The 115,343-nt window shown below is 43.1% G+C and carries 93 protein-coding genes (2 of these 93 running past the window's edge); 34 read left to right on the plus strand and 59 right to left on the minus strand.

Annotated elements, in window-relative coordinates:
- The 4 genes from FAM09_RS04510 to FAM09_RS04525 form a co-directional block, all read left to right on the plus strand.
- A protein-coding gene (locus FAM09_RS04510; protein ID WP_136575866.1) for an undecaprenyl-diphosphate phosphatase crosses the window boundary here: on the plus strand, positions 1-766 show its 3' portion. The gene continues 32 nt to the left of window position 1, outside the view; only the last 766 of its 798 coding nucleotides appear in the window; its start codon lies beyond the left edge, outside the window; the stop codon is at positions 764-766.
- Positions 767-923: 157 nt separating this feature from the next.
- Positions 924-2,300 (plus strand): MFS transporter, encoded by a 1,377-nt coding sequence (locus FAM09_RS04515; RefSeq protein ID WP_136575867.1) that lies wholly within the window; start codon positions 924-926, stop codon positions 2,298-2,300.
- A 164-nt stretch (positions 2,301-2,464) separates the two neighbouring features.
- Positions 2,465-3,304 carry an MBL fold metallo-hydrolase gene (locus FAM09_RS04520; protein ID WP_136575868.1) on the plus strand — a complete coding sequence of 280 codons (840 nt, stop codon included), beginning with the start codon at positions 2,465-2,467 and terminating at the stop codon, positions 3,302-3,304.
- Positions 3,305-3,779: 475 nt separating this feature from the next.
- A complete protein-coding gene (locus FAM09_RS04525) occupies positions 3,780-4,160 on the plus strand; it encodes a hypothetical protein (RefSeq protein WP_136575869.1) in 381 nt (126 codons plus the stop codon).
- A gap of 259 nt (positions 4,161-4,419) precedes the next feature.
- On the opposite strand, the gene FAM09_RS04530 is transcribed toward FAM09_RS04525, so the two are convergent.
- Complete coding sequence (locus FAM09_RS04530) at positions 4,420-5,214, minus strand: DUF3108 domain-containing protein (protein ID WP_136575870.1); 795 nt, start codon at positions 5,212-5,214, stop codon at positions 4,420-4,422.
- Between the two features lie 53 nt (positions 5,215-5,267).
- Positions 5,268-6,272 (minus strand): lysylphosphatidylglycerol synthase domain-containing protein, encoded by a 1,005-nt coding sequence (locus FAM09_RS04535; RefSeq protein ID WP_166437024.1) that lies wholly within the window; start codon positions 6,270-6,272, stop codon positions 5,268-5,270.
- Between the two features lie 38 nt (positions 6,273-6,310).
- On the opposite strand from FAM09_RS04535, the gene ruvC reads away from it, so the two are divergent.
- On the plus strand, positions 6,311-6,886 hold the full coding sequence (gene ruvC, locus FAM09_RS04540; protein ID WP_136575872.1) for a crossover junction endodeoxyribonuclease RuvC: 576 nt from the start codon (positions 6,311-6,313) through the stop codon (positions 6,884-6,886).
- Between the two features lie 87 nt (positions 6,887-6,973).
- Here the strand turns inward: ruvC and FAM09_RS04545 are convergent, their stop codons facing one another.
- The 6 genes from FAM09_RS04545 to FAM09_RS04570 form a co-directional block, all read right to left on the minus strand.
- The gene (locus FAM09_RS04545) at positions 6,974-7,375 is read right to left on the minus strand and encodes an HIT family protein (RefSeq protein WP_136575873.1); all 402 of its coding nucleotides are present in this window, start codon (positions 7,373-7,375) and stop codon (positions 6,974-6,976) included.
- Between the two features lie 144 nt (positions 7,376-7,519).
- Positions 7,520-7,993, minus strand: coding sequence for a transcription elongation factor GreA (gene greA, locus FAM09_RS04550; protein ID WP_136575874.1), 474 nt, complete (start codon positions 7,991-7,993; stop codon positions 7,520-7,522).
- A gap of 289 nt (positions 7,994-8,282) precedes the next feature.
- Positions 8,283-9,209 carry an NAD(P)-dependent oxidoreductase gene (locus tag FAM09_RS04555; protein WP_166437025.1) on the minus strand — a complete coding sequence of 309 codons (927 nt, stop codon included), beginning with the start codon at positions 9,207-9,209 and terminating at the stop codon, positions 8,283-8,285.
- A gap of 19 nt (positions 9,210-9,228) precedes the next feature.
- Complete coding sequence (gene rsmA, locus FAM09_RS04560; RefSeq protein ID WP_136575875.1) at positions 9,229-9,981, minus strand: 16S rRNA (adenine(1518)-N(6)/adenine(1519)-N(6))-dimethyltransferase RsmA; 753 nt, start codon at positions 9,979-9,981, stop codon at positions 9,229-9,231.
- Between the two features lie 294 nt (positions 9,982-10,275).
- Positions 10,276-10,722 carry a hypothetical protein gene (locus FAM09_RS04565; RefSeq protein WP_136575876.1) on the minus strand — a complete coding sequence of 149 codons (447 nt, stop codon included), beginning with the start codon at positions 10,720-10,722 and terminating at the stop codon, positions 10,276-10,278.
- Between the two features lie 180 nt (positions 10,723-10,902).
- Entirely contained in the window at positions 10,903-12,885 is a 1,983-nt protein-coding gene (locus FAM09_RS04570) for a T9SS type A sorting domain-containing protein (protein ID WP_136575877.1), read from the minus strand.
- 348 nt (positions 12,886-13,233) lie between these two features.
- Here FAM09_RS04570 and pdxA point away from each other — a divergent pair, with 348 nt between their 5' ends.
- Complete coding sequence (gene pdxA / locus FAM09_RS04575; RefSeq protein ID WP_136575878.1) at positions 13,234-14,331, plus strand: 4-hydroxythreonine-4-phosphate dehydrogenase PdxA; 1,098 nt, start codon at positions 13,234-13,236, stop codon at positions 14,329-14,331.
- Between the two features lie 384 nt (positions 14,332-14,715).
- Here the strand turns inward: pdxA and FAM09_RS31380 are convergent, their stop codons facing one another.
- From FAM09_RS31380 to FAM09_RS04585, 3 genes are all read right to left on the minus strand, one after another.
- Positions 14,716-14,850, minus strand: a complete 135-nt coding sequence (locus tag FAM09_RS31380) for a hypothetical protein (protein WP_262711644.1) — start codon at positions 14,848-14,850, stop codon at positions 14,716-14,718.
- Between the two features lie 210 nt (positions 14,851-15,060).
- Entirely contained in the window at positions 15,061-15,765 is a 705-nt protein-coding gene (locus FAM09_RS04580; protein WP_243751594.1) for a hypothetical protein, read from the minus strand.
- Between the two features lie 65 nt (positions 15,766-15,830).
- Positions 15,831-16,778: a hydroxypyruvate isomerase family protein gene (locus FAM09_RS04585; RefSeq protein WP_136575880.1), complete on the minus strand. Its 948-nt coding sequence runs from the start codon at positions 16,776-16,778 to the stop codon at positions 15,831-15,833.
- 540 nt (positions 16,779-17,318) lie between these two features.
- On the opposite strand from FAM09_RS04585, the gene FAM09_RS04590 reads away from it, so the two are divergent.
- The 3 genes from FAM09_RS04590 (at position 17,319) to FAM09_RS04600 (ending at position 21,965) form a co-directional block, all read left to right on the plus strand.
- A complete protein-coding gene (locus FAM09_RS04590; RefSeq protein WP_136575881.1) occupies positions 17,319-18,281 on the plus strand; it encodes a formylglycine-generating enzyme family protein in 963 nt (320 codons plus the stop codon).
- Between the two features lie 66 nt (positions 18,282-18,347).
- On the plus strand, positions 18,348-19,685 hold the full coding sequence (locus FAM09_RS04595; protein ID WP_136575882.1) for a Gfo/Idh/MocA family protein: 1,338 nt from the start codon (positions 18,348-18,350) through the stop codon (positions 19,683-19,685).
- Between the two features lie 291 nt (positions 19,686-19,976).
- The gene (locus FAM09_RS04600) at positions 19,977-21,965 is read left to right on the plus strand and encodes an ATP-binding protein (RefSeq protein ID WP_136575883.1); all 1,989 of its coding nucleotides are present in this window, start codon (positions 19,977-19,979) and stop codon (positions 21,963-21,965) included.
- A gap of 45 nt (positions 21,966-22,010) precedes the next feature.
- Here FAM09_RS04600 and FAM09_RS04605 read toward each other — a convergent pair whose 3' ends face one another.
- On the minus strand, positions 22,011-22,883 hold the full coding sequence (locus FAM09_RS04605; RefSeq protein WP_136575884.1) for an ABC transporter permease: 873 nt from the start codon (positions 22,881-22,883) through the stop codon (positions 22,011-22,013).
- Positions 22,861-23,796 carry an ABC transporter ATP-binding protein gene (locus tag FAM09_RS04610; protein ID WP_136575885.1) on the minus strand — a complete coding sequence of 312 codons (936 nt, stop codon included), beginning with the start codon at positions 23,794-23,796 and terminating at the stop codon, positions 22,861-22,863. The genes FAM09_RS04605 and FAM09_RS04610 overlap by 23 nt, the downstream gene beginning before the upstream one ends.
- 496 nt (positions 23,797-24,292) lie before the next feature.
- On the opposite strand from FAM09_RS04610, the gene FAM09_RS04615 reads away from it, so the two are divergent.
- Positions 24,293-25,699, plus strand: coding sequence for an Ig-like domain-containing protein (locus FAM09_RS04615; RefSeq protein WP_136575886.1), 1,407 nt, complete (start codon positions 24,293-24,295; stop codon positions 25,697-25,699).
- A gap of 46 nt (positions 25,700-25,745) precedes the next feature.
- Here the strand turns inward: FAM09_RS04615 and FAM09_RS04620 are convergent, their stop codons facing one another.
- The 4 genes from FAM09_RS04620 to FAM09_RS04635 all read right to left on the minus strand — a co-directional run bounded on the left by FAM09_RS04620 (position 25,746) and on the right by FAM09_RS04635 (position 29,753).
- Positions 25,746-26,039 (minus strand): winged helix-turn-helix domain-containing protein, encoded by a 294-nt coding sequence (locus FAM09_RS04620; RefSeq protein ID WP_136575887.1) that lies wholly within the window; start codon positions 26,037-26,039, stop codon positions 25,746-25,748.
- A gap of 58 nt (positions 26,040-26,097) precedes the next feature.
- A complete protein-coding gene (locus FAM09_RS04625) occupies positions 26,098-26,694 on the minus strand; it encodes a hypothetical protein (RefSeq protein WP_136575888.1) in 597 nt (198 codons plus the stop codon).
- Between the two features lie 110 nt (positions 26,695-26,804).
- On the minus strand, positions 26,805-27,443 hold the full coding sequence (locus FAM09_RS04630) for a hypothetical protein (RefSeq protein ID WP_136575889.1): 639 nt from the start codon (positions 27,441-27,443) through the stop codon (positions 26,805-26,807).
- Positions 27,444-27,482: 39 nt separating this feature from the next.
- Positions 27,483-29,753: a TonB-dependent receptor gene (locus FAM09_RS04635; protein ID WP_136575890.1), complete on the minus strand. Its 2,271-nt coding sequence runs from the start codon at positions 29,751-29,753 to the stop codon at positions 27,483-27,485.
- Between the two features lie 804 nt (positions 29,754-30,557).
- On the opposite strand from FAM09_RS04635, the gene FAM09_RS04645 reads away from it, so the two are divergent.
- Positions 30,558-32,957, plus strand: a complete 2,400-nt coding sequence (locus tag FAM09_RS04645; RefSeq protein WP_136575892.1) for a T9SS type A sorting domain-containing protein — start codon at positions 30,558-30,560, stop codon at positions 32,955-32,957.
- Positions 32,958-33,078: 121 nt separating this feature from the next.
- Here the strand turns inward: FAM09_RS04645 and FAM09_RS04650 are convergent, their stop codons facing one another.
- The 9 genes from FAM09_RS04650 to FAM09_RS04690 form a co-directional block, all read right to left on the minus strand.
- Positions 33,079-34,392, minus strand: a complete 1,314-nt coding sequence (locus FAM09_RS04650) for a T9SS type A sorting domain-containing protein (protein WP_166437026.1) — start codon at positions 34,390-34,392, stop codon at positions 33,079-33,081.
- A gap of 1,045 nt (positions 34,393-35,437) precedes the next feature.
- Positions 35,438-35,683 carry a hypothetical protein gene (locus FAM09_RS04655; RefSeq protein WP_136575894.1) on the minus strand — a complete coding sequence of 82 codons (246 nt, stop codon included), beginning with the start codon at positions 35,681-35,683 and terminating at the stop codon, positions 35,438-35,440.
- A 463-nt stretch (positions 35,684-36,146) separates the two neighbouring features.
- Positions 36,147-37,727 (minus strand): F0F1 ATP synthase subunit alpha, encoded by a 1,581-nt coding sequence (gene atpA, locus FAM09_RS04660; RefSeq protein ID WP_136575895.1) that lies wholly within the window; start codon positions 37,725-37,727, stop codon positions 36,147-36,149.
- 33 nt (positions 37,728-37,760) lie between these two features.
- Entirely contained in the window at positions 37,761-38,324 is a 564-nt protein-coding gene (gene atpH, locus FAM09_RS04665) for an ATP synthase F1 subunit delta (RefSeq protein WP_136575896.1), read from the minus strand.
- 103 nt (positions 38,325-38,427) lie between these two features.
- Positions 38,428-38,922: a F0F1 ATP synthase subunit B gene (gene atpF, locus FAM09_RS04670; RefSeq protein WP_136575897.1), complete on the minus strand. Its 495-nt coding sequence runs from the start codon at positions 38,920-38,922 to the stop codon at positions 38,428-38,430.
- A 97-nt stretch (positions 38,923-39,019) separates the two neighbouring features.
- Positions 39,020-39,262, minus strand: a complete 243-nt coding sequence (atpE, locus tag FAM09_RS04675) for an ATP synthase F0 subunit C (RefSeq protein ID WP_136575898.1) — start codon at positions 39,260-39,262, stop codon at positions 39,020-39,022.
- A gap of 34 nt (positions 39,263-39,296) precedes the next feature.
- The gene (gene atpB, locus FAM09_RS04680; protein ID WP_136575899.1) at positions 39,297-40,484 is read right to left on the minus strand and encodes a F0F1 ATP synthase subunit A; all 1,188 of its coding nucleotides are present in this window, start codon (positions 40,482-40,484) and stop codon (positions 39,297-39,299) included.
- Between the two features lie 450 nt (positions 40,485-40,934).
- A complete protein-coding gene (locus FAM09_RS04685; protein WP_136575900.1) occupies positions 40,935-42,746 on the minus strand; it encodes an ABC transporter ATP-binding protein in 1,812 nt (603 codons plus the stop codon).
- 219 nt (positions 42,747-42,965) lie between these two features.
- Positions 42,966-45,173: a hypothetical protein gene (locus FAM09_RS04690; protein ID WP_136575901.1), complete on the minus strand. Its 2,208-nt coding sequence runs from the start codon at positions 45,171-45,173 to the stop codon at positions 42,966-42,968.
- 446 nt (positions 45,174-45,619) lie between these two features.
- Here FAM09_RS04690 and FAM09_RS04695 point away from each other — a divergent pair, with 446 nt between their 5' ends.
- The 3 genes from FAM09_RS04695 to FAM09_RS04705 all read left to right on the plus strand — a co-directional run bounded on the left by FAM09_RS04695 (position 45,620) and on the right by FAM09_RS04705 (position 48,855).
- Positions 45,620-46,297: a response regulator gene (locus FAM09_RS04695; protein ID WP_136575902.1), complete on the plus strand. Its 678-nt coding sequence runs from the start codon at positions 45,620-45,622 to the stop codon at positions 46,295-46,297.
- Between the two features lie 129 nt (positions 46,298-46,426).
- Positions 46,427-47,476, plus strand: coding sequence for a sensor histidine kinase (locus FAM09_RS04700; RefSeq protein ID WP_136575903.1), 1,050 nt, complete (start codon positions 46,427-46,429; stop codon positions 47,474-47,476).
- A 206-nt stretch (positions 47,477-47,682) separates the two neighbouring features.
- Entirely contained in the window at positions 47,683-48,855 is a 1,173-nt protein-coding gene (locus FAM09_RS04705; protein ID WP_136575904.1) for a choice-of-anchor E domain-containing protein, read from the plus strand.
- On the opposite strand, the gene FAM09_RS04710 is transcribed toward FAM09_RS04705, so the two are convergent.
- On the minus strand, positions 48,849-50,117 hold the full coding sequence (locus FAM09_RS04710; protein WP_243751595.1) for a DUF5690 family protein: 1,269 nt from the start codon (positions 50,115-50,117) through the stop codon (positions 48,849-48,851). The genes FAM09_RS04705 and FAM09_RS04710 overlap by 7 nt on opposite strands.
- A 617-nt stretch (positions 50,118-50,734) precedes the next feature.
- Between FAM09_RS04710 and FAM09_RS04715 the strand changes: the two genes are divergently transcribed.
- From FAM09_RS04715 to FAM09_RS04725, 3 genes are all read left to right on the plus strand, one after another.
- A complete protein-coding gene (locus tag FAM09_RS04715; protein WP_136575905.1) occupies positions 50,735-51,565 on the plus strand; it encodes a UDP-2,3-diacylglucosamine diphosphatase in 831 nt (276 codons plus the stop codon).
- A 25-nt stretch (positions 51,566-51,590) separates the two neighbouring features.
- Positions 51,591-52,625, plus strand: a complete 1,035-nt coding sequence (locus FAM09_RS04720; protein ID WP_136575906.1) for a glycosyltransferase family protein — start codon at positions 51,591-51,593, stop codon at positions 52,623-52,625.
- 725 nt (positions 52,626-53,350) lie between these two features.
- Positions 53,351-54,550 (plus strand): hypothetical protein, encoded by a 1,200-nt coding sequence (locus tag FAM09_RS04725; RefSeq protein ID WP_136575907.1) that lies wholly within the window; start codon positions 53,351-53,353, stop codon positions 54,548-54,550.
- Positions 54,551-54,554: 4 nt separating this feature from the next.
- Here FAM09_RS04725 and FAM09_RS04730 read toward each other — a convergent pair whose 3' ends face one another.
- From FAM09_RS04730 to FAM09_RS04745, 4 genes are all read right to left on the minus strand, one after another.
- Positions 54,555-55,001 carry a hypothetical protein gene (locus tag FAM09_RS04730; protein ID WP_136575908.1) on the minus strand — a complete coding sequence of 149 codons (447 nt, stop codon included), beginning with the start codon at positions 54,999-55,001 and terminating at the stop codon, positions 54,555-54,557.
- 86 nt (positions 55,002-55,087) lie between these two features.
- A complete protein-coding gene (locus tag FAM09_RS04735; protein ID WP_136575909.1) occupies positions 55,088-56,428 on the minus strand; it encodes a T9SS C-terminal target domain-containing protein in 1,341 nt (446 codons plus the stop codon).
- Between the two features lie 90 nt (positions 56,429-56,518).
- A complete protein-coding gene (locus tag FAM09_RS04740) occupies positions 56,519-59,335 on the minus strand; it encodes a TonB-dependent receptor (protein WP_136575910.1) in 2,817 nt (938 codons plus the stop codon).
- Between the two features lie 240 nt (positions 59,336-59,575).
- Positions 59,576-60,901: a porin family protein gene (locus FAM09_RS04745; RefSeq protein ID WP_208025477.1), complete on the minus strand. Its 1,326-nt coding sequence runs from the start codon at positions 60,899-60,901 to the stop codon at positions 59,576-59,578.
- A 338-nt stretch (positions 60,902-61,239) separates the two neighbouring features.
- Between FAM09_RS04745 and FAM09_RS04750 the strand changes: the two genes are divergently transcribed.
- The 5 genes from FAM09_RS04750 (at position 61,240) to FAM09_RS04770 (ending at position 66,419) form a co-directional block, all read left to right on the plus strand.
- Positions 61,240-61,869, plus strand: a complete 630-nt coding sequence (locus tag FAM09_RS04750; protein ID WP_136575911.1) for a DUF47 domain-containing protein — start codon at positions 61,240-61,242, stop codon at positions 61,867-61,869.
- 35 nt (positions 61,870-61,904) lie between these two features.
- Entirely contained in the window at positions 61,905-62,975 is a 1,071-nt protein-coding gene (locus tag FAM09_RS04755) for an inorganic phosphate transporter (protein ID WP_136575912.1), read from the plus strand.
- 373 nt (positions 62,976-63,348) lie between these two features.
- Positions 63,349-64,215, plus strand: coding sequence for a glucose-1-phosphate thymidylyltransferase RfbA (gene rfbA / locus FAM09_RS04760; RefSeq protein WP_136575913.1), 867 nt, complete (start codon positions 63,349-63,351; stop codon positions 64,213-64,215).
- 20 nt (positions 64,216-64,235) lie between these two features.
- On the plus strand, positions 64,236-65,291 hold the full coding sequence (galE, locus tag FAM09_RS04765) for a UDP-glucose 4-epimerase GalE (protein WP_136575914.1): 1,056 nt from the start codon (positions 64,236-64,238) through the stop codon (positions 65,289-65,291).
- Between the two features lie 168 nt (positions 65,292-65,459).
- Positions 65,460-66,419 carry a transketolase family protein gene (locus tag FAM09_RS04770; protein ID WP_136575915.1) on the plus strand — a complete coding sequence of 320 codons (960 nt, stop codon included), beginning with the start codon at positions 65,460-65,462 and terminating at the stop codon, positions 66,417-66,419.
- A 125-nt stretch (positions 66,420-66,544) separates the two neighbouring features.
- Here the strand turns inward: FAM09_RS04770 and FAM09_RS04775 are convergent, their stop codons facing one another.
- On the minus strand, positions 66,545-67,114 hold the full coding sequence (locus tag FAM09_RS04775) for a hypothetical protein (RefSeq protein WP_136575916.1): 570 nt from the start codon (positions 67,112-67,114) through the stop codon (positions 66,545-66,547).
- Positions 67,115-67,159: 45 nt separating this feature from the next.
- A complete protein-coding gene (locus tag FAM09_RS04780) occupies positions 67,160-67,399 on the minus strand; it encodes a hypothetical protein (RefSeq protein ID WP_136575917.1) in 240 nt (79 codons plus the stop codon).
- Positions 67,400-67,637: 238 nt separating this feature from the next.
- On the opposite strand from FAM09_RS04780, the gene FAM09_RS04785 reads away from it, so the two are divergent.
- From FAM09_RS04785 to FAM09_RS04795, 3 genes are read left to right on the plus strand one after another with little or no spacing between them, the layout of a single operon-like run.
- Positions 67,638-68,189: an RNA polymerase sigma factor gene (locus FAM09_RS04785; protein WP_208025478.1), complete on the plus strand. Its 552-nt coding sequence runs from the start codon at positions 67,638-67,640 to the stop codon at positions 68,187-68,189.
- Positions 68,190-68,244: 55 nt separating this feature from the next.
- The gene (locus FAM09_RS04790) at positions 68,245-69,414 is read left to right on the plus strand and encodes a hypothetical protein (protein WP_136575918.1); all 1,170 of its coding nucleotides are present in this window, start codon (positions 68,245-68,247) and stop codon (positions 69,412-69,414) included.
- 6 nt (positions 69,415-69,420) lie between these two features.
- Entirely contained in the window at positions 69,421-69,846 is a 426-nt protein-coding gene (locus tag FAM09_RS04795) for a hypothetical protein (RefSeq protein WP_136575919.1), read from the plus strand.
- A gap of 138 nt (positions 69,847-69,984) precedes the next feature.
- Here the strand turns inward: FAM09_RS04795 and FAM09_RS04800 are convergent, their stop codons facing one another.
- The 6 genes from FAM09_RS04800 to FAM09_RS04825 all read right to left on the minus strand — a co-directional run bounded on the left by FAM09_RS04800 (position 69,985) and on the right by FAM09_RS04825 (position 77,020).
- A complete protein-coding gene (locus FAM09_RS04800; RefSeq protein ID WP_136575920.1) occupies positions 69,985-70,722 on the minus strand; it encodes an MBL fold metallo-hydrolase in 738 nt (245 codons plus the stop codon).
- A gap of 173 nt (positions 70,723-70,895) precedes the next feature.
- A complete protein-coding gene (gene rodA, locus FAM09_RS04805) occupies positions 70,896-72,230 on the minus strand; it encodes a rod shape-determining protein RodA (RefSeq protein WP_136575921.1) in 1,335 nt (444 codons plus the stop codon).
- Positions 72,227-74,314, minus strand: a complete 2,088-nt coding sequence (gene mrdA / locus FAM09_RS04810) for a penicillin-binding protein 2 (protein WP_136575922.1) — start codon at positions 74,312-74,314, stop codon at positions 72,227-72,229. The genes rodA and mrdA overlap by 4 nt, the downstream gene beginning before the upstream one ends.
- A 221-nt stretch (positions 74,315-74,535) precedes the next feature.
- Positions 74,536-75,069, minus strand: a complete 534-nt coding sequence (locus FAM09_RS04815) for a rod shape-determining protein MreD (protein WP_136575923.1) — start codon at positions 75,067-75,069, stop codon at positions 74,536-74,538.
- Complete coding sequence (gene mreC, locus FAM09_RS04820; protein ID WP_136575924.1) at positions 75,066-75,923, minus strand: rod shape-determining protein MreC; 858 nt, start codon at positions 75,921-75,923, stop codon at positions 75,066-75,068. Before mreC ends, FAM09_RS04815 begins: the two co-directional genes overlap by 4 nt.
- 71 nt (positions 75,924-75,994) lie before the next feature.
- Complete coding sequence (locus tag FAM09_RS04825) at positions 75,995-77,020, minus strand: rod shape-determining protein (protein ID WP_014223005.1); 1,026 nt, start codon at positions 77,018-77,020, stop codon at positions 75,995-75,997.
- A 481-nt stretch (positions 77,021-77,501) separates the two neighbouring features.
- On the opposite strand from FAM09_RS04825, the gene FAM09_RS04830 reads away from it, so the two are divergent.
- Positions 77,502-78,662 (plus strand): MFS transporter, encoded by a 1,161-nt coding sequence (locus FAM09_RS04830; RefSeq protein ID WP_136575925.1) that lies wholly within the window; start codon positions 77,502-77,504, stop codon positions 78,660-78,662.
- Positions 78,663-78,728: 66 nt separating this feature from the next.
- On the opposite strand, the gene FAM09_RS04835 is transcribed toward FAM09_RS04830, so the two are convergent.
- Both FAM09_RS04835 and purD read right to left on the minus strand, forming a co-directional pair.
- The gene (locus FAM09_RS04835) at positions 78,729-79,829 is read right to left on the minus strand and encodes a tryptophan 2,3-dioxygenase family protein (RefSeq protein ID WP_136575926.1); all 1,101 of its coding nucleotides are present in this window, start codon (positions 79,827-79,829) and stop codon (positions 78,729-78,731) included.
- Positions 79,830-79,922: 93 nt separating this feature from the next.
- Entirely contained in the window at positions 79,923-81,203 is a 1,281-nt protein-coding gene (gene purD, locus FAM09_RS04840; RefSeq protein WP_136575927.1) for a phosphoribosylamine--glycine ligase, read from the minus strand.
- 287 nt (positions 81,204-81,490) lie between these two features.
- Here purD and FAM09_RS04845 point away from each other — a divergent pair, with 287 nt between their 5' ends.
- Positions 81,491-83,197, plus strand: coding sequence for a peptide MFS transporter (locus FAM09_RS04845; protein WP_136575928.1), 1,707 nt, complete (start codon positions 81,491-81,493; stop codon positions 83,195-83,197).
- A 181-nt stretch (positions 83,198-83,378) separates the two neighbouring features.
- Here the strand turns inward: FAM09_RS04845 and apaG are convergent, their stop codons facing one another.
- Positions 83,379-83,765 (minus strand): Co2+/Mg2+ efflux protein ApaG, encoded by a 387-nt coding sequence (apaG, locus tag FAM09_RS04850; protein WP_136575929.1) that lies wholly within the window; start codon positions 83,763-83,765, stop codon positions 83,379-83,381.
- 234 nt (positions 83,766-83,999) lie between these two features.
- Here apaG and FAM09_RS04855 point away from each other — a divergent pair, with 234 nt between their 5' ends.
- Positions 84,000-85,451: an NADP-dependent isocitrate dehydrogenase gene (locus FAM09_RS04855; RefSeq protein WP_136575930.1), complete on the plus strand. Its 1,452-nt coding sequence runs from the start codon at positions 84,000-84,002 to the stop codon at positions 85,449-85,451.
- Positions 85,452-85,584: 133 nt separating this feature from the next.
- Here the strand turns inward: FAM09_RS04855 and FAM09_RS04860 are convergent, their stop codons facing one another.
- From FAM09_RS04860 to FAM09_RS04870, 3 genes are all read right to left on the minus strand, one after another.
- On the minus strand, positions 85,585-85,929 hold the full coding sequence (locus FAM09_RS04860; protein ID WP_136575931.1) for a translation initiation factor: 345 nt from the start codon (positions 85,927-85,929) through the stop codon (positions 85,585-85,587).
- A gap of 96 nt (positions 85,930-86,025) precedes the next feature.
- Positions 86,026-86,880 carry a carboxylating nicotinate-nucleotide diphosphorylase gene (gene nadC / locus FAM09_RS04865; RefSeq protein WP_136575932.1) on the minus strand — a complete coding sequence of 285 codons (855 nt, stop codon included), beginning with the start codon at positions 86,878-86,880 and terminating at the stop codon, positions 86,026-86,028.
- A 130-nt stretch (positions 86,881-87,010) separates the two neighbouring features.
- The gene (locus tag FAM09_RS04870; protein WP_136575933.1) at positions 87,011-87,526 is read right to left on the minus strand and encodes a DUF4783 domain-containing protein; all 516 of its coding nucleotides are present in this window, start codon (positions 87,524-87,526) and stop codon (positions 87,011-87,013) included.
- A 14-nt stretch (positions 87,527-87,540) separates the two neighbouring features.
- Here FAM09_RS04870 and gpmI point away from each other — a divergent pair, with 14 nt between their 5' ends.
- The gene (gene gpmI, locus FAM09_RS04875) at positions 87,541-89,064 is read left to right on the plus strand and encodes a 2,3-bisphosphoglycerate-independent phosphoglycerate mutase (RefSeq protein ID WP_136575934.1); all 1,524 of its coding nucleotides are present in this window, start codon (positions 87,541-87,543) and stop codon (positions 89,062-89,064) included.
- A 168-nt stretch (positions 89,065-89,232) separates the two neighbouring features.
- On the opposite strand, the gene FAM09_RS04880 is transcribed toward gpmI, so the two are convergent.
- Positions 89,233-91,026, minus strand: coding sequence for a cytochrome c oxidase subunit I (locus FAM09_RS04880; protein ID WP_136575935.1), 1,794 nt, complete (start codon positions 91,024-91,026; stop codon positions 89,233-89,235).
- Positions 91,027-91,352: 326 nt separating this feature from the next.
- On the opposite strand from FAM09_RS04880, the gene FAM09_RS04885 reads away from it, so the two are divergent.
- The 4 genes from FAM09_RS04885 to uvrC all read left to right on the plus strand — a co-directional run bounded on the left by FAM09_RS04885 (position 91,353) and on the right by uvrC (position 96,041).
- Complete coding sequence (locus FAM09_RS04885) at positions 91,353-91,967, plus strand: RNA polymerase sigma factor (RefSeq protein WP_243751596.1); 615 nt, start codon at positions 91,353-91,355, stop codon at positions 91,965-91,967.
- A gap of 69 nt (positions 91,968-92,036) precedes the next feature.
- Positions 92,037-93,521 carry a hypothetical protein gene (locus tag FAM09_RS04890; RefSeq protein ID WP_136575936.1) on the plus strand — a complete coding sequence of 495 codons (1,485 nt, stop codon included), beginning with the start codon at positions 92,037-92,039 and terminating at the stop codon, positions 93,519-93,521.
- 100 nt (positions 93,522-93,621) lie between these two features.
- Positions 93,622-94,224: a hypothetical protein gene (locus tag FAM09_RS04895; RefSeq protein ID WP_136575937.1), complete on the plus strand. Its 603-nt coding sequence runs from the start codon at positions 93,622-93,624 to the stop codon at positions 94,222-94,224.
- An 8-nt stretch (positions 94,225-94,232) separates the two neighbouring features.
- Complete coding sequence (gene uvrC, locus FAM09_RS04900) at positions 94,233-96,041, plus strand: excinuclease ABC subunit UvrC (RefSeq protein WP_136575938.1); 1,809 nt, start codon at positions 94,233-94,235, stop codon at positions 96,039-96,041.
- A gap of 501 nt (positions 96,042-96,542) precedes the next feature.
- Here the strand turns inward: uvrC and porN are convergent.
- From porN to FAM09_RS04940, 8 genes are all read right to left on the minus strand, one after another.
- On the minus strand, positions 96,543-97,574 hold the full coding sequence (gene porN / locus FAM09_RS04905; RefSeq protein ID WP_136575939.1) for a type IX secretion system ring subunit PorN/GldN: 1,032 nt from the start codon (positions 97,572-97,574) through the stop codon (positions 96,543-96,545).
- 24 nt (positions 97,575-97,598) lie between these two features.
- Entirely contained in the window at positions 97,599-99,179 is a 1,581-nt protein-coding gene (gene porM / locus FAM09_RS04910; RefSeq protein ID WP_136575940.1) for a type IX secretion system motor protein PorM/GldM, read from the minus strand.
- An 84-nt stretch (positions 99,180-99,263) separates the two neighbouring features.
- Entirely contained in the window at positions 99,264-100,031 is a 768-nt protein-coding gene (gene porL, locus FAM09_RS04915; RefSeq protein WP_136575941.1) for a type IX secretion system motor protein PorL/GldL, read from the minus strand.
- A 135-nt stretch (positions 100,032-100,166) separates the two neighbouring features.
- The gene (gene porK / locus FAM09_RS04920; RefSeq protein WP_243751597.1) at positions 100,167-101,441 is read right to left on the minus strand and encodes a T9SS ring complex lipoprotein PorK/GldK; all 1,275 of its coding nucleotides are present in this window, start codon (positions 101,439-101,441) and stop codon (positions 100,167-100,169) included.
- Between the two features lie 154 nt (positions 101,442-101,595).
- Complete coding sequence (locus FAM09_RS04925) at positions 101,596-103,677, minus strand: thioredoxin domain-containing protein (RefSeq protein ID WP_136575943.1); 2,082 nt, start codon at positions 103,675-103,677, stop codon at positions 101,596-101,598.
- 195 nt (positions 103,678-103,872) lie between these two features.
- Positions 103,873-104,673 carry a uroporphyrinogen-III synthase gene (locus FAM09_RS04930; protein ID WP_136575944.1) on the minus strand — a complete coding sequence of 267 codons (801 nt, stop codon included), beginning with the start codon at positions 104,671-104,673 and terminating at the stop codon, positions 103,873-103,875.
- Between the two features lie 25 nt (positions 104,674-104,698).
- A complete protein-coding gene (locus FAM09_RS04935; RefSeq protein ID WP_166437029.1) occupies positions 104,699-105,730 on the minus strand; it encodes a DUF4271 domain-containing protein in 1,032 nt (343 codons plus the stop codon).
- A 62-nt stretch (positions 105,731-105,792) separates the two neighbouring features.
- The gene (locus FAM09_RS04940; RefSeq protein WP_136575946.1) at positions 105,793-107,601 is read right to left on the minus strand and encodes a BamA/TamA family outer membrane protein; all 1,809 of its coding nucleotides are present in this window, start codon (positions 107,599-107,601) and stop codon (positions 105,793-105,795) included.
- 53 nt (positions 107,602-107,654) lie between these two features.
- Between FAM09_RS04940 and hemW the strand changes: the two genes are divergently transcribed.
- Positions 107,655-108,776 carry a radical SAM family heme chaperone HemW gene (gene hemW, locus FAM09_RS04945; RefSeq protein WP_136575947.1) on the plus strand — a complete coding sequence of 374 codons (1,122 nt, stop codon included), beginning with the start codon at positions 107,655-107,657 and terminating at the stop codon, positions 108,774-108,776.
- Positions 108,777-109,316: 540 nt separating this feature from the next.
- On the opposite strand, the gene FAM09_RS04950 is transcribed toward hemW, so the two are convergent.
- The 5 genes from FAM09_RS04950 to FAM09_RS04970 all read right to left on the minus strand — a co-directional run.
- A complete protein-coding gene (locus tag FAM09_RS04950) occupies positions 109,317-110,354 on the minus strand; it encodes an NAD(P)H-dependent glycerol-3-phosphate dehydrogenase (protein ID WP_136575948.1) in 1,038 nt (345 codons plus the stop codon).
- A gap of 119 nt (positions 110,355-110,473) precedes the next feature.
- Positions 110,474-111,853 carry an efflux RND transporter periplasmic adaptor subunit gene (locus tag FAM09_RS04955; protein ID WP_136575949.1) on the minus strand — a complete coding sequence of 460 codons (1,380 nt, stop codon included), beginning with the start codon at positions 111,851-111,853 and terminating at the stop codon, positions 110,474-110,476.
- Positions 111,854-111,891: 38 nt separating this feature from the next.
- Positions 111,892-113,352, minus strand: a complete 1,461-nt coding sequence (locus tag FAM09_RS04960) for a TolC family protein (RefSeq protein ID WP_136575950.1) — start codon at positions 113,350-113,352, stop codon at positions 111,892-111,894.
- A 343-nt stretch (positions 113,353-113,695) separates the two neighbouring features.
- Positions 113,696-114,862, minus strand: coding sequence for a trans-sulfuration enzyme family protein (locus tag FAM09_RS04965; protein WP_136575951.1), 1,167 nt, complete (start codon positions 114,860-114,862; stop codon positions 113,696-113,698).
- A 6-nt stretch (positions 114,863-114,868) separates the two neighbouring features.
- Positions 114,869-115,343 carry the final stretch of an APC family permease gene (locus FAM09_RS04970; RefSeq protein WP_136575952.1) on the minus strand. It continues 860 nt past the right edge of the window, so only the last 475 of its 1,335 coding nucleotides appear in the window; its start codon lies beyond the right edge, outside the window; its stop codon occupies positions 114,869-114,871.

Genomic DNA, 115,343 nt, shown 5'->3' on the forward strand with positions numbered 1-115,343 from the left:
CATAGAAGGTCTTACTGAATTCTTACCCATTTCTTCAACCGGGCATATGGCCATTGCCTCCGCTATAATGGGCGATCATGGCGACTTTGCCAAGTTGTTTGAAGTTGTTATACAATTTGGGGCTATTTTATCGGTTGTTGTATTGTACTGGCGCAAGTTCTTCGATTTTAAAAAGATCTCGTTCTATATAAAACTCTTTATTGCAATCATTCCGGCCCTGGCTTTTGGCGCGGTCTTTAAAAAGCATATCGATGCCATGCTGGAAAAACCCATGATCATTGCGTTGATCATGTTATTGGGTGGCATCGTGCTGCTGTTTGTTGACAAATGGTTTCAAAAACCGGCGATAGATAAAGAAGAACAAATCACCAATAAAAAGGCTTTTGTCATTGGCCTGTACCAGGTGCTATCTATCATTTTTCCTGGTTTAAGCAGAAGTGCCGCTACCATCATTGGTGGCATGCAACAGCAATTAAGCCGGCGGCTGGCCGCAGAGTTCTCGTTCTTCCTGGCAGTACCTACCATGCTGGCAGCAACGGTAAAAAGCCTGTACGATATGTATAAGGAACAACCCGAAGTACTTAATACCGATAACTTAAGTACCTTACTGTTAGGTTGCGCCATCGCATTTATTGTTGCTATAATAGCTATCCGGTTCTTCATTGGCTTTTTGCAGAAATATGGCTTTCGTTTATTTGGCTGGTACAGGATCATAGTTGGACTGGCGTTGTTGATATTGTTCTATACCGGTGTTATAGGAAAATAAAGCAGTTACCAGTTACCTGACGCCGGGTACCGGGTCTAAAATTCAGAAATTCCGATTATAGGTAACCTGATCGACATGCAAGCCCGGAAACCGGAAACCGGTAACTCTTGAAAATTCCCAATTGCATGTACCCCTTAACCAACTCAAAGCTTCGCTTATGCAGATAGCTTCCCGTAAAGTCATTAACTCCTGGTGTATGTACGACTGGGCCAATTCGGCATACAACCTGGTTATAACATCAACAATATTTCCGGCATACTATGAGGCTATTACAAAAAACCGCATGCCGGATAATGAAGTAGTATTCCTGGGCAGAAAGTTTGTCAACACGGCTTTATATAATTATGCGCTGGGCACTGCATTTATTGTGGTTGCTTTTATATCACCCATCCTTACCTCCATTGCCGATTACCGTGGCAATAAACGGAACTTCATGCGCTTTTTTTGTACCATGGGCGCCATCTTCTGTTCGCTGTTATACTTTTTTGCCCCCACACCTGTAACAGCAGAAACTACGCGGCTCAGCTCAACGAGTTTAGATATCGGTATCATCTGCATGGTGCTATCCTGCATCGGCTTTTGGGCCAGCCTGGTGTTTTATAATTCCTTTCTGCCCGACCTGGTGCCGCATCGCCTGCGCGACCGCATCAGTGCCCGCGGTTATACCTGGGGGTATATTGGCAGTGTTATTTTACAGATACTGTGTTTCATCGTCGTGTTCTTTCCCAAAGCATTTGGGTTTAATAGTCAATATGAAATGGATTATATGCCGGCCAGGGTTTCGTTTGTGCTGGTAGGCGTGTGGTGGTTCGGCTTTGCACAAATTCCTCTCAGGCACCTGCCCATCAGCACGGTAAATGAAAGGCATGAACGCAAAAATGTATTCAGCAATGGTTTCCTTGAATTAAAGAAGGTATGGAGCCAGTTGAAACATATGCCGGTGCTCAAACTGTTCCTGCTGTCTTTCTTCTGGTACAGTGCCGGTATACAAACTGTATTCCTCGCTGCAACACAGTTTGGTGCAAAAGAATTGCACCTGCCCACCGATAAGCTCATCATCACCATCATGATCATTCAATTGGTGGCTATACCCGGCGCCATATTAATTTCACGTGCGTCTGAACGGTTTGGTAATATTAAAACCCTGATGGTTTGCGTACTTGTTTGGATTGGCGCCTGTATCGGCGCTTACTTTACTTATACTGATATTCAATTTTACTTCCTGGGCGCTATCGTGGGCCTGGTAATGGGAGGAATACAATCACTGAGCCGGTCTACTTATTCTAATCTCATGCCTGAGACAAAAGATACGGCCTCCTTTTTCAGCTTCTATGATGTTACTGAAAAAATTGCACTTGTAATGGGTATGTTTACATTTGCTTATATTGAAGAACGCACCATCAGGTATGGCGGTATGCGTAACTCGGTATTAGCATTGATGGTATTTTTTATGTTGGGTTTTGTATGGCTGGGTTTAACGATGAGCGCATTGAGGAAAGCCAATAAGCAATGGGCAATAGGCAATAAGCAATAGGCAATTATGCAGTATGAAATGAATTGTGGTCGCATTTTTGCAGACAAGCAATAAATAAGCCGTAAGCTGCAAGCTTAAAGCTGTAAGCAATACAGCGGTAGCAACCTCAAACCAAAAACCACAAACAATAAACTGTTGGTTCATATCCACAAACAATATTAAAAATGAATTTATACTCAATTAATACAGGATATTTTAAACTGGATGGCGGTGCAATGTTTGGTGTGGTACCAAAATCAATCTGGAATAAATTGAATCCGGCCGATGATAATAATCTGTGCAACTGGGCTATGCGCAGCATGCTGATACAGGACGAAAACCGGCTTATCCTGGTTGATAACGGTATGGGCGACAAACAAGATGACAAATTCATGCGCCATTATTATCTGAATGGCGATGATTCATTAAACAAGTCGCTGTCAAAATATGGCTTTCATGCCGATGATATCACTGATGTTTTTCTTACTCACTTACATTTTGATCATTGCGGCGGTAGCATCATTCGTTCGGGCGATAAACTGGTCCCTGCTTTCAAGAATGCCACGTACTGGAGCAACTTACGGCATTGGGAAGCTGCAACGCAACCTAACGACCGTGAGAAAGCATCTTTCTTAGCAGAAAATATTTTACCCATCCAGGAAAGCGGGCAATTAAAATTTGTGGAGCCAACTGATGGGATTGAATTTTCCAGCAACGTGAAAGTTCGTTTTGCATATGGTCATACAGAAGCAATGATGTTACCGCAAATCAGTTACAAAGGACATACGGTTGTGTATGCCGCCGATCTGTTACCTGCTGTTGCCCACTTACCTATCCCCTACGTAATGGCATATGATATGTTTCCCCTCACTACGCTGCAGGAAAAAAAGCAATTCCTCACTGAAGCTGTCGAAAACAATTACATCCTGTTTTTTGAGCATGATCCGGTAAATGAATGTTGTTCGTTGCAACAAACAGAAAGAGGCGTTAGACATAAGAATGTGTTTAAACTGGAGGAGTTGTAGATGCAACTTAAATTCAATTAACTTTTTGAAATGTAAATAGCTATGGCAACTGCCTGAATGTAGATGCCATAGCATAAGTTATCCACATTCAATATTTATCGGTTGTACATAATTGTTAACGTTACTAACGCATTTTTAACCAAATGGAATGAACAAATTTTGCGTCTGTCGCTTTAGTCGTTTTATTCGTTTTTGTCGTTTATGGGAATTTTCTTTGATTCCTTAAAAACAGATGAGATATAATTATAATATCAACTCATGATAATTAAATCATATGCATAATTTACAAAATAGATGTTAGTGAATTTTGACGAGATCCATTTTTTCGATTCCGGAAGGAATTGGAAATCAAAAATTAAAAAGTAGCTATTTCGCAAAAAGAGATCTCCGTGTACCCAAGTCGCTCAACAACCGCTATAATTCAATATGCCGGAGTACAACTTGCGTTTTTAATATTTTTATCGATTTGCCAATTTTGAAAGTTTTGTTCGCCGGAAGGTCCAAGAAAGAATTTTACGGAGCATTTGTAAACTTCAATAAGCAGTTTACTGAATTCTATAAAAAGTTTGTCGAATTCAATAAGCAGTTTACTGAACTCTATAAAACATTTGTCGAATTCAATAATCAGTTTACTGAATTCTATTATACATTTCCCAACTTCGGTAACCAGTTTGTCGATTTTGAAAACCAGTCTCCCGATTTCAGTAACCAGTTTATCGAATTTGACAACCAGCTCACCGGTTTTTATAACCAGTTGATGGGAATAGATAACCGGTTTGTAAGTTTAGTAGGGAAGATTGCAAATGTTTGCTCAGGTTGGCAAGCGGAGTACAAAACCCGTAACGCGGTTTATTAAAGCCGACAGGCTATTCATTAAAACCAGCAAATGGACTACCAAAACTGCTAAGCACACAATTAAATTCACTAAACGAATAAGTGAAACAGGCAGTTTGATGATAGTAACATTCAAACTAATCAATGAATCCTGCACCCCGGCCGTAAAAATTCAAAAACCAGCGATGAAAATCAATAAATTGGGATTGGAATTTGAGCTGTTGATAGTAAAAAAACGGTAACCTGTCTTATATAATAAGTAGCGTCTTTCTGCCGATAGCTTACAAGCTGATCAGTGAAGTGAGCGGATATCGCAAATTACGGTAGCTGATCATATCGATCTTTACACTGCCAACAGAAATAGGACTTTCTATTCGAACGGGAACATGGTTCTTATCGTCGCTTACCCAAACCGTCATCTTCTCTCCCCCTTCAAAAATGGTCCCTTTAATAAGTAGCGGTTTAAACTTTATGGCTTTAAACTTACCATACTTGGTCTTTATGGTTTCTTTACCCAGGTAGCGGAGGTACATTTGAAACACTTCGTTATCGAGGAACATGGAAAAATTGATCTTGTCGCCTACTTTATGCTTATTAAAATCAATATTGCGGGAATAATAAACAGCGCTTAATACATCCTGTACACATTCGGGCACTTTGTAAACCCCCTGGTTGGTGATAGCCGAGTTAGTGGTTTTATTGAACGTTACATTTTCATACTTTTTATACCCGCCTTCATATACATTGCGAATAAAGCGGTATGGTTGCAGGGTGGCTGTATCTATATAAGTTTCATATTTATCACGAACCTTGAAAAAGTTATCGTAAAAGCTATAAGTTTTACCATCACCAGTAATATGGTACACCGGTTTACCAGCCATTTTTTCCAGGTTAGTAGTAAAAGTGGCTTCCCCGGCGCCGAAATAGGCACCTACTACTGTATAAAACACCTTTAAGGTAATTACTTCACCGTTCGCAAAGGCTGAATTGCGTAATTCGCAAAAGCCATCCACGGCTCTCAGCGGAAAACTAATGACGATAAACAGGAGGAAAACGAGTGGTCGGTATACTTTCATGTAACGCTATTCAATTAATCCATTTAATTTGGTTGACGTCCCAGGCCGGTGTATTATTTTCTATTATTAAATATTTTAATGCCTAAAATTAACAAACTCCCTATCAATGCCGGAATTACCAGGTTGATGATCCAAATAGCCAGGGAGGTTGCCAGGATACCGGTAATATTGCTATCAAAAAGTTGTACCACTTCAATGCCGATTTTCCATCGTACCCCTAGTTCGGTGATCACAGCAATAGTTGGTACTATCGATAAAACCAGGAATATAACACTTACAGAACCCGCAACCTGTGTAGCAGTAACATGCACATCAAACACATCGAACAGCAGGTAATATTGTCCTATAAAAACGCTGTACCTAAGTACAGATAAAGACAAGATCCGAAATAAGATAGTTGCGTTAAGACTTTCTAAAACCCGGATATAAGATACAGGCTTTTGCAGTCGTGGAACCTTTTCAAACCATCTTACCAGGCCTGCCAGTCGAAAATAAAATAATGTTAAAATTACCGCAACAGCTACAGTAAAATACAACAACATCGTCAGCCAAAGTAGCGTATGCGGTGCAAACGTATGAAGCAATTCTGTATTCCCATAGGCCTTTAAATATAAAATTCCGCCAATTCCCGCCCACCAGGTAACCAGTAACTGGCCCATACTGCACACAATAGTAAGAGAAATTGCTTTTACTCGCTTGCCTTCATCAAGATATAATATTCGCCCCATGTACTCCCCTATACGGTTGGGCGTAAAAAAAGCCAGGGTAGTTCCGGTAAAAACTGCTTTCCACGACTGTATAAATGACAAGTGCTGCACCCGGTTGATTACGATCTGCCATTTACGGGCTTCCAACCCCCAGTTGGCTAACATGAGCACCAGGGCCAGCACCAGTTTCCAGGCTTCGGCGCCAATGATGGCCCGCCAGGCATGTTGCAGCGATTGCTGCCAGTTATTCTGCCGTAACAATTGCCGGTAAATTGACCAGGCCAGTAGGCAAAACACCACCGGACCAATCACATAGTTGAGCAGAATTTTGATATTTTTGTTCGTCGTCACCAAAATAAGTTCACAAAGTAATCCAATCCCAACGCTCCTTGCAAACACCTTCAAAAATAATTCTTGGCATTGACCCCGGCACCCTGGTGATGGGATATGGTATTATAATGGTATCACCTCAAAAAATTAAACTAGTTGAGATGAGTGTGCTTAAGTTGAATGCACGTAAAGACAATTACGAACGCCTTCAACTCATTCATCAAAAAGTTGGTGAGCTTATTAAACAACATAAGCCTGGCAGCTTTGCTATTGAGGCGCCATTTTTTGGAAAGAACGTACAAAGTATGCTTAAACTGGGACGCGCACAGGGCGTTGCTATTGCCGCTGCCATGAGCGCCGGACTGGAAGTATTTGAATATTCGCCCAAAAAAATAAAGCAGTCCATCACGGGTAATGGTAATGCCGGAAAAGAGCAGGTATGGCAAATGTTGCAACGCATTCTCACCATTCAACATAATACCGATATTAAATACCTGGATGCTTCCGATGCGCTGGCCGTAGCAGTGTGTCATCATTACCAGGACAACGCCCTACTTAAAACAACAGGGAAGAAATTAAAAGGCTGGGAAGATTTTATAGCTAAGAACCCTGATAGAATAACCAACAGGCAATAAGCAACTGACAATTGACAAATTGTTCCTGAACCGGTAGTAGCTTGCATGCAATCGACACCCCGCAATTCGCGAACCCTTGCCAATTGCCTATTGTTGCTTGCCCATTGCTTTTAAAATCTTCTCCTGCGCCGCTTTCAATTGTTCCGGCGTGAGCTTCAGTTTTCCCCGCGTAAAATTCAGGTCATTTACGCCATTGATAGGTACAAGGTGTAAATGGGCATGTGGCACTTCCAGTCCCACTACCGATAACCCGCAACGGTTACAGGGAAATGCTTTTTCAATGGCTTTGGCAATGGGTTTCGCAAACAACAGCATGCGGCCCAGGTAATCATCTGGAACATCAAAAAATTTATCTACCTCAATTTTCGGCACAACCAATACATGCCCTTCAACCAAAGGAAATATATCAAGAAATGCAAAGAATCGATTGTCTTCTGCAATTTTATAGGCCGGTATATCACCGGCAATGATCTTGGAAAAAATAGTCATACGCGCGGTAGTTTTTTATTTAATATGAATGCTTTGCAATAAAATAAAAACAGAGGCACACAAAGCTACTTGTTAAATGATAAACCAGCCTTAAAAGAAATTGCAATAAAAAAATTCGGGAATCGAGGGAACAACAACCAGTTGTTAAACGGTTATATCTTCAATTTTAAACTTGAGTAAGCCGGCAGGAACCTGAACTTCTGCCACGTCGCCAACAACTTTGCCAAGCAAGCCCTGGCCTATGGGAGAGGTTACTGAAATTTTTCCCAGTTTCAGATCGGCTTCTTTTTCAGAAACAATAGTGTAGGTGATCCTTTTCTTGTTAGCAAGATTGAGAATGGTCACTTTGGTAAGAATAGACACCTTACTGGTATCTACATTTTCGGTATCAAGTATACGAACACTCGCAATATCATTTTCAAGCTTTTTTAATTTTGCTTCCAGTATACCCTGAGCTTCTTTGGCAGCATCGTATTCGGCGTTTTCCTTCAGATCGCCTTTTTCACGTGCTTCAGCAATAGCCCTGGCTGCCGCCGGACGATCTACTGTACGCATACGCAGCAACTCCTCTTTCATTTGCTCCAGCGTTTCTTTGGTAACGTATAAAACACTACTCATAATAACCTCCTTATTTTAAACCAGATATAATTGGTGCTCTACTATAAACAGAAAAAAAGAACAACGCCTCTGAGCTGAAGCGTTGCACTACTGTTATAAAACAAAAATAAAGTTTTTTTCAGAATGATTAAGTTCCCCGGATCGATTTTTTAACAGGAAATTTCTTAAAAGACATAAAGGCAACGAGGCAAAGAGGCATTACGGAGTAATAGTTTAGCATATTTAGCTACCCTGGGGCCTCAGCTTCTCATTTGAAACCTCAAATCTCAGCAACTAAACTATAAACCCTTTATAATCCCAGCTTTTCCATTACCACACTGGCCATTTTATAATACGCTTCATGACTGTACCCTGCGGTATGCGGCGTGATCAACACATTTGGCTGATGCAATAACCAGTCCAGTTCCTTTTTTTCCGTTTCTGAATAAGTTTCCAGTTTTTCATTCTCCAACACATCCAGTCCGGCCCCGGCAATTTTGCCGTTTTGCAAGGCCCTGATAATCGCCCCGGTATCATGCACTTTCCCGCGGCATGTATTCAAAAAAAATGGTTTGCGTTCCAATGCATTAAAAAAGTTGTCATTGGCGTAATGGAATGTTTCTTCCGTTAGCGGCAGGTGCATACTTATTACATCTGCATAGCGGGCAACCTGTTCCGGATTGGCTTCATGCACAAAACCTTTGGCAAAACCAAATTTGTATTTATCGCAAGCCAGTACCGTTACATCGAACGAAGACAATACTTTGGCAAAAGCGCTGCCGGTATTTCCATACCCGATAATACCAACTGTTTTACCGGTAAGCTCAATACCGCGGTTGGCATCGCGGACCCACTTGCCTTCCCTGATCTCGAGCATACTGCTGCTCATCTTGTTCATAAGGTTCAGCAACATACCCAGGGCATGTTCTGCAACGGCGTTGCGGTTGCCTTCGGGGCTACTTACACATTTAATACCTTTCCGTTCGGCATACGCTACATCAATCAATTCCATACCGCTGCCCAGGCGACCTATCCATTTTAATTGCGTTGCCCGGTCGAGCATGGGCTTATCGATTTTTATACGCGTTGTTACTATTAACCCATCGGCCTCATGAATAGTTTCCAATAACTCTTCGTAGGTAACAGCGGGAACATGTTGTACAGTAAATCCTTTTTTCTGCAATTCCTCAATAAGCCAGTTATGTACTTTGGCCGTTATAATAACTTTCTTCATCATTATGTTTGTTCTTCATGCTTTATTTCATAGTAAAAGTAAGCCGCGCAAAATCGTTCACCGTTAATTGTTCGGCCCTTTTATCAAAAATAGGATCTGTCAGCGCTTCGGGGGTATATAAACTTTTCACGGCGTTGCGTAACGTTTTACGCCGTTGGTTAAAAGCTGTTTTCACCAGCACAAAAAATGACCGTTCACTTTTCATGTCGGGTACGGTTTGTTTTGGTGTTAACCTGATCACCGCACTCTTTACTTTTGGGGGTGGGTTAAATGCATTTTCATGCACTTCGAACAAATATTCCACATCATAAAAAGCCTGCACCAGCACACTCAATATTCCATACACTTTATTGCCTTCGCGGGCAACTACCCGTTGCGCCACTTCTTTCTGGAACATGCCAATAACAACCTGTACACGCTCCTTCCATTCCAGTACTTTAAATAATATTTGTGAAGATATATTATAAGGGAAATTGCCCACAAGGGTGAAAGGCTCGCTAAACGGTTGATCGATGGTCAGGAAATCCTGGTGAATGATCTTTGATTGTAAGGCTGGATACTGTTGCAGCAACCAATTTACTTTCTCTTCATCGAGTTCTACGCATTTAAAGTCAATGTTTGGCAGGGTAAGTAAATACCTGGTCAAAGCACCGCCACCGGGCCCTACCTCCAACAGCCGCTGAAAGGGATGCTCCTGCAGCGCCTGTACTATTTTATGACATACATTTTCATCGATCAGAAAATGCTGTCCCAGCGATTTTTTTAATGTATACACAGGGCAAAAATACAAGAAAAGCTGCAAGCTTCAAGCTGCACGCTACAAGCTCCGGCAATAAGCAAGTTAATAAGGTGAAAAGGTGATAAGGTTGACAGAGTTGATAAACCCTACCAGCCATTTATTATTAGCATTTCCCGATTCACGAACCAAACCATGAACACTAACCTGGAACCAGACCCTCCCTTTAGGGGACTGGGGGATAATAGCAAAGAGGTAGGGTTTTATCATTCAGGAATGAAAGTAAACCGTACCTCTTTTGATCCGCATGAAACTTAAACCTTAGTCAACCTTTTATTGTAACCATCCTGTTCTATGATATGTAGGCCTGGGCTTTGGCAATTCCTGTGCAGCAGGCATGCAGCTTTGCATATACGCTGCATAGGTAAGCCCGTCATTAGTAACTGCATTAAGTACCGGTAAAGCAACAGGTATTATAGCTGGCGCCGGATTGCCGGCTGTTTGGCCGCTTTCCATATTTTCCAATGAATTCATAATATCATCAGCCAGCTTATCAGAAGTAATGACGCCATCGGCCATTATGTTTGCAATTAAAATATCGGTCGCAAGTTGATCGGTCGATACAACACCATCAATCACCATGTTTGTTGTTACCAATCTTTTGCCAACTGGCTGAGTTGGAGATGTTCTTCGATAATTTATATAGCCCGGGGTGTTTTGCGCCTGTGCCTGATCATGACATAAAGCTATGATTAACACAGCCAATAGGGTGTTTTTCATAAAGACGGATTCTTGGAAATCTATAAACGTACCTTTTGAAATTTTATTGGTAACACTTTACTAAAATAAACACTTAATAAGTAAGGTACGTTTGCTTAATTATTTATGTACTGCATATTACACAATAACTACATGCTGCCGTTATGCTGCATGCAATATTACGCATGTGGCTGCTTTGAATTACTTCACCAAAACCATTCTATCTACATATACATGCTTGCCCGATAGCACTTTTACCGTATACACGCCTTTTGCCCAACCACGAAAATCAGTAAGGGTTATAGCGTCATCTCCTTTCTTCGCCCGGGTGTTCATTGATCTTACCAGCTGTCCGGTAACGTTATAAACTAGCACGTCAACATCTCTATCTGCATCTGAATGAATATTGATACGTAAATGATCTCGCACCGGGTTCGGCTGCAACGTTATATTGTATTCATTGCCGGCAGTTATGGCTACGCGTATAACCTTACTGTATTGCACAGAGCCATTGCGTACTGATATTTTAATGCGATAATATACATACGAACTGCGTAAGCTATTTGCATTATCGGTTGTTGTATAGGTTACATAGCCAGGGGTAATGCCCTGGTTGTTTACAGTATCTGCCAGTGTAAAATGTATGCCATCAATACTTCTTTCAATTGTAAAATATTTTATGTCCTGGTTGTTGGTAACAGACCAGTCTAGTTGAACCAAACTGTTCTTAAACGCTCCTTTAAAAGACACTTCGTTATTAGAAAGCACGGTGCAATTGGGGTCGTACGCAATCACCACCGTATCGGTTGAAAAGGCAGGACAACCATTATCAAGGCTTTGGGTAACAACGTAGGTACCCGCCTGATCTACGGTAACAGAGGTGCCGTTGGTGGCGCCAATAATGTGGCCGTCGGTTGTAGTCCAGCTATAGTAAGAAGTTGCGTACGGATTAGTTACCTCTATTTCGCTGATTCCAGTTGTTCCGCAATACATGGGTATATCCGCAGCAGCTGTTGCCCGGGGCGGCAGGAACAGGTCAAAAGGCCCGATAAAGTCTTTTAATTCTGCATTGAATGAAGTGGATGCGCGCGTTTTAATTAACACCTTACTAAATGGAATGCCGCAAGCGGTTACGCCCATTAACGTTTGTGGGTTAAGCCCCAATACGGTGAGGTTCACCCCAAATTCCATAAACTGGTTCGCCTGGTAACTGGTAAGCACGGCATTATTAGCCCGTACCAGTTTAAATGGACCAGCCCAGGTGGTTGTAGCGTTCGCTGTACCAAAATAAAAGGGATCGCCCGTTTTAGGTTGTATACCGGCGTACCCGTATTGTGCGGCGTTATCAGCGCCTTCGAAGCTACCCGTCCAGTCGAATGCAACGGGTGTTATTGCCATTGAAGCCTCATCTATCCAGATACGCGCTTCAATAGAAGATAATGTAGAGCTGCCATAGTCAGCAGAAAAAATGATGTCGCCTGCCTGCGTTACATTGCCAGATGCATCAAATTTCCACGAGGTGTGACCGGCATCGGGCCCATAGCCGGTAAACGACCGGGTACTGCGGGTATAAAATATGTCGGTTTGGTATAACTCAAAATCAAAATACCGGTTACCATTGGTGGCTTCCAACACCAGCCCCCCAAACATCCAAAGCGTATCGGCAATCGATAAAGTAGGACCTTCTCTTCTTATATGAATAAAGGCATCGAGGATATCATTTTTATTAGGTACACCTTGCGCATCGGGACAGGTCCAATCTGCCGGGCTCATGCCATTTTTATTACTGCCCGAAGCAAATACGGTTGTATCAATATCATGGTAGTCGCGCACAAAAACTGCATCGATCAAAGTTTTTGTGCCATCCAGTTGGGTATACGCCGGATAACGCATTTTTCGATAGAAAGGAGTGGTTAACCCGATACCGGAAGCATATTGCGCTGTGATGGTTCCGGCCCCTGTTGTATCAATTACAAATACACTACTACTGCTGGAGCCATTGCGGTAATACCAGTCATCGTTATTTTCTATTGTATATGCGCCATTATTGAACCAGTTGTTCTGCACATCGGCATCAACGCCAAATTTAGCCTTGATAATGGGTGATGTAACCTGCGCTTGTACCCAGGAAGTGCTGGCCAGCAAGAGCAGGAAAGGTAATCTTTCACTGATACGGATTTTCATAATAATACATTTTAGCGCTTCACAATTTCACTCCCGGTATTAACCGGTTTTCATAAGGTTATTCTTTCGGACCATATCAAATGTATAAAACATTATATTACAGTCATATAGAATATATATAAATTGATATATCTTAATAATTGTTTTCCCACAACTTGTAATAGTTTGTACTTAAAAACTGCCTGAAAATGCCCGCTTGAGGTTGAAGAGAAAGACGAAAAGGCTGTTCAACCGGTCATCCGGCCAGACTTTCGGTTTATTACTTACTGCGTGTGGCGTGAAGCTTCGACCTAATAACTTTCCTTGAACATTATATCGTAAATTAGCCGCTTCAATAGTAAACTCACAATGAACGCACAACAACAAAAACCCATAATAGGCATCTCGATCGGCGATTTGAACGGTATTGGTGCAGAATTGATCATAAAAACACTGAACGATCACCGCCTGCTCGAGCTTTGTACCCCCGTTATTTTCGCCTCTAATAAAGTGATCAATTTTTACCGCAAATCGGTACCTGACATCAACTTCAGTTACCAGAGCATTAAAGAACTGAACCGCGTGAACTTTAAACAGATCAACATTTTTAATTGCTGGGAAGAAGAAGTTGGCATTACGCCTGGCCAATTATCTGATGTGGGTGGTAAATATGCTATTAAATCTTTAACCGTGGCGGTGCAGGCGTTGAAAGAAAACAAGATAAATGGACTGGTTACCGCTCCTATTCATAAAAAGAATACGCATAGTAACGAATTCAATTATACAGGTCACACACCGTACCTGAAACACATTTTTGGCGTACAGGATGTAGCCATGCTGATGGTGGCAGGTAATTTCAGGGTTGGTTTGCTGAGCGAACACATACCGGTAAGCGAAGCCGCCAAATACGTTACCCGCGAAAACATTCTGTCAAAGCTCAGCATCATCAATAATTCACTCATAAAAGATTTTGGTATAGATAAACCCAAAGTGGCTGTACTGGGTTTGAACCCCCATGCTGGCGACGAAGGATTGATTGGCCGGGAAGAAGAAGAAATCATTAAACCCGCTATTAAAGATGCCCGCCACTTTATGCTGGCGATGGGCCCTTACAGCGCCGACGGATTTTTTGCCCGCAGGCATTATGATAAATTCGATGCGGTACTGGCTATGTACCACGACCAGGGTTTGATTCCTTTTAAATCACTGGCTATTGGCGAAGGGGTGAACTATACCGCCGGATTACCTGCAGTGCGCACCTCACCCGATCATGGAACCGCTTTTGATATTGCCGGTAAGAACAAAGCTGATCATTCTTCTTTCTTAACTGCTATATACGAATGCATCGATATTATTAATCGCCGCAGTGGGTATGTTGAAAGCCATAGGAACCCGGTGAAGAAAGTTACGCCCGCTATTCTTGCCAATGTGGAAGATGAAAAAATTGAAGATACCAACAACGAATAACAATTTACAGCAACGCATAAAAACAAAATTCCCCCCGGTATTAACCAGGGGGATTTTATTTTGATAGGACAAGTAGGCTAAGGTTTAAGAAACGAGTTGGCTTGTAGAAGCCTGCCTTCCGGCAGACAACTTGTTCATGACATAAGCTAAGGTTTAAGAAATAAGATGCCAGTCATTGCAACTATTTCATGCATAGGCTAAGGTCTAAGAAATGAGTTTGCTGCGCCTCAGTGAAGCGAGGCCTGCTATAGCAACTATTTCATGCGTAACGCATAAGCTAAGGTTTACGAAATAAGTTTCACACACCAGAGCAACCATTTCATACCAAATACAAGCAACGCCTGCTTTTATGCAGGGTAAATAGAAGGAAAAGCGTACGAGCAATTATCTGAACACACCCTGGAATCTGTTGTCTTTAACAACCAACTGGTTTGTTTTTTCTATAACAATAGCACGGGTTCTTAGTGAATAAAAATAACCGGCAGGTGGTACTTTGAAGAGTCGCAGGAATAAAGACATGTTTTCAGTTTTCAGGTGTACTTTTCACAATTAAGGTGCGCATATATAACGTATGTGTTGAATATATTATTTCCCTTAAAAAGTAATAAAGAGTAATACTTACACTTCAACCAGCTGATTATCATGCACCTGAAACTTATCGCATGCAAAATATTTGACATAGATCAATAAACTGGTAAACTTGTTCATGTTGGTCAAAAGGGTACCCTTTTACTTGAAGATATCGTTGGCAATTCCTTTGTTTATAGTATAATTGGTGTAAGAAATTTGAATTTTCCCCTTCTGGTTTCCGGTTGTGGTGGTATTGTTCTTGGGTTGCTGCTCGCCGGCATCATAATCGAATGCGAGTCCTTTGGGTAATTTATAATCTTTGGTAGCAAATAAAAAGGTGATGATATCGGGCAGGCCGCGATTGGTGTACTTACCGTATTGCATTTCCATTTCGTAGGTGCCATTTTCGCGGGTGGTAATGATGGCTTTTTTCACCAGCGCTTCTTTTTCATCGATATACAGGGTTGAAACCACAACGTCGCTTTTTTCATCGAGCGGCAGTAATTTTATAATGGCAACCGGCGCGCCATTGATAGTGCTTTTTCCGGCCGGCACGGCGGTATAATTATTTCCTTCAAATAAAGAAGCCAGGTTAATATTGCCGCCGCCTTTGGGTACTATGGAAATACCGTCCTGCTTTTTGATCTTGAATTTATCGGGCTTCTTATAATAGATGGTCACTTTAGACTCGGGTACCTTCATGAACGACACATCGGTTTTCATTACGCCTTCAGCCTGATAGTCGTTCACCAGCGCCAGTTTTTCTTTTACCTTTTTTATCAGCTCATTGGCATCCTGTGCCCGGCTTACCAAACCAGGCAGCAAAAACAGCATCAACAGTCCTGCAGGAACAGAAAATTTCATAGCCAGATTATTCATGATACAAATTTAACACACTACTATCTGTCGGGTACATATTTAACGAAGCCTTACATAAAGTTATCCGCTTCGCGGTAGGCTTTTATCAACGCCAACTCTCCCTCGGTACCTTTTTGAAAATTTCCATGCTCCATACCCAGAATTCCTTTGTATCCCTTGCCATGAATATGCTTGAAAATATTCTTATAGTTCATTTCACCGGTGCCGGGTTCTTTTCTGCCGGGGTTATCACCAATTTGCAGGTAGCCGATCTCATCCCACGATTTGTTGAGGTTATTGATGATATCGCCTTCGTTTCGCTGCATGTGATACATATCGAACAACATTTTACACGAGGGGCTGTTCACCGCTTTGCAGATCATATATGCCTGATCTGAATGACGCAGGAACAGATCGGGATTATCGCTTAACATTTCCAACACCATCACCAGGCCATGCGGCTCCAATATGGTGCACGCTTTTCGCAAGGCGGTAATTACATTGGCTGTCTGGTAGTCGAGCGACAATGATCTTTCATAATTGCCCGGCACTACCGTCATCCATTTAGCGCCACAGCGTTTGGCCACTTCCACCGCTGTTTTGCAGTCATTGATCATTTTATCTATCCACTCCTGTTTGCCGGTTGTGAGCGTGGTGCGCCAGTGCCAGTTATCTGATGTAATGACAAACACCCCCATATTCATGCCCAGCTTTTGCAGGGTATCTCCTATTTTCTTTTGTTGGTCTACAGTACGGCCCATCATGCCATTGTCTTCAATAGAACGAAAACCATGATCGTACGCAAATTTTATCTGGTCAATGAAATCAGCGCCACCATGGCTCTTGAACATACCATCGTGAAAAGCATAATTTAAATTGAAAGGTTTATCTGCAACAGGTGCAGACCCGGCGGTGCGGGGTTGCCGGTAGATTGAATTGCCAGCAGCGCTAACTCCGGATGCTGTTAAAAGAGAAGCGCCAGCCAAAGCAGTTTGCTGCAGAAAATTTCGTCTTTTCATATAGTGCCGTTTAGCAATTAAAATTATGGATAATAATATTTAGCAGTTCGCATGTTATCAGGTAAAAAAAAAAATAAACAACCGCATGTGATTTAGGGTATCATAGCCTTTGTACGACTTATAAGGAGATTTGTATTACAATAAATAAGGTTGGATTTATATTTGGGCAATTCGGCAGCCGGCAATCGTGAAATGACAAACGTGAAACGGTAGTCGTGAAACGGTAGTCGTGAATCGGCAATCGTGAAACGGCAAACGGCAAACCCCGACTTAATCGGGAGCAGGCTGTGAGGTCAAGATAAGATAGTGTTTTTTGCTTATGGCTTTTAGCTTTCTGCCTTTAGCTTGCAGCGTGTAGCATGCAGCTTGCAACGTCTAGCTGTATTGCTTATGGCTTATAGCTTGGAGCTTATAGCTTTGTCTTCCGCGTGCAGCCCTCTTCCCCGCAGTGCAAACGTTTTCCAAACTAAACCCGGTCCCGGTTGCAAATGGAATGCTTTAATTTCTTAATTTCCGTGCCTTACATTAAAAGAACTTCTTGTGAAATTTGTACAATTTGTAATTGCTTTTTTGTTTAGCAGCACCTGTGCCCTTGCACAAACCAACAATTCAACCGCATTCGCCCCCTACGATCAAACTATTCCAGGCAGTAGTGTAACCTTTAATATGGTACCCATACAGGCCGGTAGTTTTATGATGGGCAGTCCTGGTACCGAAGCAGGACATAAACCCGCAGAAGGCCCGGCAAAAAAAATTCGGCTCGATGCATTCTGGATGGGCGCTAAAGAAGTTACCTATGATGAATTTTTATTGTTCTTTAACGATGAAAATACTCCGCGCGATTCAGAAGTAGATGCCGTTACCCGCCCTACGCCACAATATATTGACCTGAGTTGGGGCATGGGAAAACAAGGCGGTTTCCCGGTTAACAGCATGTCGCAGTATACCGCAATGATGTACTGTCGCTGGTTGTATAAAAAGACCGGCATTTTTTACCGGTTGCCAACTGAGGCTGAATGGGAATATGCATGCAGAGCAGGCAGCACTGGCGCCTACTACTTTGGCGACAATGCAAAACAACTGAAAGACTACGCCTGGTTTGCCGATAACAGCAATAAAAAGTACCAGAAAACAGGACAGAAAAAACCCAATGCCTGGGGTTTGTATGATATGCTGGGTAATGTAGGAGAATGGACCCTTGACCAATATCGCGAAGATTATTTTACAGCGCTTGGCGATACGGCATTGAACCCCATGGTAGCACCCACGGTTACCTATCCCCGCGCGGTTCGGGGTGGTGGTTATTTAGATAAACCAGATGCATTACGCTGTGCAACCCGAATGCCGTCAAATGCGTCATGGAACAAACGCGATCCCCAGATGCCTAAAAGCAAATGGTGGCTGACCGATGCCATGGCAGTTGGCTTCCGTATCGTTCGCCCGGCACAAGCGCCCACTGCTGAAGAAGCAGAAGCCTTTTATGCAAAATATTGCCACGAGTAACACCCATGCGTTACCTGGTTATACTAATAGAGAATTCCTGATTTCGTTATTTTAAAACTGATGCAAATGAGCACTGAAAATTCTAACAACCTTGCCGCTTCACGCCGCCGGTTCGTAAAACAAAGTACCTGGCTGGCCGGAGGATTACTTGCAGCTCCATTACTTTCAAAAGCCAATTATTTTTCTGGTGCAGACGATACCATAAAAGTTGCGTTGATCGGTTGTGGCGGCCGCGGAACCGGCGCTGCCATGCAGGCCTTATTAACCAAACAAAACGTTAAGCTGGTGGCCATGGCCGATGCTTTTCGTGATAATTTAGACCGCAGCTATAAACGGTTAACATCTTCGCAAAACAACGAGGGTAATATTAAAGATCGCATTGATGTTCCCGAAGAAAGAAAATTTTCCGGGTTCGATGCATATCAGAAAGCCATTCCCCTGGCAGATGTGGTGATCCTGGCCACACCGCCCGGTTTTCGTCCCATTCACTTTGAAGAAGCCATCAAGCAAGGCAAACATGTATTCATGGAAAAGCCGGTTGCCACTGACCCTGCTGGTGTAAAGCGGGTGCTGGATGCGGCCGAAGTAGCCAAGCAAAAAAAATTAAATGTGGTAGTAGGTTTACAACGTCACTACCAGAACTCATATCGTGAATTATTCAAACGCAAAAACCTCATCGGCGATATTACTTCGGCACAAGCCTGGTGGAACAACGATGGCGTATGGGTACGCCAACGCCAGAATGGACAAACCGAAATGGAATACCAGATGCGCAACTGGTACTACTTCGTTTGGTTATGCGGTGACCATATTTGCGAACAACACATCCACAACATCGATGTGGTGAACTGGTTCAAAGAAAGTTACCCGGTGAAAGCCCAGGGTATGGGTGGCCGGCAGGTGCGTAAAGGGAAAGATAATGGTGAGATCTTTGATCATCACTACGTAGAGTTTGTTTATGCTGATGGTTCTGTGCTCAACAGCCAGTGCCGGCATATACCAGGCACTATGAGCAAAGTAGATGAATTGCTGATCGGTACCAAAGGCATCATTCAATGTGGCGAAGCCAACATTCTTGGCCCTAAAGGAAAATTATTATTCCAGTTCGATAAACAGACCGAAAACAACCCTTATCAAACAGAACACGATGAGTTGTTTGCGGCTATTGCCAAAGGTGAATACAAATTTGCCGATACCGAAATGGGCGCTAAAAGCACCATGACCTCCATTCTCGGTCGTATGGCAACGTACACCGGGCAGGTGGTGGAATGGGATAAAGCATTGAATTCGGGATTGAACCTGCAACCGAAATCATACGACTTTAATGCCGCTCCGCCTATATTGCCTAATGATGACGGATTTTATACGATTCCCATTCCAGGCGTAACAAAGTATGGATTTTAACAAGCAAACAAGATAGTTATGCCCGAAAGAAGTTCACGATAGCAATAACCTTCTTTCGGGCTTTTATTTTTAATCAAGTCTGCTATAATCCATTAAAAATTTTACTTACCTTCCCCATATTGGCAGCCAGCTTCGCTGCCGCAGGCCTAGTTTAGTAGCAAAGTATTCCCTGGCTAAAACATAGCCACCAAATCAACCAATCAAAAAGGCAAGGAAAGCTCAATGTGTAATTGTATGGGTGTTAATACCCTGAAGAATTTGCATGTTGTGTAATTAAAACAAAATACAAGAATGAAAGGTGTTTCGCTTTTCAAGTGGTTCAAGAACATATCCATTGCTAAAAAATTGTATTTAACGGTAGGCCTCATGGCCACCCTGATAGCTATTGAATTAGGCGCACTCGTGTTCTCCATAAATACACTTTCGTCTGTACGGGCATATGTAAGCGGTGAAGGCCTTTGGTCAAAAGCGCAGAAAGATGCCATGTACCAGTTATTGAAATACAGCCGCAGTCATGACGAGGCCGATTATCAAAAATTTAAAGAGTTCATGAAAGTGCCCGGCGGCGATCATAAAACCCTGGTTGAGCTAGGCAAGGAAAATCCTGATATGGAAATTGCCCGGCAGGGTTTTATTGAAGGCCGTAATCATAAAGATGATGTGGAAGGCATGATCAACCTGTTTACACGATTTAATTCTATTTCGTATATAAACAAAGCCATAAAGATCTGGTCGCAGGCCGACCCGTTGGTAGCCGAGTTCATTCCTATTGGTGAACAATTACATAAAGAGATCAACTCACCCCACCCCTCCCATGAAAAGATCAATGAAATTGTTCAGGCCATTGACCCATTAAATGCACGCCTAACTATACTGGAAGATGATTTTTCATATACACTGGGCGAAGGATCGCGGTGGCTCGAAAACCTGGTATTAAAATTATTATTTGCAATTGCGCTTACCGTTGAAATAACCGGTTTAACCTTAGCCATTATTGTTAGCCGGAACATTCAAAAAGGATTGAACGAAATTCTGCAATCGGCCAAAGCGGTTGCCAAAAATGATTTCAGCCGCAAAGCAAAAGCATTTTCAAAAGACGAGATCGGAATCCTGGCCAATAACTTTAACAACATGGCCGATGAGTTGGACCGCAGTATCCGTGACATTGAGCAGGCGCAGCAAAAATTCAAGGGTTTGCTGGAATCGGCCCCCGATGCCATTGTGATCGTTGGTGAAAAAGGTATTATTCAACTGGTTAATAAACAATGTGAAAATGTTTTCGGCTATGGCAGGAATGAACTGATCGGCTGTAATGTGGAGTTATTATTACCTGAACGGTTCCGTACCTCCCAAACGGAAAACCAGAAATTATTTTACGATAATCCAGGTATCCGTTCTACAGGAGCGGGTATTGAACTATTAGGCCGTCGTAAGAACGGAGAAGAGTTCCCGGTTGAAATAAGTTTAAGTCCGCTTGAAACGGAAGAAGGCATATTGATAACGGCCGCAATCCGTGATATCTCCGAAAAGAAGCGATTGGAAAAAGAGATCAGGGAAGCAAACGTTACACTTGAGAAAAAAGTAAAGCAACGCACTGCCGAGTTGGAAAGCAAGAACAAAGAGCTGGCACAATTTGCGTATGTGGCTTCGCACGATCTGCAGGAGCCCTTGCGTACCACGTCAAGCTTTGTTGAGCTGCTGCGTAAACAATACCATGGCAAAATTGATGACAATGCGAACAGGTATATCGACTATGTAATACAGGCTTCTGACAGAATGAAAACGTTGATCAAAGACCTGCTCGATTACTCGCGTATAGGTCGTGAGAAAAAAATTGAACCCGTAGATTGTAATGTGGCATTTTCAGAAGTAATAGCCGATCTTGCCAAAGTGATCAAGGAAAACAAGGCTGAGATCACGGCGGGCGATCTTCCGGTAATAAATGCTTTTCCAACCGAATTAAAACTGCTATTTCAAAACCTAATCAGTAATTCCATTAAATTTCAAAAACCAGGCATAGCGCCGCATATTGAAATATCTACTGTAAGAGAAAATGGCTACTGGCATTTTCAGTTTCGCGATAATGGTATTGGTATAGAAAAACAATACCAGGAACGCATATTTATTATTTTTCAACGGTTGCACAACCGCTCGGTGTATGAAGGATCGGGTATTGGCCTGGCGCATTGCAAGAAAATAGTTGAACTGCATGGCGGTACCATTTGGGTACAGTCGGAAGCAGGCAAAGGCAGCACCTTCCATTTTACGCTGGCGGATTGAGGCGAATCGTGAAACGGCAAACGTGAAACGTGAAAAAGCTAGTATTCATGACAACACGTCTTTCTTTTTAAATATCACTACCGCAGCTACTACAAAGCCAACAATATGCACAATTAAAATGAAGGCCGAACGCAAGATCCCCGGCAAATTCTGAATACTACCCGGCACCGCACTGTTCCCGGTTGTTGCCTGAATATCGAAAAAGCCTTTCCATCCCAGCATATGCGAGGTAAACAAATACGGCTTCATAGATAAAAACAAAGGCAGGTCCATTGTAGTGAGAATGGTGCAAACTATAACTATGCTCATTGCGGCCACAATGGGACCAATAGAATTCTCAGCAAACAGGGAAAGAAAGAATGACAATGCGGCCACCGTTATCATGGCAATAGCGGCAAATCCAAAGGCCGCCAGGTAACGCCAGAACACATCCGATTGTGGAATTTGAATGATCACCTGGCTTTGAAATACCATCAGATCGCCGGAACCAAATACCAGCAGGGACACGAACAACGAAAGAATGGCCATCCATATCAATAACAGTAAAGTATAAATAGAGGAAGCCAGGAACTTACTTACCAATAAAGTAGAGCGGCTGATGGGTTTGCTTATTAATAAACGCAAGGTGCCCATATTGGCTTCTCCGGCAATCATATCGCCGCCCACCAACGCAATAAGCAATGGCACATGTATCAGCAGGGTTTGTAAAATGAAATAACAAACAAAGTATCCATTCAGTATTTTACCTTCTACATTAAACCGTTCTATACTTTGCAATAAAAAACCAATGTACGTTTTCCCATCGAGGTACAATGCCAGTTGAATTAATATAACAATAGCAGCAATGGCAATAAAAGCAATATAAGTACGTGGCCGTTTGAATATTTTAAAAAGCTCAATTTGTAAAAGTGTCCACATGCCGGTTTTCGGTTGTTAATGACAGAAAATAAGATTCTAATGAATTCTGCGGTTGCAGGGCCATAATGTTGGCGCCTGCATTTACCAGGTCGGCAGTCAATTCGGGCACTTGCGGCTTATTCATTTGCAGCAGAATAACATTGTTACTATGCTCTTGCAGATTAGCGCTCCATTTACTGCTTTGCAACCAGGTAACTACCTGTTGCGGATTGGTTACTTCAAGATGCACCATGGTGCGGGCAGGATCAACCAATGCGGCAACGGTGCCTTCCATTATTTTTTTGCCTTTATCAATGATGAGCATGCGGTTGGCTATCAGTTCAATTTCATGTAACAGGTGCGACGACACCAAAATGGTTTTTCCCTGGTGCCGGCTCAGGTGTAAGATAAGGTTACGAATATCAGCAATACCCTGGGGATCTAGTCCATTGGTGGGTTCATCGAGGATGATCAGTTGGGGATCGTGAATGAGGGCAATGGCAATTCCCAAACGCTGTTTCATTCCCTGCGAATATGTTCGCACTTTGCTATGCGCCCGCTCGGTAAGCCCTACCTGTTCCAACTGATCATTTAATTTTTTTTCATTGACGGCAACGCCACTCATTTTTGCAAACAGGGAAAGGTTTTCGTACCCCGTCAGGTATTTATACAGATCGGGCTTTTCAATAACAGCCCCTATTTGCCGTAATATCGCTTTTCGATGGGAATTTAAATTCTTACCAAACAATTCAATGGTTCCCGCTGTTGGTTCAATGAGGGTAAGCAACATGCGGATGGTAGTAGATTTACCAGCCCCGTTTTGTCCCAGGAAACCATAAATATCTCCCGTGTTCACAGTGAATGAAATATCATTTACTGCTTTCACTTCCCGGTACTGTTTACTCAAATTACTAACCTGTATGATCGCAGACATATGTTATATAAAATGTACAAATTACAACCGGAAATGGTTCGAGCCTGAAAAATATACTGCCCGGCAGCTATTATTAAGACCGATTTAACCAAAATATATTTTTATGCGAGCCTACTTGCAAAAGACAAATCCGTTATTTACATTTGTAAGAATCGTCTACATCCTCTGATAATCCCGTACCCCCCGCAGGATATTATTTTCTTCCTGTAGTAAATTCCAAAACCTACATAAGCCGCTGACTATTTGAACAATAGCAGAATTCAGATAAAAAAAGTCTCCGGTTTAATTTCTTCCAGGATCTGCTTTTATCGTACAAATACTTCCAATTCCTACGTAATCCCACTATAATTCCGTAATACCCCCCCGTGATCGTTTGTATCCTTTACATGATTGTGTGTATCCTTTAAAAAATGCATTTGCCTTTGAATACCCTTTGGTGGATTGATCATAGTCCATCACCGGAGTATCTATTTATTAATTGCTGAAACATTCAAAAATGAAGCGCATTTTTTGCTTTCTTATTGTAACCGGCCTGGTTACCGGCACCAGGGCCCAGGTTGCTGAAAACTTCAACACAAGGAACGGTGTTGCTATCCCGCAACTGAAAGGATACTTACAAAACCATTGCTGGGCCCTACCCGATTTTGACGTAGCGCACTCCAAGGCTGAGTACGATGGCTGGCTGGTTCCCGCCGCGGCGATAACGGCTGATCAACGCACCGGTATTTATACACCGGTACTGGATGTACCAGATCATATCAATATTTCTTTTAACTGGCAGTTCAACCAAACCTTTGAAAAGGGAACCCGTCGCTGGTTAAAAGTTTATTTAACCGATCCCAATAATATTATTGTATCCCGGTTAGATAGCATTGAATGTGCATCTGCTACTTCCCAAACCACTTACAACAAATCATTTACCGGTCTTATGCCGGGTATATATAAAGTGTACCTGAACTACCAGGGTAAGGGTGGTACTGCACAAATCGCCATTGATCAACTGGTTGTTTCAGCGGCCTTGCATTACCCTGAAGGATGCAACACCTCGCCTATTGCAGAAAATGATAATATCATTGGGCTACCCAATCATACCGCCACTGGTCAGGTTACTGCCAATGACCGGGATGCCGATCACGACCGGTTCAATGCCTACCTGATCAGCAATTCACCCGATGGAAAAGTAGTATTGCGGGGCGATGGCAGCTTTATATTTACCCCGAATGCTGATTTTACCGGTCATTCAACTACGTTCACCTACAAAGTGTGTGACAATGGCTTTGGTCGCATGTGCTCACAGGATGCCACGGTTATATTGAGCTTTCCCGATGAGTCGGTAAGTTTGAACGATTTCGCCGGTCTTTATAACGATGGCGGACAAGTGTTATTGAAATGGGCAACAGGTTATGAATTCAACAGCAGCCGCTTCGACATTGAAAGAAGCATCGATGGCCGCAAATGGACAACTGCAGGTACAGTAAAAGCGCAGGGTACTTCAACGGAGAAAAAAGCATACGCGTTTTATGATGAAGTAGGTAAAAATACCGCCCTGAAAAAAGACCTCTACTATCGATTGAAGCAGGTTAATAACGAAGGGAAAGTGGCTATGAGCAGATTACTGGTAGTGCGCGTATATAATACGCCTACAGTGAAAATGGTGAGCGTTACCCCCAATCCTGCCAAAAATGATATTGCAGTAACCACGCAGCTCAATGAAAGCAGCTATGTTGCTATGAAAATATTAAATGCCGAAGGCGCCATTGTGATGAATAAAACGTCAAAAGCGAATGCAGGCGCCAATAGTTTTATTATGGAAGGAAGCAGCAACCTGCAGCCAGGCGCTTATATGCTCGATGTTACGGTAAACAGCAAAGAGCGCATGATGGTAAAACTGATTAAAGAATAATAGTGAGTTTCACAGGTAAGATACCCCTGCCTCCAAAAGGCGGGGGTTATTTATTTACGCCCAGGTACGATTGCAAATTCTTTACATACTGCTCAAAAGCGGCCACACCTGCCGGCGTTATTTTACAAATGGTTTGCGGGTAATTATCTTTAAATTGTTTAACAACTTCAATATAACCGGCCTCTTTTAGTTTATTGATCTGCACGCTCAAATTGCCGGCCGTTGCATTTGTCTTTTCACGAATAAAAGTAAACTCCGCCTCCTTCACACTAATGAGAAGTGACACTACTGCCAAGCGTAGCTGGGAATGTAATATTGGATCAAGATCTTTAAACTCCATTTCAATCGCTTTCAACCTTATTGATGATACCTTTTACATTAATCAACACTGTACAAGGTTAACGGTTCATATGCTTAAACTTCAACCGCAACAGGTAACCAGGTATGATCCATGCTATGAGCATGGCTGCTGCAACCAGTAATAAATGAAATTCCACCGGTATTACAGTACATAATATCGATAACAACCAACAACCAATGCCGCCCCATACCAATGGTTTGAACCGGAGAATGATGCCTGACAAAAAGGTGGGCATTCCATAAATTACCAGAAACAGGGGATCTATCAATTTGTAATACTCTTTACCCTGAATAGCGCCAATGAGGACAGCCGACAGGAACATGATGATCACAAACGTTATCCATACATACTTAACAATATCATCGGTGTATGTTCGCACCCTTTCTTTACGCCGTTTCCTACGCAGAAAAAAGATCTGGAAAATGACGGCTGCCCAGGTAACCGTCCAAACCAAATAATGTTTTTCGTACTGAATACGTAGTAAAATAAACTCCGCAATACTGCACAGTAATACTACCCATCCCCATAACAGATACAAAAATCCATCTTCATTAAAACGGTTCGTTGCCTTATTGATCATGGATTCAATAAGCGCCAGACTTTCCGTGTGCGAAAAACCGGTATCCTTTTCCATATAACAGGTCACTTTATTAATAGTTCATCAGGCAAATTAATCACTAGCCGATATGTCATAAAAGAAAATTGTCCACGCAGGTTTATAAACCGGTGCGTGGACGACTTTCACTATTTGCATCCTTCCAACACTTTCTCAGCTTGAAGTTTACCCCAACTGGGATCAATGCTGGAGGCAGGTTTGAATGCTTCGAATTTTTTTACTGCCTCTTCGAGCATTGGCTTGGCGCTGTTGCAACCACCGCCAAATTGTTCAGGCGTGTTACGTAAATTCTGTCCCTGCAAATAATAAGGTCTTGGGTTGGTTGGGTCCTGCTTTTTCGCATTCTCCAGCTCTTGTTGTATAACGGCGCCATATTGCTGCCAGCGTTGCTGTGGATTCACCAGCATGCGCAGGGTGGCTATCATTGATTTTATGCAACTGATCTCAGAATTGTTGGGTTTCATACCTTCGGCTTTGGTCAACAATTGCTCGGCTTTTCCGGCCAATGCATCGTTGTTGGGCATATCGTTCTTCATAAATGAATATATCACCTGGGCAAGCGAAGCATAGTAATAGGGAAGCCATTGGTTCTTTTCAGCATCGCCAATACGTTCAAAAGCAGCAGATACTGCCAGCATATCGTCGGCGGTTTTAGCCGAATCAAATTGGGCGATGTTAGTAGTCATTGCTTTGGTAAACTTCTCGCTTTGTGCAAACCCCTGTGTTACTACAGCAAGCGAAAGGAGTGCAAAAAACATTTTCTTCATGATGATTGATTTTATTTTTTATGGTAATGTTAACTGATACTATAAATTACTATTGATCACATCGTCGGTTCTGTCGACCCCAAAACTCAGGAAACAACCGAAGAAGAAAAACCGCCGGGCCGTAGGCAGAATAGGATCTTTCCTTAAGCCATTATAAGAATAGTTATAACCAAACACCTGATCGTTCCCCAATACGTTATTTATTGAAAATACCCACACAACAAATTTTTTCGCTTTTGCATTTCCAATGGCAGGCAGGTAATTAACACTAAAGCTAAGGTTATTATATGCAATGGTTTTACCCTGATCGGCAATTTGAAATTTACCGGCGCTGTTGTTATACCTGATGTTATAATAAGGGCGGCCGGTTGCAAACGTATACGAACCGTTAAACTGGGTCTTTAATTTGGTAACAAATTTTTTAATTACCAGGTTGGCCGTATGGGTTGCGGCAAAATTGGGTTTAATGGCATACGGGTAATTGAGGTAATCTCTCTTGGTATCGAGGTAGGAATAAGAGATCCAGTAATCAACATTTTTTAAAGTTTTTCGATCGCGCCAGAATAGTTCAATTCCCTTGGCATCACCAAAACCGGCATTGCCTATGCTATCAATAACTCCGTTGTTATTGTTTCCGTAGGTTTTTATCAGGTGCTCATATTTTTTATAGAAGCCTTCAATGCGCAACGTGTAATCCCTGCTTACCTTTTGATAGTTGGCAATATAATGGGTTGCTTTGGTGTATAACAGGTCATTGAAAGCGTATCCACGCAGGTAATAATCCTTTTCAGGTTTCTGATAAAAAATTCCATATGCCAGGGAAGCCTGTGCTTTGTTGCCTACTTTATACGCCAATGAAACACGGGGAACCATATTCGTTTTTTCGAGCAACGAACTATGTTCGAACCGCCCGCCTAATTTAGCCGCCAGATCGTTGGTGATATAGATGTCGGCCTCTGCAAAAGCTGCTTTAAAATGATCATCTGTTTTAGAAATGGCATTTGAAACATATAAATTATCAAAAGTATTCTTATCGGTAAAGTACATATACTCGCCCCCAAACCTGATGGCGCTTAACCCATACAAACGTCTTTCCAGTACGGTTTTTATCGTGGCAAGATTGCCGTTGGCCTTAACATCAAAGCTCTTTGTATTGTACGGTTCAACATTCAGCACCACAGGATCGTTAGCCTGGTCCTGCAATTCGTTACCTATCTTATCGGTATTGGTACTGTAAGAAGCCCCCAGGTACAGATGCCATTTTTTGCCCAGCTTTTCTTTCCACGACAAATTCCCGTACACATTGAAGTTCGTTAGCTTAAACGCATTTTTAAGATCTGTCGAATCAATATCAGGCCTGCGCAGGCCCAGGTTGTTGTAATTGAAATAACCATAAAACTTCAGCATGCCGGTTTTGGAAGTTTTGACCCGGAAATTAACCTCGCCATTGTGAAACTCGGGTATTTTGAAATTATCTGGCCGTTGCTTAACGGCGGCAAAGTACGCCGCAAGATTAACATAGCCGTAATTGACTCCCCAACTGGCATTTTTCTTCTTTGATAATTTTTGAAAGCCGGCATTTAGCGCAACTGTAGAAATGCCTACGCTGGCCGAAGATCGATCAGGCAAATCAACCGACTCTAATATAAGTGCAGAAGAAAGCGCTTGGCCATATAAAGCAGAATAGCCACCCGCACTAAATACGGTTCCTTTAAAAATAAAGGGTGAAAAGCGGCCTCGCTGTGCTATATCCGGTACACTGCTGTAAAAGAAATTATTTACCAGGGTACCGTCAATAAATACTTTTGTTTCCTGGGCCGTTCCGCCACGAACAAACAAACCTTCACTCTCCCCTACCTGTTGGGCGCCCGGCAATGTTTTAATGGCTCCGGTAACATCGGCGTTGGCGCTGGCGGTGGAAACAATATCAATACTGTTTAAAACTGTCGTACGCTTTGCATCACTGGCTTCAAAGGAACCGGCCGTTATGGTAACGGCCGTTAATTCATTGGGTTCCTGCTTTAACACCACATCAAGATGCATGGTGGCGCCAGCAAGGGTTATTTTTTGTTCCTGCAGTTTGTAACCAATAGACGTAGCCAATAATGTTTGCTCTCCTTTTTCAGTTGTTCTGAAACGATAAGCGCCCAATGAATCGGATGTGGCGCCATCGTAAGTATCTTTTAAAGTAATACTGGCGCCCTGAATAGGGCGACCTTTACCATCTTTCACTTTTCCCGACACTACAGTTTGTGCTGAACCTGCCAAAAAGGATAAGAGTAATACAAGCAGTGGCAATAGGTGTAGCATTGTTATGTAATTTATACTCAAACGTAAATTAGTTTACAATATAAACCAAATTAAATGTAAAAGTTTTCCCCATTCCTCCCAAATGAAGAAGGAGGGGCCGTAACTCCACATTCATTTGATTATTAAACAATTAACTAATTTTTGAAATAAAGGTAAATTATACACCATTCGTTGCGTATTGATTTTGATTATATTTCATTAGGCAAATAATAATAATATAATCCCCCTGAATCCACTACATATTTACCTGTAAAATATCCGTGTGGGTTTTGCGTTGTACGATTGGCGAAAAAGCGCTAACTATCGCCTTTAATTAATTACATCCGTACCGTAAACTATGAAAAGGATTGAAATTCCTTCATACGCATCTATTCATTTAGATGATCATTGCTGCCTTATTTCCCTGGACAGTAACCAAGCGTTGCTGCCAGGATCACACCACACGTTACCGGAAAAATTGTCTGGTAAAACCAAAACCTCAATACTGTTTAGCTATTTCCTTCCTGTTCAGAAAAGTTTACCCGGATTTAATAACAAGATTGAAAACACTTTTGCCTTTAAGGATCAGTTTTGACTTAAACCCATATGAATAAAACATTCATTAAAACTGATAATAAAACAACTGATACAAATACTATAGATAAATTTTAAAACTGTGGCCAATGCAATTAAACGAGTAACCAGAGAATAAGTACTAAATAAGAATTTTTATAAGGTTATAATTAAAGAAGCAGCGCGCGGCGTGTTTCGTAATTATGATGACTGAATTTTATTAGAAAACTTTTAAGTGTAAATCCGGAACCTATGAACTTAAAATTCTACCCTTTGAGAGCCCTGCTCTTATCCTTATTGCTATTAGGCTTTAAGGCGCGTACGCAGGCCCAAGCGGCATTAGACTTTGTTAAAACTGTAGAGAACTTCACGAACGGTGGAGACGGTACTACAGCCAGTCAGGGTGATGTATTGATATATACGATCACCGTCAGAAATCTTACCACACAAAACTATGTTGCATCCAGACTGTACGATAACGTTCCTGCGGGTGTGTCGTATGTAACTGGTTCTACCACCTTAAACGGCGGAGCAGTGGCCGATGGCAGTGGTGGAAGAATGCCCTATTCAGCGAGTGGCGGTTATATTAATTCGCCTACTTATGGTACGGGTATTCTGGCTCCTAATGCAACGGCAACGATCATCTTCAGAGTGCGCGTAACAGCCAATGGCGGAAGCATTTTCAACAATGCCACCATTGATGCCAGCCAGAACGGTGTTTCCACTATTCAGGCTACCAACACGGTATTTACAAACGTTATTGTAGATGCCGGTTGTAACGTTGTTTATTCGACTACTACTTACTATCCAAACCAAAACACGGGATGTGGCAGCGGTAACTGTGAACTGGATGAATGGAGTTTTTTACGAACTGTAAATACTACCAACGGTACGAGCGGAGCTTTTAATACACCCATGTATAATGGTTATCTCAGCACACAAAGATTCGAGGCGCTTCCAGTGGGTTCTACCACTACCACAGGCCGTTTATTGAATCATTGCGCAGCGCTGGCATATGACAGAGCCCGGCAAAGGATCTATTTCGTTAATAACGTCATAGACCAGGATCTTTGCTATATTGATCTTAGTATTCCTGCACCTTATGCAACCAGACGGTTTACAGGATATAAACTGGAAACCAATACTTCCAATACCGGTTACAGAATTAACCGTATGGGTATGGGTTCTGATGGATATGGGTATGCGCTTACCTCTAATGGTTTGGACCTTATCAGGTTCACCTTTAACGCGTCGGATGTACCGCAAATCAACAGGCTGGGCCCATTGATTAACGCCCCAACCAATGCATCCGGAGGCAGAGATGTTCTCAGTGAAAGCGGGGGTGACCTGTTTGCAGATGGTTCAGGCAAATTATACCTGATCACCAACGCCAGTCACATGTATAAGATCAACCCATCTACCAGGGTAGCTACCTTCATGGGTAGCATCAACTTCTCCGGATCCGGCTCCTTTACCTCGCAGTCATTAGCCATTGATGCGTTGGGTAATGTTTATATCGGTGGGGCTTACCGGGATGTATACAGGCTTGACCTGCAAACAATGAATACTACCCAACTCAATTCCAGCAATACAAACGTATACCATACTGGTGATTTTACCACTTGCGCGTTCCCGGTGCTGGCCAGTTCCATCATCGCCGATAAAACGTTCAGGAATATAAATGGCAGCGGTACGATTGTTGGCGGCGATACGGTTGAATATGTCATTACTGTAACCAACATTGGTAACATTAATGCAGCAGGCGTATATATGTACGATTATATTCCATCATCTACTACTTACCTGGCTGGTACAACCCGATTAAATGGAATACCAGTAGCAGACGTAGGCGGTGTTATGCCATATGCAGTTTCAGGCGGCCGGTTGGTAAACACCCTGGGTGAAGATCCTGGTATCATAAGACCAACCGGGGCAAACGCAGCGGTGGTAACCTTCCAGGTAGTTACCCAACCCAATCAGCAGGTTTGTAACCAGTCAAGGATCTCCCTGCTCGATGCCGATGGTAACGTAATGTTTGTAAACTCAAACGACCCTACGAACGTTGGACAAACACCTACCTGTTTCTATTCTGATGGTGTACTGCCTTTGACCAACCTGAAATTCAGAGGCAGCCTGAAAGATGAGAAGTCGGTTTTACAATGGACTATGAACGGCGATGATAATATTGCCTACTACGATATAGAATTCTCTGAAAACGGTACCTCATTCAGCCATGCCGGCAAGGTAGAAGGCAAGGGACGTACCAATTCAGCCAACAGTTACCAGTTTACCGATCCTGAGCATACATTTGCTTCTGTTCGCTATTATCGTCTGAAGCTTATGCAAAAAGGCGGAAACTTTACATATTCAGGTATCATCAGGCTGAATGCCAATGACCTGGATGTAGAAGCTGTTCCAAATCCATTCGACAAGGATATCAACGTTCAGATAAGATTGAAAACGGCTGAAACCGTTCGCGTACGGTTAGTTGATTTCCTTGGAAGAGAGGTTTACAGCACCACCGAACAATTAAGTATCGGTAGTCATTCGCTCAGCATCCGCATCCCATCAGGCCTTACAAAAGGCATGTATGTGCTGGATGTAAAAGCTGGCAGTGATCAGATCTTCCAGAAAAAACTGTTGAAGAAGTAACATAGTTCCGGAAAGGTAGAATATACAAAGAGTCCGAAAGTGGCTTTCTTATGAAAGCTCTTTCGGACTTCTTCTTTTATATACTTTCAAAACCCAATCAGCTTAATGCATCCACCGCTTTTTATTTCACTTTTATAAACCGCTGCGTAGTTGCTTCTACTCCATTCGATACTTTCACAATATACATTCCGGCGGTAAGGTTACTCACGTTTATCGTTTCGGTTTGACCCGGCCTGGTATTGGTTCTTTGTAGTACGCATTGGCCATTTGCATTGAACACCTGCATATTCACCGGGTTATCCTGCCAGGTGCTCGACAAGGTTATCCGCACATCACTTACAGCGGGGTTTGGATATACGGTGATGCTCCTGGCCGTATTTTCCTCCGAAACACGGATGATGCGCACCGCTGATTGCTTATACCTGCCGTCGATGTCAACTATTTTAAGGCGGTAATAAACAAGGCCGGAAGTAATACTTTTCAAATCATCCTTAAAGTTGTATTCTTTGCGCACATTGCTATTGCCTTCTGTAAACACAATGCCGGCATCTGTAAAGTCTTTGCCATTCAGGCTTTTTTCAACAACAAAGTGGCTTACGTCTTTCTCCATATCTGTATTCCAGTTCAACAATACCTGGTTACTGCTTTTCCTTGCGGTAAAAGAACTCAGCACAACAGGCAATGGACTTTGCACAGGTGCATTGTAGGCAAACGACTTGAACCAGAACGAATACATACGTTCTGCATCAATATCCCGGTCATCACTATGACCGCCGGTGCGAATACGAAACTGGCTTTTATTAGTGTATCTGGCAGTGGTCATTACCCGGGTAGCGCTGGTATCAATATTACCATAATTGGTATCCGGTCCGTCAAACTTTTTACCCGTGAGCGTTAATACGCTTAAAATTGACTCTAACAGATCGCTAACCTGCAGCAATGTACTTTGTTCGGTTGTGTACGACGCCAGGTTATACAACGATACCCATTCGTTAACATCGCGACCATCGCCATCAATATCAATAGCAGTAACATCCATGCTCGAAATAGATACGGGCAAATTATCTGTTTGGGAAACAAAGGAGATCTCAAACTCCATCCACCAGTCTCTTTCCCCCCAGCCTGCGTTTTTGTTCTTATAAGATACCTGGGGTTGAAATGCTTTATCCCACCCGGTACCGGTAAGATCAATGGTTGTTAATTTAACCCCGGCAGATGAGCGTCCACTTATTTTTATATACCCATCTACGTTAGTAGTTACGTTGGGGAATTTGTATACGGCGCCATCCTGGCCGGCTGTGCCCGATACCAATGACGCATCTTTAAATTCCAGGCCTGGCGCCTGTGTAAAGGCTGGCACAGATAGCATACAACTCACTGCTATCATTGCACTAAGCAAAAGTTTCTTTTTTGGTTTGAGATAAAGCTTACTCATCTGATAAAATTTAATTATTTCAGTTAACGTGTCCGGGGAAACACGCATAGAGCCATATGCGACATGTAAACAGCAACAACGTAAACGGATGCTGTTATGTCGTTTAAAACACAGACCAGGTAAACAGTGCAGAAAACAGGCTTTTCGGCTGAGTAGCTACATTCAATATGTACTCAAGAATAATTGATATCGGGCGTAAAGAAAGGAAAATGGAATTTCAGGTATTCACCGACAGGGGATTAAAGAAAGGCATTAAGGCGCAAGGCACAAGGACTTCTACTTTGAACAGTACCCTTTTATTCTTACTTCTTGATTTTTCTTGGCTCTTGGTTCTTGACTCTTTGGGTTTTTAAAAAACCATCCCGTAGAAACGGAACGGCGTTGTTGATCGTACCCTTTAAAATAAACTCTTTATAAGCGATGTTCCGGGAGCAGGATGCTTACGTATATATATCCGTGCTGTTGTTGAGTACTTGTGCCTTAGATAATGATCCTGGCATTACTCCCGGGCCTTTTATATTTTAATAATTGCTTTCAGGGCTTTGATGTTTTAAAAAAATCCATCCCGTAGAAACGGGACGGTGTTGTTGATCGTACCCTTTAAAATAAACTCTTTATATTAACTACGCTGGCCCTTGCCAGTAAGTATCATATTGCTTTTAAATTATATTCTATACAAAAAACTACAGTGGTTAAACTACAGCGCCTGCATAAGGAGCCTCAGATGATTGAATTTCGTTTGAGGTATTCTGATAGGAATAGATGGCTTTTTTTAAAAAACCATCCCGTAGAAACGGGACGGCGTTGTTGATCGTACCCTTTAAAATAAACTCTTTAATCTCTTTTTTGGACGATCCTGATATCTCTCTACACCTTATCTATCAGGGTACTTTAAACATACATATCACTTATTACACTATCTTATTATAATTCGTTGCATCGCAACTATTTATTCTTTCCTTCCCGCTCATTAACATTCTTTCATCAACTATTTCAATATATGCTTGATTTACAAGAGCTTTCAAATAGTCACTCTTTACTATAACTACACCTTCCCCGGTATTATAATACGTAACTGGTTTACCGGATGGTTGGGTATGCTATTACTATGAGTGGTATTAGTATTTACATGGCCGTTATAGGCTGTTATTTCGATCCTTTGTGATACCGGTTGTTGAGAGATGGTACCGGCATTAACGCTAATAGAGGACAAACATGCAGAAATTGTAAGGGCCAGCGCAACAATCAGTTGATTAATAACTGAATTAACTCCAATAAATATATGTTTCAAAAGGTACATGTTTGTACAGATTCGTTTTGTTAGGGACCGGAATAAAGTAATTCAAAGGAAAATTGGGAAAATTAACAAGTAGTTTTCACGGAACATTGGGAGATAAAATAATCGGAAGTAACTGGTGTGGTTCTGACAGGAGATTGGGTAGGATTTTGATCAGCAGTTCTGATCGATGCACAAATATCTAAACTGGTTTTTGATTATGCAATAGTAATATTACTTTTTTACGATTTTTTTTACGGTGGTAATTTTGACACTTCTTTCCTGTTTTGCCCGGTTGCACAGTCGTGAAAAAGCTAGTAGCTAGTGGTAAATGGCTAGTAGGGTTTATTTTCGTGACTCGCTATTTTTCGCAGCAATATGTTTTTTCCCCCTACTCACTACTCGCTACTTACTACTCGCCATTAATAAAAAAGCCATCCGCTATGCGGATGGCCCTTATATCGTATAACAATATATGTTATGCTTTGTACTGAGGTATCAGGGTGCTTACCAGATTAACCATTTTCTTAATACCATCTTCAGGTAAGTTTCCTTTCTTGAATTCACCCAATATATCAGCATGTTTGTTTTCCATTTCCATCAGGAAGTGTTCTTCAAACTCTTTCATTCTTTTAACCGGTACTTCACGCAACAAACCTTGTGTACCCAGGTAAATGATCGCTACCTGCTTTTCAACTGAGAAAGGAGTGTATTGTGTTTGTTTCAGGATCTCCACGTTACGGGCGCCTTTATCCAATACCAGTTTAGTAGCAGCATCCAGATCACCACCGAATTTAGAGAAAGCCTCCATTTCACGGTACAGGGCCTGGTCGAGCTTCAGCGTACCAGCTACCTTTTTCATTGATTTGATCTGGGCGTTACCACCCACGCGGCTTACAGAGATACCTACGTTAATGGCCGGACGGATACCTGCGTTGAACAGGTTCGATTCCAGGAAGATCTGACCATCGGTGATGGAGATCACGTTTGTAGGAATGTAAGCAGATACGTCACCGGCTTGTGTTTCGATGATTGGTAAAGCAGTGAGCGAGCCGCCACCTTTTACCAGGTGTTTTATAGAATCGGGCAAATCGTTCATGTTCTTTGCCACGGTATCATCGCTGATCACCTTTGCAGCACGCTCCAACAAACGGCTGTGCAGGTAGAATACGTCACCAGGATAAGCCTCACGACCAGGAGGACGACGCAGCAACAGTGATACCTCACGGTAAGCTACGGCCTGTTTAGAAAGATCATCATAGATGATCAAAGCAGGACGTCCGGTATCGCGGAAGAACTCCCCGATAGCAGCACCCGCAAATGGCGCATAGAACTGTAACGGAGCCGGATCAGAAGCAGATGCAGCTACGATAGTAGTAAAGGCCATAGCGCCATTGTCTTCCAGGGTCTTCATCACACCGGCGATGGTAGATGCTTTTTGACCAATGGCAACATATATACAATAAACCGGTTTACCGGCCTGATAAAACTCCTTTTGATTGATGATGGTATCGATCGCAATGGCGGTTTTACCGGTTTGACGGTCGCCAATGATCAGCTCACGTTGACCGCGGCCGATGGGGATCATGGCGTCAATCGCCTTCAAACCTGTTTGCAGCGGCTCTTTTACCGGCTCACGGAAAATTACCCCAGGCGCTTTACGCTCCAGTGGCATTTCAAATTTGTCGCCGGCAATAGGACCTTTACCGTCAATTGGTTCACCCAATGTATTTACCACGCGGCCCAGCATGCCTTCGCCTACGTTAATAGACGCGATCTTGCCAGTGCGGCGTACTTTAGCGCCTTCTTTAATATCACCGCTTTCACCCATCAATACCACACCCACGTTATCTTCTTCCAGGTTCAGGGCAATAGCACGTACTCCATTCTCAAACTCAACCAGTTCACCGGAACGTACATTATTTAAACCATATACGCGGGCGATACCGTCACCCACTTGCAATACAGTACCCACTTCCTCCAGGTCGGCAGCTGCGTTAAAGTTGCTCAATTGCTGACGCAATATCGCAGATATCTCATCGGGTTTTATCTCTACCATATATAACCTTTTATAGTTTTTTGTGTGTGTTAACTATCTTATTTTATAAATAAAGTCGTTATTCATGAACTGCGTTTTGATCTTATTCAGATCGTACGCAATACTGGCGTCAACCAGTTGATCGCCTATTTCCAATACAAACCCGCCAATGATCTCTTCATTTACCAACGCTTTCAGGTCGATGTTATCCATGCTCGTTTGCTGTTGCAGTTGGCTAACGATCTGCTTTTTCACTTCTTCAGTTACAGGTACCGCCGTGGTGAGCTTAACAGTATGAATTCCTTTTTGCTGTTTGTATTGATCTATAAAGGATGTAATAATTTCAGGCAGGTTCGATTCACGGCCTTTGGTAATCATTAACCGGTTAAAAGAATCAGTGAGTTCACTTATTTTACCATTGGTTACCGCCAGTACAATCGCTATTTTTTTATCAGCCTTTACAACCGGACTACGCATCAAGGTTAAAAAATCGCGACTTTCTTTGCAAAGCGCCTGTAAAAACAGCATATCCTTATACACTGTTTCTACCTGGTTCCTTTCATTGGCCAGGCCAATCAAACTTTTTGCATAACGCGCCGCTAAACGAGGATTGGGCATTTTATTAATTTGAAAATTGATGAATTTGAAAATTTGAAAATCAGATCACACCTATAATATGCCAACCATTTTCTCCCGATAAAATCGGGATCAAATTTTCAAATTAATTGAGCTTCACTTCTTCCGCCAGTTGCTTGATATATTTCTCCTGTTGCGATTTGTCGCTTAATTCACGACGCAACACTTTTTCTGCTACTTCAATTACCAATGAACCTACCTGATTTTTAACATCAGTGATGGCAGCCATTTTTTGTTGTTGAATAGCCGCGTTGGCATCAGCAATGATCTTACCGGCTTCAATTTTTGCCTGCTCTTTTGCCTCGCTGATGATCTTGTCTTTAGTATCGCGGGCTTCTTTCAGCAATTGCGCTCTTTCTTCACGGGCTTTGGCCAGCAAGGCTTCGTTCTCACTTTTCAGTTGTGCCATTTCAGCTTTTACCCTTTCGGCAGTTGCCAATGAATCGGCAATACCGGTTTCACGCTCTTTCAGCGATTTCAAAATAGGCTTCCAGGCAAATTTTCTCAAAATGATCAGGAGGATCAAAAAAGCGACAAAGTTCCACACCAATAAGCCTAAATCCGGGGTAAGTAATTCCATTTTAAATTAATATTTATGGTATTGTATTGCTTTTCTTAGAAAAATACTGCATTCGCCGCCCTTTGCATTGAATGCAGTACTGTTTTAACGTGCAAACCTACTTGCTGAATACAGCCAGCAGACCAGCAACCGCAGCCAGAAGGGCAACACCTTCTACGAGGGCCGCAGCCAGGATCATGGTAGCACGAATGTCGTTGGTTGCTTCTGGTTGACGGGCAATTGATTCAACTGCACCTTTACCGATTTGACCGATACCGATACCGGCACCAATCGCAGCAAGGCTAGCGCCAATTGCACCATATCCAGGCTGAACTTCCAACAGAATAGTCATCAAATTCATGATACTTGTGTTTATTATTAAAAAAGCCTTTAGTCTAAATTACTGCCGGTTCATCATGTCCATGCGCATCATGATGATCATGCCCACCCTCAAAAGCCTGACCGATAAATACGGCTGTTAAATTGGCGAAAATGTATGCTTGTAAAAAGGCAACCAGGATCTCAATCACATATATAAATACAGACAGCAGAATAAAGAACGGTGAAGTTCCAAATCCCAGTGCCGTATTCATAGCGCCGAAAATAAAGATCAAACAAATGAACGCTAATATAATAACGTGACCAGAGATCATGTTGGCGAAAAGACGAATGATCAAAGCGAAAGGCTTGGTGAAAATGCCCAGCAATTCCACAGGCACCAGAATGGGCTTTACACCCATGGGAACCGGCGGGTTAAAAATATGACCCCAGAAATGTTTGTTGGTGCTGAACAGGATCACCACAAAAGAGATAAGCCCCAGCATGGCGGTAAATGAAATATTACCGGTTACGTTGGCTGTTCCAGGTATAAGACCAATGAGGTTATTAATAAGAATAAAGAAGAATACAGTCAGCAGCAAAGGCATGTACTTTTCGTACTTATGGCCCAGGTTGGCTTTACCTACATCATCTCTTACAAAAGTTATGATGGGTTCAATGGCATTTTGAAAGCCTTTGGGCGCAGTGGTTTGACCAACACCTTTCTTATATTTCTTTGCAATGCTGGTCATTACTATTATCAGTAAGAAAACTGATATCAGCATTTGCGTGGCATTGCGTGTTAATGAGAAGTCGTACACTTTGGCATCCGGCACTGGCATACCACTTTGGTCTACCGCGTAGATCTTGCCAGCTTTATAAACAGGTTTACCTTTCGCATCCTTAACTTCTTCCAGGTTATGCTCCTTCATGAAGTCTTCTGTCATCAGGCGGTATCCTTCATGCGCTTCATGGCCGTGATGAAAGGCAGAAGACATGAATACACTCAGTCCTTTTTCAGGAGAATACAAAATAACCGGTAATGGAATGGAAACAGGATGATTGCCAATGGTAACAAAATGGTAATCATGACCATCAGAAACGTGTTCAATAATGAGCTTGGCAGGATTTATCGCCTCTTTGCCACCATGAGTTTCCCCGGCGTGATGTTCCCCTTCGGGTTGAGCAACCAGTGCAAAAGGAGCAAACAATAAACTCAGGCTGAAAACCGCTACCAATAAGGATTTGACGCTTCTGACCAGCATACCTGTTTTTAAATTTTGCGCAAAGATAAGCAGGCAAAGGTCAAAAACATACTTGAAGTCAAAGTATTTATTAGTTATGCACAAACCAACAGAACAGCCTATGTGACGGAGGGGTTGGAATTTTTACATTAAAAATTCTTACATATATAATACGCTTCTGGCTACCTCCCGCTGATTTTCAAATTCTGCACTCATTAGTCCAGGTCAAAGGACCCTGTAGTCAACTTCAATGCTATCTTGCATCCTAGGGTCATCCTTAGGTTATCCCTGGGTTATCCTTGGGTTTATACCCTAAGATGACCTTAAGATAACCCTATTTTAACCCTAGGATACAAAGTAGCATTAAGGTACCATTGAGGAACCAGCGTGGTAAAACCAGGACCCAAAAAGGCATTAATAAATTATTGAATATGTATAAAGTGGGATAAAAAAGCACATTTTTGTATGGAATTAAGCAGGAATATGCTTTTCGAACTGCATCTGGTGCAATTTATAATAAAACCCCTGGTGAGCTATCAGTTCGTCGTGGGTGCCCATTTCTTTTATCTCCCCCTTATCCAGCACAATGATCTTGCTGGCTTTGCGAATGGTCGATAGCCGGTGGGCAATGACTATGGATGTGCGGCCGGCGATCAATTTATCGATGGCCTTTTGAATCAGCAGCTCACTTTCTGTATCTACAGATGAAGTGGCTTCGTCAAGGATCAATATGGAAGGATTGTATAATAAGGCTCTGATAAAAGATAATAACTGGCGTTGCCCCAGTGACAGGCTGCCGCCTCTTTCCATTACATTGTAATCGTAACCGCCCGGCAGTTGCATGATAAAATCATGCATATCGATCATTTTGGCAGCCGCAACAACCTGTTCTTTCGAAATGGCCGGGTTGCGCAGCGTAATGTTATCCAGCACCGATCCCGAAAACAGGAAAACGTCCTGCAATACCACACCGATGCTCTTACGCAAAGCATCCAGCTTATACTCTTCTATTTTAACATCATCTATTTTAATAGTGCCGTGCTGTATGTGATACAACCGGTTCAGCAGGCTGATGATAGATGTTTTTCCACTACCCGTGTGCCCTACGATAGCAACAGTATCACCTGGCTGTACTTCAAAGGAAAGATTTTTGAGCACATAACGGTCGTCAACATAGGCAAAAGATACATTGTCAAATGCTATCCTGCCTTTTACCATTTGCGGCGCATGGCTTCCTTCGGTTTTTATCACATCTTCGTTATCAAGTACTTTAAACACCCGTTCACTGGCCACCATTCCCATTTGCAGCACATTGAACTTATCGGCTATCACCCGCAACGGGCGGAACAGCAAGTTCAAACACAGGAAAAAGGAGAACATTTTTCCAATCAACACCCTGCCCTCTTCTTCCGGTAACTTCAAAGCGTGTGTGGCAGCCCACCATACCATTAAACCGGTACCAACCGCCAGCACAATTTCCACCACCGGAAAAAATACCGAATAGGCAAAGATGGCGTTGATGTTGGCGTTGCGATGTTCTTTATTGATAGATTTAAACTTGCTGAACTCTTTATTTTCTGCGGCAAATGCCTGCACAATGGCCATTCCGGTAATATGTTCCTGCACAAACGCATTGAGGTGGGCAACGGCATTCCGCACCCGAATAAAAGACTTGTTTACACTTTCCTTAAAGAAATACGTAGCAGCAATTAATATGGGGAACGAGGCCAGACTGATCAGGGTAAGCCGCCAGTCCACAGCAAACATAAACACCAGCACGGCAATGATCGATAACAGGTCGGCAATAATGGGAATTAACCCATCAGAAAAAATATCATTGATGGCTTCAATATCGTTGATGGTGCGCGTAGTTAAAGTTCCAATGGGTGTTGTATCAAATTGCGAAAGGTTCAACCCCAATATTTTCCGGTATACGTTTACCCGCAGGTCTTTCACCACTGTTTGACCCAACCAGGCTGTTAAATAAGAGAAGTAAAATCGAAAAGCAGTTTCCAGCAATAACATCCCTATCTGTATTACCGTGATCAGGATGATCATTTGTTCTACCTTCATTTTTACTGCCTGCGTGCCGGTGACGCCTTCATGTACATGCTCATTAATTGTGATCTGGATAAGCCAGGGACGTATGGGAGAAACAATAGCCAGCAGGATAGCCATTACTACCGAAAGAATGAATTTCGTTTTATAGGGCTTTGCATACTGAAATACCCGCTTCAGTAAACTTAAATCGAATATGATCTTCCCCGTGCTTTTTCCTGCCATAACGAGTTTGCAAAAATACGAATATTAGTTTATGGTTTGTGGTTTGTAGTTTGTTGTTATCCTTAATTCACGCCTTCCATAAGAGATTTAACAGCTCGTTAATGTAAAGGTTTGTTGTTTCCGGTTTGTAGTTTGTTGTTCTTTAATTCGTGAACGCTAAGTAAAGGCAACAGCTTGCCGGGCAACGGCAACCACAAACAACAAACTATAAACTACAAACTATTCTCCCATTGCTTTGCGGTATGCTTTAATGAAAATAGCGCCGAGGTTTTTGTATGGTGGAATATAATCGTCGAATTTTTCTTTGGCATTGCCGGTAGCGAATTTTTTCATCCTCAACTCACGCCACATACTTATCCAGTCAATATTTTTACCCGCCAATAATTTTTCGTTGATGGCCTCCAAAATAGGATCATTAACGTTCATGGTGCCTACCTGTTTTGAAGAAATGATATGCGCATCTGGGCATGCCGTTAATACTTCATTGAGGTTGTTATAGCCACCGCAGGAGCCCAGCACCACAATACGGGCGCTCGACGGTAATTTACGTAATGTAGTTTGCAGGTGATAGCTGTGCCCGCGATGTACCACCATGGTGGGTGTTAAACTACGTGACTGCAGGTATTCGATCAGTTTATTCTGTGCTTTATCATCAGGGTCGTCTTCTCCATATAAAGGCTTGTTGGCAAATATCATTACCGGTTTGCCTTTGGTAGAAGTGATGGTCGTCCACTCAGCTTTTCTTTCATCTACACGCCATCCCGGCCGGCCGCGGAACTTAGCCATAAAATTGATATATGAGTTTTGACCGTCCTTATCATCATCGCCATAAAAGAAAACCTGTTGAACAACCCGGCCGCTGTCATCCGTTAAATTATTATAGTCTCTTCCATAAATAGAAGGAATGCCCAGCAATGCAGACAGATCAACTTTTTTTGTAGTATCGGCCGATTCAAACAAAATGCGCAGCAGATTATAAATAACCATACCTCTTTTATTATTCTCCTGCACATTTTTGGTATAGCTCACATTCACTTCGTTTAAAATAAATGCAGCCAGTTCCTTGTTCTTGTCCATAATGCTGCTGTACGAATCGGCCACGTCTACCGCATCTTCAAGGTCATTGGTCTTACGTGGTTTCTCCAGTCCGATCACAAATGCCTTCATCATGGTTTCAGCATTCTGCTTATCCATTTTGCCCAGAAAATCGTTCAGCTCATTATAGCCGGCGGCCATTTTAATGAACTTTCTGAAATAATCGCCATTTACGCTCATTACCAAACTGTCGCCACGCGGGTTGGCCATGCGTTGCCATATACGTGGGTATACCCCGCTCACATAACTGGACGTATAAATTTCATCTTCACCCAACACGGCCAGGTAATACAATTCCTGTGCGGTTAATCCTTCGAGCCGGCGAAAACGAACGTTGGGATTTGATACCCCGTGAAGCGCATTTATTTCGCGAATGAAAAATTCCCTGGCTTTACGTCCCATCATATCGGTGAGGGCCTGCATCTGGTTGGCAGTATCGTTGTAAGGCGGTAACTGGCGCCGTACATATTCAATCCTGGTTTTAACCATGAGTCGAAAATAACTCAGGTCGTTATCCTTAACGCTGTCGATCCCCTGCAAGGTGATCTTACCGCGCAGCAGGTTATCCAGAAACGGAAAATATAGCTGTCCGCTTTTACTGGTGGCAATACGTGCCAGCAATTGAACGGTTGAATCGCTGTGATGGCGAATGCGGTCGCCCAGTGCACCGCGGGCCTGAGCATAATCGTAAACCCGCTCAACATCGATCTTCACGGCCTCTTTTATGAGGCTGTCGGCAAAATAAGCATTGGGATTTTTAGCCAGTTCAGGCATTATCTGATCGGGGTGCATGGTAAGGTATTTGCGCATCAGGATGGTGCGCGCACTTGCCATGCCCGGGTTATCTTCTGAATATTTGAGGCAATCCATCAAAATTTTGCCTACACCGTAATCATTGGCTTCAATGACGGGCGCAAAACTTTTACCTTGTTTATCCAGCACCATACATTTACCAAATGCTTTAACAAGGGCTGGAGCCAGAGAAGCAGGGTAATCACGGCGGTTGAGATTCGACAGATAGGTTTGTAACAGGAAATCGACACTGCGGAGGTATTTGATCTTTCCCTGGCCGCTTAAGGTAGAATCCAATTCGATCTGGTTCTGCAGTTCATCAACACCGCGAATGAGGGCATCCATTATGTGCAGGCTAATGGTGGTATCGGCAGAAACTTTACCCTGATTATTTATTTGTATGACCCTTTTTTGCTGCTTATCGATATTTCCATGCCATAACTCCCGCTCTCTTGCCACTTTTATGGTGTATGAAGTTTGCGCAAGACCCGATTGCCAAACCAATAAACAGATTACAATAAATTGTATATGTATCCTCATATGCTGCACATCTGTATGGAGTAGAGCAAAAATATGACCAAAGGGTTGTACAGGGCTGTTCGATTTTCCGACAGCAACGATCCGGGGTGTTTATAGGACATTTTGTCCTGGTTTTGGTACTTCTGAAACACCGGTCGATATTTTATCCCTATCCGCTCCCCTCTGGCCCAGTAAGCACTTGCCCTTATTAAATAAACAATAATTTTCAGGCGTAAGGTAGTAAAAGAAAGTCAAAAAGTCGGAGACCGCCCCTCCTCCCTTTGACATTCAATAGACTACATTCCATATTTAGCAACTACCCATCCCAATTATTCATTGCCCGTTGCCCATTTCTCATTTATTTTTTGACCTTCTGGCTACCTTTATATATTAAGAAATTGTGAACTCAATATTATCATTTACAGGGAAGCCGCAATTCAAGTAGGTTTGCCAAAATTTTTACTTTAATGAATGCTAAAGGCAAGATCCTGATTGCAGACGACGAGCCTGATATAGTTGAAATTATCCGGTATAATCTTACCAAAGAGGGATACGAGATAGTAACAGCTAATAATGGGGACGATGCCATTCAAAAAGCCAAATTAAGTCAGCCCGACCTGATAATCCTGGATATAATGATGCCTCGCAAAAACGGGGTGGAAGTTTGTGAAATATTACGTGCCCAGCCGGCCTTTAAAGATACCGTTATCGTGTTTTTAACGGCGCTCAGCGATGAAAGCTCGCACGTAAAAGGGCTGGAAACCGGGGCAGACGATTATATCAGCAAACCTGTTAGTCCTAAAATACTCGTAAGCCGCATTCACGCCATTTTTCGCCGCATCAATAAAGAACCGGAGGAAAAAGTAATAAAGATCGACAACCTTGAAATTGATCCGGTTAAGTTTGAAGCCAAGGTCGACAGCAAAGCGGTGGTATTAGCAAAAAAAGAATTTGAATTACTCTACCTGCTGGCCTCCAAACCGGGCCGTGTTTTCCTGCGCAATGAGATCCTTAACCAAATTTGGGGTAACGATGTAATTGTAGGTGACCGGACCATTGACGTTCATATTCGAAAAATCCGTCAAAAGTTAGGCATCGATTGCATTACCACAGTTAAAGGAGTGGGATACAAATTCACCATGTAATTTGAAAATGTGTTAATTTGAAAATTTGAAATGAAAAATTGCTAAAAGTGATGACCGCTAACAGAATGTAGGGCTGTAATTTCAGGGCCCATTTCAAATTAGCTCATTATCAAATTTTCAAATTGGTCTATGCCTTCAGCCAAAAATCTATCACCCCGACAGTTAGCCGCTTTCACAGCAGGAATCTTAGCTGTTCCTGTTGCTATTGGCATATTTATCCTTACGCTCAACTGGAAAGTAGGCCTGGGCTCACTATTATTGGTTTTTGCCGGGAGTTACTGGCTGGTTCTGGTAACCATGGAAAGATTCATTTACCGAAAGATCAAATTGATCTATAAGCTCATCTATCAAACCAAGGCTACCAAAAAAGAAGAGATGTATTTCAAATACATTCTTCCTCAAAAAAGCATCGACGAAGTACGGGCCGATGTGGAAGAATGGGGCGAACGCCGCATTCGTGAAATTGAGCTGCTACGCCAAAACGAGGCGTACCGGAAAGAATTCTTACAAAACCTGGCCCATGAATTCAAGACACCCATTTTTGCCATTCAGGGTTATGTAGACACATTGCTGGGCGGCGCCATGGAAGAAGAAGCCATTAGAAAAAGATTTTTAGAGAACACCGCCAAGAATGTAGATCGCCTGGTAAACCTGATGACCGACCTGGATGAAATTTCAAAACTGGAACGAGGCGAGCAACTACTGGCCAAACAAAATTTTATTATCCAGGACCTCATTCGCGAAATATATGATTCGCTATCGATAAAAACGCAGGCTAAAAACATTCGTACCATCATTAAAAAAGGATGCGAAGCCCCCATCACCGTTTTTGCCGATAAAGAAAAAGTAAAACAGGTATTGATCAACCTCGTTGAGAATGCCACCAAATACGGTAAACAAAACGGAAACATCGTAGCCAGTATTTACGATACCGACGACCAGCATGTACTGGTTGAGATCAGCGATGATGGTATTGGGATTGAAGAAGAACACCTCCCCCGCATTTTTGAGCGCTTTTACCGCACCGACACCGCCCGCAGCCGCGATAAAGGCGGAACCGGCCTGGGCCTCGCTATTTGCAAACACATTATTGAAGCGCACGGGCAAAGCATTCACGTACGCAGTACGCCCGATGTGGGCACCACGATCGGGTTTACCTTAGAGTCGAAACGGGACTGATGCCTTCACTTCTACATTCAATATTGGATATTCATTATTCGACATTTCTTCCCTTTTTCAATCCTCATTTTTAATTCTTCAGTCTTTATTTCTCTAAATACCTTTCTTCGATTCTTACATAAAACTATTTATTTCCTCTGAATAGTCCTTGTGGCATGTGCGCATAACCCAGCATCCTCCGTTTCTTTGATGCAATATCCAATTCTATGAAGAAGCTGAGACGGACGGTTTTACTACCTGTGATATTATTTCTGACGCATAACAGCCAGGCCCAATGTGCTAACCAACTCACCACGCTTTCCTACGATACTACGGTTAATGCACTGGGTAACTCCTTATATAATTTTACGTTCCCCCAGTTTAATCCAACACTGGGCACCCTAACCGAGGTAAAGATCAATTCCAAAGTAACCCTCGTGTACAATTTCAGTTTGGAGAATGGAGAATTGAACCCGGTAAATAATTACCGCGTGAAGGTATTCCGGGATGATGAGATCAGCAGCACGTCCTTGCTTTCTCCCTTAACCAATTCTTACCAGCGACAATACGGGTTTTATGCCCTCGCAGGTTCTGATGGCATTCCCGATTCAGGCCCTGACTTTACCCAACAGGGCCCCTTATATGTAATGAACCAGCAGAACATAAATTACACGCTTTCCAATACGGCAGATTTCTTTGGCTCAGGCACGGTGATGTTCGACTATACAACATCTACCTATTCCGCCGCCCAGGGCAGTATCAACAATAACCTGTTTGGTTCGGCACAGGATGCGGTGAATTTCATTATCACGTATACGTACTGCCCACAAATTGTTCTGGCGGCCGATATCCGTTCTTTCACCGCCAACAAGTTAAACGACGCTACCATCGATATTAAATGGATCACTCAAAACGAAAAAAACAATCAGTCTTATGAACTACAGAAAAGTACAGATGGAAAATCTTTTGGAAGCATTGCTCAGTTTGCTGCAAAGGCCAGTTCCACGCAAACCGGCTCCTATAGTTATTCGTACACGGTGCAACCAACCGACAACAGCAAGACCCTTCTGTTCAGAATTAAACAAATAGAAGCCGATGGTTCGGCCAGGTATTCGGCTGTTCATGCCGTTCGGGTAACTTCTAAAACGAATGAACAACCTAAAATATATCCGAACCCTGCCAAAACCGCCACCAATCTTATCTTCAGCAATACAAAGCGAAATAACTGGCAAGTGAGTGTATATTCGGTAAACGGTCTGTTGCTGAAGCGCTATTATTTTAATAATGCCCTCACCGGTAAAATAAACACCGCGAACGATCTTGAAAAGGGTGTGTATATGGTGCGATCGGTAAACAAAACCACACAGGAAGAATTTGTTCAGCAGCTTATTGTTCAATAAGCCTTCCGGTTAAAATATATTAAGGAGAAAATGGTCGTCAGAACACCTATGCCAGAAAAGATCACCACACTGGTTGGGTAAAACTGCGTCCAGGTTAATTGCAACCCAGCCATTTCTTTCACTAACATTACCGACATGCTGCCCAGGTATCCCCAGGCATCGGCTATATAAATTAAAAAGCCAACGTTGCCTGCTATTTTGAATGCAGCGATCAGTCTTTCAAAATAAATACAATTGAAAGGAATATAGCCCATATACAATCCCAGCCCAGCCAATTGCATCCATAACACACCGGGTATAAAACCAGTTAAAAACAACGCAGAGGAAATACCGGCTATTAAAAATCCGGCGACAATGACCCAATGAATTAATTGCAATGCCCTGATATTTTTTCTGATAACAACCAGCAAACTCATTATCGCCAGCACAATGACCGAAGTGATCGTTTCGGTTTTGGTAAAGATGGCCGGCTTTTGACCATATCCCAGCTCATTCCACATATTAGCCATAAAATTGTCGCGCAAATCGCGCATAATGGTCAGGAACAGGTAAGTGACCACTACGGCAACCACCCCGCCGCCAAACGATCGCAAAAAGCGTTGCCGGTCTTCGCGGGTCATAGGCAAGCGCACATTTCGTTCCATTATATCATCTGCATCAGGATGCGGTACTCTTTCCAGCAAATACATAAAAATAACTAACGGCAATGCAAACACCAGCCCGGTAGCAAAGCCCAGCCATTGCTCCCCTACCTGCCAGCTATCGCGCAACCAAACTGCTACCGACCGGCTGAAACCCCCGGCAAATACAAAGCTTACCGCCATAGCAGCACCGATAAAATCAGTTGCCCGGCGTCCTTCGGCATAACTGAAAATAATACCCCACATAAAACCGAGCATAAAGCCATTGCCAAACAAACACAGCATTCCCCAGGGAGCAGGCACTATTGCAAAAAGCAGCAAACACAGCCAGGCAGCGCCAATAAGCACGGCACTGGTTTTCCAACGGCCCAGTCTTTTTAACTCCGAAATAAATTTAATGCCATAAAACTTGCTGGCCATGTAACCCAGTCCCTGGCTAAGGATCAACAAGGTTTGATATTTTATTCCCCAAAACGACTGCCCCTCAAAAGTGGCTACAGTAAAGGCTTTGCGATAAGCGAAAATACATGCATATGTAAAAAAGGCTACAGCGGCTGTGTATAAAGCTACTACTACCTGCCTGGTTGAAAAGGCAGCTACCACAGGAGTTTCTGTTGACAAACGAATGCAGTTTATATTGAAAAATGCTGTGCAATAACGATTACGTAAAATAAGGAATTACCGGGAAATGCTGAATGCTTAAGGCCTAACGCTCAACGCAAAAACCTGCAATATGGGCATTTCGCGTTCGGCGTTTTGCATTCCGCGTATTGCGCTTGGCATTCCGCGTTTTGCAATCTGCGTTTGGCGTTCTGCGTTCCACCTTCTGCATAAAAAAAAGGGCGAAACTTGAAAAAGCTCCGCCGGTCAACATTAAGAAACTGCTACGATTGTTATTTATGTATAACACACAGCAATAAAACGGATACTAAGATACAATGGCCATATTACCGTATTCTTACGACAGTGTGAACAAATGATTACGTTTAAAACCCAACGCTGAATACTCAACGCTTAACGCAAATTCCGGCCATACGAACATTTCCTGTTGATAGTTCTGCATTTGGTGTTTGGTGTTTCGCGTTTTGCGTTCTGTATTCTGCATTTGACTTTCCGCGTTTAATGTTCTGCGTTTTGCGTTCTGCATAACAATTCCTTTACACAACCCTAACAGGGACTTAATACTCCTGTAACACTTTGGTCATATATATGTATGAATTTTGAAAAACCCAAACTCAATGGAAAAAAGAGCAGTCGACGTGGTTGTTATATCTGATGTACACCTTGGTACATACGGATGTCGTGCAAAGGAGCTGGTTGCTTACCTCAAAAGTATCCTGCCTAATATTCTTATCCTGAACGGGGACATTATTGACGGGTGGCAGTTTTCAAAACGCTACTTCCCTGCCTCACACATGGCCGTTATTAAAGAAGTGTTGAACCTGATCATGAAAGGGACCCGCGTTTTTTATATTACCGGCAATCATGATGAACTGCTGCGTCGTTACAGCGATTTCCAATTGAGCCATCTTACGCTGACCGACAAACTGGTGCTTGAGATAGATAATAAAATGACCTGGATCTTTCATGGCGATGTGTTTGACAATACCACCAAAGGCGGCGCCAAATTTTTGGCTAAGCTCGGGAGCAGCGGTTATGGCGCCCTGATATTGTTTAACAGGCTGGTGAACTTTGTTTTAAAAGCCTTTGGGCGGGAAAAATTATCTATTTCAAAAAATGTAATGGCAGGGGTGAATAAAATGGCAAAGATCAATGAGTTTGAACAAATAGCTGCCGAACTGGCCATTGAGAAAAAATATGACTATGTGATCTGCGGCCATATTCACCAGCCACAAAAAAGAGAGATCGAGAACGACAGGGGAAAAGTCACCTACCTGAACTCGGGCGACTGGGTGGAACATTTAACCGCCCTGGAATACCGGCAAAATGAATGGAACATCTTTGAATACAATGAAAAAGATTTCCCGCAAACGGCCATCGATATTCCGGCCAAAGTGAATGTGCTCACAGACGAGATCAGTTTTTATATTAACTCATTAGCAATTTAAAGTCCCGAGCGAAGGATAAACATATATGAAAATATTTTACGCAATACAGGCTACCGGCAATGGACATATCAGTCGCGCCATGGAGTTGTTACCGTATTTACAGAAATATGGTACAGTTGATATCTTTTTAAGCGGCGCCAACAGTACGTTGTCATTAAATGCGCCCATAAAATACCGCAGCAAAGGATTGAGCCTTTTTTATACGTGTGAGGGCAGCCTTGATTACTGGAAGATCGTTCGCGGCATATCTCCGTATAGAGTAATGAAAGAAGTGCGTGACCTGCCGGTAGAAAAATACGACCTGGTAATAAACGATTTTGAATGTATTACGGCTTTAGCCTGCGCCCGCAAAAAAGTGCCTTCGGTAAACTTCGGTCACCAGGCCAGCTTTTTATCGAACAAAACACCGCGTCCTGAAAAACCCAGTAAAGCAGGCGAATGGATACTGCAGAATTATGCGCGGGCTACCAATTATATCGGCTTGCATTTCGAAAGCTATGATGATTTTATTTTCTCGCCGGTAATAAAGGAAGAAATATTACAGGCCGAAGCCAGCAATAAAGGTCATATTACCGTTTACCTGCCTTCGTATTGCGATAAGCAGTTAATTAAATTACTGCAACCATTTAAAGACCATCGCTTCGAAGTGTTCTCCCGCCAGGCAAAAACGCCTTATACCATCGATCACATGAATTTCCGCCCGGTTGATACAAAAGACTTCAACCGTAGCCTGATCACCTGCCATGGCATCGTGTGCGGCGCAGGTTTTGAAACGCCGGCAGAAGCCCTGCACCTGAAGAAAAAAATGATCGCCATTCCTATCCAGGGACAATACGAGCAACAATGCAATGCGGCGGCGTTAAAGAAAATAGGCATTACAACCCCTGATAAGATCGATGACGATTTTACCGATACATTCAATAACTGGGTGAATGATCCCAACACACCCACCGTTCAATACCGGTACTCAACCGAAGCCATAATCAATATCCTCATGTATCGCTGCACCGATCTGAAATCTTCATTAGACATACCCTACCCTGACCTTATTTTCAATTAAGATAAAACCGTTCTTCCACTTTTTACCAGATGTGCCACGACTTTCTGCAAGCGTGGCACTTTTTGCGTTTTATACAATGCTGCAACCGGTTTGGGATATTCCATGATAATAAAAAAAGAGCCGTCACGATAGAAATCGAACGGCGTCAGTCACATGAGAGAAATAAACTCTCACTTTATAGAGAATCTTAGTAAGATTGAAATTTGTATTAATAACGCTGGAAGCTCAGGATATTGCTTTCAGGTAGGATAAAGAGGGTTAAAGATACTTCCGCAACCGTAAAGATTCATAATTATTTATAGAATTTTACCTTTTTCTTACAATTTTCAAATAAATACCCACTTGCGTTTAAATTTATCTAGTTTTTACCACAATTCATTTACAAACATCTATTCTGTAATTTATAATATAATGAGTTTCTGAATAAAAGCCGTCCCGGCTCAACCGGGACAGGCTTACTAATAACAGCATCTGTTAAATGACATGAACGGTATAGAAAAATGGAATCAACGCAAGGTAGCAAGGCACTATTAGCGGGTTGTTACAGCAGCGTTAAGAAAAGAAGAATTGCTGATTTGGAGGTTTGGAGATTTCTTGATTTCTTTTGCTTTCAGCAGTTTTTGCCTTTCCAATCTCAAAATCACAAAATCCCTAAATCAGAAATCCCCAAAGATTTAATATTACCTAATTGTTAAGTTTCGTATATTAATGGTGGAATTGATCCCGTGAAAAAGTATACGACCATATTAATCCTTCTGGTAACCTTCGCTTTCCGGCCAAATGATACACTGGCCACTCCCATTCAATTTGATTTTTGCGGAGAACTGATCACATTTGATTTTGACAGAACGCTGGTACCCAGTACCCCCGTTTTATCGAATGAAGCATCTATCACTGAATTCTACCAAAGCCTGACCAGCAAAGATTATGATGGGCTGATAAATGCCCTGCTTGCCTATAAAGAGAAGTTTAAACCCGATGACTGGTTGTATTATCAGCTCATCAGGAAAGCAGCACAGCAAATAAGTCCCAAAACCGATAATTACCACCGGTATACCTTGTATAAATGGTATTTCCTGTGCAGGTCGGGCTATGATGCCCGCCTGGCCACCTCAGGCGATTACATCCTGTTTTATATCCGTTGCGAAGAGAATACGTATAATATTCCCAACCGCACGGTAAATGGCAACCAATATGTTTGTTTGAATTACCATGATTATGGCAATAATATCGACTTTCGGCTCCATAAATTCGATATACTAAAACTCGCTGTTCCCGAGGCCAGCAACAGCTTTTCTTACAAGATCACGCACCTGCCCGAATTCAAGTCAAGTGACTATAAAGAGAAGGACCTGCGTTATACATATAATGACAATGAATATCATTATAAAATAAAACTGAATACCCAAATACAATCACTCTTTATAAATTACCCGGTGGTTGATTATGCGTTGTATCTCAATATTCCGCTCAGTCGTGAAACCTATTACTCGCTGATCCCGCTATTGAAGAAAAATATGAAAGGGATGAATGTCAAAAGCGGAGTTGATTATCTGATGCGGTTTACCAGGTATGCTTTTTTGTTTGAACCCGATGCCCAGGTCTTTGGCGCTGAAAAGCGGTTGTCGCCCGAACAAACGTTGTTGTATGATCAAAGCGATTGTGAGGACCGGGTGGCGCTCTTTTATTGCCTGGTAAAAGAAATATACGATCTGCCGATGATCGTACTATCGTATCCAAAGCATGTAACAATAGCTGTACAGTTCGATAAGCCGTATGGCAAACCCATCATTTATAATGGCAACAAATACTCTATTTGTGAGCCAACCCCGCAAAAAACAGATCTGCGGATAGGCCAATTGCTTCCCGAACTTTCCAGGGAAGCGTATGAGGTCACCTACGTGTATAATCCTTCCAAAAAATAAAGTCTTAGTGCTTTAATTGACGCTTCAGTAAAACCCTTGCAGAATCATCGAGGTTGGTGAAATGGGTTACGCCGTTTATTACATATGCAAAATACCGGCATGAGTCGGCAGTAGCGGCATAAATGGTTTTATACACTTCCCCGTTTCTAAATAAAAACAGTTTAAAGTCATTGGCGCAGGCATTCTTCTGCGCGGGAGTATCCAATATATAGTTACTGATAAGACGAATAACAATACTGTCTTTAATAAACATTCTGTCGTAAACTCTTTGATTAGCCGGATCAGGATAGTATAACAATTCAATGCTGTCTGTTTTTGAAACATCAATACGATCTGGCGATGTAACAGCAACAGGATCGGCCCCTTGCTCCTTTTCGTTTTTAACTTGTGAATTACAGGCCACTATAAAAACCAGGGCAACAGAAAAAAGTACAGCGTATGCGTTGCGCATATAAAGTGTTTAAGGTCTTGAAAGGCGAAAAATACAAAAACCCGCTCTGTAATGAACGGGTTTTTACAATAAATACAATCTCTTTATTAATAAGTGTTCGTCTTCGGTGAGAAGCTTGTCCAACCCTGTAACCAGTTGGTTGTGCCCACTGCACCTCTGAAGGTACCAGTGCTTTCAAAGAAGGCATCCATTCCGGTAAAGCTGGCTCCGATCAATGCAGGAGAACCAGAAGCTGGCGTTACATCGGGAGCGCTGATGTTAAACGGATTGGTCAATTTGATATCAGCCGGGTTAGTAAAGGTATTGCAACCTTCTGATTCGGCTTTGGTTTTGATATCGGCAATTGTTATAACTCCTGTTGAAGTGGTAAAGTAGGGATTTGCAACAGCATGCACCAGGTTGTTCTTGAATACTGCGGTACCAGCTACATAAGCCTGTGCAGTTGCATCAGATTCCATTACGAAACCACCGGCATTGTAGCCCATGATGATAGAGTTACGCAAAGAGAACTGTGTAGCTCTTCTGAAACGGTTACCATATTTATGGCGGGTGTTGGTAGAGGCGCTGTTAGGTCCAACGAAGGTGAAGTTCGACAAATTAGGTTTGGTGTAAGGCGTGGCAGTGGTTCCGCTACCATCATTATCACACTCGATACCGTTATTATCATCACCGTTATCAACAGTGTTGGGGTCTTTAATTACCACACCGAACTGAATTTTACCGGTGTAACCGAAATCAAAGTCAAAATCATCATCAGAGCAGGCATAGGTAATCATACGTTTTCCAGATACAGTTCCACCAAAGAACTCATATCCATCGTCATTACCATATGAAACCTGGATATTTTCCAGTGTAGTGCCGCTACCAACGCCACCCAGGGTTAAGCCGTTGATCTCGCTGCCAGCAAAAGCAGCAATACCGGCAAACTCAATTCTTACATATTTTAATGAACCTGAATTATCAGCATCATCTGTTCCACCATAAGGACGGTCGAGACCACCTTCAATAACCGGTGTAGCAGAACGGTTAGTTTTTGCTTTACCCAACAGAACTACGCCACCCCAGTCGCCAGGAGCGCGTGAACCTGCAGCTTTTCCTGAAGTGAAAACGATTGGCTTAGCTGCAGTACCTTCAGCCATCAGTTTACCGCCTCTTTCAACACACAGGGCAGCTTTAACCGCTGTATCGCCCACGATCACCGTACCAGGTTCAATGGTAAGTGTTACACCGTTGGCAACATATACATATCCTTTTAACGTCCACTTTTTATCAGCAGTAAGTGTTTTGTTTTCGGTTAGGGTTCCCTGAAGTGTAGTGTTTGTAGGCGCAGGTGTTGTATCATCATCTTCATCATCCGATTTCGTACAACCTGTGGCAAGAACCGCAGCCACCGCTAACATTGTCAGGAATTTTGTGTGAATCATCATAAAAATATGCGTGTTTAATTTTATGCAAAAGAAAACCTAGTGCGTTAAGCGAATATTAAGTATCGGTTAAGCCAATATTATGTTTAACGATTAAAAATTGTAATTAAAGCTGAGACCAAGGCTGGTTCCAAATCTGCTGCTGGCCCATACGCGGTCTTCGCTTGATTTATAGGAGCGTTTAGAAATTTTATCGGTGTCGATCCGGTAGTTCTGGTAAAAAACAGATTTTTGATTTAACAGGTCAGAAATGTTCAGCCTGATCTCACCTCTCTTGCGCAATACCTTTTGACTTAACTGGAAGTCAACGATCGTTCTTCCATTCTCATAAATGTCAGGTATCCCCTTTGGATCATTACCTACTGCTTCTATACGTTGACCTATCCTGTTCACCAGTAAGCTGGCAGAAAAATTATTGCTGCCGGCATAGGTTAAACCTGCGTTGATAACATATGGAGATTGGCCTTGCATCGGTCTGTCTTTATCGGCAACAGCAATATCCAACCCATCAACATTCACATTCGATTTAATGATGGCGGCATTGGCAAAGATGAACAGATCTTCTAACCAGGATTGTTTTCCTAAAAAGCTCAAGCGCTTTTTGATCTCGGCTTCAATACCATAATTCAAGGCATACTTGGCATTAAAGTATGACAATACCATATTTAATGAGCTGGATCCGGCATCTACGTATTGTTCAATAGGTTTATTAAAATGCTTAACAAATACCGAAGCAGAGATCACTTCGCCGTTCGATGGGTATGTTTCATAACGCAGATCAATATTGGTGTTCTGGCTTCTTTCGAGTTTTGTATTACCTCTAACCTGTACGTTGCGTACGAAATCATAGAAAGAGAAATTGGCAATTTCCCTGAACTCGGGACGGCTTACCGTACGGCTGGCAGAGAATCTTAAGTTACTGCTGCTGGTGAGCGAATAGGTAAGGTTCAAGGATGGAAGGATGTCGAGATAATTTTTATCTGCTTTTACTTTCAGGCCAGAGAAATCAGCCGTATTTACTTCAAATCCGAAGTTCTCAACCCGCAACCCCCAGACCAATCTGAATTTTTCATTCAGGCGGTTGTCGAACATTACATAACCTGCATTCAACATAGAGTTGGCATCGTATTTATCTGTTGTGTTGGTAACTTCTTCCAGGGCAAAACCATCTTTATTCATGTTGGCGTCCTGGAAAATATATTTAACCGGCATGGTCAAATAACCTTCGTTGAAGTTAGAACCTGGCGCCCTGTTGTAGCGGAAAATGCGGGCAGAAAATTCACGGAATTTATACTGTGATAATACACCAAGTTTAATAGTACTTGCCTTATCGCCAAATAAATTAAATGGTCTGGAATAATTAACATTACCACCAACGGCATGTTCTTCCAGGTTGGCAAAAAAACGGTAGGTATCTCTCAATACTACTTCGTAAGGCACATCGTTCTTGTTGGCATCCGCTTCAGATTTAATAAACGGCGCAAATTTATAATCGGGGTTATCGCGAAGCGTTAAAGCATAATTCACATTCCAGGTGAGCTTTGATTTATTCTTCAAAGAATGGTCGCCTTCCAACTGGGTGCTGTACAAGGTTTTTACAACCGTTTCACCACCCTGCGCGTAAACTGACGCATTGCTGCTATAATATTGTACCCCTCTTCTGATCAGGTTTGAATTCTCAAACAACCTGTTGAACAAATTCTTGAAAGAGATCTTTGTGTTCCCTTTTTTATAAGAAAGGTTCAGCAAAGCGCCTATACTTGTAGTGAATTTATAAGTAGTATCATTATAATTATAAGCAGCGCCATTTACCTGGGTAAACTGGTTATCATATTCCGATCTGAAACCTTCCACTAACGTTTGACTGTTGCGGTAAGTAAGCGCCAATATTGAACCCAATACGGCTGAATTCTTCAATTCAAAACGTTTTCCCCAGCTCAGTTGATAGCTTTGATTGGGTAAAGCATTTCCATTGTAACGGTCGCCATAAGTGTTCTTCAGCAATTTGGAATATTCAGCACGTGGTTCAAAGTCCTGTCCCTGAAATTTTGATCTTGATGGGAAATTTGCAGGCAACTTACGACTGCCATCATCAAAACCCAGGTAATCGGTTTGCGATACATATCCCGGATTAAAATCTTTACCGGTTGAAATGGTATTATAACTTACGCCGGCGCCCAGGCTTAAAAAGTTTTTGCTGGGAACATCTTTAGTGGAAACCTGCACTACACCACCTGCAAAATCGCCAGGCAGATCGGGATTTGCAGTTTTATAGATCATGATATTATCTATAAGGCTGGAAGGAATAATATCGAAAGAAAACGCTCTTCTATCAGGTTCAGTGCTTGGCAGCATGGCGTTATTGATAGTAGCCACGTTATACCGGTCAATCAAACCACGTACAACTACAAACTTGTTGTCCTGGATAGAAGTACCGCTAACTCTTTTTAATACTTCACCAGTATTTTTATCGGGTGATCTTTTTATTGTTTCAGCAGAAATACCATCAGAAATGCTGGCATTGTTCTTTTGCATGTTCAGCAGGGCAAAATCAGTTTCGCGCTTTGCCGATACACTTACCACCACCGCTTTTAATTCTTTGCTTTTAGCCTGCATTACTATATTCAGTTCCTGTAAACCGTCAGCGTCGAGTTGAACATCTGTAATGGTTTTATCATCATAGCCAACTGAAGTTAACGTAAGCGTATACTTTCCTGGTTTCAGCTTTAATAAGAAACGGCCTTCCACATCAGTAGCAATTCCAGCGGCATGGTTATCAATTTTAATAGAAACGCCACTGAGCGGTTCGTTTTTCTCATTAAGAACTTTTCCGGCGATCTTACCGGTTTGGGCATACGTAATTGTAGCGGTCAGCAGGCTAATAATTACAAGAACAAGAATTTTACGCACAAATAGTGGGTTTATTTGCGGCAAAAGTATCCTCGGCCTGTTATCGCTATGTTACCCGCATGTTAAGAAATTATTAACAGACATGGATTAACCCCTAAAAAAGGCCCTAATATTAATGGAATGCTACGCGAATGTTATGACTATGTTACGGGAATATTAAACTATTGAAAATCAGCAATTGCGAAAAAAATTGGCACAATAATAATTACCAATATTGCAGTAGGTGCTGGTTGTCAACCATTAAAACCGGAATTGCAGCCGCGTAGTAAACACATTATCCTTTAAATCGCTGGTATAACCGGCCAATGAGGTCTTTTCATTTTTAACGAACTCGTACCATAACATCAACCGCACATTTTCATTAACAACAAAATTATAGCCAACGTTGAGGGTAGAATATTTGATATTGGTGGCATTTATATTATTACCGTCCTTGCCTATCTCTTCTCCTTTTACCTGCGTATTGGGATCGTACCAATCGTATTTAATACCCAGTTGGTGACGGCTGCTTGCAATATTTTGCAACAGGTAAATAAAAGCGCCATCGAATTTGCGAACATAATATGGCTCCTGTAATAAGGCCGTAGGCGTTTCAGAAGTTCCGGCTGATGATGTTTGCCTACCACGCCAGTATTCTGCACGCAATTCAGTATTACCATAACTATGTTTCCACTTTAATTGCATATCGGCGCCATAATACTTGCGAGGGGCTTTGCGACCAACATTTTCGGCAGTCGAATCAACCATAAACAGTTTGCCGTTTAGGTCCTGGTTAATTGCGTAAGTATATTTTGTGTTCTGGAACAGTCCGCCATTGAAATAAGAAAGACCGCCTGAGATAAATAACTTTTTGTTTAGCGGGTATGGCTTCAGGGAAGTGCGGGCAATAAGATCTTTATATGAATCATATTCTGCATTAGCGGTAAGGCCCTGGCCATTGAATAAGCCTATATCAACTTTAAGATGGCGCAATGGATGATCGCTGAAGCGGGGTTCAAATGAAACCATGGCGCCCAGGTCGCGTTCATTTCTCATCAAAATCTGCGACATCCTGCCCCGCTCGGGCGATTCACGATCGGCAGAGCTCATGTTCACTTCATAGCCAAATGGACGGGCAAACATGCCCGTTGTAAATTGAAAGACCTTCCATTTATTTTCAAATATCCTTCCCCAGAAATCGCGGATAACAACGCCCCGTTCGGTACCATCAAACTGGAATACGAAATAAATGGAGATCTGGTCATTATTATTCATGCGCACATAATCTAGCCGTACGCGCCCCCGCCTGAGCATGAACCTGCTGTTTGCATGGGTGGCAAAATCGCCTCCATTCCAGCTACGGGTGCCTTTTTCCTGTGCAACCTGGAACTGGGGTTGAAGATAGCCGGTAAAATAAATGCGGTCGAACTTTTTGTACATCTGTAATATACCCTTCCCAACACTGGTAGTTGTGTCCATCATATCGGTCAGAAACTGGGCATGGAGCGTGTTGGCAATATTCAGGAAGAACAATACAACAATAACTTTTCGAAATACAGAAAATAACAATAAACGTACAAAAAGCATTACGGCAGTTTTTTCGGGGGCCAATATTAAGCAAATATTATTTTAAGATTAATTCTTCAAAACCAGGGCCACCACTTATAAGGCCAATTGGCCATACTGGTATAATATTTTTATTAAGAAAGTGGGTAACAAACCCACTTTACTTCTGAAACCGTAGTTATTAGGGAATCAATAGTTTAATTAGTATTTGGTAATCAATTTTTTAAGCGGCAAACAGGCAACTTACCGCCAATATTATCTTTGTGTTAAGAAATTATTACCGAGTACCCCTTTTTTTTATCCTATGTTATTAGTTCTATTTTTGCGACAAATTTTAGGTAATGGGTTTAAATTCTATAATGAAGATTTTCATGCCGAAGGATAGGATATTCTACTCCTTGTTTGAACAGGTTGCCCACACTGTGGCTAAAATGGGTAAAGTGATGAAGGAAGTGGTTACAGAACCCGACTTCGACAAAAGGGCCGCTTTAATTTCACAAATTGAAGACCTTGAGCATGTTAATGACGATTACACCCATAAAATATTTACCGAACTCGGTAGAAATTTCATTACCCCCTTCGACCGTGAAGATATTCACTACCTGGCCAGCGCCCTGGATGATATTGCCGACTACATTTTCGCTTCGGCTAAAAAGATCAACTTCTACAAAGTAAACCCCAACGATCAGGGCATTCAAAAAATGGCCGATCTGATTGACCAGGGTTGCGAGCAAATAAAAAATGCCGTATTGCAATTGCGCGATATGCGCGATATGCGCCAGATCACCGATGCCCTGGTGAAAGTGAACAGCATTGAGAACCAGGCCGACGATATTTTTGATATGAGTATCGACCGCCTGTTCGAAACCGAACCCGATGCAAAAGAAGTAATCAAAAAGCGGGAAATTTATCAGGTAATGGAAATTGTAACTGATAAATGTGAAGATGCCGGTAACGTTATTGAATCTATTATTATTAAATACGCGTAACAGACAGGACCTGTTTTTACCTAACCGCTGCCGCAATGCTTACATTATTAGTTATTATCATTATACTCGGACTGGCTTTCGATTTGATCAATGGTTTTCACGACGCCGCCAACTCTATAGCAACTGTTGTTTCTACCAAAGTATTAACTCCCTTTCAGGCTGTTGTTTGGGCTGCTGTTTTCAACTTCGTAGCCTTTTGGATCTTCGATTTGAAAGTAGCCAACACCGTTGCCAAAACCGTACACAGCGATTCTATTAATTTATATGTGATATTCGCCGGCCTTATAGCCGCAATCAGCTGGAATTTGCTTACCTGGTGGTTTGGCATTCCTTCCAGTTCATCGCATACGCTCATTGGCGGATTTGCCGGAGCAGCCGTAGCACACGCTGGCAGTTTTGATGTAATTAACCAGAAGGTGATTTTTGATACCGTTATATTTATTGTACTCGCCCCTTTTATTGGGATGTTCATCGCCTTCATAATTACAGTTCTTATTGTGAACCTTTGCCGAAAGGCCAATCCCTATCATGCCGACAAATGGTTCCGGCGAATGCAGTTAGTATCATCTGCCGCCTTTAGTTTGGGGCACGGCGGTAGCGATTCACAAAAAGTAATTGGTATTATTACCGCCGCCATGGTGGTGTTTGGCGCATGGATGACGCAACATGGCCTACCAATACCGGCATGGGCTCATATACAGCAAGTAGTGGATGCGCATGGTAAAACAACTTTTGGCCATGTACCTCAATGGATACCTATTACATGCTATATATGTATTGCCCTGGGTACCATGATGGGTGGCTGGCGTATTGTAAAAACAATGGGTACCAAAATTACCAAAGTAACGCCGCTAGAAGGCGTAGCCGCTGAAACAGCCGGCGCCGTTACCTTATATGGTGTTTCGCAAGGTTTAGGTATACCAGTAAGTACAACGCATACCATTGCAGGTTCAATTATGGGTGTAGGTATGACCAAACGTTTGTCAGCCGTACGCTGGGGTATTTCCATCAACCTGTTGTGGGCATGGATACTTACCATACCTGTCAGTGGTTTACTCGCCGCTATTGTATATTTTATATTGAAGCTTATCAATCCAGTTAATTAGAATTTTTGAAATAAGAGGTAGGAAGTAATTGCGGATTTTGAGTTTGGTGATTTTGAGATTTACCCTGGTTTAACTTTCCGATAAATCTCAAAATCTCTAAATCCCGAAATTTCTAAATCTTCCTACCTCCTACTTCTTATCCTACAAATCTCAAACTACCCTATCGAACAATCCCACTAGCTCCTAGCCTCTTACCACTCGCTATTCTCTGCTTCATACCTCCTGTTTCTTACCCCCTACTGGCCACAAACTTCCCTATCAAACTTCGCACCCGCTACTCCCCACCCGCTTCTTCTTTTTGTATTTCCAGCCGTTTCTTATTACTTTGGCATAATTTATACGCACCTTATAAACTTTGTAAATAATAGTTTGAATGAAAGGAATCATTTTAGCCGGGGGTTCAGGCACACGATTGCACCCAATAACCTATGCTATCAGCAAACAGATCATGCCCATTTACGACAAGCCGATGATCTATTATCCGCTGTCTACCCTAATGCTGGCAGGTATCCGTGAAATCCTGATCATTTCTACCCCGCACGATCTTCCCCAGTTTAAAAGATTATTGAGCGACGGTTCACAACTGGGCCTGCGTTTTTCCTATGCCGAGCAGGCTGTTCCCAATGGACTGGCCCAGGCATTTGTAATAGGCGCCGATTTTATTGGTAATGACAATGTAGCCCTGGTTTTGGGCGATAATATATTCTATGGTGTTGGATTGGGAGAACAACTTTCCAAAAACAATAATCCAGACGGCGGTATTGTTTATGCTTATCATGTAAGCGATCCCGAACGATATGGCGTAGTGGAGTTTGATAAAAGCAACAAGGTTATTTCCATAGAAGAAAAACCAGCTCAACCTAAAAGCAGCTATGCGGTGCCAGGTTTATACTTTTATGATAATGAAGTGGTAACCATTGCCCGCGACCTGAAACCGAGCGCCCGGGGTGAATATGAAATTACAGATGTAAATAAAGAATATCTTCGCAGGGGGAAATTGAAAGTTTCCATTCTCGACCGAGGTACCGCCTGGTTAGATACCGGCACATTTGATTCTTTAATGCAAGCTTCCCAATTTGTGCAGGTAATTGAACAAAGGCAAGGCATAAAAATCGCTTGTATTGAAGAAATTGCTTACCGAAAAGGATTTATCACAAAAGAGCAGTTGATCACCGTAGCACAGCCCTTGCTGAAAAGCGGGTATGGACAATATCTTATGAATGTCTTGAAGGAAAGCTAATTTAAAAATTAAAAGATACAATGAGCAAAATTCTGGTTACAGGCGGATGTGGTTATATTGGATCTCACACCATAGTTGACCTGATAGAAAACGGCTTTGAAGTAATTTCGGTCGATGACAATTCACGATCAACACCCCGTATATTAGAGGGTATTGAAAAAATTACTGGCAAAAAAATAAAGAATTATAAGGTAGACCTTTGCGATTTTGACGACACCTATGCCATCTTCGCAGAAAACTCCGACATCGCAGGTATTATTCACTTTGCAGCTTATAAAGCGGTGGGTGAGTCGGTAGAACAACCGCTGATGTATTTTGAAAACAATATGTTTTCGCTCATTAACCTGTTAAAATGCGTAGCGGAGTTTAATATACCTCATTTTGTATTTTCTTCATCCTGTACAGTATATGGCAACCCCGATAAAATTCCTGTAACAGAAGCTACGCCGCCCAAACCGGCCGAATCGCCGTATGGGTATACCAAACAAATGGGCGAACAGATCATCAATGAATTTTCAAAAGCCAATCCCACCAAATGCATTCTGTTGCGCTACTTTAACCCGGTAGGCGCCCACCCTTCTATTCTGATCGGTGAACTGCCCATTGGCAAACCGGCCAACCTGGTGCCAGCCATTACCCAAACGGCTATAGGCAAAATACCAGTAATGCAGGTACATGGCGATGATTACCCAACCCGCGACGGATCGTGCATTCGCGATTATATTCACGTAAGCGATATTGCACATGCCCATACGCTTTCAATTAAATATTTACAGGAAGGCCAAAGCACCCAACGCTGCGAAGTATTTAATCTGGGTTCAGGTAATGGCGTTTCAGTACTGGAAGCCATAAATACTTTTGAAAAAGTGAGCAGTGTAAAACTCAATTATGTGATCGGTCCACGCCGGCCCGGTGACGTAATCGCCATTTACGCCAATAACGACCATGCCCGCAAAACCCTGGGCTGGGAAACCAAATATTCGCTGGAAGATATGATGAGCACTGCATGGAAATGGGAACAGCGCCTGAAAGCCGATGCCAATTTCTACCAAAGCAGGCCGGCAGATCTGAATTGATTGTTGGATTGTTCGATTGTTTGATTGTTGTTGAATGCCGAATTTCGGGATTGCTGAAAAATTTCGGGCGTTTTTACATGTCAGCCATTCAACAATCGAACAATCAAGCCATCGAACAATCGAACCATTTGTATTTTTTACGTTACTTTGCACCACCAAATTTTTAACATGCTGAAAGAAATACAGGTAACCGGACAAAAAGATACCCGCAGCGGTTTTGGCGATGGTATTGTGGAAGCAGCCCGTAAAAATCCGAATGTAGTAGCCCTAACAGCCGATCTGGCTGGTTCTATGAAACTGAACCAGTTCATGAAGGAGTTTCCCGAGCGCTACGTTCAGGTTGGTATTGCTGAAGCCAATATGATGGGTATTGCAGCCGGCTTAACGATTGGAGGAAAAATTCCTTACACAACCACCTTTGCCAACTTCTCTACCGGTCGCGTATACGACCAGATCCGTCAGTCAATTGCTTATTCGGGTAAGAATGTAAAGATCTGTGCTTCGCATGCCGGTTTAACCCTGGGCGAAGACGGCGCTACCCACCAGATACTGGAAGATATTGGTTTAATGAAGATGCTGCCTGGTATGACGGTGATCGTGCCTTGCGATTACAACCAAACCAAAGCCGCTACTATTGCCGTAGCTGAATATGTTGGCCCCGTATACCTGCGCTTTGGCCGCCCCTCCTGGCCCATATTTACCGCAGCCGATCAAAAATTTGAAATAGGTAAAGCGCAATTCTTCAGCGAAGGAAAAGACGTTTCAATTTTTGCCTGCGGTCACATGGTATGGAAAGCCATTGAAGCCGGACGCATCCTGGAAGATAAAGGCATTAGTGTTGAAGTGGTGAACATTCACACCATTAAACCGCTCGATACAGAAGCTATATTGAATTCTATTCGTAAAACCCGTTGCGCGGTTACAGTAGAAGAACATAATATCATTGGCGGATTGGGTGATGCTGTTGCACAAACTGCAGCCAAAAGCTTCCCTATTCCTATTGAGTACATCGGTACCAACGATACATTTGGCGAAAGCGGTACGCCTACCCAATTGCTGAAAAAATACGGTTTAGATACCCAGAATATCGTTGAATCGGTACATAAAGTAATTGCGAGAAAAGGATAATCCCTGTGAATGGTCAATGGTGAATGGTGAATCTGGTTCATCATTCACCATTGCTTTTTTGGTATCTCGGAGTCTTCGAATTCTCTTGTGCCTCACTTCGCCCTCACTCGCTACTTACAGCTAGCTTACTTCTCAACAAACAACCTGTTCTTCGATTTCATATAAGTAAATTCGTCATCATCGAAATGTTTTATAAAAAAGCTGGGTTCGGTTTTTCTTGCTTTGTTTTGCCGCTTACCCTGATGGAATTTATAGTACATAGTTAAAATCAATAAGATCGGCCCTGCCAGGGTAAATGACAAAAATGGTATCCATAATGAAATATCGAAGGTCCAAAGAAACCCGGCAACCAACAGATAAATACATATGCCCGGCATCATCGCATATAGAAGGACTTTTGTAAGGGCCTTTGTATTATCTACAGTGAATAAGTATGACACCTGTTTAGACAATTTTGGGACAAAGCTGGTTGTCTTAATATGATTGCAATACACTTGTATAAGTTCGGCAGAAATGCCCGTTTCCCTTAAATAGGTCTCGAAAGAAAATATTTTTCTGCCGCCACTTTCACTTATAAATCCCCTGGACTGTGGTTTAGCGATCTGTTGCACAAATTCTGTATACGCTTCTTCAGCAGCTTTTTTTACAGCAGTATCATTTTGAGTAGCTGATTGAGTTGATTGCGGGTACTCCATTATCAAAGGTTTAGAAAACTTTAAAATACCTGTTAAATAAGATGACTATTGCTTTTTGGCGTTACTTCTCAGATAGTCTTTTATTAATACGTAAGAGCAAAAGAATAATATTAGAACTATAGATCCGCCTAATAAAAATCGCAGCACATTGATCCAGTTCCAGATTGAATAACCAAACAACGACAATAACGAGGCTGTTACCAGATAAGCAAATAAACATAAACCAATAAACAGTAACGTGGTATCCCGGATAAATATAAAGGTCCGCTTTCTTTGTTCATTCATAAGGGTTGGTTTGGGACTACTGCAATGCTAATAATTACAGGTGGTATTTCAAATATTTGCCTGGTCCTTTACACATTTTTACAATTTCTATAATTTTCACTGCCAGCTGAAATATTACAAGTCTTTTAATGTAACTTATAAAAGACTGGTTTATATCTTATCATAATATATTTGTTGAGACGTTTAAACTAAACCTATTTGACAGGTTCCAATATTTATCACAGAAAACAGCTAACCTATGTCGGTGACCATGCAAGACAGCGAATTGCTGATGCAATTTCGCGATCCGGCCACTAAAGAAAAGGCCTATACGGCTATTATCAGAAAATACCAGGAAAGGCTATACTGGCACATTCGCCGTATGGTAATTGAACACGAGGACGCGAATGATGTATTACAGAATGTTTTTATAAGGGTATGGAATGGACTGGAAAACTTCAGGGAAGACTCCCAGTTGTACACCTGGCTTTATCGCATAGCTACCAATGAATGCCTCACCTACCTGGAGCAACAGAAAAAAAGAAGTTCTGTTTCGCTCAGTGATGTGGAAAGCGGACTGGAGAACAAGATCAAAGCCGATAAACATTTCGATCCTAACAAACTGGAATGGAAGCTGCAACTAGCTATTCAGCAATTACCTGAAAAACAGCGGATTGTATTTACATTGCGGTACTACGACGAAATGCCCTATGAGGAAATGAGCCAGGTGCTGGAGACATCTGAAGGGGCCCTGAAAGCTTCTTACCACCATGCGGTGAAAAAAATTGAGGATTATATCCTTAATCATTAAACTTTCATTAACAAATTTAGTCTCAGTTGGTGCAATGGAAAACAGGAACAACATATTGAATGAATTGAGGGCAATCAGCCCGGTTGTTGCCGGTATCGGCCACCAGGCCCCTTACGCTGTACCCGCCGGGTACTTCGAAGGGCTGGCTGACAGGTTGTTGCAACTGGTAAAAGCTGAGGAGGCCAACACCCCTGTTTTACCGCAGGCTGCTACTCCTTACCAGGTGCCGCAAGGTTACTTTGAAGGGTTAGCCGATAACATATTGCAGCGGGTTAAAGCCTCAACTACAAATACTGTTTTACCACAGGCTACAAATCCCTACCAGGCGCCGCTAGGTTACTTTGAAGGGTTAGCCGATAACATATTGCAGCGGGTTAAAGCCGCAGCTACAAATACTGTTTTACCGCAGGCCACTAATCCTTACCAGGCGCCGCAAGGTTACTTTGAAGGGTTAGCCGATAACATATTGCAGCGGGTTAAAGCCGCAGCAACAAATACTGTTTTACCGCAGGCCACTAATCCTTACCAGGCGCCGCAAGGTTACTTTGAAAATTTGCCGGCTACCATCCTTAACCGGGTTAAAGCCACAGATACCGATAATACGGCAGATGAGCTTGAAATCTTATCGCCCTTACTGAGCCAGATTGATAAGAAGATGCCTTTTAGTGCACCAGCCGGTTATTTCGACGAACTGGAAGAGAATGCAGTAGCAGGCGCACAAGCCATTGACTTTGTAAATGATGCACTCGAAAATCTGTCACCATTAATGAATGGTCTCAGAAGGATGCATGTATATGAAGTACCTGCCGGTTATTTTGAACAACTGCCTGGCCAGGTGTTGAAAGCAGTAAAAGCACAACAACCTGCCAAAGTAGTATCAATAAGCTTTACGCGCCGGGTAATTCGGTATGCAGCAGCCGCAGTGGCAGCAGGCCTTATTATTACAGCAGGTTGGTTTTATTTAGGTAACCGCGGTACTAAAATAGATTCCGATAATCTGAGTACAACTGTTGCAGCAGCAGTTGACAGCATCACCGATGAAATGCTGGAAAAATACCTCGAGAACCAAACACCTACTCCTGCAGAAACAGCGGTAGCCGCCACTACTGCCGTTGATGAAATAGATGCAACTGATATGAAAGATATGCTGGCCGATGTAACTGATGAAGATCTGCAGCAATATCTCGAAAAGTACAGCACTGTAAAAGACATTCAAACGAATTAATAAGTCATGAAAAAAATTATACTCATAATAGTGATTGCCTTAAGTGCATCGGTTGTTTCCGTTGCACAGGATGACGACGCAGAAAAAGGCAATGGAGGGCGTTTGGAAGCGTTGAAGATCGCCTACCTCACTAAAAAATTAAACCTGAGCACTGATGAAGCGCAAAAGTTCTGGCCCATATACAACCAGTATATGAGTGAGATCAGGAAAACCCGGATCGATGCGCGTCAGAACAAGGAAGGAGAAATTCATACTGAAGAAAAGCTATTAAATATTCGTAAGAAGTTCAATGGTGAGTTTAACAAAGCCTTGTCTTCTGAGAAAGTAAATACATTTTTTAAAGCCGAAAAGGAATTCGGATCTGTGTTGCAAAAAGAACTGATGGAACGTAGATTGCAGCGCATGGAAAACCGGAAACCTTTCAGGCAGTAAGATATTAAACTAGGTGTTTTTCATAGGTTAGCAATGGCCGGCTCTTTCCAGGGCAGGCCTTTTTTGTAATAATGAATATTGAATTTCCAACGCCGAAGTTGTATTCTATTTCGACATTCATCATTCGTTATTTGATATTCAAAATTCCCACATAGGGTTCTTCACATCGTGATAAAATAAAAACTTCCATTTTTCTTCCTCGCCTTTCTTCCACCACTGCTGACGCAACTCCATACTCTTTTTGCCGTCGTAATCGTATTTGGCTACAAAGCGGCTGCGCATCTGTTGCAGCTGCGGCGCATCATCGCCACCGAAAAACACCGTTTCACCACCATCAACGATCCAAAAGGCCTGATGGTATTTACTGTGCGCGCCGGTTATTTCGTATTTGATGTACCCGTCAATAACACCGTTGCCATGGAGCCATTCTACCTGCGGCGCGTTTTTTAAACAATCCAGTTCTTCGGGTATGTATGAGGGAAACCCTTTTTCATACACATAATCCATTTCCTGTTGCTGAATATAATACCGGGCCTGCGGAAAACTGAGTATCCGTTCCGTGCCAGTACCACTGGCTACTCCTCCGGCATGGTCTTTATGCAGGTGGGTCATCAATACTTTGGTAACCTCACCGGGGTTAATGCCATTATCCATCAGGTTCTGGTGCAATTGCAACCGGCCATTCGAATGAGCAAAACCCAAACCGGTATCCAGCAACAATACATCTTCGGAAGTAATTACTACAAAGGGTTGAATTTCCACTAATAAACTGCCCACCGGCCGTTGCTGCAGATCGTCTTTATCAGTATCAAAAGGAACAAACTGCTTTGTTTTATCTATCGTAAACGTGCCTTCACTCAGCGGAATAACTTTCATCTTTTTTGATTGTTTGATGGTTTAATTGTTCGATTGTTTGTCTTTAAAAGATCAGGCTCCACCGCCAATTGGCCAGGTGCCTAAAATTGCAGCAGGCCCAGCCATAAAACAATCAATCCATCAAACCATTTCAATTTTACATTAGCAAATTAGGACATTAGCCAATTAGCACATTATCTTAACACCATTTGCCTGTCTGCATCCAGGCGAACCAGTATAAACAGCATAGTAGAGAATGAGATCAGCGAGGTGCCCCCATAACTAATAAATGGTAACGGTATACCAATCACCGGCGCCAAACCAATGGTCATACAAATATTGATAGCAATATGAAAGAAGAAAACAGAGGCTACTCCATATGCATAACACCGGCTGAATACACTTCGCTGTCGCTCGGCAATATTTACCATGCGTAATAATAAAAAGACATAAATACCCAGCACGGCCAAACAACCTAAAAAGCCAAAGCCTTCGCCAATTGTACAGAAAATAAAATCGGTACTTTGTTCCGGAACGAAGTCGAACCGGGTTTGTGTGCCTTTCAAAAAGCCACGCCCGGCAAAGCCACCACTACCAATGGCAATTTTACTTTGCCGTACGTTATAGTCGGTATCTTTTTTAGCGACCGGTTCAAATCCTTCTACCGTATTTGAATTGGCATACGGGTTCTCACGACCAATAAGTGAGAAGACACGTTCTACCTGGTGCTTCTGTAACACTTTGGTAAATATAAAGGGAACGGCCAGCCATATTACGGCCACGCAAACGACCCATGTCAGCGCAACAATGATTATCAATTCGCGTCGCCGCCGCGTAAATCGCCAGCCAAAATAAATGGCCAGTAAAGCAATGCAGGTTAATATAATTACCAATACCGTCCTTTCAACAAGCAGCGTAGCTACCACCAACACGGCCAGTGAAAAACCAATGACCAGGTAACCGGCAGGTAACCCTTCGCGAAACATTACCAGGAAGAAAGCCAGGAATACGAGGGCTAACCCGGTTTCCGCTTGTGCAATGGTAATGAGGGCCGGTAAGAAAACAATACCCGCTGCCATCAATTGCGAACTCGTTTTACTGAAATCAGTATCTACGCGCGACAGGTATTTCGCGAGCGCCAGGCACACAAACACTTTACACAGCTCGGCTGGTTGCAAATTAAAACCACCCAACTTGATGATGGATTCGGTTCCTTTTACATTGGTATGAAACGGAAATACCAGCAGCAATAGCAGAATACCGAACGCATACCAGATATTGGCGGTGGCAGTAAAGAATTTACTATCGGTGAGCAGTATGAATAAACCGATCAATAACGACGCGGCAAAAAAGATCAACTGCTTGCTGTAATTTGTTTTAAAGTTCAGGAAACTGCGCAGTACATCATCTCCTTCGTGATAGGTTACTGAAAATATACTCATTAACCCGATCGCAACCAGGAGTAAATAAAGCCAGATCAGGGTTGAATCAACCCCTTTCGAGATGGTAGGATTACGCTGGTTGTTCATGGATGTCTTTTATCGGTCGTTGATCGTTTTGCATATAAATTCTGGTTGATCATCTGATCCTTTGCCGGTTTCACCACTACAGGCGCCGGCACCTGATTTCCTTTTTTAACACTATGATGCCGTGGCAAATACTTTCTAATGTAGTTGCTATCCTTGGTAAGTTCAAACCATTTATAGGCCCGTACGGAATCAGTTTTAAATTGTAATCGTTCAAAATAATCAGGAATGATATTGGCCTCCGAAATCCGCTTTACTTCAGCCACCCTTTCTGACCGAAGAGAATCGGTGAGGTATTTTTCTACCATCAATGACCCGATCGGCGCTGCCCAGGTAGCGCCATAACCGGCGTTCTGCACCACTACGGCTACACAGATCTTTGGATCTTCGCGTGGCGCAAAACAAACGAACATCGAGTTATCCTTCAACTGGATCACTTTGCCATCGAGCACGGTCTTATTCTCAGCAGTACCGGTTTTTGCACAAATATTAATTCCTGGTATCTGGGCAACCCGCGCCGTACCATGGTCTACCACATCCTGCATACCTTGCTGTACAATATCGTATACATCCTTCGGAATGTGGGTCAATACTTCATGCTTCTGCCGGTATTTTCTCAGCACCGTATCCTTTTCTGTTTCGTTCTCGAAATTCTTTACAAAATGGGGAATATAATAATATCCTTTATTGGCAATAATGGCCATGGAGTTGGCCATCTGCAAAGGTGTAATGGTTAATTTATCCTGGCCTATACCAATGGTAACCATGGTACAGGAGTTCCACGACCGGCGGTACTCTTTATCATATTGTGTGGTGTCGGGCACATTGGCGCCGATCTCACTCGGCAGATCTACTCCAATGCGGTGGCCCAAACCGAACCGGTGCATATATTCTGTCCACTTTACCAAACCTGCACGGGAGCTATGGTAAGCCGGGTTATCGATCGTTTTCCTGAAAACATCCGAAAAGAAGGAGTTGCACGACCAGGCAATTGATAAACGCAGGTTGGCCGAGTGTCCCTGCCAATGCTCGGTACAACGTACTACCCGGTTACAACCATAATATGCGCCTGTACAACCTATACCATTGGCAGGCGTAATAACGCCTTCATCCAGCGCAATCAATGCGCCCAGTGGCTTATAGGTAGAACCCGGCGGATAGAACCCTTGTATGGCACGATTCAGAAGAGGCGCTCTTACATCGAGCACCATGCGGCCATAGTTCTTTTGTTTATTGGGACCTGTTAATGAGTTGGGATCGTAATTAGGGCCCGATGCCATAGCCAGAATGCCACCGGTTTTTGGATCAAGCGCTACCACTGCTCCCAGTTTACCCGCTATTAATTTTTCAGCCAGTTGCTGCAATTCAATATCAATATAAGTATGCAGGTTACGGCCACGAATAGCGGACGTATCGTAACGGCCTTTTTCATAATTACCAACCAACCGGTTTTTATTATCTTTCAGCAGGAACTCAACCCCGCGCTGACCCATCAGCACTTTTTCATAATAAGCTTCCAATCCATTGCGGCCCACATAGTCGCCCATATGGTAAAACCCGTTGGAGCGTTTAATGATATTGGAGTCTGCCTCCCCGATATAACCCATAATATGCGCGGCGGCATTGAAGGGATATACGCGTACCGGACGTTCTACCAACGCAAAACCGGGGAACTTGTAAATATTTTCATCCAACCGGGCCTGTAATTGTGGCTCCAGCAAGTCTTCAAATATAGAGGGACGGTAAGGCCCGTTTTTTAAACGCGCCTCGATAATACGTTTTTTATATTCGGCGGTATCGATGCCCAGAATTTCACAAAGGCCAAATGTATCGGTCTTCCTGGCTTCATTGGGCACCACCACCAGGTCGTACATGATGGTGTTATTTAAGATAGGCCGGTTCTTGCGATCGTATATGATACCCCTGTCAGGATATTTAACCTTGGCAAACACCGCATTATTCATGGCCAATTGTTTGTATTTGCCTTGAATAACCTGAAGATTAAATAACTGAACTATTATAATGAGGAAGAGGCCAAGGAATATCAGGCGTATTATATTACTTCTTGACTGGTTAAATACAGACATAGGACTTAAAGTACGTTACTGCACTAATTACCAAAGAAAAATTGATTAATTTATTGTAAGCGAAGTTAAATCTTTTTTGATCTTCGATCATTGACAAACGGCGGCCAGGGCGCTTTTACTGTTTCCCCCGGCTTTCACATTGTTCTCATTCCTATAGTGTTCTTCCTTTCTCCTCTGTTCCCTTCCTCACTTCTCATTCTTCATTTCTCATTTCTAATTTCCTACGCCGTATTGGTCCTGAACTTCTCTTTTCTGAAGAACAATAGCTCGGTAATGAGTATTAACATCAAACTGATACCTGAAGTTGCCACCACTTTTCCAAGGAAGAAAAGAAATGATCCGAATTGCAGCCATTCAAGCAATACTAAATAGGTATGATGCAGTAACGTTAGCACTACCACATACACTGCATAAGGGGCCCATCCCATACTAACCGGAGATGGAGATTTATAGTTTTGTTCAGCGCCTTCCTGGGGGATCAGGATGTTCACCACAAAGCCCCGCAGGTAAGCGATCAGCACACAGGCAGCCGCATGCAAGCCTGGCGTTTGTGTAAAATAATCCAGTGTAAGACCAAACAAAAAGCTAACCAGCATCAGGCTCATTCTACCCATGCTAAAAGGCAACCAAAGCACATACAGGTAATATATATACGGCACTACAAACTGGTGCAGCGGACGTATCTCGAACAATACATAACGCTGTACCAGAATAAACAACACAAACCGAATCGTATTACGAACCAGATCACTCATTGGTTTATTTTATTGGTTTCTTCTTCCAGTTTGGCCTGTTCGTCTTTCTGCAGATTTTCAACAACGGTTACAAATTGCACATTAAAAAAGTTAGTAGCCGGCTTTAACCGTATTACGTAAAAACTGCTTGTTTTGTCGTCAACTATATCCATTACAGTGCCAATCAATATTCCCTGCGGAAAACGGTAAGAGGCATACTGGCTGGTTACTACCGAATCGCCTTTGGCCACCTGGGCGCTCTTAGGTACGTTCTTCATGGTAATGTATAGCGGACTGCTGCCATCCCAAAAAACATAGCCGGTTTCGCCGGTTTTTTTAAGACTCGCATACACTTTCGACTGGCGATGTAACAGGCTCATTACCACTGCATAATTATTGCTTGTGTTAATAACTACCCCTACTACGCCTGTGGGGCTGATGACCCCCATATTTTTATGTACGCCCTGGTTTTCACCCCGGGCGATGGTAAGCGTATTATTAGGTAAACTAACCGTGTTGTTAACCACTTTGGCGGTACGGTACAGGTATTTGCGATAATGCCCCAGCGTGTCATAAGGGAGGGAATCCTGAACCAGTTTTTGGGCTGTATCGGGGCGTTCGAAATTGGTAAGCAACTTGTTACGCAATTCCTCGTTTTCTTTGGCCAGGTCGTCGTTGGTTTTTTTAAGGTGGAAATAGTAGGTTACGTTGTTGTATTTGCCACCTATGTTGCCTGTTAATTCATTGGCTACGCCTGAAAAAACAGCTTCATGGAACTTATTATAGTGAAAAAGGATGTACAGGGCCGCAACCTGCAGCACCACGAAGAATACAAAATTGAAGTACCTCCTGATGAAGAGAAAAATATTACGCACCTGCAGAAAATTTTGAAAAATTACTAATTCCGGCCCTCTTACTACAAAGTCAATACCAATATTGCGCTACATTAACGCATCACAAACGGATAGCGGTCATAATTTTTCAATGCCAGGCCGGTTCCGCGTACAACACTCTTTAACGGATCATCAGCCACATGTACAGGTAATTTAATTTTTTGACTTAAGCGTTTATCCAATCCGCGAAGCAGGGCTCCACCGCCGGTAAGGTATAAACCGCGTCTGTAAATATCGGCAGCCAATTCGGGCGGGGTCATTTCAAGCGCTTTTAAAATGGCTTCTTCTATTTTAAAAATACTTTTATCGAGCGCTTCGGCAATTTCCTGGTAGCTAACCATAATCTGTTTAGGAATACCGGTTACCAGGTCACGACCATTAACAGGGATATCATCGGGTGGGTTATCCAGGTCTTTCATCGCCGCACCAATGTTTATTTTGATCTGCTCGGCTGTGCGTTCACCGATCAGCAAGCTATGATAACGGCGCAGGGCTTCCATAATATCGGCCGTAAATTCATCCCCGGCAATACGGATACTTTGGTCACAAACAATACCTGCAAGGGCAATAACGGTAATACCCGTTGTACCACCGCCAATATCGATGATCATGTTACCAACCGGTTCTTCTACATCAATGCCAATACCCAGGGCAGCAGCCATGGGTTCATGCAACAGGTAAACTTCTTTGGCGCCTGCCTGCTCGGCACTGTCACGTACCGCTCTTTTTTCTACCTCGGTGATGCTCGACGGAATACAGATCATCATCCGCCAGCTTGGGGGAAACAAAGGCTTTTTGGGATAGATCATTTTGATCATTTCCCTGATCATTAATTCAGCCGCGTTAAAGTCGGCAATTACACCGTCTTTCAACGGGCGAACAGTGCGGATGCTTTCATGGGTTTTTTCATGCATCATCAACGCCCGTTTCCCTACTGCAAGAACCGTTTTGGGGTTATTTCGGTCCAGCGCAACAATACTCGGTTCATTCACCACTACTTCGTCATTATGTATGATTAGGGTATTGGCAGTGCCCAGATCGATGGCAATCTCCTGGGTGAAAAAGTTGAATAAGCCCATTTAGAAGGTCAGATTTTGGATTGAATGTAATGCATGCAAAATTGAAGCAAATAATTCGAATTAACAAAGCACAACCTTTACAGGATCAAGTATTTTTTTTCTGGTACAAAATTCGCTTATCGTTGCTGCTGCTTACCGCTACAATTCCCGTGCGGAAGGCCGTGTATTGCTATTCTGGATTATATCTTATCCTACGTGTTAATCGCTTTTCTGAAGCACTTAAACGGTGGAAAAGTTATTTAACTAACGTTATACTGAAACGTTAATTGTAGCTTATTGTTTAAATTGTTTTACACCCTGCTTTTCATACAAGTTGAAGCCTCCATTTCCCGGGAAACTACGTTATGCGTAAATTACCCGAACAATGTGGATTGTTCGATGGCTTTATGGCTTGATGGTTATGCATCCGCAATGCAGTCGTACTGTACATTATGCCGGCCCAGCCATCTAACCATTTAACAATAAAACCATCTAACCGTTCATGCGTATAATTACCCGAACTGTGTGGATTTTGTCATTGGTAAGCCTTTTTGCCGATGTTGCCAGTGAAATGCTATACCCCATAATTCCACTGTATTTGCAGCAAATAGGGTTTAGTGTGGCATGGATCGGCTTACTGGAAGGTGTGGCCGGTTTTACTGCCGGTATCAGTAAAGGTTATTTCGGAAAGCTTAGTGATGAAAAAGGACTGCGTCTGCCGTTTGTAAAAACAGGTTATTTTTTCAGCGCGCTTTCCAAGCCAATGCTGGCGGTTGCTACCTTCAAAATGTGGATATTTTTTGCCCGCACCCTCGACCGGCTGGGCAAAGGCATACGAACTGCCGCCCGCGATGCGTTGCTTTCGAAAGAAGCTACCCGCCAAACCAAGGCACGGATCTTTGGTTTTCATCGCAGCATGGATACCCTGGGCGCCGTATTGGGTCCCATAATTGCCCTTACCTGGTTGTTTTATAATCCCGGTGGATATGCCAGCATCTTTTACCTGGCCTTTATTCCCGGCTTACTTTCTGTGGTTCTGATCTTTTTGTTGAAAGAACAAAAACAACCCGCAAGCACATTGACAGCAGGCAATTTCTTTTCTTTCTTTTCATACTGGAAAATTGCCACGCCCGCCTATAAACGATTGGTGATCGGGTTAACGCTTTTTGCTATTGCCAACAGCTCTGATGTATTCCTGCTTTTAAAAGCAAAACAAATTGGGCAGAACGATAACACCGCCATTATTGCGTATATCCTGTACAATATAGTATACGCCGTAAGCGCTTATCCCATGGGCATTGTAGCCGATAAAACAGGAAAGAAAAAAGTGTACCTCTTCGGGTTAATGCTGTTTGCCGTAGTGTATGGCGGGTTTGCTTTTGCTACTTCCTCCCTTGCGGTGTACGTGCTGTTCTTTGTTTACGGTATATATGCCGCCACCACCGAAGGCATTGCCAAAGCCTGGATAACGAACATGGCGCACGATCAAAATACCGCCACTGCCATAGGTTTTTATACTTCTATGGAAAGCGTGAGCAGCCTGCTGGCCAGCATAATTGCCGGGGTTTTATGGAGTGGTGCGGGGAGCGGGTATGTGTTCTTTTTTTCGACGGCACTGGCTTTTGTTGTGATACTTTACCTGTGGAAAACAAAAGAGGTTTGAAATGGCACCAGTTACCGGTTTCCGGCTACCAGTCCCGGTAACTGGTACCTGGTAACGGTAACTATCTTATCCTACAAACCCCAGCCGCTTCTCCATCTCCGGACTTAATACCGGTAACTTTCTTCTTTCAATCAGAAAGCTGGTAAGGCGTGCTATTTCAACGAAAATATAGTGTTTGTCCAAAGCGCCTTTCAGGTAATCGCGGCCAGTGCTGCCACCGGTTCCAATGCGGGTGCCGATCATCCGGTGCACCATGCTCATATGCCGGTACCGCCAGGTGCTCAGTTGTTCATCTATTTCAAGCAAACTGTTCAATAACTGGAAGGGTAACTGCAGAATGGGATACCCACGGTATAACATAATGAACAGGGCTGCCCTGCAGGCACGTGGCGATAGTTGCCGGGCCTCTCCCTGGCCCTCCCGACTCGCCAGGACAAGCTCTCCGGTGGAGAAGGGCCCATCTGAAAATACCTGATCGAAGTATTGCAGGTTGTTTTGTTCCGCTTCGGCCAAACCGGCGGAATATATATGTCGGTAGTCGGTCCAAAAGGGACCATTTTTCATCGCAGCGGCTGCTGCAGGTGTGCCAGCGACTGATTTATAGTTCTTCCAATTCTCCGCCTCCTCAAAAAACGGCATCCTTTCGAGCCAGGCGTTAAGCAGTTCTATGAATGACTTTTCTGATTCAACCTTCCGGATAATATCAATTTGCTCCTGCCGTAACTGTGAAATGTAGTATTCCTGCCCGTGGCGCTGCTGGTATTTCAGGCCCAGCTTGGCTTCTACCAGTTTAAACTGCCAGCTTTGAAACCCGGAAGCGGGGCGCAACATATCCCGGAAGTCGAGAAAGTCCATCGGCGTCATGGTTTCCATAATATCTATCTGGTGCACCAGCACCTTTAAAATGGTTACCATGCGGTTCAACCGGTGAACCACGGTTTGCAGTTCGGGCGAATTATCGTTCACGGCAGGCTTTTGCATGATCGCCGCCACAGAATCTATTTCATATAGCAATTGCTTAAACCAAAGCTCGTACGCCTGATGAATAACGATGAACAACATTTCATCATGAGCATGTTGTTTCAGCAGGTCGCTTTCCAAAGTTTGAGCATCCAGTATTTTCTCTAACTGTAAATAATCGCTGTAGTGTACTTGTTTTTGTTGCATGCAAAAAGTTCTAAGTTCTTAGTTCTTAGTTTTCGAGAGCCGGATCTTTGTTTTCCCTCGTTGCCTTTATGCCTCGTTGCCTTGTTGCCTCTGCTACTCAAATTCAAACCCGATATCCTGGCGGTAATACATACCGTCGAATGAAATTTGCTGCAATACTTCTTTCGATTTCATCACCGCCGAGCTTACCGTTTTACCATAAGAAGTTACCGTAAGCACGCGACCGCCGCTGGTTACCACATCCCCGTCTTTTTGCGCAGTACCGGCGTGAAAAACCAGGCTGTCGGCCGGTACAGGTTTATTCAACCCATCAATAACAAACCCTTTTTCGTATGAACCGGGGTAACCGCCGCTCACCGCCATTACGGTACAGGCATACCGGCTATCCTGTTCAATTTTTATGTCGTTAAGCTTGCCATTCTCAGTTGCCATGAATAGATCAACCAGATCGGTTTTCAGGCGTGGCATCACCACTTCGGTCTCAGGATCGCCCATTCGGCAATTGTATTCAATAACATACGGCTCATCACCCACTTTGATCAAACCAAAGAATACAAATCCTTTATAATCGATCGCTTCTTCCTGCAACCCCTGAACAGTAGGCTTTACTACTTTGTCAACTACCTTTTTCATGAATTCGGCATCGGCAAATGGCACCGGGCTAACCGCACCCATACCACCGGTATTTAATCCGGTATCGCCCATTCCAATTCGTTTGTAATCTTTGGCTTCGGGCAACAGCACATAGTCTTTACCATCGGTGAGCGCAAAAACACTGAGCTCAATGCCGCTTAAAAATTCTTCCACCACCACTTTCTTGCTGGCATCGCCAAACTTGCTGTGGTGCAGCATCAGTTCGTATTCGGCAACCGCCTCAACATGCGATTGGCAGATCAACACGCCCTTACCCGCTGCCAGTCCATCGGCTTTCAGTACAATGGGTAATGCATGTTGCTGCAAATAAGGTATGCCTTCTTCGTAATTCGACTCATCGAACTCGCGGTAAGCGGCTGTGGGTATGCCGTGACGGATCATGAATTTTTTTGCAAAGGCCTTGCTGCCTTCCAATTGGGCGCCATATTGCGAAGGGCCTATTACGGCTCTGGACTTCAGTTGTTCATCCTTTCTAAAGAAATCGGTGATCCCTTTTACCAGCGGTTCTTCGGGTCCCACAACTACCAGGGTGATTCCTTTTTCGAGTACAAATTGTTTGATGGCGCCAAAATCAGTGATCGAAAGATTAACATTGGTGCCATACTGCGAGGTTCCGGCATTGCCGGGCGCAATAAATAACTGATCGCATTGTTTGCTTTGCGCAAGTTTCCAAGCCAGGGCATGTTCCCGGCCGCCAGAGCCTAAGAGTAAAATATTCATGGTAAATAGTGAAGTAGTTTTGCCGCGGCGAATTTCGGCATTCGACAGGGATTTGTAAATTTTAATTCTTCGCATGCCTGAAACCGGCGGCCTTCCTCCTTTCTGCTGCAATCGGCTGGCATAAAAACATAAAGTAATGCGTTAGACAAACACAGTTAACAAAAAGCTAAAATTGACTAACCACCTGAACAAACTCTTGTTAGTCATTTGGAATTAATCGGTATTTTGGGCCGCTAAATACTGCGCTAAAAGATTGCTCGATTAAACAAAAACAAACATGAAAATGTATGGCTCAAACTGCTACAATTAACCCCGATGTAAACGTTAATGAAGTACAGGCACCTTCAAAAGGGCATCCCAAAGGCCTGGGAGTGCTGTTCGCTACCGAAATGTGGGAACGGTTCAACTTTTATGGTATGCGCGCCCTTCTTACCTTGTTCATGGTAAATGCTTTGGCATTCAGTGAAGCAGAATCTTCAGTTATATATGGTGGATTTCTGGGACTTTGCTACTTAACCCCCATGCTCGGCGGCTTTATAGCCGACCGGTTTCTTGGCAACAGGAATTGTATTATTCTGGGCGGGGCTACCATGGCTTTGGGACAGGTATTAATGTTTGCCAGCGCCACCGTATATGCATCTAATGTTGAAACTGCCCGTACAATAATGTGGATTGCACTGGCTATACTTATCATTGGAAATGGTTTTTTCAAGCCCAATATTTCTTCGATGGTAGGGCAGTTATATCCAAAAGGTGATAACCGCCTTGATTCTGCTTTTACCATATTTTATATGGGTATTAACCTGGGCGCATTTCTGGGTATCACTATATGTCCCATCCTGGGCGATGTAAAAGTGGGAGAAGTTCGTGATGTCACTGCCTTTAAATGGGGGTTCATGGCTGCGGGCATTGCCATGGCGTTGGGTACCATCCTTTTCTATTTTCTCAAAAACAAATATGTTGTTTCGCCCGATGGCAAGGCTGTAGGCGCTAAACCTACCTTCCATGCCACGCAAAATGATCTGGGCGAATCAACAAAAGCAAAGTTTAGTCAAAAAGCCGTAATGCTTTCGGTTGTAGCGCTGGTTGCGCTGGTTTGCCTCTTCAGATTTGTTGTAGGATTGAACTGGATCTATTCCTTTATATATTCATCAGGGTTAGCGTTGGCAGGTTTAATTTTAACAGATGCCACACTTACCAAAAAAGAACGCGACCGCATTATTGTTATGTATTTCGTAGCGTTCTTTGTGATCTTCTTCTGGGCTTGTTTTGAACAGGCAGCTTCCTCGCTCACCTTTATTGCCGATTACCAAACCGACCGCCGGTTATTTGGCTGGGATATGCCGCCCAGTCTGGTACAAAATGCAAATTCATTGTTCATTATAGTTTTTGCCCTTCCTTTTAGCATATTATGGCTTTGGCTATCGAAAAGAAGAATGGAACCAATTTCGCCGGTTAAACAGGCAATTGGTTTGTGGTTACTGGCATTCGGTTTCCTCATCATCGCCTTCCAGGTTAAGAATATTGGCGTTTCGGGCAAGATCGGCGTAATATGGTTAATTGTAATGTATCTGTTCCACACGCTGGGCGAATTATGTCTTTCACCCATCGGATTGTCGCTGGTAGCCAAACTGGCGCCTGTACGCTTTTCATCACTGTTAATGGGTGTTTGGTTTCTGGCCAATGCGGCAGGTTATGCCCTGGCAGGCACCCTGGGAGCTTTATTACCCCCAACCGGCGACAAGTTTAAAAAAGCTGCTGACGCTGGTATCGACCTGCAGGCGGTCCTAGATAAGCAGGGAATTATCACCGATGCCACCATTGCGAAATTAAATGAACTGAAAATACCTACTACCTATCCCACTTTTGCAGGCTTCACCATTCATAACCTGTTTGAGTTCTTTATGGTGTTTGTGATATTGCCTGGTTCAGCCGGCTTGTTATTATTTCTGTTCTCGGGCTTGTTGAAAAAGTGGATGCATGGAGTAAGGTAAGCTGAAGCAAATTCCAAAGCCCAAATTTCAAGATCCAAACAAATTTCAAAATACAAATCTCAAAAAAAGAGGCACCCAGGAATTATCCGGGTGCCTCTTTTGTATTTAAGTTTTTGTATTTATCTGGAACCTGGTATTTGGTGCTTTCTCTGGATCTTGCTATTTGAAATTTAGTGCTTTCTTAATTCATCTTGAACGGAACGATCATCTCAAACACCGGAATATTTACATCGAAGGAAGTCTTGTTGAACAGGTTCTCCATGAGGTAGGTGCCATGCATTTTGCCCATTTCGCTACGCAGGTTACAGCCGCTTACATACTGGTACCGCTCGCCGGGTTGCAGGGTTGGCTGAACGCCTACCACCCCCTCGCCTTCTACCTCGCGATTGGTGCCGTTGCTGTCAATTATATACCAGTGCCGGCGATGTAGTTTAACAGGAAAGTTGTTGTGATTTTCAATGGTGATCCGGTAGGCAAACATATATTCGCCCGATACAGGGTTGGAATAATCGGGCTGATAGAACGTTTCGACACTTATTTCAATGCCTTCGGAAATCTTGGAGACCATTACACAAACAGTTTGGAATTTAAAGATAATCAAAAATAAAAGCCAGCCATAGCAATTATTCATGTTTTAATATGAATTGTTAAGGTGGATGGCTAATTTTGCCCGGGATTTGAATACATAGACCAATATTTAATTTACTAACCTGCGCCATTCATGATAACCCATTCATAATGAACCTGATTACTATCGTGATTGGTTGCATTGGCTTTAATTAAAAAAACAAAAACTATATACATGAAAATTGCAGTGGCCAAAGGCGACGGTATTGGACCTGAAATCATGAGTGCCGTTTTAAAAATATTTGATGCCAATAAAGTGCCCCTTGAATACGAAATGGTTGACATGGGTAAATGGGTATTCGACAAAGGTTTTTCAAATGGTATGACGCCCGAAGCCCAACAAACCATAGAACGACTGGGTGTGTTATTTAAAGGCCCCATGGAAACACCCAAAGGCAAAGGCGTAAAAAGTGTAAACGTTACTGCCCGTAAAACCTGGAACACCTATGCTAACAAACGGGTATTTCAAACCCTGCATGGCGTTGATACCGTTTTCTCAAAAGCCGGTATACCCATCGACATTACCGTAGTTCGCGAAAATATTGAAGATACCTATGGCGGTATTGAACACATGCTTACTCACGATGTAGCATTGAGCCGTCGTTTTATTACTCGTCCGGGTAGCTTACAGGTTATCCGCTATGCGTTTGAAATGGCACGTCAAAAAAATGCCCGCCGCATTACCTGCAGCCACAAGGCGAACATCATGAAAATTACCGACGGGTTGTTCCTGGATTGCTTTTATGAAGTGGCAAAGGAATATCCTGAACTGAAAGCAGATGATGTGATCGTTGATGACCTGTGTATGAAACTGGTTACCCGCCCCGATACATTTGATGTGGTGGTATTAACCAATCTGCAGGGCGATATCGTATCTGATCTGTGCGCCGGACTGGTAGGTGGTTTGGGCTTTGCACCAAGCGCCAATATCGGCGACCATATTTGTATATTCGAAGCGGTGCATGGAACGGCACCTGATATTGCCGGTAAGAACATTGCCAACCCTACTGCGTTATTGTTAAGCGGGTTTGCCATGCTTCGGCACCTTGGCTTAACTGAAAATGCCGCCATTATTGAAAATGCTTTACTGTATACGTTAGAGCAGGGTGTGCACACCGGCGACTTCGGCGATAAATCAAAAGCCAGCCTGAATACCACGCAATTTGCCGATGCCATCATTGCCAATTTTGGTAAAACGCCGCAGTTAAATGCCAAAGAATTAATCCCTAATAAACCAGGCACCCCCACTCCATTGAAGCTGGAAAGAAACACCATGCTTGAATCGAAAGAAATAGAGAATGAAAAGATCATTGGCGTTGATATGTTCATTGAAAGCAATGAGCAACCAGATATCATTGCTAAAAAATGCCAGCGTCATGGTGGGGTGAAATTCAACCTTATTAACATCAGTAACCGCGGTACGCAGGTATGGCCTACCGGCTCTGTTTACACGAACCTGGTGAACCAATACAATGTTCGTTTTGAAAGCATCGATAACTATCCGCTGAACCAGCAGGATGTTATTGGCCTGTATGTTAGTTTAAGTGGAGATTTCAAGATCGCTTCGCTTGAATTGCTGAACATGTGGGGAGATAAGAAGTCGTATAGTTCTGCCGCGGGACAGTAATCAACTGACAATAGATAATTTGCAATACAAATAAGAAGATGCCACGTTAAAACAGCGTGGCATCTTCTTTTTAATATACATAATTTCAATTGTCTTATTGTCTATTGCTCCTGAGCGAAGTCGAAGGATTGCCTCACCCCGCTTTCTTACTATTCTTATATCCGTTCTTAAGAAGCCACTGCATCACCTTTTCGCGTTGATCGCCCTGGATGATTATTTCCCTATCTTTTGCCGATCCACCGGTACCGCAAGCGTTCTTTAATTTTTTTCCCAGCTCTTCCAGGTCTTCTGCAGTACCCACAAAACCAGTGATCAGTGTTACCGCTTTACCGGCGCGTTGTTTGGTATCTAACCATACCCGCAATTTTTGTTGTTCGGGCGGCATGGTTTGTACAGCATCCTGTTCTTCTTCAAATTTAAAGTTGGGATCGGTACTGTATACGAATCCCCGATTATCGGGTTTGTTTTTTTTACTCATATTCTCAAAATTTCTTTAGCAAAAAGCCGAAAGCTTCAAGCTGCTAGCGAATACATTATTGCTGGTTTCCCATTAGTACATCAGCAAATTAGCACATTAAATTATTACAGCTTTCAAACTCAAATCCAAACTCGCTGCCTGATGAATCAGCGCGCCCACACTTACGTAATCTACACCGGTTGCGGCGTATTCGGTAATATTATCCAATGTAATGCCGCCGCTGGCTTCGGTTTCAAACTGTCTGTTTATTATTTTCAATGCCTGAGAAAGCATTTCGGGAGTAAAATTATCCAACATGATCCGGTCTACTTTTCCAAAAGTCACTACCCTTTTCACATCGTCGAGGCTCCTGGTCTCTACTTCAATTTTCAATCCGGGTTTCACCTGCTGCACATAAGTATAAGCCCTGTCAATGGCTTTTTCCAAACCACCACAGTAATCAATGTGATTATCCTTCAACATGATCATATCATATAAACCCATGCGGTGATTATGTCCGCCACCAATACGAACAGCTTCTTTTTCGAGCAAACGAAAACCAGGCGTGGTTTTACGGGTATCCAGCAAACGGGTGGCGTATCCTTTTAACCGGTCGGTATATAAGCGGGTAAGCGTGGCAATACCGCTCATGCGTTGCAGGCAATTCAGCACCAGGCGCTCGCATTGCAAGATGGTATGCACCGAAGCCTCAACTTCAAAAGCATTCTCCCCCACCTGCATTTGATTGCCATCTTTTTTAAATGCAACAAAACGCGCAGACGGTTCTTTATAATTGAATATAGCTGCAGCCACCTGCATGCCGGCAATAGTACCAGCCTGCTTAATTTTTAATACGGCCTTGCCTTTTGCATCGGCAGGGATAACAGATAGAGTGGAATGATCTCCATCGCCAATATCTTCCTGCAGGGCAGATTCGATTAAATGATGAAGCTGTTCATTGAATGTGAGCATGTCACAAAGGTAACGAGAACCAATGGGCAATATGCTATTGGCAATAAGCAATTGGCAAAATCTTAAAATGGTGCCGAGTACACGAAATACGGCAATCCTTGCTTATTGTCTATTGCTTATTGCCTGTTGATTATTCCATCACTTCAAATCCCAACTCCTGAACAACCTGCTGGTCGCCTTTTTGCTTCATAAAAAATTTCGTGCGGAAGTTTCCGTTTTTGGTTTGTAGTAATCCGATGCAGAACTGGGAGCCATTTTGCTCACCTTTATGTTTTACGATGAAGTTCTTTACAGTATTGTTGGCAAAAAAGTCTTTTAAGATCATTTCAGCCTGGCTTTTGCTGTAATTATCACTTTTACCTGGTAATGAAAGGTCCACCCGACCATCAAAATACTTTGATAATTGTGTGGCATTACCGGTACGCATGGCAGCAACTACGTCATCAATAGAATAAAGGGGGGCAAATGATACCAGGACGAGCGAAACGGTTACTATCGCAAATCCCAGATACTTTTTCATAAATGCGCAATTTTTACTTTTCACCGCTAAATTCGCGAAAAATATGCCAAAGTAAGAATGCTGCCAAAAATAACATCTACAGCCGCATTGCATTACCTTTGCAGCTTTCTGTAACAAACCAAACATAATCACTTCGTTATATGCAAACTAATAAAGCTATATTAGTCATCATGGACGGTTGGGGCCTGGGAAAGGTTAAATCTTCAGATGCTATTCAAAATGCAAATACTCCCTTTGTAAGCTCATTGTATGCAAAATATCCTAATACAACTTTAACAACCTGCGGCGAATTAGTAGGGTTGCCCGATGGACAAATGGGTAATAGTGAAGTAGGCCACCTGAACCTGGGCGCCGGCCGCATTGTTTACCAGGAATTGCAACGAATTAATGTTGCTGTACGCGACGGCTCTTTCTTCAAAAATGACATATTATTAAAAGCTATCCGCTATAGCAAGGAGAATAAAAAGCCTTTACACCTCATAGGTTTGGTAAGCGATGGCGGGGTGCACTCACACACCGATCATTTAAAAGCCCTGATTACTTTATGCGCCAAAGAAGGCTTACAGGAAGTTTTTGTGCATGCCTTTACCGATGGCCGCGATACCGATCCTAAAAGCGGGCTGGGTTTTGTTACCGACTTACAACGTCACCTGAACGAAACCATTGGTAAAATTGCTTCTGTAAGTGGCCGTTATTACGCCATGGACCGCGACAAACGGTGGGAACGCGTAAAACTTGCGTACGACGCACTGGCAAATGGCATTGGCGAAAAAGCTACCGACGCGCTGGCTGCTATTGAGCAATCGTATGCCAATAATGTTACCGATGAATTTATTAAACCAACTGTTATTGTGGGCGCTGATCAAAAACCGTTGGCTACCATAAAAGACGGCGATGCCGTGATCTGTTTTAATTTCCGCACCGATCGTTGCCGGGAGATCACAGAAGTGCTTTCGCAAACCGACATGCCAGATTTTGGTATGAAAAAACTGTCGTTGAACTATACCACAATGACAGAGTATGACAAAACGTTCAAAAATGTTCATGTGGTTTTCGAAAACGACAACCTGAATAATACCCTGGGCGAAATACTCGCCAACCATGGCAAAAAACAAATTCGCATAGCCGAAACGGAAAAATACCCGCACGTATCTTTCTTTTTCAGCGGCGGTCGTGAAAAGCCATTTGAAGGAGAAAGCCGGATAATGATCCCTTCGCCCAAGGTAGCTACATACGATCTGAAACCCGAAATGAGCGCGGTTGAAGTAACAGACGCCATTATTCCTGAAATTGAAAAAGAAACCGCCGATTTCATCTGTCTGAATTATGCCAATGCCGACATGGTAGGCCACACCGGTGTTTTTTCAGCCGCCATTAAAGCCGTTGAAACGGTTGACAAGTGTGTTGAACGCGTTGTAACAGCCGCCCTGGAGCATGGCTATACGATCTTCTTAACAGCCGACCATGGTAACGCTGATTACCTGATCAATGAAGATGGTACGCCCAATACCGCGCATACACTGAACCTGGTTCCGTTATTCATTATCGATAAAAATTTTAAAGGCGCTATAAAACCTGGTAAGCTGGGCGATATTGCTCCTACCATTCTTACTATGATGCAATTGGCCATTCCGGCAGAAATGACGGGCGATGTGTTGGTGTAGTTGAGATGAGGTAGAAAGTAAGAAGAGAACTATACTTCAGAACTCATAAACGATAATTCGAAAACAGAAAAGGTGAGCTTTGCTGATAATAGTGAGCTCACCTTTTTATTATCTTCTTACATCCTACTTCCTGCTTCTCATTCTTATGTTCTCGCAGAAACAACCTATTCACAACACACTCTTGCTGACCTCTTTCTCCTCCCCCGCCACCGGTTCTGTTTGTGGAATAAAACTCCTGTTGTCTTTACTATAATCATAAGCCCAGCGGTGTACGGCTGGTATTTCACCTTCCCAATTACCATGCGGCGCAACAAGCGGCGTAGTCCATTCCAGCGTAGCAGCCTCCCACGGGTTCCTGCCCACTACTCTTCTGCCTTTGAATATGGAATAAAAGAAATTGAATACAAACAGCAACTGTATGGCAAATACAATGATCGATGCAATAGTGATAAACCTGTTTGCATTGGAGAACTGATTAAAAGATAGCCACTGACTATAATCGAGGTAACGCCGTGGCATACCTGCCAGGCCCATATAGTGCATTGGCCAGAAAATGCAATAAGCGCCCACTATTGTAATCCAGAAATGAATATAGGATAACGTGGCATTCATATGCCGGCCATACATTTTAGGGAACCAGTGGTATATGCCGGCAAACATCCCAAACATAGCGGCTACACCCATTACCAGGTGAAAGTGGGCAACAATAAAATAAGTGTCATGTAAGTGTATATCAATCGTTGAATTACCCAGCCAGATGCCGGTAAGTCCGCCGGAAATAAACATGCTTACAAACCCGATGGCAAATAACATGGCCGGCGTAAAACGGATATTTCCCCGCCACAGCGTAGCCAGCCAGTTAAATACTTTTATTGCCGAGGGAATAGCGATCAACAATGTTAACAGCACAAATACCGAACCCAGAAAGGGGTTCAGGCCCGATACAAACATATGGTGCGCCCATACGAGAAACGATAATATTGCAATGGCAAACAAAGAGCCAACCATGGCAGAATAGCCAAAAATGGGTTTGCGGGCATTGATGCTGATCACCTCTGATGCTATACCCATAGCCGGTAGAATAACAATATATACTTCGGGATGGCCTAAAAACCAGAACAGGTGCTGGTATAAAATAGCATTCCCCCCTTCGTTTGGCAACGCTTTTCCGGTGGCCGTGAGGAAGATCTCAGAAAGGTAAAAACTGGTATCCATATGCCGGTCGAAAAACAACAGTACAAACGCCGATAACAGAACCGGGAAGGCCAGCAGGCCTAATGCAGCAGTAAAGAACAATGCCCAGATGGTTAAGGGCAACCGCGTCATGGTCATTCCTTTTGTACGCAGGTTTAGTATGGTGGAAATATAATTGATGCCACCGAGCAAGGTACTTACAACAAATAAAGCAAGGGCGACAAGCCAGTAGTCCATTCCCTGGCGCGAACCGGGCATGGCGTCGCCGAGGGCGCTTAAAGGCGGGTAGGCCGTCCACCCACCGCTTGGCGGACCGGTTTGCAAAAAGAGAGAACATAACATGACGATACTGGCCGCAAAAAAGAACCAATAGGAAAGCATGTTCAGTAAAGGCGAAGCCATATCGCGGGCGCCGCATTGCAGCGGAATAAGATAATTGGCAAAAGTGCCGCTTAAGCCGGCCGTCAATACAAAAAAGATCATGATTGTGCCATGCATGGTAACCATGGCGTAATAGAATTCCGGCTGTATAACTCCGCCCTGGGCCCAGTGCCCTAACAGGGTTTCCAGGATGGGAAAACTTTCGCCGGGATACCCAAGTTGGATCCGGAACAGTACCGAAAAGGCTGCACCAATAATGGCCCACACCATCCCTGTGATCAAAAACTGCCGCGCTATCATTTTATGGTCCTGACTAAAAACATACCTGGTCCAGAATGATTGCGCCGCATGCCCCACATGGCCATCCCCATTATGTGTTGTTGCCATAAAATACGGCAGCAAAACTTACGCCACCGCCCAGCTATAACGCATATAAGCAAGCGAATACTAACGATGGTTACAACATTCATTCTTTACTCAGGTAGCACTCCTGCTTAGTGGTATTGTTGACATGGGTCATTTTAATACTGAATTATTGCCTCACCGATCAAAAAAAGAGGTACAATCACTTCTTTATGTATAATCCGGTGAAATTCATAGAAAACTGGCATTTGCCCGGTTACAGCGCCCGAAAAAGCCCTTCTACCCCAGATTAAAATTCATACAGATAAAAGGCAATTTTTTATAAATAACGCAGCAATTACATCGAAAAATTGTCTAAATTACAGGGCAACCAAACGGTTAATATGACCGACGACGCCATTTTACAAGGCTGTTTACGTAACGATACGACTGCCCAGCGGGAATTGTACAACCGGTACAGTCCCAAAATGCTGTCAGTTTGTTACAGGTTCGCCCACCACCGGGAAGATGCTGAAGACATGTTGCAGGAAGGTTTTATCAAGGTATTTTCACAAATACACACCTTCCAGAATAAAGGAGCATTTGAAGGTTGGATACGGCGAATCATAGTTCATACCTGTATCAACCATCTCAAAAAGAACAAAAAGTTCAACGAAAGCGTCGACATCATCCATGCAACCAGCATCCAGGTGCGCGAAGAATCAGTGCCTTCGATCGTTCAGGCAAAACAGGTGGTAGAATGCATCCGCTTACTACCAATAGGTTACCGTACAGTACTTAACCTGTATGCCATTGAAGGTTATTCGCATAAAGAAATTGCCGAAATGCTGGATATTGAAGAAAGTACCAGCCGTTCGCAATATACCCGGGCCAAGCAAATGCTTGAAGACATACTGGTGAAGAAAAAAATCATTATGCGGCCCAAAGAAAAAAGTAATTGGTTAGGTGTAGCAGCAGGAAGATAAACCAAAACATCACACTTTACTGATACAGATTTAACCCTATGAAAAACTTACCGTACAAACACTAATGATATGGAGCGAGGTTTTTACAAAGAGGATATTGAAGAACTGCTGAAAGAAAAAGCTGACCAATATAAGATGTATCCATCTGACAAGGTGTGGAAAGGCATTCACCGTTCATTACACCCCAACAGAAAATGGTATTGGTTCAGTTTACTTCTCTTTCTGTCTGCTGTTGGTTATTATACATTCATTGAATTTATCACTCCATCATCAGCCAATAAATCTATAGCCGGAAATAACACTTCTTCCACCGTTTCCAAACCAACAGAAACTACCGAAACCAATACGCCAAAAGCTGTTATAGTACCGTTTGGCAATCCCAATAAGCAAACTGACAATACATCAGGCAACACTACCAAACAAAGGCCCTTTGTGCTCAATCCCAACAACAGCGATGGCAATACCGGTGTAGTGATCAATATGGCCCAGCCGGTGACATCAACTGTAAACAGCAATACACCTGGCGCCGACAACCACACACAGGCGCCCGTACTTGACAATGAAGCGCCGGTATATAACCTGAATGCCTGGCAGTTTAATAAAATAAACCACCCTGAAATAATCGACAACCCGCTGATCCTGGCAGACAACCATGTTACACATCTTGAGCAGCCTGCAGCCCAGGTGCCGGTTGCTGCTTTAATAACGCCTACATCGGTCGACGAATCAAAGCTTGACGCTAACAGCCAGAATGCCGATGAAGACAATAAACGTTTATCCTGGTTAGCACATAATGCCGTATATGAATTGGCGGTGCCAAAACAAAAGCGGCTTAGCTGGCAGCTTTCGTTTACGCCTACAATGAATTACCGCACGTTAAAAGGCAGAAATTATTCTACAGACGCTAAAACACCATTGCCGCTCGCACGTAATATTCCAGGCAATATTGAGCAACTGGTGAACCACAAACCGGCCTTAGGTTTTGAACTGGGCTCAAACATCCTGTATGCGGTAAACAAAACTTTTACGCTGAAAGCAGGTTTACTATTCAATTATATCCGGTACGATATTCAGGCATACAGTTCCTCAACATCTGAACCGGCAATCATTGCGCTGAACTCGAACTATGGTATTGTAACCGGAACGCTCACTTCCTATACCCGTTACCGCAATTTTAATGGCTCTACTATTGAAGATTTTCCTAACCAATACTTCCAGCTATCTGTACCTTTAGGAATGGAAATAAACCTGCTGGGTAATGATAAATTGCAGGTAGGCATTGCAGGAACCGTTCAGCCAACTTATTTATTGAACCGGAACACCTACCTCATAACCGCCGATTATAAATATGCAAAAGAACCATCACTGGTTAGAAGATGGAATATCAATACCAGTGCGGAAGCATTTATCTCCTATAAAACCGGCAACCTGAAATGGCAGGTAGGTCCGCAAATACGTTATCAATTATTATCCAGTCATATTAAAGAATACCCTATACGCGAACACCTGTTTAATTACGGTGTGAAGATAGGCGTAGCCAAAACTATCCGCTAACATAGAGTCTGATTACCTCAACAAAGTGGGTCACTTTCAAAGGCGACCCACTTTGCATTATATAGTGTTGGGATTTCGGGAATTGCAATAATTTTACCCGATGAAGCGGATAATCCTATTATTTCCGGCCCTGATTTTTCTGGCCATTGCCTGTAAGCAAACCAAACAACCAGCCGGCACTGTTCAATCGGCCGAGGACTCACTGGCAAGCAGTTTTTTACCAGTAGCCGATTTTATCAGGAACGATATTATGAAGGTAGACTCCTTTTCGGGCGGTATTGTACGTAAAGTGAACATCGACGGTAAAAAAGATTCAACCTTTATTCAGTTACCGGCTTTTCACCAGTTGGCCAATCAGTTTTTGCTGCCTGAGCTGGACTCGGCTTCGTTCCATGAACATTTCAGGGAGCACTCTTTAATGGATGAAACCACGCAAATGGTCAACTTCATTTATTCCCTGAAACAGCCCGACTGGCCGTTGCGAAGTGTAATGGTATACTTAACCCCCACCCTGGAAGTTGACAAAGTGAACCGGATCTATATGGAAAGGGAGTTTACCAGGGGCGACACCACCATTCAACAAAAATTAACCTGGAAAATGCAGGCCTATTTCTATATCGTTACCATACGTCAACCAAAGAACGGGCCGGCTGTTACTTCTATGGAAAAAGTGATCTGGGACCCGCAGTATTTTGCTGAGTAATAGTAATTATGACATCACAGGAATTTCAACATATTGCCTCTACTTTACCGGTTGATCCCGGTATTTATAAATATTTCGACTCGGCGGAGACCTTGCTGTACGTAGGTAAAGCAAAAAATCTCCGCAAGCGGATCAGCTCCTATTTTACCAAAACGTTTACCTCTTATAAAACACATGAGCTGGTTCAGCGTATAAAGCGCATAGAGTTTACCATTGTTCCCAGCGAACAAGATGCCTTCCTGCTGGAGAATTCGCTGATAAAACAGTTTCAGCCGCGTTTTAACATCAACCTGAAAGATGATAAAACGTATCCCTACATTGTTATCAAAAAAGAGCACTTCCCCCGGGTTTTTCTTACCCGCCGCAAGATCAACGATGGTTCCGAATACCTGGGCCCTTTTACCTCGGTAGCCAAAGTGCGCGAGCTGCTCGATTTTGTAAAGGCCAACATTCAATTGCGCACCTGCAAACTGAACCTTACCCCGGCCAACATAAAAAAGGGAAAGTTCAAAGTATGCCTTGAATACCACCTCGGCAATTGTAAAGGCCCCTGCGAAAGCCTGCAAACCGAAGAAGAATATGCAGAAGGCCTGCAACAGTTAAGGAATATCCTGAAAGGCAACCTGAGCCCTGTTATACAGCATTTCAAAAAGGAAATGAAGTCGGCCGCAGAAAACATGGCCTTTGAAAAAGCCCAGATACTTTATAAAAAAATAGAGCACCTTGAACAGTACCAGGCCCGCTCGGTGATCGTTAGCAGGCACCTGGGCAATGCCGATATATTTTCCATTCTGCGCGATGGCGATACAGCCTATACCACCTACCTGATGATGCAGAACGGCACCATTGTTCAAACCCATACTTCGCAATGGGAAACCCATCTCGACGAACCTATTGAAGAAGTTTTATCGTTTGCGGTAGCCCAACTTCGCTCAACGTTTAACAGCCTGTCGCCCGAGATCATCGTTCCTTTTGAAATAGAATACGCCGAGCCGGAAATTATTGTTACCGTACCGAAGGCCGGCGACAAAAAGAAACTGCTGGATATGGCGGCACTGAACGTGAATTATTTCAAGGAAGAGATCAGGCAGCGGAAAATGCTGAAGCTGGATGGCAAGGACGATTCAACGCGTAAAAAGGTGCTGGAGCAATTGCAGCACGACCTGCAGCTACCGCTTGTACCTGTTCATATTGAATGTTTCGATAACTCCAACTTCCAGGGTAGTTACCCGGTATCGGCCATGGTTTGCTTTAAAGAGGGCGTGCCCAGCAAACCCGATTATCGCCATTTTAACGTAAAAACCGTGCAGGGCATCAATGACTTTGCCACTATGAAAGAAGTGGTTACCCGGCGTTATAAGCGGTTACAACTGGAAGCGCAGCCATTTCCGCAACTGGTGATCATCGATGGCGGTAAAGGGCAACTGGGCGCCGCACTGGAAGGCATTCGCGAACTGGGCTTACAGGGACAAATGACGGTTGTGGGCCTGGCAAAGAATGAAGAGGAGATATTTTTCCCGGGCGATCAGGAATCGGTAAAGCTGCCTTATAACAGCGACAGCTTAAAACTGATCCGTTCCATACGCGATGAGGTGCATCGCTTTGGCATTACCTTCCACAGAAAGAAACGTAGCCAGGGAACTTTCAAGAATGAATTAGAGCAAATAAAAGGCATTGGAAAGAACACGGCTGAACAACTGTTGAAAGAATTCAAATCGGTGAAACGGGTTAAGGAATTAAGCCTCGAAGAGTTGGTTGCAGCGGTAGGAGTTGCTAAAGCTACATTGATAAAGAATTATTTTAAAAGTGATGAGTAAAAGCTGAAGTAAGAAGTAGGCGGTAAGAAGATAATAAAAAAGGTGAGCTCGCTATTATTAGCAAAGCTCACCTTTTATATTTTAAACTTACTAATAACATCTGCTTTTAATCATGAGGTCTATGAGGCCTGAAGTATAGTTATCTTCTTACTTCTTACATCGTATACCTATATTCGAAATATTCCAAATTTATTCGTGCCTTACTTCGATGAACCACACGGCTACTAACATTCATAACAGGTATAAAAACAAAAAAGGGGCCCGGATAGACATCCAGCCCCGTTTTTAAAATCCAATATCCTATGAAAAACCATTGTAAAAATAGTGAATCGGGATCACAAAACAATACCTATATGTGGGTATTTTTAAAAAATTCTTGATATAATGTTTATACAGTGACTTCATTCTTATGATGTTTTGCAATCACGAAAGGCATCAAACTAAAAAGGGTATCGTAAAAATACGATACCCTTTTTAGTTATAGTTATATTCAACTTTACGTTAGTAAGACCAAAGGTCCTGTTCGTAGTTAAATATCCGCTCCTTCATATTCTCGCCTTCTAACAGCGCCAGGATTGGATCTTTTACATACATTTTGATAAACTCATCGTTGGGGTTGTTCACCGTTGATTTGATGATACGGCTCGCAAACATGCGGCTTTCAAACAACTCTTCCCAGCTTTGACGGGCGCCAAAGTTTTTACCATTGTACACCTCGTGTTTAGCAAAGATAGGTCTCAGATCGGGGTAGTATACCCAGAAGATGGGGGTAACATCGCGGAAAGAGCCATCATCATTGGTAATGGTCTTCAGCGGGGCGATTCCCAGAATACGCACCTGCATACGCGAAGATTCTTTATCGAATACCCAGTCTTCCTTGAGCCAGAATCTTTCTATTTTATCGGGATTGAACTCATTTACGATGATAGTATCACGCATCAAACCTTTGGAACCATCAGGGTCTTTAGCCAAATCGGGAACCGATATAACTTGTGGTTGACCAACCAGCCCTTTAACGATCTCCTGGAAAGGTAAAGGAGTGGTAAACCGGTCGTCCTCGGGAGAGAAAGCGGTAATACTGTCGTTTTTAATAGCGTTCAGCAGGATGTAAATGAACCGCTGGTTACCCAGGTCACCTTCTGCTTTGTAAACAAAAGGCAGGTTCATTTTTTCGTGTACATCTATCTCACGCCATACCCGTTGTATATACACGGCATCATCTTCCCGTATGTGTTCGTACGCTAAAGGAATCCGGTCTTTAACCAGGTTACGCTCGATGGCGTTGTCGTTACGCAGCGATTTTTTGATCGGCGGAATATCCAACTTAGCCTCAGGTGGCGCTGGTTTTACAGTATCAACCGGCGGAGCAACTACTGCGGCAGTAGGTTTGTTCCTGCTGCGGTTGGCAGTACTTTTCTTCGCGGTGCGAACTGCTTTTTTACGGACAGGTTTTTTAGCCTGCGCTTCTACTGCTTCGGCAGTGAAAGCCATTACAGTCAGCAACAAACACAACTTTATAATACGGTTCTTCATTTGTTCCCTGATTTAATATATTTTTTACTTGAGGGTAAAGTTCATACCCGGAATTTCACGCTTACGGCCATCAGGTCCTATAACCTGGATAGCGTCGAAGAACACTCTTGAGCCAGGACCAACGCGAGAGATAAGGCTTGCAGCCTGACCGCTCCAGCGGTTGCCCTCATTAGTGTACTCCTGGTACAACTGAATAGGACCACCTACTGCACCAACTCTGTAGCTTAATACTTTGAAAGGAGCTTCGAAGTCGCTTTCTTCCAGTTTAGCAATTACAGCGCCGATCGCTTTCAATTCGGCAGATGAAATGCTACCACCTTTTTTAGCACCAACGAATGCTGCTGGCGGAGGTAAGTATTTTAAACGCATGGGGAACTCAAAGTTCTTCCCGTTAGCATTTACTACGATCTTACCCATACCTGGTTTGCTGGGTTTTGCAATATAGCGGTCGCCACCAGCTCTTGAAATAGAACCATCGGCAAAGCTTACTTTGGTTTTTTCAGCACCTACGCTACCACCAGAGATGGTCAGCGGGTTATCTACACCAATATACAGTACGTTCATTTTTTCAAGGAACACAGATGCACCTGAAGGAACACCTACGGTATATTTTACTATTTCATTCTTTTCAGCTACAGTTCCGTCAGGCTTTGTATAACGGATCTTTACAGCTATTGAATGTTCGCCAGTACCGCTGGCAGTAGTTTTATAGATTGCTTTTCCACCAGTTAAAGCAATGGGGGAACCAGCGATTGAGATATCAGGTTTTGCGGCAGCGCTGAAGGCGCCTACACCGGCAGTGATCTCAATTTTATCGCCAGGCATTGCATATGAAGTGTTAGCCTGGGCGATAGCTTCGAACTCATCATAAACCAGTTTCACAGAACCAATTTGGTTGTGGCAATAGTCAACGATTTGAGCTTCAGCATTTTTAACGTCATTCTGGAATTTGCTCAGAATGGTTAAAGCGGCAATGGCAGGAGTCATGTGAAAATAACTTGTGGTCCAGCCAGTAGCATCATTTGAATATGATTTGCCGGTTTTTGATTGAGGTACGTTCAGGTCAACAGGAATTGAGTGGTTGAACGTTTCAATATCTTTTTTCAACTGATTTTGGAAAGTTGGGTTATCAGCAAAGTCTTCTACTTTCAATACACCTACAACCTGCTTTTTGAATTCACCCAGCTTGGCATATAATTCTTTACCTTTTCCTTTGGTATCCATTAAACGGGTGGCTGCATCGAGGTTATCAGCGTTGATTTCCGCCTTGCCATCCTTTTCATGGGTTCCGGCTTCTGTTTCAAGCTGTTTCTTCAGATCTTCAATATAACTGAATATATCGGCTGATAATTTCTTTACTTCCTCAGCTTTAGGCGCCCAGATAGCAGCTTTAGCTTTGGTTTGATCATCTTTTAATTTATCAGCGAATGACTGATAAGTGACCTTATTTTTTTCAGTAATTACGTCGTTAGATTTTGTAATACTGTTATTTACTGTAACGAAGGCATTGAGGATTTCTGATGATACGTTGAGTGCCAGCAGGGCTGTTAGCACCAGGTACATCATATTGATCATCTTCTGCCTAGGCTCTTTAGGTAAAGCCATGGGTTAGGTTTTTCTAGTTTAAACAATTGTGTTTCACTAATCTGATTGCATTTACATGGGTAACAGGATATGGACTACCCCTGATTAACGACCCTGCATGGCAGTGAGCATGTTACCATAGATGGTATTCAGGTGGCTCAGGTTACCTGCCAGTTTAGAGATCTGTTCGTGAGCTTTCTTAGCATCATCTACGCTACCTTGCATGGTTTGAGAAGCCTGCACCAGGTTACCGTAGAAGCTGTTCATAGCTTTCAGGTGGTTGTTGGTATCCTGTAACTCCAGTTCATAAATTGCATTCAGTGAACCTAAGTTTTTGGTCAATACCTGTACTTGCTCGTGGAATTGTTTTGTGCTGTCAGCAGCAGAGTTAAAGCTGGAAACAGTAGAAGCAGCGCCTTGGTAAACGTTCTTCATTTGATCCAGAGCAACAGTAACTTCTTTTGTTTTTGCTGTGTAATCGGCAGTAGTTTTAACTACATCAGAAACATCAGCTATATTATTTACAGTAGAACCTAATTTTTTGAAACCATCGCTTAAACGGGCCAGGTTAGCAGGTGTAATATCTGCTTCGTGGAACATTTGATCCATTTTGTCGATAGCGGGATTTCCTGAAGAGGCGCCACCGGCTAATTTTGGTAATGCTTCAGCAATAGCATGCATTTCTGATCCGGGAGGGGGTAAAAATGCGTATACAACGAAAATAACTGCTTCGGTAATAAGACCTGCCGTTAAAAAGAAATCAGCGAGGGCCTGGTGAGTAATTTTTTGCCAGGCACCGAAGATAACGACAGCAGCACCCATACATACGATTACGTTTACCAGTCTTTCAGTAGATTTAGAAACTCCAGCCATAACTTTAATTTTTAATTTTTAGAAAACGGGTTTTCAATAGGGATGAGAGAATAAGATTCCAGTTTGATTTTGTTGTTAAATCAATCTCCAATAAAACGGATTAGCCGTTAAAAAATTTTACTCGTAAACAAAATTTTAACGTTTCTTCTGCATAGCAGGTAAATCAATTACACAGCGGAAGCCAATGTAAGACTTAGCCGTATCCATGTATTCATAATTACGGGTGCTCGTTTGAAGGAAGAAACCTACATCTTTCCAGCTACCACCGCGAATTACCTTACGTTTCATACGTGGAGGATCATCGTCTTTGGCATCAAAACGGATGTCAGGGTTCATATCATGTTGGAAATTGTAAGAGCCTTCGTAGAACAGAGAAGAAGTCCACTCAGCTACGTTTCCTGACATGCAATACAAACCAAAATCGTTTGGCCAGTAAGCATCTGCACGGGCAGTATAGAAAGCGCCATCTTCAGGATAGTTACCACGGCCGGGTTTGAAGTTGGCCAGTAAGCAACCTTTTCTGTTTCTCAGATAATAGTTACCCCAGGGGAACATTGATTGAGAACGACCGCCACGGGCAGCATATTCCCACTCAGCTTCTGTTGGTAACCGGAAATCTGATTCGGTAGGTTTTTTCTTAGATTCCAGGTAAGAATTAAGATAGTGTGTTCTCCATTCGCAGAATGCAGTAGCCTGTTTCCAGTTTACACCTACAACGGGATAGTTACCGAAAGCAGGGTGATTGAAATACCGCTTGGTCATTGGTTCGTTATAAGAATAACTGAAATCACGGATCCAAACCAGGGTATCAGGATAAATAGGTACATTCTTTTTTATGATGAACTGAGAACGGGGTCTGCCAACATTTTCTCTGGAAGCAGCCTCTTTCAGCTCAAATTTTTCCGAATGGTATATTAATTTAGAAGGATCGATCTCTTTTTTGCCAAAAACCCGGTTTTCAGGCGACAGGATCAACTGGTCGATCTTTTCGATAGTTGCCTTGTCTTCCCATTTAATGGTTTTTGCCTTCTTCCAGTCTATGCTAAAAGTACCATCCTGTTCTTTACCGTACTGAAGCAGGGTGGCACCAATGGAGTCGCGAACCCATTGCACAAACTGACGATATTCGTTGTTTGTGATCTCGGTGGCGTCCATCCAGAAACCATTAATAGAGATTTGCTTGTTGCGGGCAGTGTAAGCGTAGTTAACGTCCTCATCACTGGGCCCCATGTGGAAAGTTCCTGGTGGTATGTAAACCATGCCCGGAGGCTTGGTCATACTGTATTTGGGCGCCGCTGATACGCCATGTAGCTGGCCGTCGTTGGGCGCTCCTTTTGAGGATTTTCCTACTTTGCCACATCCAGTAGCGATCATGGCCACCAGTGCTGTTAAGGCGGATAGGTTCTTCATTTTCATAATATTAAAGGGTATTGGGCAAAAATAATGTTTTACCGACTTCATCACAAGAATAGAATTTATTTTTTAAAACTGCAATTACGTGATATAAGCTCTCATGTAAACGATCCCGGAAATTGGATTATTGTATCGCCAAAATTTTAAATTTTTACACATTTTTCAGAAGACGGATCAGGTCGCTTACTTTGTTTACAGGCGCGCTACACTGGTAGTTCTTACATAAGTAAATTTGCGTATCAGGGGATGATGGTTTATTGGCAAGTAGGGGTAAATCATTATTTGCTGCCGAAGCAGATTGTACTACCCGGAATGGGATAAATTGCTGTAAAAGCTCCCGTCTGACAGCGTCAGCATCCTTTCCAATAATAGCTATTTCTGCAACTCCCCCCACAATAGAAAGTATCATGGTTGCCCAAACGCCAAAAGAACCCGGATAGCGGTGCACAGCCTGTTGAAGCCCTGCACACATTTTTATGGCTCGTTCTCTCCACCCGCTCAAATCAAACACAACGCCTATATACTGCAAATTAAAAGCCATTATTGCGTTTCCGGAGGGAATAGCGCCATCATACACTTCTTTTTTACGCACAATTACGTCCTGCTGGTCTTTGTTGGTATAAAAGAAATAACCGGTCTCTTCCTCGCTGAACCTCTCCATTACCCACTCTGTTAATGATTTTGCCTTATACAGATAATCGGCATTACCCGAAATCTCCTGTAATAGTATCAGCGCCTGAATTAAATACGCATAATCATCCAAAAAGGCAGGGTACCTGGCTACATTTTTTTTGTATGTGTGAAAAAAATTCAATCCGTCCCGGGTAAATCGCTCCCAAATAAAATCCATGTTCTCCCGGGCCACCTGCTCATATCGCGAATTTCCAAATGTACTGTACGCCTTACTGTAAGCACAATTCATCAACGCGTTCCAACCCAGCAATATTTTATCATCCAGCAATGGACGAATGCGGTTTTCGCGCTGCTGTAACAGTTTTTCCCGGCATTGTTGCAACAGCTCCTGAAGCGATCCTTCCGATATATTTTTTTCAAGCGCGAAGGCTTCCAGTGGTTTACGTATATTCAGAATATTTTTATGTTCCCAGTTTCCGCCTTCGGTAACATCATAAAATTCACAAAACAGGGCGGCATCTGCCTGCAATACCTGCTCTATCTCTGCTTTGTCCCACACATAAAACTTCCCTTCTACCCCTTCACTATCGGCATCCAGGGCTGAGTAGAACCCGGCCTCCCCCCAACCCGTTGGGAGGGAGTTACGGCAGTATAATTCCCTTTCTACAAAAGCCAGGGTTTCTTCAACCGCTTGTTTATACAAGGGTTTTTGGGTCAACTGCCACGCATCACAAAGCGCCATAACCAATAACGCGTTATCGTATAACATTTTTTCAAAATGCGGAACCAGCCATTCCCTGTCGGTTGAGTACCGGGCAAAGCCACCGCCGAGGTGATCGTACAGGCCTCCCTGGATCATCTTGTCTAAACTCAGGCAGGCCTGTTGTAACGCCTGCTCGTTCTTTGTTTGATGATAATACCGAAGCAAATACCCAATTGTAAACGTTTGTGGAAATTTGGGGGCATTCCCAAAACCGCCCTCCTGTTTATCGGCCGTGCTCATGATGTTGGCGAACATCGTATCGGCTTTCTCCTTCGAAAAAAGTTCGTATATATTAATATCACCTTCCAGGGCCTGTTGCCCGAATGCGTTGCTCTGGTTAATATACCCGGTTAAATTAGTAGCCTGCGCATCTATGTCGCTTCGCTTTTCGGCCCAGGCATTGGCAACGCCTGCCAGCACATCTGTCCAGGAAGGCCGGTTGTGAATGGCTCTTGGCGGGAAATAGGTACCGCCATAAAATGGCCGGCCATCGGGGGTTAGGAACACGTTCAGGGGCCAGCCGCCGCTGCCGGTCATGGCCTGAATGGCATCCATATAAATATGGTCAAGGTCGGGCCGCTCTTCGCGATCGATCTTGATATTGATAAAATACTCGTTCATGATGGCGGCCGTTTCCTCATTTTCAAAGCTCTCCTTCTCCATCACATGGCACCAGTGACAGGCAGCATACCCGATGCTTACCAGTAAAGGCTTGTCTTCCTGCTTTGCTTTGTTAAGTGCTTCATCGCCCCAGGGATACCAGTCAACCGGGTTATGGGCATGTTGCAACAAGTAAGGACTTGTTTCCTGGGCTAGTTTATTGGTATATTTTGCCATAAGGCACAAGGTAATGATTAAGCCGTAAGCGGTAAGCCGTAAGCGGTAAGCTAAAAGCCGAATACAGTTGCGGGCCGCACGCCTGCGTGCGGAATACCTCATAAAGTAAAAAGGCACCCCAATAAACCGAGATACCTTCTAATTATTTGTATTGCTTAATAGCTTACAGCCTAAGGCTTAAAGCCTGTATTTAACTTACTTCTTCTTAGTAAACGCTGCCAGGTATTGTTCCAGGGCGGCAACCATTGAGGGCGCCTGGGGTTGCGGAGCTTTAATATCGAGGGTTAAGCCGGCCTCTTCCACGGCGCGGGAAGTATTGCTTCCGAAAGCGCCAATGCGGGTACCGTTTTGTTGATAAGAAGGGATATTGTCGAACAGGCTTTTTACACCGCTGGGGGTGAAAAAGCAAATGATATCATATTCGGTCTTTGCCAGCAGATCTTTCACATCATTGCTGATGGTGCGATACATGAACGGGGTGGCAAATTCGCAATTATTTGTTTTGAGCCAGTTCACAATCTCGTTATCCTGCTGGTTTTCGGAACAGGGGTACAGGAACTTTTCGTTCTCTTTATGTTTGTTGATCACATCAAACATACTTTTATTAGTACCATCCGCTCCATAAAACACCTTGCGCTTGCGATACAGGATAAACTTTTGCAGGTACAGGGCAACAGCTTCAGTAATACAGAAATACTTGGTGTCTTGCGAGATGCTGATCTTCATTTCCTCACAAATGCGGAAGAAATGGTCAATAGCATTGCGACTGGTGAAAATAACACCTGTATAGTTACTTATTTCTATCTTTTGTTTGCGGAACTCTTTGGCGGGAATACCTTCAAGACGTATGAATGGCTGGAACTCCAACTCAACACTGTACTTCCTTGCCAATTCAAAGTACGGTGATTTATCGGTTTCCGGCCTGGGTTGCGTAATCAGGATTTTTCTAATGGTTTGTGTAGCTACTGCTACGTTTTTAGCCCCGTTTTTAACCATATTAGCTACGTATGGATTTGCAAAGTTAATAACTTCTTTCCACAAAAATCAATAACACCTTGTAAATCAATAAAAGGGGTGCTATTTCGAAGGCGCAAAGGTAAACAAAAAAATGGAATCTTGAGAGTTTAATCTCATTTCTTACTGGCCTATATGCTATTATAAACCGATAAATAAATAATATAACGATAAAGACATAAGTTAAAGTAATTAGCACCGTTAAAAAAGGTGGTTTGGCAAAGGCCATTAACAGCAATGCAGGCAACAAATAGATCCCCATCATTTTGTTAACGAGGAAAACAATGAAGATATAGGTATCGGCCGCTACCCTGATATTGAACATCCAGCCTACCATTTTCAGTATAATGAACTTGCCCAGGTAAATAACCGCCAGCAGCGTGCAACAATAAAACAACAACAGCCACCGGTTCATGCCGGGCACTATATTATAATAGTCTGCCACAAAACTCAGGAACAAGCCTGCAGAGATAATAAATAAGATATTCAGCATTAAAGACGGCAACGGCGATTGCAGCACCTGGTCGCGAATTTGTTGCTGGCGCATGGTTACCCTAAAGAATAAGGTATTCAGGTTATCCAGGTACTTCATGAATACAATACGTATGAAGCCAAAGTAGAACAACAGGGCAGCCAGAAAATAGAACATGCTTTCGTCGCGGCTGGCCTTTTTAAGTTGTTCGGTGATCTTTACCCCCCGGCCGTAAAAATTGAAGTAAGGATGATTGCGCAATGTTTTATGAAAACCCTGCATGGAAGGTTCGGCCTCAGAAATGACCTGGCCTTTTGCTACTGAAGCAACTGGTATATCCGTATCGGGACGGGCGGCAATTACCGACGGTTTTTCCGCTTTGGTGCTATCAGCCGTATCCGAGACCGGGGTAACAACTGCCGTATCGGGTATTATTTTCACTGCAGTGTCTTTCTTAATACCGGCTGTATCGCGCTGTTTTTGGGGAGGAATAGTATCCTTCCCGCTTTGCGCAAGCGACACCATGAATAAGCAAAAACAAAAAGCGAGTAGTAACAGTTTCTTCACAGGGAACATTTGGGTTTGCAAAAATATTGTAGTGCCGGCATTGATAGAAAAGAATTTATTGATCAAAAATAGTTAACGTACCCAATATGGATCTTTGATTGCCGCATATTGAATTTGGTATCGTTCCGCTTGCCTGCGGCATACGACAAATTAAAAATACCTGCTTTGGTTTCGAAGGCCATTCCCAGGCCCGTACCCCAATAATAATTACTGCTCTTTGCATATACGGCGGCATTCTTCGACCAACCTCCGTCTATAAAATAAAACAGGAACGAGTTTCGCCCAACCAGGTACCGGTATTCAATGGTGCCCACCGCGTATTGCGATGCAAAAATGCTCTCTTCATCAAAACCACGCAATAATTTATATCCACCAATTTGAAAAAGTTCGTTCCGGAATATGGCCTCGCTCTGAAACCAGCCGCCATTTACGGCGGTTTTGAGGGTGGAAGCCCGGGTCAACTTAAAAAAATGGGCTATTGACCCTTTCAGCCGGAACTGGTAACTGTTCAATTTAACCGTATCGTACAGGCTGTTGAAATTGAAGCCGGGGTCGCCCTCGTCTTTCAGGCTTACGATCACATTATTCTTTTTGATCTTTTTCGACCCCGCGGTCAGGCTCAACTGCCATTCATTTCCTTTGCGGGGGTTAAACCGGTAATCGGTATTAAACCATTCGTAGGTAATGCCCAGGTTAACCGACCTGATATCGGCCTGCTCTGGCAGGGCGCGCATATTTTTTACAAACAGGGTATCTACCGTTAATACGTTGGTTTGAAAATTCTGAATGAATACACTGCCGCCCTGGTTCGAAGAAATGGCATATTGCGCCCCCACCTGCATATTGATATTCACGAATGAGGAATCTTTCTTGAACAAATTGAAATTGGCGTTCACCCCAAAAGGCGAATTGAACAGGTAGGGCTGCTGAAAGGAAAGATCGAGGCGGGGCGATTTTACCTGGATCTGTTGCCAGTTAATACCAATACTTTCCCCATTGCCCAGTGAATTCTTCAAATTAACGGTTGCTTCCCCGGTTATCTGCAGTTTATTATTTTCTGTTTGGGTGCTGGAAGGCAGAAACCCCACCAGTACATTCACCTGGCTGCTGCGTTTGGGCGCCAGGTATACATTCAATATGGATCCCGTGCCCAGCATGGTTAAATTCCAGGGCTGCTGTTCCTGCACATACGCCAGATCGTTGAGCTTTTTGCTAATGGCCTGTAGTCTTTCTTTTTTATAAATACTACCATTGGTAATGCCCAGGTACCGTTGTAAAAAGGTGGAAGAAATTTTAGCCGTCCCAAAATTGCGGATGCTGTCAATTTTATAGAGGGGACCTTTTTCAATAGTGAGGCCTGCATGTAATTGCTGTTTATTGAACGAAATGCTGTCGAATTTAATTTTGGCGAATGGATACCCGTTGTTCTCGAGGTAATCGAGCAATTTTTGCCTGACGGCCAACGCCTGCTCAAAACTCAATATCGGTTTATGTGATGAACGGGTGTTTAAATTAATGGCCTCAAGTAGCTTTCTATCGGCCGAATCGACCCGAAAAAGCGCCCATTCAAAATTCTCGCCTACATATAAAGAACAGGTTGCCTCCAGGGAATCGTAAAAAACTGAATCTATAGAAGCGGCAGCATACCCTTTTGACTGCAGCAAGGCGGGCAGGTTGTTGATATACTCATGAGCCAGCTCTGCATTTTTAAAATTGGATTGTAAGCGCAGGGTTGAATGGATGAAAACTGAGTCTTTATCAACAGGTTTTATTTGTAACCGGTATTGGGCGGATAGCCAATAAGGCAAAACCAGCCAAACGGCAAGCACGATCCCCAAGCGGGTAAGCTTATATACAACTACCTTTGCCATCCGGAACACCTGGATTAATTAAACTGTAATATTCGAAAAAAATACGGAATACGATGGCAGGCATTTATTTACATATCCCGTTTTGCAGGCAGGCCTGTCATTATTGCAACTTTCATTTTTCCACGTCATTGAAGCTAAAGAACGAATTTGTTGAGGCTTTATTGAAAGAAATAAGCCTGCAAAAGAATTATCTGCCAGCCGAACCGGTGAACACCATTTATTTTGGCGGCGGTACCCCTTCCCTACTCACGATTGAAGAGCTGTTGGCCATTTTGCAAACTTTACGGCAACATTTTATGGTTGCTGATAATGCTGAAATTACGCTGGAAGCCAATCCCGACGATCTAAGCGCTCAAAAACTAAGCGATTGGAAACAAGTTGGCATTAACCGGTTAAGTATAGGCGTACAATCTTTTTTTGAAGATGACCTGCGCTGGATGAACCGGGCGCATACCGCGCAACAAGCCATTGACAATTTGCACCTGGCAAAGCAGTACTTCAATAACATTACCATAGACCTCATATACGGTACGCCTACCCTGCCCGATGAAAAATGGCAGCACAATGTGCAGCAGGCCATTGCATTGGGCATTTCGCATTTGTCGTGTTATGCGCTTACCGTTGAGCCCGGCACGGCGCTGGACTCCATGATCAGAAAACACAAGAGCACCGATGTAAATACCGAGGACCAGGCGCGGCAGTTTTTATTGTTGATGGATTGGATGCGGGCAGCCGGCTATGAGCATTATGAGATCTCGAATTTTGCCCTGCCCGGCATGCGCAGCCGCCACAACAGTTCGTACTGGCAGGGCGCCTCGTACCTGGGTTTAGGCCCTTCGGCGCATTCATTTAATGGTGAGGCACGACAATGGAATATTTCAAACAATGCCCTGTATATAAAATCGCTTACAGAAGGTAAAGTACCTTTTGAAATAGAAAACCTCACCGAAACACAACGGTTAAACGAATACATTATGACCTCGCTGCGTACAGTTGAGGGGTTGAATATACAATGGGTGGCAACCCGCTTTGGAGAAAAAGCCGCCATTCAGTTGCAACAGGATAGTAAACCATTTATAGAAACCGGTAAAGTGCAATTGAATAATGGCCATTTGCTGTTAACCAAAGAAGGAAAGTTATTTGCGGATGGGATAGCGGCGGAGTTGTTTTTTTGATAAGGCATCGAGGCAACAAGGTATAAGGCATCGAGACACTTGTTTCTCTAAGTGCTGCTTACCGACCTTCTTCGATACTGAGCAAAGGCACAGCTTAGGCTTCTTCGCAAATCCTTCACAAGTTCTTCGCAAATTTGCGAAGAAGCCTAAATGAATTCTAAAAGAAGTCTAAGGGAAGTTGCGAAGAAGGCCTTGCAATGCATACAGTGTCAACAAGTTATAAGACACAAAAAATGCGCCCCAACGGAACGCATTATTGATAATCAATATTTTATATTTGAATTAGACCGAACCATGGTCTTTTTTGACGTACCTGATCACCTCATTAATGATCACAATTCCGGCCAATACCATCATTGCTGTAAACCCATATGTTCCTAATGAAAAAGGCATAAAACCTAATTAGCTAAAGTTATAGTGTGATAATGTGATAATTGATTAAAAGCCATTAACGCCAGTTGTTCGTCGCAAATAGACTGTTTTTATTACAACTGAACCCTTCAAAAAGTTTCAGTTGTCCATTATCACATTAACGAATTATTAGACCAGCGTTTTCTCAACAAGATTAAAGCCTTTACGCGGTTTAACATTTTCCCACAGGATGCGGTAAACGGTTTCGGCTATAGGCATATCGGCCCCGATCTGCTTATTGACGAGATAGATACATTTACTGGCATTATACCCTTCAGCCACCATGTTCATCTCCAACTGGGTAGCTTTTACCGAATAACCTTTACCGATCATATTACCGAATGTACGGTTACGGCTGTACAACGAATAACAGGTTACCAGCAGGTCGCCGAGGTACACAGAAGCGGCATAATTAGGCGTTTTGCGATGCGTGACCGGGTCTTCACCTTCATGCACGCCTACTTCAATATGCTTAATGCCCACTTTCTTCAGGAACCCGGCCATTTCATCGGCGCAATTGGCGATCAATACGCTTAGGAAATTATCGCCGTATTCGAGGCCATGCGCAATGCCGGCGCCCAGCGCATAAATGTTTTTCAATACTGCCGCATACTGCACGCCATACACATCGCTGTTGACAATGGTATTGAGGTATTCGGTTGTAAAACAAGCGGCAATTTTCTCGGCCACATCTACATCAATACCCGAAAATGTCAGATACGATAATTTTTCCGACGCTACTTCCTCCGCATGGCAGGGTCCCATTACCGTGAAATAATCTGATAAAGGCAGGTTGAATGTTTCTTTCAGGTAATCGTTCAGCAGTAAGTTATTGTCGGGTAAAATACCTTTTACGGCAGAGATCACTTTCTTGCCTTCAAAAGCGTTTGCAGCCAGCTTGCTCAGTGAAGGAACTACATAGGCCGAAGGCACGGCGATCAGTATACAATCACTGGCAGCAATGGTTGCGGCTATATCAGTACCCAGGTTCAGTAAATCGGTATTGAAATATACCGAACTTAAATAACCGGGATTGTGGTGCCGTTGCTGTAAATGCTTTACAATTTCTTCCGACCGAACACACCAGTTTATAGATTGCTTATTATCTGTACAAATTTTTGCCAATGCCGTAGCCCAGCTGCCACTACCGATAATTCCCAGTTGCATGTAGTTGTTTGTTTGGCCCCAAAAATAGGCATAAAGGCACAAAGGCATACAGGCATAAAGAAAAAGGCAACAAGTTCCAGATTAACTTGTTGCCTCTACGCCTTGTTGCCTCGTTGCCGTTATTGCTTCTTCACTTCAAACAATTTATCTTTCGGCACTACTTTTACCTTCGTGCCATCTTTCAGGGTTTTGCTGATGATGTTATAAGGAGCCACCACAATTTCATCGCCCACTTTTAGCCCTTCCGTTACTTCAATATTGTTAATATCCTGAATGCCGGTTTTAACCACTACTTTCTTCACTTTGCCATCCGGCTGCAGTACAAATACCACTTCATCCAGATCGGTTGAGGTTGTTCTATTCTCGTTCTGCTGTTCGTTCTCTTTATTTTTATCCTTGTCTTTATCTTCATTGCCACCAACCACCTTATCGGTCCCTTTTTCACGGGTAGAAACCGCATTGATAGCTGCAGACAACACATTGGCTTTTGTGCGGGTTTGAATATCGGCGCTGGCATTCATACCAGGGCGGAATGGAAAACTCCGCGGACGGGCCGGATCTATCAGATCGCTATACGATTCGCGCAGCAATCGAATATGCACTTTATAGTTCGTTACGTCATTTGACGAAGCAGCGGCGCTGGCAGTGGTATTACTGCTGGCAATTTGAGTGACCAGCCCTTTAAATTTCCGGTTATTATACGCATCAATTTCTACCAGTGCCGAATCGCCGATCTTTACTTTTGGAATATCATTTTCACCCACTTCTACCTGAACTTCAATAATGCTCATATCGGCAATCCGCATCATTTCGGTACCGGCCATCATAGAGTTACCTACTACCCTTTCGCCCGCTTTTACATTCAACAACGACACTACTCCGCTCATTGGTGATAACACCGCTGTACGGCTCAAATCTTTATTAGCTCTTTCAAGACTGGCCCTGGAACCGGCAATACCAGCTTCACCGCTGCGGATGTTTTGTAAGGCCGCATTATAATTTGCCTGCGCCGATTGATAAGTATTTTGGGCCTGTTCGAATTCTGCAGTAGAGATCACTTTTTCGGCCAATAATTGCTTCTGCCGGTTAAACGTGTTTTTAGCCAGCTCAAGGGCAGATTTCAAACTTTCCAATTGCGCCTTGCTGTTATCTACCAGGGCCTGCTGGCGGCTTACTTCAGCAGCAGCCTGATTTCGCGTAGTGGAATAAATATCACCATAGATCTTCGCCAGCACCTGTCCTTTGCGAACACTGTCCCCTTCTTTTACCTGCAGGTCTACAATTTCACCCGAAATATCAGGACTTACTTTTACTTCTACTTCAGGATACACCTTACCACTGGCGTTAACGGTTTCGGTTATGTTGCGCCGTTCTACTTTTTCAGTGGCTACTTTCAAACCCTCCTCTTTTCCAATTACACCGGCGCCTTTAAGGCCAACGAGGGCTATTACCAACACCACAAGGATCAGAATAATCCACAATAATTTTTTCTTCTTCATACTGAATGGTTGTCTCGGTTTAGAATCGCATGTATAATTTATAATTTAATGCCCTGCCCTTTATAAAATTCCAGCACTTTCATTTTAAATACATAATCAAATTGGGCAGCGGTCAAATCGTATTCAGCCCGGTTCATATTGTTTTTACTGGTAATAAGATCAAATGAATTAAGTAATCCCAGGTCGAATCGCTTTTTCGCAAAATCATAGGATTTCCTGTTTATTTCCAGCGTTAATTTAGCAGCATTGAATTTTTCCAGGGCAGCGGTGGCGCTATAATAAGCCTTATAAATATCGTTCTTTAATGTTTGATCTATCAACGCCTTTGTAACCTGCCCGCCTTTCAGGTCCAGCTTCGAACGCTGGTAATTGAACCGTGCAATGCCGCCACTATTTATAGGCACCGATATACTGAAGCCCAAACTTTGGCGGAAGTTATTATTGATTTGCGTGCCCCATCCATCCCAGCGTTCACCAAACGTTTTCTTGCTCTGGCTTATTTGTACATTGGGTGAATACACCGGGTATTCCGCACCTGATAACCGAACCAGATCGCCATTAGGGGTGTAGCCTAATAAAGAAACATCGGTAACTTTTCTATTTGCGCTTGAGAAATTGGTACCAAGCGATCCGCCCAGTGAAATGGTCGGGTACATGGCTGCCTTGTTTGCTTTAACTGCAATTTCGAGCGATTTAAGCCGCAGTTCATTGGCTTTTTGAGCTGGCTGATTTTTCATCGCTATCAGGAAAACTGCTTCGGGTTGCAATTGTAAAATAGGTTCAATAGGGATCTGCTCAACCGGCGGCGAAGCAATATCAAACAATTTACCGGCATCAATATTCAGGACCTGCTTTAACTGCAACATGTTTTGATCGGCATTGGCCATTGCCGTAATGTAGTTGGAACTGTCAGTAGCATATTGCCCTTCCAGTGTGAGCGCATCCAGCTCAGGTGCTGCGCCCGCAATCACTCTCTTGCGCGCTACCTGCAACTGCTCCATCGTTTGCTGCATTTGCACACTGGCAATATTAATTTGTTGCCGGGCCAGCAATACCTGTAAATAATAGGTAGCTACATTCAGGGCTATATCGTTCTTTGTTTTTTCTACATCCATTTTAGCGGCATCGGTACCCAGATCTGTAGCAATAATATTATTACGAATGCGATGCCAGTTAAAAACAGTAACGCCTGCACTAAAATTATACCCCTGGAATAGCAATTGGTTACTGGTAAACTGGTTGGTGGTAGGGTCAATTGACCGGCCCCACTGTAAACCGGTATTCGTGCTAAAATCGGCTGTAGGATATTGCGCCCACCGGGTTTGCTTTCCATTCACTTCAGCAACCTCAGCTTGTATGCTGGTTTGTTGAACAGTCAGGTTGTTGGCCAGGGCATACTCAACACAGCGGCGCAAGTCCCATTTATCCTGGGCAAACACGCCGTTAGAAAAACAGCAAATAAGGAAGGGAATCAGAAATAGGACCTTACTTTTTTTCATCTGAAAATTATAATTTGTTTTGGGCCAGATGGAACCTGCCTGCCGGCAGGCAGGCTTACCATGGCAAAATTTTCATTGCCTGTATGTAATAATGAAAATTTTGTCATGGACGTTTCATATTCCAAAAGTAATTGTAATGAAAGGCGAATGATGTGGTTTTTGATAAACGGTCAGTTAAAAATAGTGAACAAAGGGGTCGGATAAAATCGTTCAAACATGACATGCCCGATGTTGAAAATGCGTTCTTCAACATACGGTTGCCCGCATGGCGGAAATCCAATAAATTTTATTCACTATATTTTCCCTTATGCCTGCCAGCCCTACCTGCTAAAACCTGAGCAAACTACCGGCTTTTAGCAAAAGCCTGGTCCATATCAGCGATCAGGTAGTCCGGGTCTTCCAGCCCTACATAAAAACGGATCATTTTATGGGCGCGGTTGCCAGCATCAAACTTTTCCGGTAATACGGAGGCACAGCGGGGAATAGCCAGGCTTTCATGGCCACCCCAGCTTACTGCAATTAGAATGTGTCGCAAAGATTCGCAGAAGGTTACAATCTGTTGCATTTTTTCTGCCTTCATTACAATAGTTAGTAACCCACAGGCGCCGGTCATTTGTTGCCGGGCCAGGTCGTATTGTGGAAATGAGGGATCGAATGGAAAGATCACTTCTTCTACCAGGGGGTGTTTTTTCAGGTAGTCGACCACTTTGGTAGTAGATCTTGAAATATGCTCTAACCGAACGGGCAGGGTACGCAGGCCGCGAATAAGCAGCCAGGCGTTAAAAGGTGTAATGCCCGTACCCATGTTCAACAATTCATTGTCGAAGATCTTTTTCATCATTTTGCGGGTACCGGTTAATACCCCGGCCACCACATCGCTATGCCCGCCTATATATTTGGTTGCCGATTGCAACACCATATCAATGCCCATGGAAATTGGCTTTTGATACAACGGGGTACAGTAGCTATTATCACAAATAGTTATAATATTTTCCGCTTTGGCCAGGTCGGCCACCGCCCGCAGGTCCTGCAATGCAAAATCCCAGCTATTGGGCGTCTCCAGGTAAATGATCTTTGTATTGGGGAGAATGGCCCGTTCGAAATTTTCTATGTTAGTGCCGTCGATGTAAGTAGTGGTAATGCCGAACCGGGGTAGAATATTATCGAACATCTTTTGCGCCCAGGCATAAGGGCTACGTACCGAAACGATATGGTCACCCGATTGTACATTCGAAAAAACCGAAGCGAATATAGCAGAAGCGCCGCTGTTAAAAACCAGGCAGTCTTCCGCCTCATCCAAAGCAGCCAGCTTCTGGCGCAGGATATCAACTGTTGGGTTTAAACCGCGGCTATATAGATAGGTACTGAATTCGTCCTCAAACACTTTGCGGAGATCTTCCACCTTCTTGAAAGCAAAATTGCTGGTTTGCATAATGGGTGGAGAGATGGCACGGAAATATAGGTCCCGATCTTCACCTAATTCATTTAAAATGTAAGAAAGGTCATTCATGTGACTTTAATTTGGTTGAGGTGATTTCCTGAATACGCGTAACACAAAATATAGTACAAAAAAAATAGCAAACACTAAAGCGCTTACCCACGCCGCTTTGGGTGAATTAATAGCAATGCTGGTACCTACAAAAAGGTACGCTGCAATAAAGATCACCGGCAACAAGGGGTACAGCTTCATACGGTAACTGTTCCTTATATCCTCCCCCACTCCTCTTTTACGTAAAATAAAAATGGTTGCTGCAGAAGTAGCCATGCCAATAGAATCTAAAAATATTGTGTGATCGAGAATTTCATCAAAGGTTTTGCCATAAAACAAGGTAACAAGGCAAAGAGCAGTAAAAGCACTCAGCGATACCACGATAACATTCCTTTTTAAGGTTACTTTTTTAAACACACCTGGCAACACGCCTTCGTCACTCATGGCATACATTACACGGGGATTGCTCATCAACAATACGTTTACATAAGCAAGTACAGAC

The organism is Niastella caeni, from assembly GCF_004834005.1.
Classification (GTDB): Bacteria; Bacteroidota; Bacteroidia; order Chitinophagales; family Chitinophagaceae; genus Niastella; species Niastella caeni.

Excerpts from the sequence above, each read along its gene's own strand:
- FAM09_RS04515 (WP_136575867.1), top strand. The coding sequence starts at position 924 with ATGCAGATAGCTTCCCGTAAAGTCATTAACTCCTGGTGTATGTACGAC.
- FAM09_RS04520 (WP_136575868.1), top strand. The coding sequence starts at position 2,465 with ATGAATTTATACTCAATTAATACAGGATATTTTAAACTGGATGGCGGT.
- FAM09_RS04530 (WP_136575870.1), bottom strand. The coding sequence starts at position 5,214 with ATGAAAGTATACCGACCACTCGTTTTCCTCCTGTTTATCGTCATTAGT.
- FAM09_RS04545 (WP_136575873.1), bottom strand. The coding sequence starts at position 7,375 with ATGACTATTTTTTCCAAGATCATTGCCGGTGATATACCGGCCTATAAA.
- greA (WP_136575874.1), bottom strand. The coding sequence starts at position 7,993 with ATGAGTAGTGTTTTATACGTTACCAAAGAAACGCTGGAGCAAATGAAA.
- FAM09_RS04555 (WP_166437025.1), bottom strand. The coding sequence starts at position 9,209 with ATGATGAAGAAAGTTATTATAACGGCCAAAGTACATAACTGGCTTATT.
- FAM09_RS04565 (WP_136575876.1), bottom strand. The coding sequence starts at position 10,722 with ATGAAAAACACCCTATTGGCTGTGTTAATCATAGCTTTATGTCATGAT.
- FAM09_RS04570 (WP_136575877.1), bottom strand. The coding sequence starts at position 12,885 with ATGAAAATCCGTATCAGTGAAAGATTACCTTTCCTGCTCTTGCTGGCC.
- pdxA (WP_136575878.1), top strand. The coding sequence starts at position 13,234 with ATGAACGCACAACAACAAAAACCCATAATAGGCATCTCGATCGGCGAT.
- FAM09_RS31380 (WP_262711644.1), bottom strand. The coding sequence starts at position 14,850 with ATGTCTTTATTCCTGCGACTCTTCAAAGTACCACCTGCCGGTTATTTT.
- FAM09_RS04580 (WP_243751594.1), bottom strand. The coding sequence starts at position 15,765 with ATGAAATTTTCTGTTCCTGCAGGACTGTTGATGCTGTTTTTGCTGCCT.
- FAM09_RS04585 (WP_136575880.1), bottom strand. The coding sequence starts at position 16,778 with ATGAAAAGACGAAATTTTCTGCAGCAAACTGCTTTGGCTGGCGCTTCT.
- FAM09_RS04595 (WP_136575882.1), top strand. The coding sequence starts at position 18,348 with ATGAGCACTGAAAATTCTAACAACCTTGCCGCTTCACGCCGCCGGTTC.
- FAM09_RS04600 (WP_136575883.1), top strand. The coding sequence starts at position 19,977 with ATGAAAGGTGTTTCGCTTTTCAAGTGGTTCAAGAACATATCCATTGCT.
- FAM09_RS04605 (WP_136575884.1), bottom strand. The coding sequence starts at position 22,883 with ATGTGGACACTTTTACAAATTGAGCTTTTTAAAATATTCAAACGGCCA.
- FAM09_RS04610 (WP_136575885.1), bottom strand. The coding sequence starts at position 23,796 with ATGTCTGCGATCATACAGGTTAGTAATTTGAGTAAACAGTACCGGGAA.
- FAM09_RS04615 (WP_136575886.1), top strand. The coding sequence starts at position 24,293 with ATGAAGCGCATTTTTTGCTTTCTTATTGTAACCGGCCTGGTTACCGGC.
- FAM09_RS04620 (WP_136575887.1), bottom strand. The coding sequence starts at position 26,039 with ATGGAGTTTAAAGATCTTGATCCAATATTACATTCCCAGCTACGCTTG.
- FAM09_RS04625 (WP_136575888.1), bottom strand. The coding sequence starts at position 26,694 with ATGGAAAAGGATACCGGTTTTTCGCACACGGAAAGTCTGGCGCTTATT.
- FAM09_RS04630 (WP_136575889.1), bottom strand. The coding sequence starts at position 27,443 with ATGAAGAAAATGTTTTTTGCACTCCTTTCGCTTGCTGTAGTAACACAG.
- FAM09_RS04635 (WP_136575890.1), bottom strand. The coding sequence starts at position 29,753 with ATGCTACACCTATTGCCACTGCTTGTATTACTCTTATCCTTTTTGGCA.
- FAM09_RS04645 (WP_136575892.1), top strand. The coding sequence starts at position 30,558 with ATGAACTTAAAATTCTACCCTTTGAGAGCCCTGCTCTTATCCTTATTG.
- FAM09_RS04650 (WP_166437026.1), bottom strand. The coding sequence starts at position 34,392 with ATGAGTAAGCTTTATCTCAAACCAAAAAAGAAACTTTTGCTTAGTGCA.
- atpA (WP_136575895.1), bottom strand. The coding sequence starts at position 37,727 with ATGGTAGAGATAAAACCCGATGAGATATCTGCGATATTGCGTCAGCAA.
- atpH (WP_136575896.1), bottom strand. The coding sequence starts at position 38,324 with ATGCCCAATCCTCGTTTAGCGGCGCGTTATGCAAAAAGTTTGATTGGC.
- atpF (WP_136575897.1), bottom strand. The coding sequence starts at position 38,922 with ATGGAATTACTTACCCCGGATTTAGGCTTATTGGTGTGGAACTTTGTC.
- atpE (WP_136575898.1), bottom strand. The coding sequence starts at position 39,262 with ATGAATTTGATGACTATTCTGTTGGAAGTTCAGCCTGGATATGGTGCA.
- atpB (WP_136575899.1), bottom strand. The coding sequence starts at position 40,484 with ATGCTGGTCAGAAGCGTCAAATCCTTATTGGTAGCGGTTTTCAGCCTG.
- FAM09_RS04685 (WP_136575900.1), bottom strand. The coding sequence starts at position 42,746 with ATGGCAGGAAAAAGCACGGGGAAGATCATATTCGATTTAAGTTTACTG.
- FAM09_RS04690 (WP_136575901.1), bottom strand. The coding sequence starts at position 45,173 with ATGAGGATACATATACAATTTATTGTAATCTGTTTATTGGTTTGGCAA.
- FAM09_RS04695 (WP_136575902.1), top strand. The coding sequence starts at position 45,620 with ATGAATGCTAAAGGCAAGATCCTGATTGCAGACGACGAGCCTGATATA.
- FAM09_RS04700 (WP_136575903.1), top strand. The coding sequence starts at position 46,427 with ATGCCTTCAGCCAAAAATCTATCACCCCGACAGTTAGCCGCTTTCACA.
- FAM09_RS04705 (WP_136575904.1), top strand. The coding sequence starts at position 47,683 with ATGAAGAAGCTGAGACGGACGGTTTTACTACCTGTGATATTATTTCTG.
- FAM09_RS04715 (WP_136575905.1), top strand. The coding sequence starts at position 50,735 with ATGGAAAAAAGAGCAGTCGACGTGGTTGTTATATCTGATGTACACCTT.
- FAM09_RS04720 (WP_136575906.1), top strand. The coding sequence starts at position 51,591 with ATGAAAATATTTTACGCAATACAGGCTACCGGCAATGGACATATCAGT.
- FAM09_RS04730 (WP_136575908.1), bottom strand. The coding sequence starts at position 55,001 with ATGCGCAACGCATACGCTGTACTTTTTTCTGTTGCCCTGGTTTTTATA.
- FAM09_RS04735 (WP_136575909.1), bottom strand. The coding sequence starts at position 56,428 with ATGATGATTCACACAAAATTCCTGACAATGTTAGCGGTGGCTGCGGTT.
- FAM09_RS04745 (WP_208025477.1), bottom strand. The coding sequence starts at position 60,901 with ATGCTTTTTGTACGTTTATTGTTATTTTCTGTATTTCGAAAAGTTATT.
- FAM09_RS04750 (WP_136575911.1), top strand. The coding sequence starts at position 61,240 with ATGAAGATTTTCATGCCGAAGGATAGGATATTCTACTCCTTGTTTGAA.
- FAM09_RS04755 (WP_136575912.1), top strand. The coding sequence starts at position 61,905 with ATGCTTACATTATTAGTTATTATCATTATACTCGGACTGGCTTTCGAT.
- rfbA (WP_136575913.1), top strand. The coding sequence starts at position 63,349 with ATGAAAGGAATCATTTTAGCCGGGGGTTCAGGCACACGATTGCACCCA.
- galE (WP_136575914.1), top strand. The coding sequence starts at position 64,236 with ATGAGCAAAATTCTGGTTACAGGCGGATGTGGTTATATTGGATCTCAC.
- FAM09_RS04770 (WP_136575915.1), top strand. The coding sequence starts at position 65,460 with ATGCTGAAAGAAATACAGGTAACCGGACAAAAAGATACCCGCAGCGGT.
- FAM09_RS04775 (WP_136575916.1), bottom strand. The coding sequence starts at position 67,114 with ATGGAGTACCCGCAATCAACTCAATCAGCTACTCAAAATGATACTGCT.
- FAM09_RS04780 (WP_136575917.1), bottom strand. The coding sequence starts at position 67,399 with ATGAATGAACAAAGAAAGCGGACCTTTATATTTATCCGGGATACCACG.
- FAM09_RS04785 (WP_208025478.1), top strand. The coding sequence starts at position 67,638 with ATGTCGGTGACCATGCAAGACAGCGAATTGCTGATGCAATTTCGCGAT.
- FAM09_RS04795 (WP_136575919.1), top strand. The coding sequence starts at position 69,421 with ATGAAAAAAATTATACTCATAATAGTGATTGCCTTAAGTGCATCGGTT.
- FAM09_RS04800 (WP_136575920.1), bottom strand. The coding sequence starts at position 70,722 with ATGAAAGTTATTCCGCTGAGTGAAGGCACGTTTACGATAGATAAAACA.
- rodA (WP_136575921.1), bottom strand. The coding sequence starts at position 72,230 with ATGAACAACCAGCGTAATCCTACCATCTCGAAAGGGGTTGATTCAACC.
- mrdA (WP_136575922.1), bottom strand. The coding sequence starts at position 74,314 with ATGTCTGTATTTAACCAGTCAAGAAGTAATATAATACGCCTGATATTC.
- FAM09_RS04815 (WP_136575923.1), bottom strand. The coding sequence starts at position 75,069 with ATGAGTGATCTGGTTCGTAATACGATTCGGTTTGTGTTGTTTATTCTG.
- FAM09_RS04825 (WP_014223005.1), bottom strand. The coding sequence starts at position 77,020 with ATGGGCTTATTCAACTTTTTCACCCAGGAGATTGCCATCGATCTGGGC.
- FAM09_RS04830 (WP_136575925.1), top strand. The coding sequence starts at position 77,502 with ATGCGTATAATTACCCGAACTGTGTGGATTTTGTCATTGGTAAGCCTT.
- FAM09_RS04835 (WP_136575926.1), bottom strand. The coding sequence starts at position 79,829 with ATGCAACAAAAACAAGTACACTACAGCGATTATTTACAGTTAGAGAAA.
- purD (WP_136575927.1), bottom strand. The coding sequence starts at position 81,203 with ATGAATATTTTACTCTTAGGCTCTGGCGGCCGGGAACATGCCCTGGCT.
- FAM09_RS04845 (WP_136575928.1), top strand. The coding sequence starts at position 81,491 with ATGGCTCAAACTGCTACAATTAACCCCGATGTAAACGTTAATGAAGTA.
- apaG (WP_136575929.1), bottom strand. The coding sequence starts at position 83,765 with ATGGTCTCCAAGATTTCCGAAGGCATTGAAATAAGTGTCGAAACGTTC.
- FAM09_RS04855 (WP_136575930.1), top strand. The coding sequence starts at position 84,000 with ATGAAAATTGCAGTGGCCAAAGGCGACGGTATTGGACCTGAAATCATG.
- FAM09_RS04860 (WP_136575931.1), bottom strand. The coding sequence starts at position 85,929 with ATGAGTAAAAAAAACAAACCCGATAATCGGGGATTCGTATACAGTACC.
- nadC (WP_136575932.1), bottom strand. The coding sequence starts at position 86,880 with ATGCTCACATTCAATGAACAGCTTCATCATTTAATCGAATCTGCCCTG.
- FAM09_RS04870 (WP_136575933.1), bottom strand. The coding sequence starts at position 87,526 with ATGTTTGGTTTGTTACAGAAAGCTGCAAAGGTAATGCAATGCGGCTGT.
- gpmI (WP_136575934.1), top strand. The coding sequence starts at position 87,541 with ATGCAAACTAATAAAGCTATATTAGTCATCATGGACGGTTGGGGCCTG.
- FAM09_RS04880 (WP_136575935.1), bottom strand. The coding sequence starts at position 91,026 with ATGGCAACAACACATAATGGGGATGGCCATGTGGGGCATGCGGCGCAA.
- FAM09_RS04890 (WP_136575936.1), top strand. The coding sequence starts at position 92,037 with ATGGAGCGAGGTTTTTACAAAGAGGATATTGAAGAACTGCTGAAAGAA.
- FAM09_RS04895 (WP_136575937.1), top strand. The coding sequence starts at position 93,622 with ATGAAGCGGATAATCCTATTATTTCCGGCCCTGATTTTTCTGGCCATT.
- uvrC (WP_136575938.1), top strand. The coding sequence starts at position 94,233 with ATGACATCACAGGAATTTCAACATATTGCCTCTACTTTACCGGTTGAT.
- porN (WP_136575939.1), bottom strand. The coding sequence starts at position 97,574 with ATGAAGAACCGTATTATAAAGTTGTGTTTGTTGCTGACTGTAATGGCT.
- porM (WP_136575940.1), bottom strand. The coding sequence starts at position 99,179 with ATGGCTTTACCTAAAGAGCCTAGGCAGAAGATGATCAATATGATGTAC.
- porL (WP_136575941.1), bottom strand. The coding sequence starts at position 100,031 with ATGGCTGGAGTTTCTAAATCTACTGAAAGACTGGTAAACGTAATCGTA.
- porK (WP_243751597.1), bottom strand. The coding sequence starts at position 101,441 with ATGAAGAACCTATCCGCCTTAACAGCACTGGTGGCCATGATCGCTACT.
- FAM09_RS04925 (WP_136575943.1), bottom strand. The coding sequence starts at position 103,677 with ATGGCAAAATATACCAATAAACTAGCCCAGGAAACAAGTCCTTACTTG.
- FAM09_RS04930 (WP_136575944.1), bottom strand. The coding sequence starts at position 104,673 with ATGGTTAAAAACGGGGCTAAAAACGTAGCAGTAGCTACACAAACCATT.
- FAM09_RS04940 (WP_136575946.1), bottom strand. The coding sequence starts at position 107,601 with ATGGCAAAGGTAGTTGTATATAAGCTTACCCGCTTGGGGATCGTGCTT.
- hemW (WP_136575947.1), top strand. The coding sequence starts at position 107,655 with ATGGCAGGCATTTATTTACATATCCCGTTTTGCAGGCAGGCCTGTCAT.
- FAM09_RS04950 (WP_136575948.1), bottom strand. The coding sequence starts at position 110,354 with ATGCAACTGGGAATTATCGGTAGTGGCAGCTGGGCTACGGCATTGGCA.
- FAM09_RS04955 (WP_136575949.1), bottom strand. The coding sequence starts at position 111,853 with ATGAAGAAGAAAAAATTATTGTGGATTATTCTGATCCTTGTGGTGTTG.
- FAM09_RS04960 (WP_136575950.1), bottom strand. The coding sequence starts at position 113,352 with ATGAAAAAAAGTAAGGTCCTATTTCTGATTCCCTTCCTTATTTGCTGT.
- FAM09_RS04965 (WP_136575951.1), bottom strand. The coding sequence starts at position 114,862 with ATGAATGACCTTTCTTACATTTTAAATGAATTAGGTGAAGATCGGGAC.